Here is a 111626-nt window from a genome sequence, read left to right on the forward strand (position 1 = left end):
GTGTCGGCGACACGTTCTAGACTTGTCGGTGCCGCGCGGTTCCGTGCCGCCGTGGCCCCTTCCACTTCCCTGCGAGCGCCGCCCATGCCCATCCTCGACCTGCCCACGCATCGTCTGCATTACCGCATCGACGGCAGCGAAGGCCGTCCGTGGCTGACCCTGTGCAACTCGCTCGGCACCGACCTGCACATGTGGGATGCGCAGATCGCCGCGCTGTCGCCGCACTTCCGCGTGCTGCGCTACGACCGTCGCGGCCATGGCGCGTCCACCACCCCGCCGGCGCCCTATGCCATCGCCGACCTCGGCGGCGACGTGGCGGCGCTCTGGGATGCGCTGTCGATCGAGCGCAGCCATTTCTGCGGCCTGTCGATCGGCGGGCTGACCGGGCAGTGGCTGGGCCTGCACGCGGGCGAGCGCCTGCTCAGCCTCGCCCTGTGCGCTACCGCGGCCAAAATCGGCAGCGCCGAGAGCTGGCAGGCGCGCATCGAGCAAGTGCGCGCCGAGGGCCTGGCGCCGCTGTGCGACGGCACCCGCACGCGCTGGTTCACCGCGGCCTTCGCCGAGGCGCAGCCGGCGACCGTCGAGGCGATCCTGGAGAGTTTCCGCGCCACCGATGCGCAGGCCTACATCGGCTGCTGCCAGGCGCTGGCCGAGGCCGACTTCCGCGCGCGCCTGGGCGAGATCCGCGTGCCGGTGCTGGCCGTGGCCGGCCATGACGACCCGGTGTGCCCGCCGGCCGATCTGCAGGCCATCGCCGCGCAGGTGGCGAACGGCGAGTGCGCCGAGGTGCACGGCCGCCACCTGTGCAATGTCGAGTCGCCGCACGCCTTCAACGACGCGCTGCTGCGCTTCCTGCTGCAGTAGTCAGCGCCCGCTTTTCCCCACGTTTCAGGAGTCGCCCCGATGCACGAGAACGAACGCTACGCCGCCGGCCTGCAGGTGCGCCGCGCGGTGCTCGGCGATGCCCACGTCGACCGCTCGCTGGCCGCACGCACGCCGTTCACCGAGGAATTCCAGGAGTTCATCACCCGCACCGCCTGGGGCACGGTGTGGACCCGCGAGGGCCTGCCGCGGCACACGCGCTCGCTGCTGACCCTGGCGATGATGGTGGCGCGCGGCCACGACGAAGAATTCAAGCTGCACGTGCGCGCCGCGCGCAACAACGGCGTCAGCGCCGACGAGATCAAGGAAGTGCTGCTGCAGGCCGCGATCTATTGCGGCGTGCCCGCGGCCAACCACGCCTTCGCCCTGGCCGCGCCGATCCTGGCCGAGCAGGCTGCCGAAGGCGGCGCATAGCGCGCGCCGCGCGCGCTCAGCGCACCTTCCGCACTTCGGTGACCGCCGGGCTCAGCCGCGTGCCATCGGCGGCGCGCGGCTGCATGCGCGCGACCGGCTTGCCGGTGCGCGTGTCGATCAGCACCGAGTGGCGCTCGCCGTGCTCGAACAGATGCCGTTCGCCCCATTGCCGCAGCGCCAGCACCACCGCGAACAGGTCCTCGCCCTTGGCGCTCAGCGCGTACTCGCGATAGGCGCTGCCGTCGGACGCCTCGCGCATCTCCAGGATGCCGGCCTCGACCAGCTTGCGCAGCCGATCGGCCAGGATGTTGCGGGCCATGCCCAGGCTGCGCTGGAAGTCGCCGAAGCGGCGCACCCCATCGAAGGCATCGCGCACGATCAGCAGCGACCAGCGGTCGCCGATCAGGTCGGCGCTGCGCGCCACCGGGCAGGGCGACGCGGGCAGGGCAGGGCGGGACGGCATCGGCGTTTCCGGTCGGCGCTCGGTGGCGGTGGTTGCATTTTAAAACCTATCGGCCTAGCCTGAAACAAGTTTCGTTTTGAAACTTGAATGGGTGAGTTTTCGATCATGCACTCCGTCACCGCGGTGCCCTCCATGCCGCGTCGTCTGGTCTGGCTGTTCGCCATTGCCAGCGGCCTGAGCGTGGCCAACGTCTATTACGCGCAACCGCTGCTGGATGCGCTGGCAGCGGATTTCCGCATCGGCCCGGCAGCGGTGGGCGGCGTGGTCAGCGCCGCCCAGGTCGGCTGCGCGCTGGCCCTGCTGTTGCTGGTGCCGCTGGGCGACCTGGTGGAGCGCCGGCGTCTGATGGCAGCGCAGGCGCTGGGATTGGTCGCGGCGCTGGTCGCGGTGAGCGTGGCGCGGTCGGCGCCGGTGTTGCTGGCCGGCATGCTCGCCGTCGGCATGCTGGGCACGGCGATGACTCAGGGGTTGATCGCCTATGCCGCCAGCGCCGCGGCGCCGCAGGAGCAGGGGCGGGTGGTCGGTGCGGCGCAGGGCGGCGTGTTCATCGGCCTGTTGCTGGCGCGGGTGTTCGCCGGCGCCGTCAGCGACCTGGCCGGCTGGCGCGCGGTCTATGCCGGCGCCGCGGCGCTGATGCTGGCGCTCGCGCTGCCGCTGTGGCGCTGGTTGCCGGCGCTCCCGGTGCCGCCGCAGCCAGTGCGCTATCTGCGCCTGATCGCATCCATGCTGACGCTGCTGCGGCAGGAGCGTGTGTTGCAGGTGCGCGGCGTGCTGGCGTTGTTGATGTTCGCGGCGTTCAACATCTTCTGGAGCGCGCTGGTGCTGCCATTGCGCGCACCGCCGTACGCGTTCTCGCACACCGCCATCGGTGCCTTCGGTCTGGTCGGCGCGGTCGGCGCGCTGGCGGCCGCGCGGGCCGGACGCTGGGCCGATCGCGGCCATGCCCAGCGCACCAGCGCCGCGGCGCTGGTGGTATTGGTGCTGGCCTGGTGGCCGCTGGCGTGGCTGCCGCACTCGCTGGCCGCGCTGCTGCTCGGCATCGTCCTGCTCGACCTGGCCGGGCAGGCCTTGCACGTCACCAGCCAGAGCATGATCCTGCGCGGCCGCCCGCACGCGCACGGCCGGCTGATCGGCCTGTACATGCTGTTCTACGCGGTGGGCAGCGGACTGGGCGCGATCGGCACGACCGCGACCTATGCCCAGGCGGGTTGGGCCGGCGTGTGCCGCCTGGGGGCGGCGGTCAGCCTGCTGGCGCTGCTGTTCTGGTGGGCGACGCGGCGGCTCGGCGCGGCGCCGGCGGCGCTCAGTCCAGCACCCGGCTCAGGCGCTGCGCCGCCTGCCGAAGTGCCGGCAACACCGTGCTCTGCAGGCTACCCAGGGTCATCCGCGCCACCGAGCTGCCGACGTTGAGCGCGGCGACCACGCGGTCCTGGCGGTTGCGCACCGGCACCGCGACCGAGCGCAGGCCGATCTCCAGTTCCTGGTCCACCACCGCGTAGCCGTCGCGCTGCACGCGCTCGAGCAGGGCCTGGAACTGCGCGCGGTCGGTGACGGTGCGTTCGGTGCGCGGGCGCAGCGGATTGCGCTCCAGATAGCTGTTCAAGGTGTCGCCCGGCTGCGCCGCCAGCAGCACCCGGCCCATCGAGGTGCAGTACGCCGGCAGGCGGCTGCCGGCGCGCAGGCCGATCGACATGATGCGCACGGTTTCCGCACGCGCCACGTACAGCAGGTCGTCGCCGTCGAGCACGCCCAGCGAGCAGGATTCGTGCAGGTCGTCGCGCAGCGCATCCAGCACCGGCTGCGCCGCCACCGACAGCGCGGCGGTGGACAGGTAGCCGCTGCCGATGCCCAGCGCGCGCGGCAGCAGCACGTAGCCGCGGCCGTGGGTGCCGGCGTAGCCCAGCTTCTCCAGCGTGTACAGCACGCGCCGCACCGCCGCGCGCGGGATGCCGGTGTCGGCGCTGAGCTGGGCCATGCTGACGTCGCGGCTGTGCTGGCCGAAGGCGCTGAGCACGGCCAGGCCGCGCGCCAGCGAGGTCATGAAGTTCGGGTCGCCTTCGCACTCGCCGATGCGCCGCATCAGCTCCGCGGCCAGGCCGCGCTCGGGCGGGGTGGGTGCGGTGGCGGCACGCGCGGTGCGGCGTGCGCGAGGAGGACGCGGGGAATCGGACATGGAAGCGGCGGCGGCGGCGATGCGTCCGATGGTAGTGGCTGCATCCGCGGGCGTCGATGCCGCGATGTGCGCGAGCATCGTCATCCACCAGGGAGCGGATGAATATCCACGATTCTTGTAGGAGCGGCTTCAGGGCTTCAGCCGCGACCGGGCGCTCCCGGGAACGCCCGGTCGCGGCTGAAGCCGCTCCTACGAGGGGTTCGAGTTTCGGTCCCCGGCCTCAGTCGCCCAGCCGCACCACCAGCTTGCCGAAGTTGCCGCCGCTCAGCATGTCGATGAAGGCCTGTGGCGCATTTTCCAGCCCGTCCACCACGTGTTCGCGGTAGCGCACGCGGCCGTCGGCTAGCCAGGCGCCCATTTCGCGCAGAAACTCCGGATACAGTTTGACGAAGTCGCCGACGATGAAGCCGCGCAGGGTCAGGCGCTGGCGCAGCACCTGGCCCATCAGCGCCGGCAACCGATCCGGCCCCGGCGGCAGCGCGCCGTTGGCGTTGTAGGTGGCGATGGTGCCGCACACCGGCACGCGGGCGAAATCGTTGAGCAGCGGCAGCACCGCGTCGAACACGTGGCCGCCGACGTTCTCGAAGTACACGTCGATGCCGTCGGTCGCGGCGCCGCGTAACTGCTCGGCGAAGTCTTTGGCGCGGTGGTCCAGGGCCACGTCCACGCCCAGTTCCTCGCGCAAATAGCGGCATTTTTCCGCGCCGCCGGCGATGGCGATCACCTTCGCCCCGCGCAGTTTGGCGATCTGGGCCACGGTGGCGCCGACCGGGCCGGTGGCCGCGGCGACCGCCACGGTCTCGCCCGGCTGCGGCTTGCCGATCTCGTGCAGGCCGGCATAGGCGGTGAAGCCGGGCATGCCGTACACGCCGAGCGCGGTGCTCGGCGGCAGCGGCGATCTGGGATCGAGCTTGCGCCGCAGGCTGGCGCCGTCGACCACCAGATGGGTCTGCCAGCCGCCGTTCTGCACCAGCACCAGATCGCCCGGCGCGTGGTCGGGGGAGTTGGATTGCAGCACCTCGGCCACGGTGCTGCCGACCATGGTCTCGCCCAGTTGCACCGGCGGCGCGTAGGAGGGCGCATCACTCATGCGCCCGCGCATGTACGGGTCCAGCGACAGCCAGCGATTGCGCAGCAGCACCTGGCCGGGGCCCGGCGCTTCGAGCGGCGCCTGTTCGGTGCGGAAGTTGTCGGTGCCCGGCGCGCCCTGCGGGCGCGAGGCGAGCACGATGCGGATGGTCTGGGTGGGGACGGTCATGCGGTTTCCTCACTTGCGGTATTCAATTGCGCGATGTCCTCGGCCGACAGTTGCAGGCGCGCTGCGGCCAGCAAGTCCTGCAGTTGCTCCAGGCTGGTGGCGCTGGCGATCGGCGCGACGATGCCGGGCCGCGCCATCAGCCAGGCCAGCGCCACCTGCGTGGGCGTGGCGGCATGCTTGCCGGCGATGTCGTCGAGTGCGGCGAGGATGCGCAGGCCGCGCGCATTGAGATAGCGCGCGACCACGCTGGCACCGCGCGCCTGGCTCTTGCCGGCGTCTTCGGCGCGGCGGTACTTGCCGCTGAGGAAGCCGCTGGCCAGCGCGTAGTAGCACAGCACGCCCAGGCCCTGTTCGCGCACCAGCGGTTCCAGTTCGGCCTCGTAGCCGGCGCGGTCGTACAGGTTGTACTCCGGCTGCAGCGTCTCGTAGCGCGGCAGGCCGTACTGCGCGGAGACGTTCAGGGCTTCGCGCAGGCGCGCGGCGCTGTAGTTGGAAGCGCCGATCGCACGCACCTTGCCCTGCTCGATCAAGCGCCCGAACGCGGCCAGCGTCGCTTCCAGCGGCACCGAATCGTCGTCCTCGTGCGCTTGGTACAGATCGATCACGTCGGTCTGCAGGCGCTGCAGCGAGTCGTCCACGGCGGCGGCGATGTTGTCGGCCGACAAGCCCGGGCGTTCGGCCCACTTACCGACCTTGGTCGCGATCAGCACCTTGTCGCGCTTGCCGCTGCGCTTGAGCCACTGCCCGATCAGCGCTTCCGATTCGCCGCCGTGGTTGCCGGGCACCCAGGCCGAGTAGATGTCGGCGGTGTCGATGAGATGGCAGCCGGCCTCGACGAAGGCATCGAGCAAGGCGAAGGAGGTCTTGGCGTCGGCGCTCCAGCCGAACACGTTGCCGCCGAACGCCAGCGGTGCCGCATGCAGGCCGGAGCGGCCGAGTTCGCGCGTGTGCAGCATGGAAAACGTTCCACTGTGGGGGAGGCGACAGGATAGTCGCCAGGGGTTGGGCGGTCGTCAAATGCTCGCGAAAACATCGTTCTGTAGACGTGATTCGCGCTAACGGAAGCGCAACATTCGTCGGTATCGAGCCGCGTGCTAGGCTCGCGCCACCTCTCTTGCGGATGCCTGCCATGACGCCTCGAACCTCGCTTGCCTGCGCCTGCACCCTGGCGTTCGCCACTGCCTTGCTCGCTCCCGCGGCGCAGGCGATCAAGCCCGCCGATACCGCGACGCTGCCGGCGCCGGACGCCGCGTTGCAGACGGCGATCGACGGCAACTGGCGCGACCGCGCCAACGTCGCCCGCGACGCCTACCGTCATCCCGGCCAGACCCTGGCGTTCTTCGGCATCAAGCCGACCCAGACGGTGATCGAGGTCACTCCGGGCAGCGGCTGGTATTCCGAGATCCTGGCGCCGTACCTGCGCGAGCGCGGGCAGTACATCGCCGCGGTGGTCGATCCGGCGGCCGTGCCGGAAGGCCGCGGCCGCGATTACCAGCAGAAGGCGCGCGCCGGCCTGGAGCAGAAGTTCGCCGCGGCGCCGGCGCAGTACGACCACGCGCGCATCGTGGCCTATGCGCCGAACGCACCGGTGTTCGGCCCGCCCGGCTCGGCCGACCTGGTGCTGACCTTCCGCAACGTGCACAACTGGCGCATGGCTGGCCAGGCCGAGGGCATGTTCAAGGGCTTCTACAACGTGCTCAAGCCCGGTGGCGTGCTCGGCGTGGTCGAGCACCGTGCGAAGGCCGACGTGCCGGCCGACGACAAGAGCGGCTATGTCGGCCAGGCGCAGGTGATCGCCATGGCCGAGGCGGCCGGCTTCAAGCTGGCCGGCAAGAGCGAGGTCAACGCCAATCCGCGCGACACCAAGGATTATCCGGGCGGTGTGTGGACGCTGCCGCCGAGCAACCAGCACGAGGCCGCCGACGACGCCAAGTACCAGGCGATCGGCGAGAGCGACCGGATGACCCTGAAGTTCGTCAAGCGCTGAGCCGGCGCACGGGCGGCGCGGACGCATGGGACAATGCCTGCGCCGCGCCGTGCGGCGCAGGCCCGCCGCCGTTCCCGCCGATGCTGATCGCCTTCAACAAGCCCTTCAACGTGCTGTGCCAGTTCACCGACCGCAGCACGCCGCCGCGGCGCACGCTGGCCGAGTTCGGCCTGCCCGCCGACGTGTACGCGGCCGGACGCCTGGACTACGACAGCGAGGGCTTGCTGCTGCTGACCGACGACGGCGCATTGGCGCACCGTCTTACCGATCCGCGGCACAAGCAGCCCAAGACCTACTGGGTGCAGGTGGAAGGCGCACCGCAACCGGAGCAACTGCAGCGCCTGCGCGACGGCGTGCTGTTGAACGATGGGCCGACCGCGCGGGCAGAGGTGACGTTGCTGGAGGCGGCGCCATCGCTATGGCCACGCGACCCGCCGGTGCGCTTCCGCAAGAGCGTGCCCGATGCCTGGTTGCAAGTGGTGTTGCGTGAAGGCCGCAATCGCCAGGTGCGGCGGATGACCGCAGCGGTCGGCCTGCCGACGCTGCGGCTGGTGCGCGCGGCGATGGGGGCACACCGCTTGGACGGGCTCGCACCGGGCGCATGGCGCGCGCTGTAATGCATGCGATGCCTAGCGACGCGTAGGAGCGGCTTCAGCCGCGACCGGAAAACATCGGTAACGCCTCGGTCGCGGCTGAAGCCGCTCCTACGTTAGAAAGAAGTGCAGGGTCGCGGCTGATCCATAAAAAAAGCGACCGGGATGTCTCCCGGTCGCTGCGTGTGGCGCTGCGGCAACCGTCAGGCCGCGCGCGCAGTTCACTCTTCGGTGGCGTCCTGCGCGGCCGCGGCGCGGCGCGTGCCGCGGGTGCTGGCGGCGCTGCGGCGCGCACCGACATTGCCGCGCTTGTTGGCCGCTTCGATGCGCTGCGCATTGCCTTCGATCGGCGCACCCTTGTCGCGCTGACGCTTGCGGTAGATGGCGTAACCCAGCAGGCCCACGCCCACCGCAGCGGCGGCGATGGCCACGGCCGGATTGCGACGCACCGCGGTACGCGCGACCTTGGTGCCGGTCTTCACCGCACCCAGCGCAGCGCCCGCCTTGAGCGCACCCACCGCCTTGCCCGACTGCAGCCACTTGTTCGCCTGCGGGCCGAAGTGCTTGAGGCTGTCGCCGGCGTGGCTGGCGAGATCCAGGGCGCGATCGGTGATGATGGTCAGCTTGCTCATGGGCGTCCCCTACTGGCAGGAATGAAGGGCTGCAGTGTCGCCCTCGTACCGTATACGGGGCGTTAGCGCAGCGCTGCGGATTCGTCTGCCGGCTGAATGCGGTGCGCCTGACCCACTAGGTGCCGCGCGGCTTGGCGCGGTGGCTGGCGGTGGCGGTACACGGGTCGTCCGGCCACGGGTGGCGCGGGTAGCGGCCCTTCATTTCCTTCTTCACTTCCGGATAGGTGCTGGACCAGAAATTGCGCAGGTCCTGGGTGACCTGCAGCGGCCGCCCGCCGGGCGAGAGCAGGTGCAGCAGCAGCGGCACGCGGCCGTCGGCGATGCGCGGGGTGTCGGCCAGGCCGAACAGTTCCTGCAGCTTGACCGCCAGCACCGGCGGCTGCGGCTGCCCGGCATGGTCCAGGCTGTAGTCGATGCGCCGTTCCATCCCCGAGGGCACCGCGATGCGCACCGGGGCATGGCGGTCGATGGCCTGGCGGCGGTCCCAGGGCAGTCGCGCCTTCAGTGCCTCGCCCAGTTCGTCCTCGCCGAGCGCGTCGAGCCGGGTCTTGCCGGCGAAGGCCGGGCGCAGCCAGTCGTCGAGGCTGTCCAGCAGCGCGGCATCGCCCAGGTCTGGCAGGTCCAGTTCCGGCATCCACTGGCGTAGCCCGGCCACCCGCGCGCGCCATTGCGACAGGCCCTCGCTCCAGGGCAGCGCCTGCAGTCCCAGTTCGCGCACTGCCTCGGTCAATGCCGCGGCCGCCTGCGCCGGTTCGACGCGGCCGGCGGGGCGGCTGTCGAGCACGATGCGATCGAAGCGGGTCTCGCGCAGCGCGCTCAGCGCGCGCCGTTCGGGGTCCCAGCGCACCGTGTCCTCTTGCGCGAAACGCTGCGGGAACTGCGCGCGCAGGTAGCGCTCGTCCACCGGCGCGGCGCGCAGCAACAGCGCGTCCTTGGCTTCGTGGCGCAGTTCGGTGGCGACCAGCCAGGGCTCGCCGCGCAGGTCGCTGTTGTCGAACAGGCGCGCGCTGCGGCCGTTGGCCAGCAGGTAGCGCAGCGGATCGTTGGGATGGCGGGTGCCGATGCGGTCGGGAAAGGCGTGCGCCAGCAGATCGCCGAGTTCGTGCGCCTCCACGCTCTCCGGCGCGGCGGCGTCGCTGCGCAGGCGCCGCCGCCACTGCTTGGCGGCCGCGTCGATCGCCGCCAGCGCGCCGCGGTTGGCGTCGTGCGGCACGCGGCCGCGGCGGAACGCGGCCAGGGCGCGCCAGCGCGCGGCCAGTGCGTCGCCGCCCTGGCGCAGCGGGTCGCGCGCTTCGATCAGGGCGGCGAGGTCGCAGGCCAGTGCCTGCGCGCGCGCATCGCCAGCGGCCAACAGCATCGCCGCCAGCCGCGGATGCGTGCCCAGCGCGAGCATGCGCCGGCCGCTGGCGGTGATGGTCCCGTTCGCGCCAAGCGCGCCCAGCCGCTGCAGCAGTTCGCGGGCGGCGGCAAGCGCGCCGGGTGGTGGCGGATCGACGAAACGCAGCCCATCGCTGCCCCAGGCGGCCAGTTCCAGCGCCAGCCCGGCCAGTTCCACCTGCAGGATCTCGGCGCGGCGTTGCGCCTCCAGGCGCTGCGACTGCGGCCACAGCCGGTAGGCCCAGCCGCTGGCGACGCGGCCGGCGCGGCCGGCGCGCTGGTCGGCCGAGGCCTGGGCGATGGTGGTGACGTCCAGCCGCGAGAAGCCGCTGTTGGGATCGTAATGCGGCTCACGCGCCAGCCCGGCGTCGATCACCACGCGCACCCCGGGCAGCGTCACCGAAGACTCGGCGACGTTGGTCGCCAGCACCACGCGCCGCCGCCCCTGCGGATCGGGCTGCAACACCTTGGTCTGCTGCTCCACCGGCAACTCGCCATGCAGCGGCAAGACCTCGACCCCGCTCCCTTCTCCCTGCGGGAGAAGGTGGCGCGCAGCGCCGGATGAGGGTACGCCAGAGGCGGTGCCGGCTGGGGAAGCACCCAAGCCTGTGCCTGTCGAAGACACACCCGAACCCGTGCCCGATCCACCCCCAACCCCAGCCGCCTCCAGCGCCGCCTGCACCCGCCCGATCTCGCGCTGCCCGGGCAGGAACACCAGCACGTCGCCCGGATGCTGTTGCAGCGCGTGCTCGACCGCGCGCCGGGCCTGCGTCTCCAGCGATTCCTCGCGTCGCGCCGGGAAATGCGCGATCTCCACCGGGAAGCTGCGCCCGGCGCTGGACAGCCGCGGCGCATCGAGGAACTGCGCCAGGCGCTCGCCGTCCAGGGTGGCCGACATCACCACGATGCGCAGGTCCTCGCGCACCTGCGCCTGCACGTCCAGGGCCAGCGCCAGGCCCAGGTCCGCGGCCAGGTGGCGCTCGTGGAACTCGTCGAACAGCAGCGCGCCGACGCCGTCGAGCATCGGGTCATCCTGCAGCATGCGGGTCAGGATGCCCTCGGTGACCACCTCGATGCGGGTGCGTGCGGACACCTTGTTCTCGAAGCGGATGCGGTAGCCCACGGTCTCGCCCGGCGCCTCGCCGCGCTGCCGGGCCATGAAGGTGGCGGCACTGCGCGCGGCGACCCGGCGCGGTTCCAGCATGACGATGCGCCGGCCCTGCAGCCAGGGCGCGTCGAGCAGCGCCGGCGGCACCTGGGTGGTCTTGCCGGCGCCGGGTGGGGCTTCCAGCACCAGGCGCGGGTGGACGGCGAGGCTGTCGCGGAGTTGCGGCAGCAGCGGATCGATCGGAAACACGGCGGACGTCATCGGCAAAGGATACGTGGCCGCCGTGCCGCCGTGGAGCGGCGGCAGGCGCGTGGCCCGTACAATTGGCTGCTGTCCCGGCTGATTCCCGCGCAAGCGCATGACCCTGATCGACATCGGTGCCAACCTCACCCACGAGTCCTTCGACCGCGACCGCGACGCGGTGCTGCAGCGCGCCCGCGCCGCCGGCGTCGCGCAACTGGTGGTCACCGGCGCCAGCCGTGAGCACTCGCCGCTGGCGCTGCAACTGGCGCAGCAGCATCCGGGCGTGCTGTACGCCACCGCCGGCGTGCATCCGCACCACGCGGTGGAATACACCGCCGAATGCGACGCCGAACTGCGCGCGCTGCATGCGCATGCCGAAGTGGTGGCGGTGGGCGAGTGCGGCCTGGACTACTTCCGCGACTTCTCGCCACGGCCGGCGCAGCACCGCGCGTTCGAGCGGCAGCTGCAACTGGCGGTGGACACCGGCAAGCCGCTGTTCCTGCACCAGCGCGACGCCCATGCCGACTTCATGGCGCTGATGCGCCAGTTCGACGGCAAGCTCGGTCCGGCAGTGGTGCATTGCTTTACCGGCAGCCGCGAGGAACTGTTCGACTACCTGGACCGCGACTGGTACATCGGCATCACCGGCTGGCTGTGCGACGAGCGCCGCGGTGCGCACCTGCGCGAACTGGTGAAGCACATCCCCGCCGAGCGGCTGATGATCGAGACCGATGCACCGTACCTGCTGCCGCGCACGCTCAAGCCGACGCCCAAGGACCGCCGCAACGAACCGGCGTTCCTGGCGCACATCGTCGAGGAACTGGCGCGCGACCGTGGCGAAGACGTGGCGACAGTCGCCGCCGCCAGCACCGCGGCCGCGCGGGCGTTCTTCCGCTTGCCGATGCCGGGCTGAGGACGTCGACGCGGCGGGTTTCGTGTTTGGGGATTCGTGATTGGGGATTGGGGATTCGTAAAAGCGCGCTTGGCTGTACGCGTCTTTTGTAGGAGCGGCTTCAGCCGCGATCGGTCAACGCGTCGCGGCGGATGCTCCGGTGGCCATGCCGATCCTCTGCGCGACCGTGCCGGCCGATGCGTCGGTAGAGATCCTGGGCGGAGTGGGCTGGCATTTTCTTATGGGAGGGACTTCGGTCCTGACGCCTGACGTTGTCAGTCGGCGTTGGGCTTCATCCGTCGCGGCTGAAGCCGCTCCTACGTCGGTAACGGGAGTCGGCCTGCCGGGTGGCACCCACCCGCCTCAATCGACCTGCGCGTCCTCGCGCTTGGCTTCGGCCATCGCTTCCGGCTCCAGTTCCTCGGCGCTGCGGTTGAGCTTGACGAACACGCCCCAGGCGACCAGCAGCAGCGCCGCGCACAGGCCCACGGCAGATGCGTAGGGCAGCTTGGACGGATCGTCGTGCATCAGTTCGAAGATCGACACCAGGGTCTCGATCGCCAGGGCGATGACGATGACCACGAAGAACCGCGACAGGTAGCGACGCACCCGGGTCGGTCCACTGACCTTGACGTCGCGCTGCACCTCTTCCTCGTAGATGGTCTGGCCCAGTTCCAGGGTCACCAGCGCCACGGTGAGCAGGCCGATCGCTTCCAGCACCACGTTGAAGCGGTCGCGCACCACCAGCTCGCCGCCCGGCGTCAGGCCGTGCCACAGCTCCAGCACGGCCATGCAGATCAGTCCGGCCGCGCACAGCAGGAACAGCAGGATGATGAGGAAATGCACGCCGCGGAACAGTTTTTCCATGTGCGTGCCCGTCTCTCGCCCCTGTGTGGTGGGCGAGCATAGGCGCCAGGCGCGTCAGCGGCGCGCGAAGACGCAGCGCCGCCCTCGGGACGGCGCGGGTATGGTATTGCCCGGAGCACCGTGGCTGGCGTGCGCAGGGCAGGAGCGCGTTGCGCGCGGCACTGGCGTCCCGCGGCAAACCTCAGCGCGCGGGCAGACCGGCCTGGTAGGCCTGCAGGTGGCAGTAAGCGGCCAACAGCAGCGGTGCTTCATGCCCGGCGGTACGGGCGCGGACCAGCATGTCGCCGACGATCTGCTGCGCCTCCACTTGCTGCCCGGCTTCCAGGTCGCGCAGCATCGACGCCTTCATCGGCGAGCCTGGCTGGGTCAGCAGGTGCAGCGCGCTGGCTTGCGCCGCCTCCGGCACCGGTTCGCCGGCCGCCGCGGCCACCGCCGTGCATTCGGCATACAGGCCGCGTACCAGCGTCACCCCATCGTCGCTGGCGACGATGCGCCCGATCGGCGCACGCATCAGGCAGGTGGCCGCGGCCAGCGCGGTGAGGAAGGTGTACTTGATCCATTGCTCCTGCGCGATCCGCGGCGTGGCCAGATGGTCCACGTCGGCTTGCGCGCAGGCCTCGGCCAGGGCGCGCACGCGCGCGCTGTCGGCGCCGCGGCCGTCGCGCTCGCCGAAGGTCAGCGAGGCCGGCTTGGCCAGGTGCTGGATCGCGCCGTCGGCATCCAGCACCGCGCTGATGAAGCACAGCCCGCCGACGACCCGCTCCGCACCGAAGCGCGCATCCAGCGCCGGATAGTGGCGCAGGCCATTGAGGATCGGCAGCACGCTGGTGTCCTCGTGGACCGCCGGTGCCACCGCGTCCAGCGCGCTCTGCAGGTCGTAGGCCTTGCAACTGAGCAACACCAGGTCGAACGGCCGCGCCTGCGCGGCGCCGGGCAGCGTGTCGGCGGTGAGCGTGCTCACCGCGATCGCCGCATCGCCGCGCCGACTGCGGATGCGCAGGCCGTCACGCTGCAGGCGTGCGGCGCGCGGCGGCCGCACCAGGAAGCTGACATCGACGCCGGCCTGGGCCAGGCGTCCACCGAAGTAACCGCCGGTCGCGCCGGCGCCGAGAATCAGGATACGCATGAGACGTGGATCGCCATGGAGTGGGAGGCGTCCGACTGCGGGAACGCATGCCGGCAAACGAGCGCGCGTGCGGTCCTGTCGACGATGCGGCGCAATCGGTCATGCCGTTGCGCCGCACCACGACCCGCACGCATCAGGGTGACCGCATGCCGCGGTACCCGGTGCGGCTCAGCTCTTCTTCACCAACTCGACGCGGCGGTTCTGCGACTTGCCTTGCTCGGTCGCATTGTCTGCCACCGGGTCGGCATCGCCGAAGCCGGCCGCGGTCAGACGCGACGCATCGATACCCTGCGCGACGAGCGCGGCGACCACCGCCTTGGCGCGCCCTTCCGACAGCGTCTTGTTGTGCGCGGCATCGCCGGTGCCGTCGGTATAGCCGTTGACGGCCAGCTTCAACACGGCGTCCTGCTTGAGCAATTGCACGACCTGCGCGATCTGCGGCTGCGAGTCGGGCAGGATGTCGGTTTTGTCGGTGGCGAAGTTGACGTGCAAGGCCACCTTGCCGGTCTTGTCGATCTGCGTCTTCAGTTCGCTGGCCGGCAGCAGGCTGGCGGTGACCTGCAGCGGCTTGGTCTCGGCAATCAGCAAACCTCCACCGAACTGGTAGCTGCACAGGTGGATCCAGATGTCGCGGTCGGCGCGATGCACCACGAAGACCTGCGCCGGATTGTTCCAGATGTCGCCAAGGCCGCTGTTGTACTTGGTGGCGAAATCGCGCGGCCACTCCGAGATTTTCTTCGTGGCGGCTTCCGGAATCCGTCCGTCGAAAATCTTTCTGCCGCCGAGCGCTGTGACGACTGCCTCGATGTTGCGTTCCAGTTCGATGTCCGAGAAGGTCTTGCCCTCCGCCGCATTGATGTGCGCCGACCAGACCTTGCCCTCGACCGGCTGCAGTCGATCACCAGTCCAGAACGGCACCTGATCGAAATCGGCCCCAACCGGCTTGTTGCCGACGACATAGCCGGTAGGCAGCGCGATATAGGGGAAGTCTCCCAGCGGGACATCGGACACCGGCAGGCTGGCAGGGTCGAATGCCGTGCTGGCGGCAGCGTGCTGGGTGGACGCGTCCTGCGTCGCGCTGGCGGTCGCCGCGGGGGGCGTCGCCTGATCGTCGGGATGCGCGGGCTGCTCATGCTTCTTGCAGGCGCTCAGGCTTGCGATGACGGCCAGGGCCAACGTCGCCGCTACTGCTCTTTTCACGGAGATACTCCTTGTCGGGGGACGAACCAAACTAGTGTAACGGTGCGATCTGCCGATCTTGCTGCAGAACCATGAACCCGCGTCGACCAGACGTGGGCGACGTGCGCATGGACTGCTGGGGACGCGGATCAGTGCGCGAGGTCGGGCGGTTGGAACAAGGCGTCCGGCTGCGGGCCGTAGTCGACGCGTTGGATGTCCCAGTGCTGTTGCTGTTCCAGCCCGGTCTTGCCGCGATAGGCGAGTACCAGGCCGGTCTCGCGGTCCAGCCACATCGTGCCTTGCCGGGTTCTGCCGGGCCCATCCGGATTGGCCAGGCGGTACCGCCATTGCACCGCGTCGCGGCCCGCACGCAGGCCGCTGTCGCCACGCTGGCAGTCGGCGAACATCCCTAGCCCTGAGCAGGGATTCTCCGGATCGAAGCGTAGCGGCCAGCGCATGCCGGGAACGGGCATCGCCCCGCCCTGCTGGCCGACGATCCAGCCGGTGGGCGCATCCTTCGCCAGGATCAGCGCATACGACCGACCGCTGGCGTCCTGGAACTGGATGCGCAGCGCGCCATCGCGGAAGAACACCGTCGCCGGCTGCGCCGCGCCGCGCGGCTGGATCCGGCTCAGGCCGCCAAGCTCGTTGGTGCTGACCTGGGCGACGCCGGAGAATGCGGCGTCCTCGGCGCAAGCCGAGCCGGCAATGATCTGGCACAGCAGTGCAACGCACGCAAGCAGCGCGAGACGGGGCATCACTTGTCGAGGTTGCCCTGTTGGGAGATGGGTGATTGCATGCGCACGATGGCGTAGCTTTCGATCGGCAGGCGCCGGGTGAACGTTTGAAGTGGGGAGGACTCAAACGTGCCCGGCTTCAGATACCGAGAATTTCCCCCCAATACCCAATCGACAAAGGGAACCACCAACGGCGCGTCGTAGACGACCTTGATCTTGAGGATGTTGGCGTCTTGAACATTGACCCCGCTGCTCCCGATTGCGGTGCTGCGGTAGGCCAGCGTATCGTTGGGCAACGCGTAACTGCCGTCGTACTGGCGCTCCTTGAAGTTGTTCCATGCGGCACGGGTTGGATTGATGACGGTGATGTGGCCGTGCATCTTCAGCGTCAGGTCGACTCGGGCTGCAAGACGCGCAGTTTCCACGCCCATTAGGCTTTTTTCAGTAGCGTACAGCGGCATCATGCCCTTCTCGAAGGCGGCACGCATTTCTCCTCGATCCACCCCGCTCACCGCGCCCGCGCGCGCCGCCATCAGCGCGGCATAGTCCAGCGTGGACTTCATGCGGTACAGCAGCACTGCCTGGATGACCGCAAGCAACAGGAACAGCAGCACCGGGGTGATGATCACCAGTTCCACCATGGATTGGCCGCGCATCGACGTGCGGCTGCGCAGTGTGCGGACGCGTGCATTCATGACCGGGCTCCCTGAGAGGAAGGCGCCGGCGCGGTGGCGCGCCAGTGCCAGTGTTCGCCGCGTTGCGGTTGCAGGCGGTCCAGCGCACCGCCATGGAACTCGATGGTGGCCGCGGCGCGCCGGCACATCGCCGTGCGATACGGCCTGACGTTCTCGCGCCACTCCAGCACCACATCGTCCTGGCTCAGGAACACCAGATCCAGCGGGTAGCCCATGCCGATGGTATGCACGCTGGCGCAGGGGCGGATCAGCAAGGCCTCCGATCCATCGGTTGCCAGCGCCGGGCGCACCAGCAGTCCGCGCGCGCGCGACCACCAGGTATCCGCCGCCCACACCTGCGGGATCGGGATACCGGCGCTGCGCTCGATGCATCCGCGCTTCACAGGATGCCCTCCTGCAGCATCTTCAAGTAGATGAAGTAGCCCAGGAACAGGAAGATCAGCGGAAAGAAGAACATCACCAGCGGCAGCATCATCTTCACCGGTGCTTCCAGCGCCAGCTTCTCGGCACGCAGGAAACGTTCCTCGCGGCGCTGGTTGGCCTGTGCGCGCAAGGTGTCGCTGAGGTTGGCGCCGACCTTGTCGGCCTGGATCAGCGCACTGGTGAAGCTGGTGATCTGCGCGATGTCCATGCGCTCGGCCATGCGCCGCAGTGCCTCGGCGCGTGGCAGGCCGGCGCGCAGATCGCGCAGCATGCGCGAGAACTCCTGCGACAGCGCGCCGGACGGTCCCTTGGCGACCGCCTGCTCGATGCCGCCGGTCACGTTCAGACCGGCCTCGACCGCCATGGTGATGAAATCCAGGTAGATCGGCAGGTCGCGCACCACGGTCTTCTGTCGCGCCTTGCGCCGCTCGCCCAGCCACAACGCGGGATACAGCCAGCCCAGCACGCCGCCGAACAATAGGCACATCAAGCCCGAACCGATGCCCAGGTGGCCGAGCATGCCGGTGCACAGCAGGAAGAAGGCGATCACCATCAGCGCGCTGGCCATGCGCAGGCCGTAGAACTCTTCCGGCGTCAGCGTGTAGTCCTGGCCGGCGGCCTGCAACTGGCGGTGGGTCTGTTCCAGTTGCGCCACGCTCAGGCGCGGCGCGATGCGCCGGGTCAGCACCGTCACCAGCGGCCACATCAGTTGCATCAGCCGCGGCAGTGGATCGTAATAGGTGCGGTCCTCCAGCTCGACTTCGCGGATCACCCCGCGCGTGCCGATGACGACCAGGGCGACGGCGCCGGCGGCAAGAAGCGCGACGAGGGCGAGCATCCAGGTCATACGTCGATCGTCATGATTTTCTTGCAGAGACGGTAGCCCAGGTATTCCATGACCAGGCAGATGGTGATCACCACCCAGCCGTGCCAGCGATGGAACATCGGCTGCATGGTTTCGCTGTACATCACGGTGAGGTAGCCGATCAGGAACACCGGCAGCATCGCCATGACGATGCCCTGCAGGCGGCCCTGCGCGGTCAGCGACTTCACCTTCTTCTCCATGGTCAGGCGGCGGCGCAGCGTCTCGGCCAGGGTCGCCAGTGTCTCGGCCAGGTTGCCGCCGACCTCACGCGAAATATTGACCGCCGAAACGAACAGCTCGGCATCGGTGATGGGCACGCGCTTGCTGAAGTTCTCCATCGCTTCTTCGGCGCGGATGCCCATGTGCTGCTCGCGCAGCACCAGCGCCAGTTCCTGGGCCAGCGGCGGCTGGCCGTCGTGGACCAGCACTTCCATCGCCGGTGCGAAGCCGACGCCGGCGCGCAGGCTGCTGGCAAGCATCTGCAGCGCGTCCGGGAGTTGCTCCTGGATCTGCTCCAGCCGACGCTTGCGCAGGAACGCGTAGATCTTGCGCGGAGCGAAGATCAGGAAGATGCCGATCAGCACCGCGATGACCAGGCTCCCGGTCAACATCCACACCAGCAGCGGCACGATCACCATGATCACGGCGCTGATCATGTAGACCTGGGCCGGATCCAGGAACAGGAACATGTCCGTCAGGTTCATGCGGGCCTGGTCCATGAAGCTTTCGCGGTAGCGCTTCAGGAACTGCTCGCTGGACCGCGCGATCAGCAGGAATGCCGTCACGGTCCCGGCGAACACCAGCAAGGCGATCAGCCACAGAGCCATCAGCGTGCGCTTCCCTGGTTGCGGAAGATGTCCAGATTCACCGACACGCCGCGTTCGGCGAGTTCTTCGTAGAATTCGGGTACCGCACCGGTCGCCACGAAGTTGCCGGCGACCTTGCCGTCGGGGCCATGGTAGGTGGTGGGCTTGAACAGGAACAGGTCCTGCATCTGGATGGTGCCGCTTTCGATGCCGGTGATCTCGGTGATGTGGCTGACCTTGCGCGAGCCGCAAGGGTAGCGGCGCTGATGCACGATCAGGTTGACCGCCGACGCGATCTGCTCGCGCACGACCGTCATCGGCAGCTCCATGCCGGCCATCATCACCATCACCTCCAGGCGCGAGAGCGTCTCGCGCGGATTGTTGGCATGCGCGGTGGTCAGCGAGCCTTCGTGGCCGGTGTTCATCGCCTGCAGCATGTCCAGACACTCGCCGCCGCGGCACTCGCCGACGACGATGCGGTCCGGACGCATGCGCAGCGCGTTCTTGACCAGGTCGCGGATGGTGATCTGGCCCTTGCCCTCCATGTTGGGCGGGCGGGCTTCCAGCGCCACCAGGTTGGGTTGGACCAGTTTCAGTTCCGCCGCATCCTCGATGGTGACCACGCGGTCGCCGTCCGGGATGAAGTTGGACAGGATGTTCAGCAGGGTGGTCTTGCCCGAGCCGGTACCGCCGGACACCACGATGTTGCGGCGCTCGCGTACGGCCATGATCAGGAAGTCCAGCATCGCTTGATTGAGCGATCCGAACTTCAATAGATCCTCGCCCATCAGCCGGCGCGTGGCGAACTTGCGGATGCTGATGCTCGGTCCGCGCAGGGCCACCGGCGGGATCACCGCGTTGACGCGCGAGCCGTCCTTGAGGCGCGCGTCGACCAGCGGCGAACTTTCGTCGATACGCCGCCCCAGCGGGGTAACGATGCGTTCGATCGCAGCCAGGCAGGCGCGTTCGTTGGAGAACACCACCTCGGACTTCTGGATGCGCCCGGCACGCTCGATGAAGATGTCATCGTGCGAATTGACCATGATTTCGGTGACGGTCGGATCGTCGATCAGGTCTTCCAGCGGCCCCAGCCCGATCGCCTCATCCAGCACCTGTTTGGCCAGTCTGCGTGGGCTGATGTCCGCCGGCAGATCGCTGAACTCGCGCTTGATGATGTCGTCGATCAGGTTGATGGTGCTGTCGCGCAGTGCGCTGTCGTCCATGCTGCGCACGTCCATGCGCCGCAGATCCATCTGCCGCACCAGCGCCATGTGCAGCTTGGTGCGCCAGGTGGCGATATCGGAGGGCGGTGGTCCGGCCACCACCATGTCGGTCGCGGCGGGCGCCGCCGGCTGGCGCTCGGGCGCGGCGTCGGTGGTGGCCGCGGGCGATTCCGCGGGCCTGACCGCTGCGCCGTCGTTGGCGGCGGGCGTCTGCCTGGCGATGCGTGCATCGTCGCCGCTGACCTTCAGCATGTACTGGCCGATACGGATCTCGTCCTTGCCGTCGATCGGCCCTTGCTTGGCCAGCACCACCTTGCCGTTGAGCGTGATCGGCTCGCGCCCGCCCAGGGGCAGGATGAAGACACCGTCATCCTCGCGCAGCAGGGTGGCATGCTTGCCGGCGATGTTCCAGCCCTGCAGCATCACCAGATTGGCATCGGCGCGGCCGATGCCGCACTCGCGGTGCATGCACTTGACCTGGCGCGTGTCGCCTCCTGGCGTATTGATCAGCACTGTGAACATGGCGGTGAACCTTGCGCTCCGTGGGGTGGGTTACTTGATCAACTTGTCTTGGCGGGGGCTGATTTCCTCCTGCAACTCCTTCTCGATCCCCTGGGCGCGCTGCAGATCCTGCAGGTTCTCCGGCGAGGTCGGGCTGACGATGCGCGGGGTCACGAAGATCACCAGTTCGGTCTTGTTGCCGCGGAAGCCGTCGGAGCGGAACAGCTTGCCCAGGATCGGGATGTCGCCCAGCAGCGGCAGCTTGTCCACGGCCTTGGAGGCTTCCCGATCGAGCAGCCCGGAGATGACGATGGTCTGACCGGCATTGACGTTTAGTTCGGTCTCGACGCGGCGCGTCAGGAAGCCGGGCACACCCTGCACCGACACCGACGGATCGATCCGGCTGACCTCGGCCATGATCGAGGTATTCACCTGATTGGACGAGTTGACTGTCGGGTTGATGTTCAGGCGGATGCCGTACTCCTTGTACTCGATCTGGGTCTGGCCGAGGATCGACGGCACCACGATCGGCACTTCGCCACCGACCAGGAAGGTCGCGTTGCTGCCGCTCTTGGCGCTCAGCTTGGGCTGCGCCAGCACCCAGGCCTTGCCGCGGCTCATCAACAGGTTGATCTTCGAGGCGATCGTGGTGGCGATGCCGAAATACCCTTGCGGTCCGGACAGCCTGGTGGGCAACCGATCCTTGATGTCCTGGAAGGTCTGGTTGTCCTGTGGCAGCACGCGGAAGTAGTCGTTCTTGGTCACGTCGCGGATCAAACCGCCGATCGGACCGTCGATGGTGCTGTCCCAGCGGATGCCCAGGTCCTCCACGGCGTTCTTGTTGAACTCCATGATCGACACGTCCATCTGCACCATCGGCCGCATGCCGACCGGGTCGGCGCCGGCGAAGTTCAGCACCTGCGGATAGATCTTCTGCAAGGCCTGGATCTTCGCCGTGGTGGCGGCGTCGATGTCGTTGCCCGAGATCACCACATTGGAGCCGATGGCCCGCACGGTGACGCCCGGCGTATTGCCCAACAGCTCGCGCACGGTGTCGGCCGCGCCTTCGGACTTGCTGCCACCGACCGTCACGCTGACGTCGCGCTGGCTGCCATCGGCCATCCACAGGTGGACGTTGGTCTCGCCGGGCTTGGTACCGATCATGACCAGTTCGGACTTGCCGACCGAGAACACGCTCAGGACCTCGCCGTCGCCGACCGCGATGCGCCGCAGTGCACCGGGTACCCGCCGCACCACGGCCTCGCCGGCATAGATGCTTTGCGACGGCTGGATCATCGGGGCGACCGATGGCTTCTTGTCGCCGGCCAAGGCGACGCCGCCGCCGCTCGACGAGGAGCCGCTGTTGCCCAGTTCCTGGATCTGCGATTCCATCGTCTGCTTGAGCTGGTCGACCTGGCGTCCTTGCGCCATCAGCCGCGCCTGCTCAGCCGAAGGCGCGTCCGCTGCCTGACCAGCCGCCGGTGAGGCCTGCACGGCAGGCGCCGCTGCAGCCCGCGCAGTGGGCCGTGCCGCCGGTGCAACGCTTGCGGCCTGTTGTGCCGATGCATTCCATCCCCCGATGCCCGCCAGCAACACGCCAGCCAACCATGGCGCCGATGCTCCGGCCTTGCTCCTGCGACGTGTTGCCTGCGTCATGCTTAACCCTTTCCGCCAATGATGAACTCAACGCGGCTGCTTCCGCTGCCCGTGTTTGCCGGATCGCCCGATCCCAGCGATCGCAACAACTGACTCTCGCTCATGCCCGTCGCCGCGCCGGGCGAGGCGTCCTGCACTTCGCGCAGCAGCACGCGCACCGCACCCACCTTGGAGGCGACGGCGAGCTGCTTGGCCTGATACTGGTCCAATTCCAGGGTGACGCTGGAGAAGCCGGTGGACGTATTGGCTTCTTGACCATCCTTAGGCGTTGGCACCTCGCCGATGCGGCTGCCGGCCGCCAGGACCTTGATCTTCTGCAGCAGTGGGAACACCTGCGCGCCCGCTCCCTGGCCGCCAGCCCCGCCATTGCTGCCGGTAGTGGCGTCCTTGACGAAGAAGATGTCGATCACGTCGCCCGGCGCGATCATGCCGGAGATCGAATTGTTCTCGTCCACGCTCATCGTGTAGGCGACCTTCCCCTTGGGAATCAGCCGCGAGAACTGGTCGTACAGCGGAACAAGGGCACTGGCACTCAACGGCGCGCCGCCACGTGCCGGCGCACGCAGCATCCTGCCTTCGAACTGGGTGTGATTATCGGGCGTGACAGCATCGGCGGGCGCGAATTCGGCCGGGACCGTGCGCAGGGCCAGATCGTTGCCCCGCAGGATCGCCCCCTGCGGCAGATCGTTCACCGGGACCGCGACGTCGACCATCGGTCGATTGTCCTGGGTGCGTTCGGCGACGGTGGTGCGGATGTAGCTGACCGCAATGAAGGCGGCAAGGCCAGCCATGACCACCGCGATCAGGATGAAAAGGACATTCTTGCTGAGTTTGGGTTTCTGCATTGAAGAAGCGCCGTCGGCGAATTATCTCGAGAGGGATTCAGGCCGACAGCACGTCGGAGACCGAAATGGCATAGACGAAGGCGGCATAGAGCTCTTTCAGGGTGGTCACCACTTCAGTGATCACGTCGGGCTTGGCGATCAGCACGATCACCAGTGCCATGACCACCACGGTGTACTCGATCGTGGACTGGCCGCGCTGCAGGCGCTGGCGGGGAACCGCGTTTGCGTTCATTCGACTACCGCCACGATCACGGTGCCGGTCTGCCCGCGGCTTGAGGTCACGGTGACGCGATCGTCCTGCCGGGTGAACCGGGAGACGCAGTGCTTACTGCTTACGGTACAGGCCGAGGAGGAGCCATCGCGCGCGTAGCCCTGCCCGGCGAAATACCGTGCGTAGTACTGCTGGTTCTGCAGCGGCGTGTAGCGGTTGAGCATGCTCAGTGTCCTGACGTGACGCGGCGTGTCCATATAGACGATGTCTTCGGCGACCTGCGTGTCGGGCAGCCGACCGAAGCCTTTGCCGACGCCGTCGGTCGGAAGATCCTTCTTCGGGATTTCCATTACGCCGATCTGGCCCTGCGTGCGATTGGCATCGCCGCTCAGCTCCACGGTGATGTAGTAACCGCTCTTGGTCATGTGACCGAGCACGGTCTTGCTGCCGACGGGCGTTGCAACGACCAGGTCGTCCCACGCCTTGCGATAGAACTGCTCGACCTGCTTTGGCGACTGGGCGACGCGGAAGCGGCTGGCACGCATTGGGATGCCGTTGTAGAGCATATGATCGGACACGACCTCACCCGAGGCCTCGTCTGGGACAGGTACGTCCGGCCAGTCCACTGCAAACACCGACTGTGCCGTCGCACCGTAAAGGAGCGCGCCCAGTCCGCTCGCGAGTATGCGGTAGGAGTTGCGCAGGCTCATGACTTGCCCGGCTTGACCGGATAGTTGGACAGCTTGTCCGAGGGAACGACGTCCGGCTCGATGGTGCCCAGTTCCAGGTCGCCGAGGGAGCCGACCATCGGCAGAATCGGCTTCAATGGCTTGACCATGTCGAAGATGCGATCGAGGCCGCTGAAGTAGGACACTGGCGCCAGTGGCCGCACCGCGCTGACCACGCTACGCGGCCCGCTGCGTGGCCCAGAAGCATTCCAGGCATCAGTCAACAGGGTCTGGTGGCGCCTGTCGACTAGATTGAGATTGTCCAGTGGTTCCAGAAAGCGCGCAGGCCGTCCGTCCGTCGTCTTCAGGTCGCGATAGTTCAGTGTCACCTCAGCGGTGACATAGCCGTTGCGATTGGGCGGGAAGGCGCCGTCGGCAAAATTCCGCGGCACCAGCGCGGCTGCGTTGTCGACATAACCAGGCGAACCGCTGTTGGCGGTCCGTGTGATTGACAGGTCGCTCTTCTCCAGTAGCTTCCGGTTGGAGAAGGTGTTGAGCATCTGGTCGGCGAACGCACCGCCGCCGTTGACGGACGCACGGCTGGTGATGGCTGTATCAGCGTCGGCAAAGTTGCGGTCCAGCGCGCGTTGTTGCAACTGGGCGCGGCTCGGCGGCTGATAGTTGCTGGCCACGCTGGCTTCCCAGGCAGCATTGCGCGCCGCTTGCATCGCCATTTGCCGGCTGTGTCCCAGTTTGGCGACGACAGGAATCAGCAGGAAAAGCGGAACCAGCACAGCGGCACACACCGCCAGCTCCACCATCCCCTGTCCGCGCATCCTGCGCGGTGAAAAGAACGTCGTCTTCATCCTGCGTCCTCCTAGTTTTCTTCCTTTCCACCCGCCACGTTGGAAGGAATCAAGCCGCTGCCGAGGCTGAACGACTTGACCTGCAGCAAGCAGCCGTTGCCACCCTGCAGCGGCTTTGCGTCCAGCGGAATGGACTGCAGATAGTCGCCTGCACCGTCAACCGTGCAGCCGGCAACATCAGCGGGCGAATCTGAAAAGCCCCATTTGATTCCGCCAGACCACATGCACACTTCCTGCTTGCCGTTTTGCCAGCGCGTGCACGGCTGTGCTTTGACCTGGCTCTCGCCCGCCAACTTCCAGCCGATCGACTGAAGGTTCTGGCGCTCCTGGGTTCGAGCATCGCCGTCCAGCGCGGTGTACATGCCGCTGGTGTCTTCGACAGTGCTCTTGTCCGTATGTTCCTCCAGCTTGATCATGCAGGTGGCTTGCGCGCTGTCGCCATCGACGCCCAGCGTCCAGCTGATCTGATGTGCGAACTGGCGGTGGGCGTCGATCATGATCTCGACCTCGCCGGTTCCCAGCTTCGCTTCTTCTTCTGCGGAGAGCGCACGCATCGGCATACCGGAACCGCGGCAAGCATCCAGCTTCGCCTGGTAGTTCTTGCGCTCCCAGTTTTCGCCTCCCATGCGCGATTCCCATGTCAGGACCACGTGGAGAGCGGGGAGTGACTTGGCACCACCTTCGGAGGGCGAGGATTCTCCGCCGCCATTTCCTTCTGCCGTGTCGTGCGATTGGCACCCGGCGGTGAATGCCAGAGAGGCCATGCACACAAGCGCCAAGGGGCGAAGTAGTTCAGTCGATAACATCATGGAGCAACCACCAGCGATCTACGGTCAAAATCGGGAGTCTTCACTAGACGTGCCTGCCAATATGGGCTGAACAGGCTGCCTTTTTCGAACTTTCCGTCGCCTCTGCCCCACACTGAGCGCCGAAAGGCGCTGAGTTCATAGGGCCGGTTGAAGTAGACCTGCGCACTCGCCATCGCACGCAGTTGCTCGCCGTGCGCCTCGTCGTTGAGTTGCATGCGCCCGGTTCCGATCTTCAACGCGGAACTGGTGCGCGCCTTGGCGACCTGAGTGCCTACTTCGACGGTATAGATCGGCCCTGCGTTGGCGCCATCGGGGCTCTGCGAATAGGTATCCTTGACATCGTGATACCTGGGGCTGATGCCATAGCGATAGCCGCTGAGGAATGCCTTGTCGCGCTTGAATTCGGGCGTGACAGCAGGGTCGCCCTCGATGAATCTGCCAGCGATATCGCTACTTCGGGTGCCGTTGTAGGCCTGGTAGCGGCGGCCGTCATAGGGCGATTTCCAACCCTGCCCATTGTTCATGCCGGCGAAGAAACTCGGTTTGCGCCCGCTCACGGCCTGGGTGCCACCCCAACCGATCGGGAACTTGAAGGTCTTAAAGAAAAAGGGCAGGCGGAACTGAAAGGCGTCCACACCCGACCAGCGGTCGTACTCGACCATGTCGGTACCGCCATTGTTGCTGAACACGCCGAACGCCGTGCCGTCGCGCGCGCGCGTGAAGGTGTCGCGAGACGCCATCACGACATTGCGATAACGCTCGCCGCCCTGATTGACCCTCCTCAGGCCTGCACTGCGACCAGGCTCATAGGATTGCAGTTGGTTGCCGGCCAAGCGGACGTTGTTTGCAAGCACGAATTTGCCGGCTGTTGTCAGATCGGCATCCGGCACGTTGTCCTTGACCACTTTGCTCGCCATCGTGAAGACGTTGGCTTCCGATGCAAACGTGCTCACTGCTGCCTCGGCAGCCAACGAATAGGGATAATCGAGTCCCTGATCCAGAAAGGTGGTCGTGGAATTCGCGACCCCAATAAAGAGGGTGCGGAACGCCTTGATCGCTCTGTTGAGCACGGTCATGGCGCGATCGATGGCGATCAGCGCTTCGCCCAGGCCAGGCACCCAGAACAGCAACGCTTCGGCGAATTTGTTGAATTTTTCAAAGTGGACCGTGGTTGAATGGACCATGGTCAGCCAGGAGTTGAGGCTGACAATCTGTGCAACCGCCACCTCGTTGGCCACACGCCCACGATTCATGTAGGCCGCGAAATTGCGCGCGCGCGCCTGCTCGACGGCGATGCTGTAGGCCGCGGCATCAGCAGCGTTGGTGAGCTCGACTTTCTTGCCGACCACTTGGCCGGTATTGAAGGTCACGAGTAAGCCGACGCACAGCACCATCAAGAACACCAGCACCATCGGCATGGCCTGTCCGCCCATTCTGGAACGCGTACACGCTGACGCTGACGCGACCTTCGAGTTGGGGGGATTGGTGGCGACGATGATCACCATGCGGCTTCCTTCAGGCAATACCCCATTCAGAGCGCGACGCATGCGCATCGTGCCCGGCCGGGTTCCATGAAATTGGGTTGCTCACTCAGTGCAGAGGCGTGCCTATGGCTCTGCCGACACAACAGGCGCAGGCTACCATCTGCCCTTGCTCGGGCAGATGGTGGCAAGGGCTTTACTTGTTGCCGTTGTACTTGTCCATGCCCTTGTCGTTCTGGGCCTGCTGCTGTGCCTGACCGGCGTTGGTGCCAGCGCGGCCGATCATGTCCTTGGCGTCCTTGCCCGACAGTTCCTGCGCCATACCGGCGACCTGGCTGCGGACGGTGCCGCCGAAGAACGTGAACACGCCGATCGCCGCGATCGCGATCAGGGCCACGATGATGATGTACTCGGTCATGCCTTGGCCTTGCTGCTTGCGGCCGAAGCGGATGGGCTTGCGTTGGATCTTCATCTGATTCCTCTCCTTGGCTTGATCGCCCAATCACCGACAACACACAAGCGTGCCAGCGGCAACGTGTGGCGACATGGGTTCATTAAGTGAAGTCGTTCACGGAGACGAAGCTGGTCTCCGGCCCGCGCTTTACGTCCAGTAAAGAGATGGTGTGTAGCGGACGTGTGCACTGTAGCGTCGGCTTATTGCCGTTACAAGAAAACTCGCGTTAATAAATTGGCACTTAACAGGATATGCATCACATTATTGAGTCAAACTTTGGACACGTGCGATCCCGTACGGAATATACAATTGTGAATTCGATGCACTTCTGGCGTGCGCTCCGTCGGATTCGTGTGTGACGCGTAGCGGATGTGCCGGTGCCTGACACCGACTGCAATCCGGGGGCGGGGGGTGTATCCGTCGTGCACACCGCGGCTCGGGCATGCTTCTGGCGCGTCGGCGACGGCTGGCAGTGCTTGCTTGCGGCCAGGGGCAGGGGGCGGAATGCCACTGCGTCGACGTTGAATTCGCCCAGAAGGTGCCGGAACCAGCGGCGAGCGCCTGAGCGCAGCGCCTTGCCACCTTGCCGTGCCGTACTGGCGCGGCGCTCGGCCGATGCGGGCGCCTCCGGTGGCGACGGGCGCCTGGCGGCCGCGTCCTTGGGGCTTGGGGCGGCGTAAGCCGCCTGGAGGGTAGGGCTGAGGGACGCTGGCGCGTCAGCTCCGCAACCCCACCCCGCGCCGCAGCAGCCACAGCGCCAGCGCCGCCAGCACGGCGACGAAGCCCAGCATCAGGCTGTAGGCCACCCACACCGGCACGTCGCTGCTGCCGAGCAGGCCGTAGCGGAAGGCGTTGACCATGTAGAAGATCGGGTTGGCGTGGGTGGCGGCCTCGGCCCAGCCGGGCAGCAGCTTGACCGAATAGAACACGCCGCCCAGGTAGGTCAGCGGGGTCAGGATGAAGGTCGGCACGATCGCCACGTCGTCGAACTTCTTCGCGTAGACCGCGTTGATGAAGCCGGCCAGGGAGAAGATGGTCGCACCCAGCAGCACCGTGGTCAGGGTCACCAGCGGGTGCGGGATCCGCACCGGGGTGAAGAACATGGCGATGATCAGCACGATCACGCCGACCATCAGCCCGCGCAGCACCGCGCCGGCGACGTAGCCCCACAGGATCACCCAGTTGGGCATGGGGCTGACCAGCAGTTCCTCGACGTGGCGGCCGAACTTGGCGCCGAAGAAGCTGGAGCTGATGTTGCCGTAGCTGTTCTGGATCACGCTCATCATCACCAGGCCGGGGACGATGAACTGCATGTAGCTGTAGCCGCCCATGTCGCCCACGCGCGAGCCGATCAGGCCGCCGAAGATCAGGAAGTACAGGGTCATGGTGATCGCCGGCGGCACCAGGGTCTGGCCCCAGATGCGCAGGATGCGCTTGACCTCGCGGCGCACGATGGTGCCCAGCGCGACCCAGTTGCGCTGGGCGGGCGTGGCGTCGGAAACGGGGATGGTGGAATCGGTCTGGGAAGTCATGGTCGTCGCCGTGGGGGCATCAGGGAGTGGCGGACGGCGTAGCCGCGCCGGTCGTGGCCGCAGCGGCATCGCGGTGTTCGCCGGTGAGGCGCACGAACAGTTCCTCCAGGCGATTGCTCTTGGTGCGCATGGAGCGCACGCGGATGCCGGCGTCGCCCAGTGCGGCGAACACGCGGTTGAGGTCCATCGCCCGCGGCATGTCCAGGTCCAGGGTGTGCGCGTCCTGGGCGAGCAGGGTGGTGCCCTCGATCGCCGGCAACTGCGCCGGCAGTTCGCCATCGATGTCCAGCAGGAAGCCTTCCACGTCCAGCTTGGCCAGCAGGGCGCGCATCGGGCCCTGCTCGACGATGCGGCCGCGGTCGATGATCGCCAGGTTGCGGCACAGGCTCTCCGCTTCCTCCAGGTAATGCGTGGTGAGGATGATGGTGGTGCCGGCGGCGTTGATCTCGCGCAGCACCCGCCACATGTCGCGGCGGATCTCGATGTCCACGCCGGCGGTGGGCTCGTCCAGAATCAGCAGGCGCGGCCGGGTCATCATCGCGCGGGCGATCATCAGCCGCCGCTTCATGCCGCCGGACAGGGTGCGGCTCATCACCTGTGCCTTCTCCCACAGGTGCGCACGCTTGAGTTCCACTTCGGCCAGGCGCTCGGCCTCGGCGCGCGGCATGCCGTAGAAGCCGGCGTAGTTGACCAGGATGTCGAAGGGCTTCTCGAACAGGTTGAAGTTGATTTCCTGCGGCACCAGGCCGATCAGGCGCATCGCCGCGCTGCGCTGGCTGCTCAGGTCGGTGCCGAACACCTCGACCTGGCCGGCGCTGAGGTTGACCAGCGAGCTGATGATGCCGATCAGGGTGGACTTGCCGGCGCCGTTGGGGCCGAGCAGGGCGAAGAAGTCGCCGGGCAGCACGTCCAGCGACACGCCATGCAGGGCCTGCACGCCGTTGTCGTAGGTCTTGCGCAGGTCGCGCACGCGCAGCGCGGGCGCCGGGGTCTGTGAAGAAAGAGCGGGTGCGGGAGTCAAGGCGGGCCTTCGCGCCGCATCGACGGCGCAGGAGAAGTGCAGCCGCTATTATAGAAGACCTCGCGGGGTCGCCCCCGGCCACAGACTGTTGCATCTCCGTGCCTGCCCAATTCCCGTTGAAACTGGTCGACCGCCACATGCTGGCCCCGGCCGTCGGCCACTATCGCTTCGTCCGCGACGACGGCCAGCCGCTGCCGTTCGTGCCGGGCCAGTTCGTGCAGGTGCACTTCCACTACGCTGATGGCACCGCCACCAAGCGCAGCTATTCGCTGGCCACGCGCCACGATCCGACGCAGCCGGCCGATGCCACGGTCGAGATCGCGGTCAGCTTCGTCGCCGGCGGTGCGGCCACCGCGCTGTTCGAAGGCCTGGAGATCGGCGGGCAGGTCTGCGCCAGCGGTCCGTACGGCCGCTTCTGCCTGCAGCCGGGCGACAGCAACCGCCGCTACCTGCTGATCGCCACCGGCACCGGCGTCACGCCGTACCGTTCGATGTTGCCGCTGCTGGAAGCGGCGATGGCCGAGCGCGGCGTGGAGGTGGTGTTGCTGCTGGGCGCGCGCACGCCGGCCGAGTTGCTGTACGGCGACGAATTCCGGGCCTTCGCCGATGCGCATCCCGGTTTCCGTTTCGTGCCGTGCTTCTCGCGCGAGCTGCCGGAGGCGCCGCATGCCGACGTGCGGCATGGCTACGTGCAGCAGTTCCTCGCCGAGTTCGCGCCGCAGGCCGACGGCGACATCGCCTACCTGTGCGGCAATCCGAACATGGTCGACGCCTGCTTCGACGCGCTGAAGGAGGCCGGCATGCCGGTGCCGCACATCCGCCGCGAGAAATACGTCAGCAGCAAGTAACGGCCGCTGTCGGCACCGGGGTCGTCCGTAGGAGCGGCTTCAGCCGCGACCGCCTCACCTTCTCCGCCCAGGGTGAAGCTGCGTGCTCCCGAAGCGTCGAGCGCGCTTCGCGCCCTTACCCTCACCCCAACCCCGAGGGGCTCGTTACGCTGGCTTGCCGGTGTTTTCGTGTCGTTCGGACCAGGCGTCAGCATAGGGGTGCCCGTTGGCGCTGGACATCCCGCGTAGGAGCGGCTTCAGCCGCGACCGCTACACCTGCGGTCCGTCCAGGGCGAAGCTGCGTGTTTCCGAAGTGTCGAGCGCGCTTCGCGCCCTTACCCTCACCCCAACCCCTCTGCCGGTGGGAGAGGGGCTCGCTACGTTGGCTTGCCGGTGATTTCGTTTTATCTGTAAAGGACGCTTGACAGTCGACCTTGGCGCGCGCATTCTGCTGTCAAGCGTGCTTGACAGGGGAAGGGTCGGCACGCCACGTGGCGCCGCCGTAACGGGCGGCCGGAGCGGGTCGAACTGAGATTGGGGACAGGGCATGGGCAACTGCAGGCGCAACGCGATCGTGGTGCTGTGCGTGAGTCTGGCGCTGCTGGCGGCGGGGGCCTGGCTGCCGCTCGGCGGCAGCGACTATCTGCGTGGGGTATGCATGGGCGTCGGCATCGGCGGCCTGTTCATGGCGCTGCTGCTGTGGTGGTCGCGGGGCAGTCTGGCCGACAGCGCGCCGCGGGCGCTGGCGCGGCGTTACTACCGCGAGTTCTTCCCGCCGATGGGCGCCTACGTGGTGGTGATGCTGTTCTGGAAGCGCCTGCTCGACAGCGTGGACGTGCTGTGGCTGCGCGTGGTGGTCGCACTGCTGCCGGCGCTGATGCTGGCGCTGGTGATCCGGGCGGTGGCGCGCTTCGTGCGCGACTCCGACGAATTGCAGCGACGCATCGAGCTGGAGTCCATCGCCATCGCCGCCGGGCTGACCTGCGGCGTCTACATGGCGGCCGGGTTCCTGCAGGCGGCGCAGGTCATCGCGCTGTCGGCCTCGAGCGCGATGCTGTGGGTGTTTCCCGCGCTGTGCATGACCTATGGGGTGGTCAAGGTCGCGAACGCGCGCCGCTACCAATGAACAGCCGCATCCGCGAACTGCGCGAGGCGCACGGCTGGTCGCAGGGCGAACTGGGCGAGCGGCTGGGCGTGTCGCGGCAGACCATCAATGCGCTGGAGACCGGCAAGTACGATCCGAGCCTGCCGCTGGCGTTCCGTATCGCGCGGCTGTTCGCGCACAGCATCGAGCAGGTGTTCCTGTTCGATGAGGCCGAGTAAGCGCGCACTCCGTTTCATGCCCCACCGGGCACCGACGACGCCATGTTCCGGCATGGCATTCTGCAAGCCATGAACTCAAGGATGCGAACCATGCGACACCCCTCCCGGCCGTTCGCCATCGCGGCGGCCACCCTCTTGCTCGCCGCCTGCCAGGCGGCCCAGGCACCGGCGCCGCAGACGTCCGAGCGCAGCTACGGTGCGCTGCGCTTCCACCCGTGCACGCTGACCAATCCGGTGGCCTCCAACAACGTGCCGGCACAGTGCGCGCGAATGGCGGTGGCGGAGAATCCGGCGGCGCCGAACGGCCGCAAGATCGAACTCAACATCGCCTGGCTGCCGATCACCGGCGAGGGCGGCAGCGACCCGGATCCGGTGTTCTTCCTCGCCGGCGGTCCCGGCCAGGCCGCCACCCAGGTCGCCAGCATCGTCGACATGGCGTTGCGCGAGACCCGCAAGCGCCGCGACGTGTTCCTGATCGACCAGCGCGGCACCGGCCAGTCCAATCCGCTGAGCTGCCTGGGGCCGGACGGCAAGGAGATGCCGCTGGCCGATCCGGCGCGCGCGCCCACCGCGAACGAACTGGTCGACTATGCGCGGCGCTGCGCGCAGTCGCTGCAGGGCCGCGCCGATCCGCGCTACTACACCACCACCCAGGCGATCGGCGATCTGGATGCGGTGCGCGCCGCACTGGGCGTGGACAAGATCAACCTGATCGGCGGCTCCTACGGCACCCGCGTCGCCCAGCAGTACGCGCGTCGCTATGCGCCGCACGTGCGCAGTGTGGTCATCGATGGCGTGGCGCCGAACGATCTGGTGGTCGGTGGCGAATTCGCCACCACCTTCGAGGATGCGATCGCCCTGCAGGCCGAGCAGTGCAAGGCCGATCCGGCTTGCGCCAAACGCTTTCCCACCGATACCCGCACGCAGTTGCGCGCGGTGGTGGAGCGCCTGCGGCAGGCGCCGGTGGACGTGGACTACCGCGATCCGGCCAGCGGCGAGAGCCGCCACGACCGGGTCACCGCCGACACCGTCACCAGCCTGGCGTTCTCGTTCTCCTACGCGCCGCAGACCGCGTCGCTGCTGCCGCTGGTGCTGGACGAGGCCGCCAACGGCCGCTACGGCCCGCTGATGTCGCTGGCGCGGATGATGGGCGGGCAGTTGGACGGGCAGATGAACCGCGGCATGCAGTGGTCGGTGATCTGCGCCGAGGATGCCGACCGCTACCGCGCGCCGCAGACGCACGACACGCTGCTCGGTCCGGAAGTGGCGCAGATGTTCTTCGCACCGTGCCCGGTGTGGCCCACCGGCACCCGCCCGGCCGACTTCACCGCGCCGTTCACCTCCACCCTGCCGGTGCTGCTGACCTCCGGCCAACTGGATCCGGTGACCCCGCCACGCTACGCCGAGCGCGTGCTGAAGGGCCTGCCCAACGGCCGTCACCTGGTGGTGCGTGGCCAGGGCCACGGCACCATGACCCTGGGCTGCATGCCCAAGCTGCTCGGCCAGTTCTTCGAGACCGCCGATGCCAAGCACCTCGATGCCACCTGCCTGGACGCGATGAGCGGCGTGCCGGCCTTCACTTCATTCAACGGATGGGAACCATGAGCTGCGCAGCGTTCGACAGGGAGGGGCAGGCATGATCGTCGCCGACAATCTGCACAAGGCATTCAAGACCCGCGCCGGCGCCGTGCAGGCCGTGCAAGGGGTCAGCTTCCAGGCCGCCGACGGCCAGATCACCGGCCTGCTCGGTCCCAACGGTGCCGGCAAGACCACTACCTTGCGCATGCTCTACACGTTGATGGCGCCGGACCAGGGCCAGGTGCGCGTGGACGGCGTCGACGTGGGCCAGGATCCGATGGCGGTGCGGCGCGCGCTGGGCGTGTTGCCGGATGCGCGCGGCGTCTACAAGCGGCTGACCGCACGCGAGAACATCGCCTATTTCGGCGAGCTGCACGGGCTGTCGGCGGCGCGCATCGCCGAGCGCACCCGGCTGCTGTCGACGGCGCTGGACATGGACGACATCCTCGACCGCCAGACCGAAGGCTTCAGCCAGGGCCAGCGCACCAAGACCGCGATCGCCCGCGCGCTGGTCCACGACCCGCGCAACGTGATCCTGGACGAACCCACCAACGGCCTGGACGTGATGACCACCCGCGCATTGCGCGGATTCCTGCGCGAACTGCGCGAGGAAGGGCGCTGCGTGATCTTCTCCAGCCACATCATGCAGGAGGTGGCGGCGCTGTGCGATCGCATCGTCATCATCGCCAAGGGCACGGTGGTGGCCGCCGGCACCGCCGACGAACTGCGCGCCCTCACCGGCGAATCCAACCTGGAAGACGCCTTCGTCAAGGCGATCGGCAGCGACGAGGGACTGCACGCATGAGCCTGCTCCGTACCGTATTCACCGTGATGCGCAAGGAATTGCGCGACCTCTCGCGCGATCGCCGCACCCTGGCGCTGGCCTTGCTGCTCGGGCCGCTGCTGTATCCGGCGCTGATCCTGGGCATGGGCGCGCTGGCCGAGAGCCGCGTGCGCACGCAAATCGACAAGCCGCTGGACATTCCGGTGATCGGCCGCGAACGCGCGCCGAACCTGGTCGCCTTCCTCGCTGCGCAGGGCCTGAACGCGGTCGCGCCGCCGAAGGACCTGACCGGCGCGATCCGCAGCCAGGACGTGGACCTGGCGCTGAAGATCGACGAGGACTACGCCAACGCCTGGCACGAAGGACGCCCGGCGCTGGTGGAGATCATCAAGGACAGCACCCGCCGCGACGCCGACATCCCGACCCAGCGGGTGCAGGCCGCGCTGAGCATGTACGGCCAGCAGGTCGGGGCCTTGCGTCTGCTGGCGCGCGGCATCGACTCGCAGGTGTCGCGGCCGCTGGACGTGGCGCTGCAGGACCTGGCCACACCCGAAGCCAAACGCGGTGCGTTGCTGGCGATGCTGCTGCCGGTGCTGCTGACCATCACCTCGTTCATCGGCGGCGCCTACCTGATCCTCGACGCCACCGCCGGCGAACGCGAGCGGCAATCGCTGGAGCCGCTACTGGCCACGCCGGCCTCGCGCAGCGCCATCGTCAGCGGCAAGATCGCCGCGGCCTGCGTGGTCGGCCTGGTGTCGCTGCTGCTGACCCTGCTCGCGTTCAAGCTCAGCGCGCAGGTGGCCAGCGGCATCGGCCGCCAGCTCAACGTCAGCTTCGTGGCGATGCTGCAGATGCTGTTCGTGCTGCTGCCGATGCTGTTCATCGGCACTTCGCTGCTGACCTACCTGGCGGCCGCGGCCAAGAGCATGAAGGAGGCGCAGAGCCACATGACCTGGCTGATGCTGCTGCCGATGCTGCCCGGCTATGCGTTGATGGTGTATCCGCTGAAGACCACGCTGTGGCAGTTCGCGGTGCCGTTCCTGGCGCAGAACCAGATGCTGATGAAGATCATCCGCCGCGAAACGATCGATCCGCAGATCTGGGCGGTGTATCTGCTCACCGGCTTCGGCCTGGCCGCGGTGCTGTGGCTGGCGGCGGTGCGCCGCTACCGGCAGGAACAGTTGGCGATCTCGGCGTGAGTCGCCGGCAGCGCGCGGACCCTGTCCGCGCGCTGCGCTCCATCGCCGCGGAGCCGCGCAGGGACTGCGGGCGTGATGCACACTCCCTGCGCGCACGGCGGATGCGTCCGCCTTCCTGAAGTTTTTTCGCAGCGAGTCTTGCATGTCTCCAGATCCACACGATGCCTCGTCACTGACAGCTGCCGGCGATGCCCGCCTGCTGGTGCTGGGCGATGCGCGCATCCTGCAGCCGGGGATGCTGCGCTGGCTGCGGGCGGTGGCCTGGGCGATCGCCTTGCTGGCGCTGATGATCGTCGTGGCGACGGCGGTGCCGCTGCTGTGCGGCAGGCTCCTTGCGTCGGGCGCGGGTCCATGTGCCTCGTTCGCCACGGCAGTGACGGCCGCCATCCTCTATGCCGTGGCGGTGCGCCTGGGCGAACGGCGCTGGCCGGCGGAACTGGCCTGGCGTGCGGCACCCTCGCAGTTGGCCGGCGGCCTGCTGCTGGGCGCGGCGATGTTCGCGGCGGTGATGGCGCTGATGGCGGCATTGAACGTGTACACGATCCGCTGGACCGGGCCGGCGCCGCTGTGGGGACCGCTCGGCAAGGCGCTGCAGGCCGGCGTGGTGGAAGAACTGATGCTGCGCGCGATCCTGCTGCGCCTGCTGTGGCGCGCGTTCGGTCCCTGGCTGGCGTTCGCGCTGTCGGCGGCGCTGTTCGGGCTGGCCCACCTCGGCAATCCGAACGCCAGCGTGTTCGCCGCGCTGTGCATCGCGGTGGAGGCCGGGATCATGCTGGGCGCGTTCTACGTGCTCACCGGCCGGCTCTGGGTCTCCATCGGCGTGCACGCGGCCTGGAACTTCACCCAGGGCTATCTGTTCGGCGCGGCGGTGTCGGGCACCGACATGGGGCCGGCGATCGCGCGCAGCACGGCGCAGGCCGGGGTGCCGGACTGGCTGAGCGGCGGCGCGTTCGGACCGGAGGCCTCGCTGCCAGGGCTGCTGGTGTGCACGGTGGTGGGCGCGCTCGCGACCTGGGTGGCCTGGCGCAAGGGACGCTTCGGCACCCCTGCGCGCGGCGCGGGCAGTACGCCCGCGGCCTGAGCGCTTTCGCTCGGCGCGGCCGTCGGCGATGCAGCGCGCCCGGCAGCCGCCGGACACGCGTCAGCTGCGGCGGCTCAGCCGCCGGGATTGAACGCCAGCGTGCGGCGGGTGGTGATCGGCGCGCTGACCGGTTCGAAGCGCCAGCGCTTGGTCGCGTTCAGCGCCTCGCGGTCGAACACCCGCGGTGGCGTGGAGCGCAGCACGCGTGCGTTGGTGACCGCACCGTCGGTGCCGACGGTGATCTCCACCAGCACTTCGCCAGCGGTACCGGAGCGCAGCGCTTCGGGCGGATAGCGCGGGGCCGGGGTGCTGATCGGGCGCAGGGTCTGTGCGGTGGCAGCGGATGCCGGTGCGGCCGCGGGCGTCGCCGCCGGGGCCGGCGTCGGTTGCGCGGTGGCGGCGGGCGTGCCGGGGCGGGCGGCGGCCTGGCGTTCGGCTTCCTGGCGTGCGCTCTCGCGGCGCGCGGCTTCCTGTTGCGCGGCGATCTGCTGCGCCGCCTGCGCCTCGCTGGCCTGCTGCTGCGCCTGCTTCTGCTGCTCGGCGGCCAGCTTGGCCTTCTGCTCGGCGTCCTTCTTGGCCTTGTCGGTCTCGTCCTGGCTGCGCTGGGCCACCGTCTCCATGCCCTTGCTCACGCCCTGCTTGAGCCGCGGGAGCGCCGGCGCCTGCGGATCCATCTTCTCGATCAGGCCGATCAGGCGCTGCGCTTCCGGGAAATCCTCGCGGTTGATGCTCTGTTCGGCGGCGATCAGCGTGTACGGCATCAGGTCGGTCAGCGCGCTCTTGACCCCGGCATCGTCCGGCTGCTTGTCGCGCAGGGCCAGGTAGTACTCGACCGCGTTGTTGCCGGCCGGCGCATACATGCGGTTCTCGCGCAGCGCCTGGCTGGCCGAGTCGTGCAGCTGTTCGGTGCCCATCGACTGCACCTTGGCCGACACCGGCGGCGGTGCCGGCGCGTTGGCCGCGGCGGTGGCCGGTGCGGTGGTGGGTGGCGCGGTCTCGTCCTGCTTGGAGCAGGCCGCCAGCGCGGCCAGCAAGAGAACGGGCGCGACACGGCGCGCCTTGGCGAGTGTGGTGAGTTGCGACATGCGTCCCCCTGAATCCCCGGTGTTGGCAATCAACGATGCGATGGCGGTGCGTTCGCGGTGCTGCGGCCCCCAAGCCGCCAGCGCACCCCATCGGTCAATCTAGCATCCGCGGCCGCCGCGTGTGTGGCAGCCGCAGCGCTGCGGCAAAAAGCGTGACGCTGCGCGCGTCGTTCAGTGCGCCGGCCGCGCCGGCGCGGATCCGGACATGATCCGGTCGGTCCAGGCGATGCCGATCGCCGACAGGATGAAGATGCCATGGATGATGGTCTGCCACAGCACGCCGGTGGCGGTCAGCGTCGCGCAGCTCTTCAGGTCCACCGTGCCCACGGCGCTGGCCAACTGCTCCGGCGAGCACATCGGCATGCCGCCGAGCGCGCCGACCGCGATGAAGGTCTTGAGCAGGTGGATCGAGGAGATGCCGATGATCGACAGCGCCAGCTTGACCTTGAGCACGCTGGCGTTGACGTGGCTCAGCCACTCCGGCTGGTCCGGGTGGCCTTCCAGGCCCAGCCGCGACACGAAGGTCTCGTAGCCGCCGACGATCACCATCACCAGCAGGTTGGAGATCATCACCACGTCGATCAGGCCGAGCACGATCAGCATGATCTGCTGCTCGCCCAGGCGCGGCGCCTCGTGGATCAGGTGCCACAGTTCCTTGCCGAACAGGAACACGTACACGCCCTGGGCCACGATCAGCCCCAGGTAGAGCGGCAACTGCAGCCAGCGCGAGGCGAAGATCAGGTTGGACAGGGGATGCAGGCGGGGCCGCTCGGGAGTCATGGCGTGGTCTGGAATGCTGCGTTGCGGGAGCGGCCAGGGTACCCGGCCGGCGATGACGCTGCCAAGCCGGGGGCCGCCGCTACACTCGGGATCCCCTGTCCAGGAACGCCGCCATGATCGATCTGTACTACTGGCCCACCCCCAACGGCCACAAGGTCACCCTGTTCCTCGAGGAAGCCGGGCTGGACTACACGCTCAAGCCGGTCAACATCGGCGCCGGCGAGCAGTTCGCGCCCGAATTCCTGGCGATCTCGCCCAACAACAAGATGCCGGCCATCGTCGACCACGCCCCTGCCGACGGCGGCGCGCCGCAGAGCGTGTTCGAGTCCGGCGCGATCCTGCTGTACCTGGCCGAGAAGACCGGCCGCTTCCTGCCGGCCGATCCGCGCGGGCGCGTGCTCGCGCTGGAATGGCTGTTCTGGCAGATGGCCGGGCTCGGCCCGATGACCGGGCAGATGGGGCATTTCAACGTCTACGCGCCGGAGAAGATCGGCTATGCGATCGAGCGCTACGGCAACGAGGTGCGGCGCCTGCATGGCGTGCTGGACAAGCGCCTGGCGCACAGTGCCTACCTGGCCGGCGACGACTACGGCATCGCCGACATGGCCAGCTACCCGTGGATCGAGGTGTACAACGGCCTGACCCCCGACTACGCCGCCTTCCCGCACCTCAAGCGCTGGCACGAGGCCATCGCCGCGCGTCCGGCCACCCAGCGCGCCTACGCCCTGAAGGAGCAGGTGAACCCGAACGCGGGCAAGCCGCTCAGCGATGCCGAGCGCAAGCACCTGTTCGGGCAGCGCTGAGCCGGCGCGCTTCTCAAATCCCGGGCGCACGCGCATCATCCGTGCGCTCGGTGCTCCATCAGGAACCTTCATGCGCTCTCTGTTCGCCGCTCTCGCCCTCATGCTCGCCACCCCCATCGTTCCCGCCCACGCCGAGAAACTGACCCTGGAGGCCATCACCGGCAGCAAGCCGCTGTCCGGGCCGACCCTGATGAAGCCCAAGGTGGCGCCGGACGGCTCGCGGGTGACCTTCTTGCGCGGCAAGGACAGCGACCGCAACCAGCTGGATCTGTGGGAGTACGACATCGCCAGCGGCCAGACCCGCATGCTGGTGGATTCCAAGCTGGTGCTGCCCGGCACCGAGACCCTCAGCGACGAGGAGAAGGCGCGCCGGGAGCGCCAGCGCATCGCCGCCTACACCGGCATCGTCGAGTACCAGTGGTCGCCGGATGCGCATGCGCTGCTGTTCCCGCTCGGCGGCGAGCTGTACCTGTACGACCTGCGCAAGACCGGCAGCGCCGCGGTGCGCAAGCTCACCCACGGCGAAGGTTTCGTCACCGATCCGAAGATCTCGCCCAAGGGCGGCTACGTCAGCTTCGTGCGCGGACGCAACCTGTGGGTGATCGACCTGACTAGCGGCCAGCAGCATCAGCTCACCCACGACGGCAGCGAGACCATCGGCAACGGCGTGGCCGAGTTCGTCGCCGACGAAGAGATGGACCGCCACACCGGCTACTGGTGGGCGCCGGACGACTCGGCGATCGCCTTCGCGCGCATCGACGAAACCGAGGTGCCGGTGCAGAAGCGCCCGGAGGTCTACGCCGACCACACCGAGGTGGTGGAGCAGCGCTATCCGCAGGCCGGCCAGCCCAACGTCAAGATCCAGCTCGGCACGATCGCGCCGCGCGCCGGCGCGCAGCCGCAGTGGATCGACCTGGGCAAGAACCCGGACATCTACCTGGCGCGGGTGGACTGGCGCGATCCGCAACGGCTGACCTTCCAGCGCCAGTCGCGCGACCAGAAGCGCCTGGAGCTGATCGAGGCGACCCTGGCCACCGGCAAGCAGCGCGTGCTGATCACCGAGACCAGCCCGACCTGGGTGCCGCTCACCTACGATCTGCACTTTCTCAAGGATGGGCGCTTCGTCTGGGGCTCGGAGCGCAGCGGCTACGAACACCTGTACCTGGCCTCGGAAGACGGCCGCACGCTGCGCCCGCTGACCCAGGGCGAGTGGATGGTGGACGAACTGCTGGCGGTGGACGAGGCGGCCGGCAAGGTCTATTTCTCCGCGACCAAGGAGTCGCCGACCCAGACCCAGCTGTACGCGGTGCCGCTGGCCGGCGGCGCCATCGAAAAGCTGTCCAAGCCCAACGGCACGCATGCCGCCAGCTTCGCCAAGAACGCCAGTGTGTATGTCGACAGTTGGTCCAACACCACCACGCCGCCGCAGATCGAGCTGTTCCGCGCCAACGGCGAAAAGATCGCCACCCTGCTGGTCAACGACCTGGCCGATCCGCAGCATCCCTACGCCGCCTACCGCGAGGCGCAGCGTCCGGTCGAGTTCGGCACCCTGACCGCCGCCGACGGCAAGACCCAACTGCACTACCGGCTGATGAAGCCGGCCGGCTTCGATCCGGGCAAACGCTATCCGGTGGTGGTCTACGTGTACGGCGGCCCGGCCGCGCAGACCGTGGTCGATGGCTGGCCCGGCCGTGGCGATGCGCTGTTCGACCAGTACCTGGCCCAGCATGGCTACGTGGTGTTCTCGCTCGACAATCGCGGCACGCCGCGCCGCGGCCGCGATTTCGGCGGCGCGCTGTACCAGCACCAGGGCACCGTGGAAGTGGACGACCAGTTGCGCGGCGTGGCCTGGCTGAAGGCGCAGCCGTGGGTGGATGCGGCGCGTATCGGCGTGTACGGCTGGTCCAACGGCGGCTACATGACCCTGATGCTGCTGGCCAAGCACAGCGAGGCCTATGCCTGCGGCGCCGCCGGCGCGCCGGTGACCGATTGGGGTCTGTACGACAGCCACTACACCGAGCGCTACATGAACCTGCCCAAGGCCAATCCCGACGGCTACCGCGACAGCCGCGTGGCCGCGCACCTGGACGGGCTGACCTCGCAACTGCTGCTGCTGCACGGCATGGCCGACGACAACGTGCTGTTCACCAACTCCACCTCGCTGATGAGCGAACTGCAGAAGCGCGGCAAGCTGTTCGAACTGATGACCTATCCGGGCGCCAAGCACGGCCTGTCCGGCAGCAATGCGCTGCATCGCTATCGCACCACCGAGGCGTTCCTGGCGCGCTGCTTGAAGCCCTGAGTCCATCGCTGCGCTTCCCTCTCTCTCCGCTTCCGCATGACAAGGAGTGACGCCATGTCGAGTCCGCCGCCGCTGCCCGGCACGTCCGATCCCACCTCCGCCACGGCACAGCCGCCGGCCAAGCGCGGCTGGTGGGCGCGGCACTGGAAATGGGCGGTGCCGCTGATCGCGCTGGTGCTCGGCGCCCTGCTGCTGGCGTCGATCGCGGTGTTCGTGCTTGGCATCGCGCGCGTCACCAAGTCCTCCGAGCCGTACCGGGTCGGCGTGATGGCCGCGCAACGCGATCCGCGCGTGGCGGCCGCGCTGGGCGCGCCGATCAAGGACGGCATCATGCCCAGCGGCAGCTTCAACAGCAGCGGTGGCGGCAGTGGCAATGCCGAGCTGAGCGTGTCGCTCCACGGCACGCGCGCCAACGGCACCCTGTACATCGAAGCCGAGCGCCATGCGGGTGAGTGGCACTACACCACCTTGCAGGTCTTGCCGGATGCGGGTGAAGCGATCCCGCTGCTCGATGCGCTCGGGCAGGACGCCGACAGCGACGGTGACGAGGACGCGGACGGGATGGCGGTCGAGGCGCCGCCGGTGCCCGCGGCGGACGTGCACAGCGCCACGCCTGCCGAGGCCGACGTCACGCAATAGCGGCGGCAAGCGGTTAGCCGCGCACATCGTGTGCGGTCGACAGCATCCACAGGCACGCGATGGCGTATCGCCGCGAGTCTGCATTGACGCAGCCACGCTGCGGCGTCACCACCGCCGCATGCTGCATCGCCGCGCGGTGGCGGCCATGACCTCCGGCAGATGGCCGATCCGGTAATGCCGCGTACGGTCCCTGCATCGTTCTGTCGGAGCTGCGCCATGAAGCCACGTGTCCTCGCCATCGCCCTGACCCTGGCGCTGGCGGCACCTTCGCCGTTTCCTGCGTTGGCGGCCCCGATCGCACCGGCTGCCGCGTCGGCCACGCACGCGCCCGCTTGGGTGGAGCGCAGCAATGCCTTCGCGCAGATCCTGCTGCAGGCGCAGGCGCCGTTCCAGGCCGAGGAAGTGAGCTTCTTCGGCGTGCCGGGATTCGACGACCAGGTCTCCGATTTCGGTCCCGACAACGCGCGGCGCTTCCGCGAGGCCACCAGCGCCGCGCGCCGCACGCTGCAGGAAAAACTGCAGGTGGAGCGCGATCCCAACGTGCGCCAGGACCTGGCGATCCTGATCCATGCCGCCGACCAGTCCATCGAGGGCAGCACGCTCAACGAGCGCTTTCTGCTGCCATGGACCGACGCGCCGCAGCACGTGTTCGGCGGCATCAACAACCTGTTGTCCGAGCAGGTACCGGCGGCGCGCCGCGCCAAGGCGCTGCTGCGGTTGCAGCGTTACGTCGGCCTGGCGCCGGGCAGCACCTCGACCCTGCAGCTGGCGCGGCAACGCTACGAAGAGAAGCGCGCCGACGGCAACCTCCTGCAGCCGACCAAGCGCGAGGTCGAGCAGGCCTTGAGCAACGTCGATACCTACGCCAAGGGCATTCGTTCGTTGTTCGCCGAGTACAAGATCATCGGCGCGGAGGCGGCGCTGGCGGCGATGGACAAGCAGTTCCAGGACTACGCCACCTGGACGCGCACGGTGGTGTTGCCGCAGGCACGCGAGGATACGCGCCTGCCGCCCGAGCTGTATGCGTTCCAGCTCAAGCAGGTCGGCATCGACATCTCTCCCCAGGTGCTGATGCAGCGCGCGCAGCTGGAATTCATGGAAACCCGCGCGGCGATGCAGCAACTGGCGCCGCTGGTGGCCGCCGCGAAGGGCCTGCACGGCGACGATGCCCGCGACTACCGCACCGTGCTGCGCGCGCTCAAGCGCGACACCATCCCCGACGACAAGCTCGAGGCGCACTACCGCAGCGTCATTGACCGCATCGATCCGATCATCCGCCAGCAGCGCATCGTCGACGTGCCGCAGCGGCCGATGCAGATGCGCCTGGGCTCGCCGGCGGAAAGCGCCGCGCAACCGGCACCGCATTTCCGCCCGGCGCCGCTGGTCGGCAACACCGGCGAGCAGGGCACCTTCGTGCTGCCGCTGGGCAATCCGGACAGCGCCGGCAAGGGCGAGCACTACGACGATTTCAACTTCGGCGCGGCGGCGTGGACGCTGAGCGCGCACGAGGGCCGGCCCGGCCACGAGCTGCAGTTCACCGCCATGGTCGAGCGCGGCGTGTCGCTGGCGCGCAGCCTGTTCGCATTCAATTCGGTCAACGTCGAAGGCTGGGCGCTGTACGCCGAGGCCGAGATGGTGCCGTACGAGCCGCTGGACGGGCAGTTGATCGCCCTGCAGTTCCGCCTGCTGCGCGCGGCGCGGGCCATGCTCGACCCGATGCTCAACCTCGGCCTGATCGACCGCGAGCGCGCCCGCCTGGTGCTGGAGAACGACGTCGGCCTGTCGCCGGCGATGGCGCGGCAGGAACTGGACCGCTACATGGTGCGCGCGCCCGGCCAGGCCGGCAGCTACTTCTACGGCTACAGCCGCATCCTGGAGCTGCGCATGCGCACCGAACTGGCGCTGGGCGCCAAGTTCGACCGGCTGAAGTTCAACAACTTCCTACTCGACCAGGGGCTGCTCCCGCCGGACCAGTTGGCCGCGGCGGTGGACGAGGTGTTCGTGCCGTCGCAGCGCAAGTGAGGGCGGGCGTATCGCTGCGCGGGAGCGCAGCGGTACGGCCGTCAGTGCTCGTAGGGCACGCTTTCCGGGCGCCGGCTCGGATCTGTCCAGTTACCTTGTTTGGCGGCTGCCGGACAGATGTCTTCGTACTGCTGCACAGCCACGATCGCGGTGGGCGTCCACGCACCGCAATGCCAGCCATGCTTGCAACAGGGAACCGGACTCGGCTTCAGGCAATAGCCTGGGTCCGCTTGCCACGACCCACTGATCGGATCGATCGGGCTCCAGTTCTTGTCGACACCTTTGCAGCCCTGGGTGCAGAACACGAAGGGGTCGTTGTCGCGGCACACAAGCTTTGTGTAGACGGGTGCGGCAATGGTGGGAAACGACAGCACGCATGCCGCTAAAATCCATATCCAGCGCTTCATAGGCTCTCCTCCTAGATGAAGACGACTCAGCGGTCTTCTGCTGCTTGAAGACGATCCAACTCACGGATTCCCTACCCGAGTGAGCGGACGGCCCCAGGTTCGCGTCCGGACGGGATCGTCCGTTCTTCCTGCGTGTGGACCATAGCGCAGGATTATTGCAGCGCTTGAATAAGGCATGCCGCTCCGGCACTGGCTGTGACGCCGTGCGTCGAGCTCGGTGGCCGACCCTCAGCGCTCCCCTGGGGCCGCCTGCGCCGGCACCGGCGCCCCCGGCGGCACCCAGATCGCCATGCCGGCGGCGCGCTTCTGCGTGGTGGGGATGCCGATGCCCAGGCCGCCACCGACGTGGCCGCCGTAGCTGCCCGCGCCGACCGACAGGCCGCCGCCGGAGCGCTGCGAACCCACGCCCATCAGCACCACGCCGTTGGCGCCGAGCTTGGCCGCGTCGCGCTTGAGCCGGTCCACCGCTGCGTCGGTCTGGCCCTGGGTGCCGAAGCCGGCCGCGCTGGAGGCTTCCAGCTGGGCGATATCCACCGCTCCCGGCGGCGGCGCGGAGTAGATCTGCACCAGCGCCGGATCGATTGGCGGCCGTGCCGCGCCGACCATCACCTTCGAGGAACTGGCGCAGCCGGCCAGGCTCAGCAGCAGCGCCAGCGGCAACAACGGTCGGATCTTCATGGCCTTGCCCCCGTCTTCGGATCTGACGCGATCATAGGCGGGCCGGGTGAATCGTGCCGAACCCGCCGCTGTCGCACCCTGGCAGGGCCGCCGTGATCCCCATGCCAAGAGTTGGGTTGCCTGGCCTGCGCCGCGCGCTATGGTGCAGGCTCACATTCGCACGGAGGCCGGCATGGGCCTGATCAGTCTGCTGTGGGGCATCGTGGCGTTGCTGTGGATGATCCTGGCCTTCATCCCGCTGCTCGGCTGGGGCAACTGGTTCCTGATCCCGTTCGCCGCGGTCGGCGCGCTGATCGCCGCGATCGGGCTGCTGTTCACCGCCACGCCCAATCGCGGCCGCGCCAAGACCGGCCTGATGCTCAACGCGCTGGTGATCGTGGTCGGGGTGATCCGGCTGAGCCTGGGTGGTGGCGTGATCTGAGCCGCGTGCCGGGCGACCGGCATGCTGTGTTGCAGCATCCTGCGCTGCGTGCCGCGCCGGCGGGAGTAACATGCGCAGCCGACGGCGGCCCGCGCGTGGGCTGCCCTGCGTTCATGCCGGTGCCGGCGGCGCGGCCTGCGGTGCCTGGCGGCACCGGCCGCGCGACTGGCGCGGCCTCCCAACATCCGCCCACCCAGGAGCCTGCACGTGGCCCATCCCCACTATCGTCCCCGGCGCATGCGCCGCGACGCCTTTTCGCGCCGGCTGATGCGCGAACACACCCTGACCGTCGACGACCTGATCTGGCCGGTGTTCGTGCACGACGTGCCCGGGCGCACACCGATCGCCTCCATGCCCGGCGTGGAGCGGCTGTCGATCGAGGAACTGCTGAAGGAGGCCGAGGCCGCGCTGGAACTGGGCATCCCGGTGATCGACCTGTTCCCGGTGATCGACCCGGCCGGCAAGTCGCTGGACGCGGCCGAGGCCTGGAACCCGGACGGCTTGGCGCAGCGCGCGGTGCGCGCGCTGAAGACGCGCTTCCCCGAGCTGGGGGTGATGACCGACGTGGCGCTGGATCCGTACACCAGCCACGGCCAGGACGGGATCATCGACGACCGCGGCTACGTGCTCAACGACATCACCGTCGAGGCGCTGGTGCAGCAGTCGCTGTCGCATGCGCAGGCCGGCGTGGACATCGTCTCGCCGTCGGACATGATGGACGGGCGCATCGGCGCGATCCGCCGCGCGCTGGATGCCGACGAACATCTGCACGTGCGCATCATGGCTTACTCGGCCAAGTACGCCTCGGCGTTCTACGGCCCGTTCCGCGAGGCGGTGGGCAGCGCCGGCAACCTCGGCAAGGCCGACAAGACCACCTACCAGATGGACCCGGCCAACGGCGACGAGGCCTTGCGCGAGATCGCCCTGGACCTGGAAGAGGGCGCGGACATGGTGATGGTCAAGCCCGGCATGCCCTACCTGGACGTGGTGCGGCGGGTGAAGGACGCATTCCGCGTGCCGACCTTCGCCTACCAGGTCAGCGGCGAGTACGCGATGCTCAAGGCGGCGATCGGCAACGGCTGGCTGGACGAGCGCGCCTGCGTGCTGGAGTCGCTGATGGCGTTCAAGCGTGCCGGCGCCGACGGCGTGCTGACCTACTTCGCGCCGCAGGTGGCGCGCTGGCTGCGCGAGGCGCGCTGAGCCGGCATCTGTCTGTGCAAGTGGCTGCAGCGCACGTCCGATAACGATGGTCGGCGTGCTGTAGGAACTGCTCCAGCCGCGATCGCGCTTCAATGGGAAAGCCCGGTCGCGGCTGAAGCCGCTCCTACGCGCGTCAGGCCGATCGGGCAGTCGCCGGCAGACAGCCCAGCCCCTGCAGCGTCGCCTCCACCGCCTCATCCAGCGGTGTGTGCGGTTCTTCGCCCAGCAGTTCCAGCAGCCGCGCGTTGCGCATGCGCAGCGGGTGCCGCCACAGCGGACGCATCTCGTGCAGTTCGCGCGCCAGCGGCCAGAACGGCACGGCCAGGGTCAGCAGCGGCCACGGGAAGCGGCGCGTGCGTGGCGGTGCCAGGCCGTGGCGCTGCGCGACCCGCGCGATCGCCGCGGCCATCTGCGTGCCGTCGGCGTCCCAGTGCCCTTCCATGTGCAGGCGGGCGAAGGCCGGCAGGCGTGCGCGCTGCTGCAGCAGAGCCAGCATGGTCCGCGCGACGTCCGGCACATAGGCCCACTGGTGGCCCACGCCCGGATCGCCCGGCAAGGTCACAGTCGCGACCGGTCGCCCGGGCCGCACCAGCCCCTGCGCGAACCAGCTGTTGCCCACGCGCGGGCCGAAGAAGTCGCCGGCGCGCACCACGATGGCCCGTGCGCCCTGCGTGGTCGCCGCCTGCAGGCGGCGCTCCAGTTCCACCCGGATCGCGCCCTTGCGCGTGACCGGGGCCTGCGGCGCGTCTTCGTCCGGCGCCGGATAGGCGTCCGGGCCGTAGTTGTAGACCGTGCCCGGCAGGACCACGGTGGCGCGCTCGGCGATCGCCGCGGCCACGGTGTTGTCGATCATCGGCAGCACCAGCTCCGACCAGCGCCGGTAACCGGGCGGGTTCACCGCATGCACGATCACCGCGCAGCCCCGGGCCGCCTGCAGCACGTCTGCGCGTTGCAGCGCATCGCCGCGGAGCCAGTGGATGCCGTCGCGCTCCGCGCTGGGGTGGGCGAGGCCGCGCTGCAGGGCGCGCACCTGCCAGCCGGCGTCGCGCAACTGCCGCGCCAGTTCGCCGCCGATGCCGCCGCTGGCGCCCAGCACCAGGGCCGTGGAAGAAGAAGGGGACATGACAGCGCTCCGTTGGGGTCGGCGCTCAGTGTCGGTGCCGGTGCCGCTCAAGAAAATTGGCGAATACTGCGAACCAGCTATACATTTCTGTATGGACAACGCGATCGGCTGGGAACTCTACCGGTCCTTCCTGGCGGTGCTGGAGGAAGGCTCGCTGTCGGCGGCGGCACGTGCGTTGGGCCTGACCCAGCCCACCGTCGGCCGCCACGTGGCGGCGCTGGAACAGGCGCTGGCGGTGCCGCTGTTCGTGCGTTCGCAGACCGGCCTGCTGCCGACCGATGCCGCGCTGGCCTTGCGCGGGCATGCGCAGGCGATGGGCAGCCTGGCCGCGTCGCTGCAGCGCGCGGCGGGCCGCCACGGCGATGCGGTCCGCGGCACGGTGCGCATCGCCGCCAGCGAGGTGATCGGGGCGGAACTGCTGCCGCCGGTGCTGGCGGCCCTGCGTCGCGCGCATCCGCAGCTGCGGCTGGAACTGGTGCTGAGCAACCGGGTGCAGGACCTGCTGCATCGCGAGGCCGACGTGGCGGTGCGCATGACCCGGCCCACGCAGGACGTGCTGATCGCGCGTCATGTCGGCGAGGTGGCGGTGGCGCTGTTCGCGCACCAGGACTATGTGGACCGGCACGGTCTGCCGCAGGCGTTGGAGGACCTGCCGCAGCACGCGCTGATCGGCTTCGATGCGGAGACGCCGTTCCTGCGCGCGGCGCGTAGTGCCTTGCCGGCATGGCGGCGCGAGGCGTTCGCGTTGCGCGCCGACAGCGACCTGGCGCAACTGGCATTGCTGCGCGCCGGCTGCGGCATCGGTTTCTGCCAGGTTGCGCTGGCGCGACGCACGCCGGCGCTGGTGCCGGTGCTGCCGCAGCAGGTGCGCGTGGGCCTGGACAGCTGGATCGTGATGCACCAGGACGTACGCGGCAGCGCCGCCTGCAGCGCGGTGTTCGCGGCCCTGGTCGAGGCGATGACGGCGCACACCGCCTGACGGGCGCACGCGGTGGTCGTGGCGGCCGGCGCCACGCGCATCCGGCCGCCCAACCCGGGCAGGGTGTCAGAACGCTTTTACCAATCCCGAATCCCCACTCCCGAATCTCCGCCTCACGGCAACGTCAGCGCGATCGGATTGGCCTTCATGCTGGCGCTGATCGCCGGGAACGGATCCACGCCGGACATGGTGATGACGTCGTTGATCGACACCACGTCGCAGTTGATGGTGCTGTCGTTGACGCACATGTAGGCGGCCGCGCCGTTGCCCGGCTCGTACACCGCCTTCCACACGTAGTCCGGGACCTGCACGTTGTCGGCGCCGATGCTGCTGCGCGTGCCGCTGTCGAAGGCCGGGCCGGTGACCACGTAGACCTCGCCGCGCTGCTTGGCCAGCTGGCGCACCTGCTCCTCGATCCGCGCCCACTCGCCGGTGTTGAGCTTGTGGTCCTGCGGGACCACGTTGGCCATCGAGAAGGTTTCCTTCTCCGAGTTGGTGGTCGAGGCGTCGCCGGCCGGGGTCATGTGGCCGCGGTCGTAGCCGGAGTTGGTGTAGTCCGAGGTGTGCGAGCGGTCGGCGGCGGGGATGCCGGTCTCGTCGTGGAAGGAGCCGACGCGGCCGATCGATTCGGCACCGGCGACCTGCTGGTCGGTGATGTGCTCGGCCGAGTACAGCGGACCCTTGGTCACGCCCGAGGCCATCAGCACGTATTCGGTATGGCAGACCTCGGTGGTGCGGCTGGTGATCGACGCGTCGAGCGTCGGCGCCTTGCCGCCGGCGTAGAGCGTGGGGCAGCTGGTGGCGGCGCTGGCCGCCTGGGCGGCGAACAGCGCAAGCAGGGCAAGACAACCGCGCAGGGAGACGGACATTGCAGGAACCTCGGGGGTGGTCGATGGAGGTGAAGAAACTGGCCACGTTCGATGTCCGTCAGGTGACCGCTGGATGTGCTGCCAATGGCAACTGCGCCGCGGGTCACGCTTGGCGGTAGACGCCGCAGGGCGACGTATCAATCGCATGCGATAAGCGTTCTCATTTACAATGCGCGACCGCCCCGTCCCGCACCGCGCCGCCGTGATCAAGTCGCTGTTGTTCCAGTTGCATTGGCTGCTCGGCATCAGCGCCGGTCTGGTGCTGTCGGTGATGGGGCTGAGCGGGGCCACGCTTGCCTTCGAGGACGAGATCGTGCGCCTGGCCAATCCGCCGCTGGCGGCCATCGCCGCACGCCATGCCGCCGGCGAGCAGCCCTTGCCGCTGGCCGAACTGGCGCGGCGCCTGGACCTGGACGGCGCGCACCGCAGTAACCGCCTGCTGATCGATCCCACCGGCACGCGGCCGTCCGCGGTGCGCCTGCCGGGCCGCGACGGCGGCCGCCTGTACTTCGACCCCTACACCGGCGCGGTGCTGCCGGCGCCGCGCCTGGACGGGTTCTTCTCCTTCGTCGAAGACCTGCACCGGCGCCTGGCCGCCGGCGAGCGCGGCAAGGCGGTCACCGGGGTTTGCGCCTTCGTGCTGATCTTCTTCTGCCTGTCCGGCCTGTATCTGCGCTGGCCGCGGCGCTGGTGGAGCTGGCGCGCGTGGTGGGCGGTGGAGTGGAACCGGCAGGGGCGCAGCTTCCTGTGGAGCCTGCACTCGGTGATCGGTACCTGGTGCCTGCTGGTGTACCTGCTGATCGCCGCGACCGGGTTGTACTGGTCCTACGACTGGTACCGGCAGGGACTGGTGGCGGTGCTCGGCGGCGATGCCGCGCCCAAGGAGAGGGAGGGCGGCCGTGGCGGCAAACCACCGGCGGTGGACTACGCGCGGCTGCAGGCGGCCCTGGCGACCGTGCCGGCGGCGCAGCGCGCCTACCTGGACCTGCGTCTGCCTGGCCGCAGCGGCCAGCCGATCGTGGCCCGCTACCTGCCGCCCGATCCGGCGCACGACCGCGCCTACGACAGCGTGGAGGTCGATCCGGCCAGCGGCCGCGTCCTGCGCCACCTGGAATATCGGCAGCAACCGCTGGGCCGGCGCCTGCTGACCAGCATGTTCGCGCTGCACAGCGGCAGCTTCTTCGGCCTGCCCGGGCGCGTGGCGATGCTGCTGGCGAGCCTGTGCATGTCGCTGTTCTTCGTCACCGGCTGGATGCTGTACCTGGATCGTCGGCGCAAGAAGCGCGCCTTGCGCGCAGCGCGGCGCGCGCTGCCGGGATTGGTCGGCGATGCCGCCGGCGCCTGGCTGGTGTGCTTCGCCAGCCAGAGCGGCCTGGCCGAGCGCCTGGCCTGGCAGACCGCCGCGCACCTGCAGGCCGCCGGCCTGGCGGTGGAGGTGCGTTCGCTGGCGCAACTGGAGCTGGCGCACCTGCGCGGCGCGCGGCGCGTGCTGTTCGTGGTCAGCACCTTCGGCGACGGCGAACCGCCGGACGCGGCGCGCGGTTTCGTCCGGCGCGTGTTGCGCCAGGCGCAGCCCTTGCCGGAGCTGCGCTACGCCATGCTCGGCCTGGGCGACCGGCAGTATCCGCAGTTCTGCGGCTTCTCTCGCGAGGTGCAGCGCTGGCTGGAGGCGCAGGGCGCGCAGGCGCTGTTCCCACCACTGGAAGTGGACAACGCCGACCCGCAGGCGCTGGCGCAGTGGCAATGGCAACTGTCCGCGCTCACCGGCGTGGCGGCGTCGGCGCCGGTGCTGCAGGCGCCGGAACCGCTGGACTGGCGCCTGGCCGGCCGCGTCCTGCTCAATCCCGGCAGCGCCGGCGCGCCGGTGTGGCGCATCGACCTGGTGCCGCCGCCGCAGGCGCACTGGCATGCCGGCGACATCCTGGAAGTGCAGCCTTGCCACGCCGCCGACGCGGTCCGCACCTGGCTCGCCGCGCAAGCGTTGGATGCCGAGCAGACGGTGCAGGCCGATGGTGTGCCTCAGCCGTTGTGGCAGGCGCTGGCATCCCGCGCGCTGACGCCGCCGGCGTCGGGCGACGACGTGCAGTCCTGGGTGGACGCGCTGCCGAATCTGCCGTTGCGCGAATACTCGATCGCCTCGGTGCCGGCCGACGGCCTGCTGCAGCTGGTCGTGCGCCTGACCCTGCGCGACGACGGCAGCCCCGGGCTCGGCGCCGGCTGGCTGTGCCAGCACGCGCCGCTGGGCGCGGTACTGCGCGCACAGGTGCGCGCCAACCCGGGGTTTCGCCGGCATGGCGCTGCGCCGATGCTGTTGATCGGCAACGGCACCGGTATCGCCGGCCTGCGCAGCCTGCTGCGCGAGGCCGAGCAGGCCGGTGTGCACGGGCACTGGTTGCTGTTCGGCGAGCGCAACGCCGCGCACGATGCGCTGTTCTGCGACGACCTGCAGGCGTGGCAGGCCGCCGGCCATCTGCAGCGCCTGGATCTGCTGTTCTCGCGCGACCAGGCGCACAAGCGCTACGTGCAGGACGGGCTGCGCGAATCCGCCGATGCGGTCCGCGACTGGGTCGCGCGCGGTGCCACCGTGTACGTCTGCGGCAGCCTCGCCGGCATGGCCCGCGACGTGGATGCGGCACTGCGCGAGATCCTGGGCGAGGACGCGCTGGATGCGCTCAGCGCCGAGGGGCGCTACCGGCGCGACGTGTACTGAGGCGCTGCGCCGATCGCAGTGCGATCCAGGGTCTTGCGTGCAAGCCCTGATCGTCGCTGCGCATCATGATGCTGGGCTGAGGACGGCGGCAGCCATTAGGGATCCTCTGATCCATGCGGAATGCACGCGTGTAGGAGCGGCTTCAGCCACGACCAGGCGCTAGATGGGATGCTGTCTCGGCCGTTCCCGCAAGGGGAAGAGAACCACTGCCGCAGGATGACGACGTGTCCCGCTGCCCTGCAGCAGAGCGAGTCGTTAGAGGAGCACTTCGGTCGCGGCAAGCAACCGGGCGATGCGTCCGAGTGCCATGCGTCGGGACTGAAGTCCCTCCCACAACGGCTTTCTGGTCCCACTGCGGCGTGTCGGCATGGCAGCAGGCCGGACCGTCTCGCGCCGCCGCGCAACCCGCTTACCTGCAGTCGTCGCTACCGGTGGCGGTCGGCGCCTTGATCCGGTACAGGTCGCGCTTGCCAGCCCTGGGCGCGCGGGCGCTGCCTGACAGCAACAGCTCGCTGGGCTTGGATGCATCCAGCACGGCACCGGCGGTATGGCCGTCGCTGCCGTTGAACGACAGCGCCAGCGGCTGCGGGTCCGCGTAGCGGCCGCCGGCGCATTGCGCCAGCAGCACCTGGCTGCTCGCATTGCCGTGCGCACGCGCGAACAGCAGCGCGCGGCCGTCGCCCAGCCATGCCGCATCGGTCTCGTCGTCGGCGCTGTTGACTTCGGCCAGCGCCTGCGGTGCGGTGAAGGTCTGACCCTGCAGGCGCGCCACGAACAGGTCCAGGCCGCCGGCGCCGCCATGGCCGTCGCTGGCGAATAGCAGCCGCGTGCCGTCCAGCGACAGGGCCGGCGCACGTTCGTTGCCCGGCGAATTCACCGCCGCGCCCAGGTTCTGCGGCGCACCGTAGCTGCCGTCGGCCAGCAGCGGCGCGCGATACAGGTCGCTGCCGCCGTGGCCGCCGGGACGATCGGAGGCGAAGTACAGCCAGTGTCCGTCGGCGCTGAAGAACGGGTCGCTGTCCAGGTTCGGCGAGTTCAGCGGCGCCGGCAGCGGCTGCGGGTCGCTCCAGCGGCCGTCGCGCAGCAGCGCCTGCCACAGGTCGCCGCCGCCGGGCCCGCCGGCGCGGTCGGGACTGGCCCAGACGATGCGCTGGCCGTCTGCCGAGACGCTGGCGCGGTTCTCGTCGGCAGCGGTCGACACCACGCCCATGCCCTCGATGCCGAATTCGGAAAGCGCGAACGCACACGGCGCGCAGAGTAAACTCGCGGCCAGCGCGAGCGGCAGGGCAGGGGTCCGCATGAGGGATTCCATGGAATGTCGCCGCCAGTCTAAAACAACTAACGAGCGCTCCATGCCCAACTCCCGTTTTGCCGTGTTCGGCCATCCCGTCGCCCATTCGCTGTCGCCGCGCATCCACGCCGCCTTCGCCAAGCAGACCGGCATCGCCCTGCAATACGAGGCGATCGACGTCCAGGCCGACGGGTTCGCCGCGGCGCTGGCCGCCTTTGCCGCCGACGGCGGTGTCGGCGCCAACGTGACCCTGCCGCTGAAGGAAGCCGCGTTCGCGCTCAGCGTGGTGCACAGCGCACGCGCGCAGTCGGCCGGTGCGGTCAACACGCTCAGCTACCGCGATGGACAGTGGCACGGCGACAACACCGACGGCGCCGGCCTGGTGCGCGACCTGACCGACCGCAACGGCCTGGACCTGCGCGGCCGCCGCGCGCTGCTGCTGGGCGCCGGCGGCGCCGCGCGCGGCGTGGCGCCGGCGCTGCTGGAGGCCGGCGTGCAGCAACTGGTGGTGGTCAACCGGGCGCCGGAACGCGCCGATGCGTTGGTCGATGCGCTGGGCGAGCCGGCACGCGCGATCTCGCGCTACTGGGAGGACCTGCGCGAGCTGGGCGATTTCGAACTGATCGTCAACGCAACCACCATCGGCCGCGACCCGGCCGCCAGCTTCACCCTGCCGCTGTCGCTGATCAACAGCATGACCCTGGCGGTGGACCTGAACTACGGCGAGGTGGCGATCGCGTTCCTGGCCTGGGCGCGTGCGGCGCGCTGCCGCGACACCGTGGACGGCCTGGGCATGCTGGTGGAACAGGCCGCCGAGAGCTTCGAGGCATGGCATGGCGTGCGCCCGGACACCGATCCGGTGTATGCCGCGCTGCGCGAGCGCGATGCGGTCCTGGTCAGCGCCGACTGACGCCTGCGTCTTCATCGAGAGGAACGACTGCGTGGACACTGGACTTGCGATGCAAATGTTGACGACCCTGCTGTTCCAGCTGCCGGTCGTGGTGGTGTACGTGGTGGGCATGGCGCTGCTGGCCACGCGGCGACCTGGCCGCCCACGCACGCTGGGCCTGTGCGGGTTGAGCCTCATGCTGGTGGTGATGCTGCTGGGCACGGCGCTGTCGATGTTGCCGATGTGGCTGATGTCGCGTGGCGCCAGCCTGTCCCAGTTCACCATGTGGCTGGGCGTGCTGCGCGCGGTCCTCAGCCTGATGTTGACGGTGGGCGTGCTGCTGGTGGTCCTGGCGCTGCGCTTCGCCCTGCCGCCCCGCGTGGCGCCGCCGCACTGACCGACGCCACCGGATTCGAGGGAGGACGCGATGCTGGCAATGGGGCTGCACCCGCTTCTGGACATGAGCGTGCTGACCGGCGCGCTCGGCCTGCTGGCGCGCCTGTTGCTGCCGCTGATCGCCCTGCTGATGCTCCCGCGGCTGGCGCCGGGCCAAGCGCGCACCCTGGCGCGGCTCGGGCTGACGGTGTTGCTGATGGACGCGATCCTGCCGCGGCTGTTGAACGCGATCCTGGGCTCGGTGGCGCTGCTGTCTCCGCAGTTCCGCGGCGTCCATCCGGACGCTTCCGCGCTGGTGCATCTGCTGGACGATGCGCTGTACGTGGCCGGCCTGGCGTTGCTGCTGCGCGCGCTGTGGCTGGCGTTGCCGCGCAAGGCCGCGCCGCCGCTGCCATAACGCGGCACGCCGCACCGTTCAGTTCCCGCGTTTCAGTCCCTGCGACGGGACGTGAGAAAATGCCGGGATGACCGATTCCGCTTCGCCGTCGACGCCGCCCGCGTCCGGCCCGTCCCCGCGTCAGCTCACCGAACCGGTCAAGCTGGCGATCCGCGATGCCTACGCCAAGCTGCAGGCCAATACGCCGGGCTTCCGCGTGCGCCGTGCGCAGAGCCAGATGATCGGCGTGGTCTCGCGCGCGCTGGGCACCTCCGGCGGGGTGGGCGTGGCCGAGGCGCCCACCGGCGTCGGCAAGAGTCTGGGCTATCTGACCGCCGGCGTGCCGATCGCCCTGGCCAGCAAGAAGAAGCTGGTGATCAGCACCGGCACGGTGGCGTTGCAGTCGCAGCTGGTCGAGCGCGACATCCCGGCCTTCCTCAAGGCCACCGGGCTGGAGGCCACGGTGGCGCTGGCCAAGGGCCGCACCCGCTACCTGTGCACGCGCAACGTTGCCGAGCTGCATGGCGAGGCGGCGCAGGACAGCATGTTCGAGGACGAGGCGCCGCTGTACGACCGTCCGCTGAGCCCGGCCGAGGCCGAGCAGGCGCGGGCGCTGGCCAAGGCCTACGCCGACCGGACCTGGAACGGCGATCTGGATGCCGCGCCGGAGCCGGTGCCGCCGTCGCTGCGCGCGCGCATCACCACCAATGCGGCCGGCTGCGCCGGGCGGCGCTGTTCGTTCGCGGTGCAGTGTCCGGTGCTGAAGGCGCGCAGCGAGGTGCGCGATGCGCAGATCGTGGTCACCAACCATGCCCTGCTGCTGTCGGCGCTGTCGCTGGGCGACAGCGACAACGGCCAGCCGCTGATCGCGCCGCCGTCGGACATGCTGCTGGTGCTCGACGAAGGCCATCACATCGCGGGCGTGGCCATCGACCAGGGCGCGGCGAACCTGCCGCTGGACGAGATGGCGCGGCGCACCGGCCGCCTGCAGGCGCTGGTCGGCGCCGCCTACCGGCTTGCCGACAAGGACCGCATCGGCAACCAATTGCCAAACGAGGCGGTCGAACTGGCCGCGCGGGTGGCCAAGGGCCTGAAGGCATTCCGCGCCGAGATCGAACGGGTGTGGGTGCCGGAGCCGGGCCAGGACGAACCGATGTGGCGCGCGCCCAATGGCCGCCTTCCCGAGGACTGGAAGCCGCTGATCGATGCGCAGGCGCAGGACACCGGGGCGCTGCTGAACTGGGTGCAGGCCGCGCACCAGATGGCGGCCAAGTCCAAGCAGGAGGACGCGGCCAAGGAGCGCCTGCAGCGCAACCTGGGCATGGCCCTGGAGATGGTCGAGCAGCAGTACGCGCTGTGGCTGGGCTGGCGCCGCGAGGACCAGGACGGGCAGCCGCCGATGGCGCGCTGGATCACCGCCTCGCGCGATGCCGATCTGATCTGCCATTGCTCGCCGGTGTCGGCCGCGCAGGTGCTGCGCTCGCTGCTGTGGAGCGAGGTGGACGCGGCGGTGCTGACCTCGGCCACGCTCACCGGCGGCGGCGATTTCCAGGCACTGGCGATCGACAACGGCCTGCCCGCGCATGCGGAGATGGTGTCGCTGTCTTCGCCGTTCGATCTGCCCAACCAGGCCGAACTGATCGTGCCGGCGTTCCCGGTGGCGCCGGACGACCGCGAGGGCCATCCGCGCGAAGTGGCGCGCTACCTGGTGCGCGAACTGGACTGGGGCAAGGGCTCGATCGTGCTGTTCACCTCGCGCTGGAAGATGCTCAAGGTGGCCGACCTGCTGCCGATCGCGCAGCGCAACCGCGTGCTGGTGCAGGGCGAGGGCTCCAAGTCGCAGATGATCGGCGAGCACATGCGCCGCATCGCCGCCGGCGAGGGCTCGGTGCTGTTCGGCCTCAATTCCTTCGGCGAGGGCCTGGACCTGCCGGGCGAGGCCTGCACCACGGTGGTCATCACCCAGGTGCCGTTCGCGGTGCCGACCGATCCGCAGACCGCCACGCTCGGCGAATGGTTCGAGAGCCGCGGCCTCAATGCCTTCAACCTGATTGCGGTACCGCACGCGCTGCGCACCCTGACCCAGTTCGCCGGCCGCCTGATCCGCACCGCCGACGACCACGGCCGCGTGATCATTCTCGATTCGCGGCTGCTGACCAAGCGCTATGGCAAGCGCATCATCGATGCGTTGCCGCCGTTCAAGCGGGTGATCGGCCAGCGGATGTGACGTCCGTTGGGCTGCCGATGTGACGCCGTGCGCCAAGCCGGCATCGCATGGGCGGGAACCCGTCTGCGCGCGGACAGGCCGTTCGCACTGGTCTAGTATCGTGGGCGACAGGGGGAAACATCATCATGCGAATCGCCACACGCTGGGCGTTCGGAGCGGCGTTGTGCGTGCTGACCAGCATCGCCGCGGCGGGTCCGATCGGTGCACCGACAGATGACGCTGCTGCGGCAGCGCCGGCCAATCCGGCCTATCGCACGCAACTGCTGCAGTTGATCAGCGACGACGCGCAGGCACGCGCCGATCTCAAGCGGGACTACTCGCCGCAGCGGCTGCAGCACGACACCGTCTCGCTGCGCGCGTATGCACGCGAGGTGCGCATGGCGCAGAAGCAAAGCCAGGAGCGCCTGACCGATCTGATCCGGCGCCAGGGCTTTCCCGATACGCAGGCGGTCGGCGCCGAGACGGCGCACGCGGTGTTCCTGATCGCCCAGCGCATCACCGAGCCTGGCTTTCGCGCCGACTTCCAGCGCGGCATCGATGCGGCCGTGCAGCGCGCCGCCTACAGCCAAGCCGATCAGGCACTGTTCGCCGATCGCAGCCGCGCGCTGAGCGCCAAGCGCTAGCGTCCGCCATCGCGGCGCTACGCGGGGTGCATCGCGCCGCGGTGCGCTTGCTGCCGCATCGCCAGGCATCGTCGCTGCTGATGGCACGTGCGCGCGTCTACATTTTGCGGCCGATCTGCAGCTGCATCGTCGTCGAGTGACGCTGCGACGACGCTGCAGCTGCAACGGATTGCGCGCTCTACCAATGGTCGCGATCACAGTGCGCGGATGCGATTGGCCGCGTCGATGGCATCGATCGCAAGGAACGAATGTTCTGCGCGCCGGACTGCCGCCATGCTGCAGCTCCCTTCACGCGAGCCGACGCCATGCGCCCTGGATCCCTGTTGTTGCTTGTCCTGTTGTCGCCTTCCCTGATCCTGTCGGCCAGCGCCGCCCAGTCCGCGCTCACCCGCGACAACGGTGCGCCGGTGGGCGACAACCAGAACTCGCAGACCGCCGGGCCCAACGGCCCGACGCTGCTGCAGGACGTGCAACTGATCCAGAAGCTGCAGCGTTTCGACCGCGAGCGCATCCCCGAGCGCGTGGTGCACGCGCGCGGCACTGGCGTGCATGGCGAGTTCACCGCCACCGCCGACATCTCCGAGCTGAGCAAGGCCAAGGTGTTCGCGCCGGGCACCACCACGCCGGTGTTCGTGCGCTTCTCCTCGGTGGTGCACGGCAACCATTCGCCGGAGACGCTGCGCGACCCGCACGGCTTCGCCACCAAGTTCTACACCAGCGAAGGCAACTGGGACCTGGTGGGCAACAACTTCCCCACCTTCTTCATCCGCGACGCGATCAAGTTCCCGGACATGGTGCACGCGTTCAAGCCGGACCCGCGCACCAACCTCGACGACGATGCGCGCCGCTTCGACTTCTTCTCGCACGTGCCCGAGGCGACCCGCACGCTGACCCTGCTGTATTCCAACGAAGGCACGCCGGCCGGCTACCGCTTCATGGACGGCAACGGCGTGCATGCCTACAAGCTGGTCAACGCGCAGGGCCAGGTGCACTACGTCAAGTTCCACTGGAAGAGCCTGCAGGGCCTCAAGAACCTGGATCCGCAGCAGGTGGTGGCGGTGCAGGGCAAGGACTACAGCCACCTGACCAACGACCTGGTCGGCGCGATCAAGCGCGGCGACTATCCGAAGTGGGATCTGTACATCCAGGTGCTCGCGCCCGAGGATCTGGCCAAGTTCGATTTCGACCCGCTGGATGCCACCAAGATCTGGCCGGGCGTGCCCGAGCGCAAGATCGGGCAGATGGTGCTGAACAGGAACGTGGACAACTTCTTCCAGGAGACCGAGCAGGTGGCGATGGCGCCGGCCAACCTGGTGCCGGGCATCGAGCCGTCGGAAGACCGCCTGTTGCAGGGACGCATCTTCTCCTACGCCGACACCCAGCTGTACCGCGTCGGCACCAACGGCCTGAGCCTGCCGGTGAACCGGCCGCGGGTGGCGGTCAACAACGGCAACCAGGACGGGGCGATGAACGCCGGCAGCACCAGCAGCGGCGTGAACTACGAGCCGAGCCGGCTCAGCCCGCGGCCGCAGGATCCGAACGCGCGCTACAGCCAGTTGCCGCTGTCCGGCACCACCCAGCAGGCCAGGATCGCGCGCGAGCAGAACTTCAAGCAGGCCGGCGAGCTGTTCCGCAGCTACAGCAAGAAGGAGCAGCAGGACCTGATCCAGAGCTTCGGCGAATCGCTGGCCGGCACCGACGACGCGAGCAAGCACATCATGCTCTCGTTCCTGTACAAGGCCGACCCGGCCTACGGCAGCGGCGTGGCGCGGGTGGCCAAGGGCGACCTGGCGCGGGTCAAGCAACTGGCCGCGCAGTTGCAGGATTGATGCGTCTCACGCGCGGCCCGGCGGCGGCATCGCCGCGCCGCGCACTTTCTTGCGGAGACTCCTTATGCGTCGTGTTGTGCTCTTCCTTCTTGGCCTTGCGGTCAGCGCCACGGCGGTCGCTGCACCGGCCGCGCCTGCGGCGCCCGATCCGGCGGCGGTGCAGGCGCAGTTGCGTACCTATTTCTTCGATGCCGCGCGGCAGGGCCGCCAGGACATGCTGGCCGAGTTCATCCGCGCCCATTACGATCTCGATACCCGCGACGACAAGGGCTACACCGCGCTGATCCTGGCCGCCTATCACGGCCAGCAGGCGGCGGTGGAACAGTTGCTGCGCGCCGGTGCCGACCCCTGCGCGCAGGACAAGCGCGGCAACACCGCGCTGATGGGCGCGATCTTCAAGGGCGAGCTGAGCATCGCCAAGCGGCTGATGCAGGCAGATTGTGCACCGGACCAGCGCAACAACGCCGGACAGACCGCAGCGATGTACGCGGCCCTGTTCCAGCGCACCGAGGTGCTGAAGGAGCTCGCCGCCAAGGGCGCCGACCTGCAGGCCAGGGATGCGCAGGGCAACGACGTGGCCAAGCTGCAGCGCGGCGAGTTCGCGACCGCACCGGCACGCTGAGCGGCCTGGTTCGCCTCCGGGGCGGGGTGTCGGGCACGGCGATCGCACCGCGCGTGGATCGCAGGCCGCGGATCGGCGAAAATGCCGGGGTGGCCGGCTCCTCCGGCCCGCCGTGGCCCGAGCCGCTGCCGTTCCCGCTTCTGCGGGCGGTGGCGCATCAGGGCCGCGTGCTGCCCTGTCGGCATCGCGCCGGCGCTCTGCCGCGGCTCGCCGTCGCCCATCCCGGATCTGTCTTGAACGCCACTGCCCCTGTTTCGCCCGACGACCTGCCCCTGGCCGAGCGCCTGCGCATTGCCCTGGACCTGCTCGAGGCCATCGCCGCCGACCGGCGCGTGCTCGATACCCTGCCGGAGGCCGAGCGCGTGCGCCTGCTGCAGGTGGTCGCCCAGGTCTTCAACCCCGAACCCAAGGCGCGGCGCAAGCTGCTCAAGGAGCAGGCGCGCGAGCGCCACCAGGAGAAGGTGCGCAAGGCCGAGGAACTGCTGGCGCAGACCGGCATTCGCGCGCTGCGGCGCAAGCCGGTGTTCAGCACGCCCAACTATTTCCCGCCGCACACGCCCGAAGCGCTGATCCACGCGCAGGCCGCGGCGGCCGAGCCGGCGGCGCACTCGCCCGAGCTGCGCCACTGCTACGTGTGCAAGCAGAAGTACACCGAGCTGCATCACTTCTACGACCAGATGTGCCCGCCCTGCGCCGAGTTGAACTACTTCAAGCGCACCGAGACCGCGGACCTGCGCGGGCGCGTGGCACTGCTCACCGGCGGCCGGGTCAAGATCGGCTACCAGGCCGGGCTCAAGCTGCTGCGCGCCGGCGCCGAGTTGATCGTGACCACGCGCTTCCCGCGCGACTCGGCCGCGCGCTACGCGCAGGAGCCGGATTTCGCCGAGTGGGGCCATCGCCTGCAGGTGTACGGGCTGGACCTGCGCCACACGCCCAGCGTCGAGGCGTTCTGCAGCGAACTGCTGGCGACCCGCACGCGCCTGGATTTCATCGTCAACAACGCCTGCCAGACCGTGCGCCGGCCGCCGCAGTTCTACGCGCACATGCTGGCCGGCGAGACCGCCGCGCTGCACGAGCTGCCCGAGCACGTGCGTCGGCTGGTCGGCCAGTACGAAGGCCTGCGCGGCCCCGACCTGCTGCCGACCGGTAGCAACACGCTGCCGGCCGGAGCCGGCAATGGACGCGACGGTGCCGACGGTCTGCTGCGCGCTGCCGAACTGTCGCAGGTGCCGTTGCTGGCCGACGACCTGCTCGCCCAGCAGCACCTGTTCCCGGAAGGACGCCTGGACCAGGACCTGCAGCAGGTCGACCTGCGCGGGCGCAACTCCTGGCGCCTGCTGCTGGACGAAGTGTCCTCGGTGGAACTGCTGGAGACGCAACTGGTCAACGCGGTCGCGCCGTTCGTCCTCAACGCGCGGCTCAAGCCGCTGATGCTGCGCACGCCCGAGCGCGACAAGCACATCGTCAACGTGTCGGCGATGGAGGGGCAGTTCTACCGCAACTTCAAGACCACCCGGCATCCGCACACCAACATGGCCAAGGCCGCGTTGAACATGATGACCCGCACCTCGGCGGCCGATTACCAGAACGACGGCATCCACATGAACAGCGTGGACACCGGCTGGGTCACCGACGAGGATCCGGCCGAGATCGCCGCGCGCAAGGTGCAGGAAGAGCGCTTCCATCCGCCGCTGGACATCGTCGACGGCGCCGCACGCATCGTCGATCCGATCATCCACGGCTTCAACACCGGCGAGCACGTGTGGGGCCAGTTCCTCAAGGACTACGCGCCGACCGATTGGTGAGGCGGCGCGCCGCCGCCCTCGCGACGGTGCGCGACGTGCGTCCGCGCCCGCGCGCCGCCTAGCCTGGCGTGCGGTCCGCGGCCGTCGCGGCAGTGTTCTCGGCGTCTTTCTCGCGGCCCCAGAACTCCACCATGATGGTCATCATGGTCCACACGATCAGCGTCGGCTGCACCTTGTCCGGCAGCAGTGCCTGGCCCTTGAGCATCACGTCGATCACCTTCGGCAGCGCCAGCACCATCAGCAGGGTGTAGATCGCGTACGCCACCCGGTGCCGGCTGCTGGAAATGAACAGGATCGAGGTGACCAGGCTGGCGAGCACGCCCAGGACCACACCGAACTGCCAGGCGTTGAGGCGTTCGGTGCCGGTGAGCACCAGACCCAGGACGGCACCGAAGAACATGTTCAGGCCGTTGAGATTGGCCTGGTACTCGTCCTTGGTCATGCGCCCGAGGCCGACCTTGCCGAACACGTTCCATCCCTTGCGCATGCTTGCTCCCCTTCGCGCTGTCGCATCCTGGCGCCGCCACGCCCATCCGCTGGCCGCGCGCCTCCCCGCGCCCACTGTAGCGAAGATCGCGCGCGTCCGCCGCCTGTCCGCCGCACGCGGGGCATCCATGCGCCGACAGCGCGGGACGCGCGCCTGCGCTAGTCCAGGGTCTGCAACTCGCCGCGCGGGCCGGTCGCGGTCAGATACAGGTGGCCGAGGCTGATCGGCAGGCGGAAGCGGCGCGGGCCGGCGCTGCCGGGGTTGAGGTAGAGCACGCCATCGCGGGTCTGCAGCGACGGCATGTGCGAGTGGCCGCTGATCACCACGTCCACGCCGTCGGCGACGTGGTCCAGCGTCTTCAGGTCGTGGCGCACGTGCAGGCGCACGCCGTCGATGTCCAGGTCCAGGGTTTCGGGCAGTGCCTGCGCCCACGGCGCGGTATCGATGTTGCCGCGGATCGCGTGCAGTGGCGCCAACTCCCGCAGCGCCTCCAGCACCTCCGCTTTGCCGATGTCGCCGGCATGCACGATCGCCGCACAACCACGCAGCGCCTCCAGCGCTTCGGGCCGCAGCAGGCCATGGGTGTCGGCGATCACGCCGAGATGCAGCGGTCGAACGGGACGCATCGTTGGTGCTTCCTGGGGCATGACCAGCGTGCAGCCTATCGATTCGGAAGTGGTGGTGTGGTCGACACGTGCGCGCCAGATTCGGCGGAGGTGGCCGCGCCAAGCATCGTGCGCGGATGTGCGGGGTGGATCAACGCCGGTATCGGCACCTGGGCGCATCGCCGGCACGTCGCAGTGCATCCCGGCGTTGCAACAGCGAGTGTCCAGGGACCGCGCCCTCGGAACGCCATGCATTAACCCGCACGTAGCGGCGCGCCGCTCCATGGCGGCATGCGCACGCGGCGTGTTGTACCGTTGCCACACGCGCCGCCCACGCTGTCGCACCGCATCGCAAGGCGGCGCCGTTTCTTCTCCAGCAGACTTCGACCGATGACCGCTCCCGCACCATCCCCAGCCGCCGCCGATGCCGCGCCGCACGGCGCCGCCGCCGTGTTCCGCGTGGTCACCGGCAACTTCCTCGAGATGTACGACTTCATGGTCTATGGCTTCTATGCCACGGCGATCGGCCATGCGTTCTTCCCGGCGAAAAGCGCGTTCGCCTCGCTGATGCTGTCGTTGGCCACGTTCGGCGCCGGTTTCCTGATGCGGCCGATCGGCGCGCTGGTGCTGGGCGGTTATATCGACCGGCACGGCCGCCGCAAGGGCCTGATCCTGACCCTGGGGCTGATGTCGGCGGGCGTGCTGCTGATCGCCTTCGTCCCCGGCTACGGCACCATCGGCGTGCTGGCGCCGGTGCTGGTGCTGCTTGGCCGCCTGCTGCAGGGCTTTTCCGCCGGCGCCGAGCTGGGCGGCGTGTCGGTGTATCTGGCCGAGATCGCCACGCCGGGCCGGCGCGGCTTCTACGTGGCCTGGCAGTCGGCCAGCCAGCAGGTGGCGGTGGTGTTCGCCGCCGCGCTCGGCGTCGCCCTGCATGCGCTACTGTCCGACAGCGTGATGGACAGCTGGGGCTGGCGCGTGCCGTTCGCCATCGGCAGCCTGATCGTGCCGCTGATCTTCCTGATCCGCCGCTCGCTGCAGGAAACCCCGGAGTTCGCCGCGCGGCAGGCGCCGGACCTGGCCGGCATCGCGCGTTCGCTGCGCGCCAATGTCGGCTTGATCCTGGCCGGCGTGGGCATGGTGATGATGACCACCGTGTCGTTCTACCTGATCACCGCCTACATGCCGACCTACGGCCGTGCCGAGCTGCACCTGAGCGAGCTGGACAGCCTGGTGGTGACCGGCTGCATCGGCCTGTCCAACTTCGTGTGGCTGCCGGTGATGGGCGCGCTGAGCGATCGCATCGGCCGCAAGCCGCTGCTGGTGTTCGCCAGCGTGGCGATGCTGCTGACGGTGTGGCCGGCGCTGCAGTGGCTGGTCGACGCGCCCTCGTTCGGGCGGCTGCTGCTGGTCGGCGAGTGGCTGTCGCTGCTGTACGGTGCCTACAACGGCGCGATGGTGGTGGCGTTGACCGAGGTGATGCCAGCGGAGGTCCGCACCACCGGCTTCTCGCTGGCCTACAGCCTGGCCACCGCCACGATGGGCGGCTTCACCCCGGCGGTGTCCACCTGGCTGATCCACACCACGCACAGCCGCGCCGCACCGGCGCTGTGGCTGTCGCTGGCGGCGCTGATCGGTCTGGTCTGCACCTGGCTGCTGTTCCGCCGCCAGCGCGGCGCCGGCACCTTTCAGGCCGCCTGAGCGCGGCACTGCGTGAGGCAGGGCAGGGCAGCGGCAGTCCGCCGCGCCCTGCGCAACGCGCGCCGGTCTAACCCAGATCCAGCGCGGCGGTGAGGTCGCCCGGTACCACGCCGCTGGCGGCGTGCATCGCGCGCTCGCGTTCGACCAGGCCCGGCAACGGCTCCAGGCCGAAGCGGCGGGTGATGAAGCGCAGGATCGAGCCGGTGTCGTAGACGCTGTGGTCGACGTGGCCGCGCCTGGCGTGCGGCGACACCACCAGCGCCGGGATGCGCGAACCCGGACCCCAGCGGTCGGCCTTGGGCGGGGCCACGTGATCCCACCAGCCGCCGTTCTCGTCGAAGGTGATGAACACGACGGTCTTCTCCCACAGCGGGCTGGTACGCAGCGCCTCCACCACCATTGCGATGTGGCGATCGCCGGCGGCCACGTCCGAATAGCCGGCGTGCATGTTGAGGTTGCCCTGCGGCTTGTAGAACGTCACCGGCGGCAGCGTGCCGGCCTGCACGTCGGCGAGGAAGCGGTTCTGCGGGGCGCTGTCGCCCAGGCCGCCGTCGCGCAGGCGGCGCGCCCGTGCCGGCGTGCCGGGGGCGAGGTTGGCGAAGTAGTTGAACGGTTGGTGGTGGATCTGGAAGTTGGGGCTGCCCGGGAACTCGCTGGTATCGCCGGTGTCGCCCTTGCCCTGCACCGCCAGCGCCCAGCCACCGGCGTACCAGGCCCAGTCCACGCCCTTGGCGTCGAGCGCATCGCCGATATGGCGGTGGGTCTGCGCCGGCAACGTGTTGGGGCTGTTCGGGTCGGCGTAGTCCGGGCGCGTCGGATCCTGGCTGGTGCTGGGCTGGAACGGCGGGCTCAGGGTGTTGATCGCCCAGAAATCCGGAGTCAGCGCGCCGTTGCGCACGAAGCGCGGCCGGCCGTTGAGCGCGGTGCCCGGCGAATCGTCCTGCACCGCCAGACGGATCTCGTCCGGGCGGTCGCTGGCCAGCACGCTGATCTGCGTCCGCCCCGGGCTGCTGTCGGCCTTGGGGTAGTACGGCGGCTGCGCGGCGATCAGGTACTGGTGGTTGAGGAACGAGCCACCGAACGCACCCATGAAGAAGTTGTCGCACAGCGTGTACTCGCGGGCCAGGCTCCACAGCCGCAGCGTTGCCGGCGCATCGGCGTAGTGGCCCATCACCAGGCCACCGGCGTCGCTCCATGCGGCGAAGCCGTCGTTGCGGCCGCCATTGATCTGCATCTGGTTCTCGTAGAAGCGATGCACCAGGTCGCGGGTCACGATGCCGTGCGGCAGCAACTGGCCGTCGGACGTGCGCAGCGCGAACGGCGCATTGGGCAGCGGCCCGATCGCGTCCTCGCCGATCTTGTAGCGGCGGTGCGCCACCACCTGTTCGTCCGGCGCCAGCCCGCCCCAGATCGGCGGCAGGATGTCGAGCACGCTGCCGTCGCGGTCCACCTGCCGCGCCTGCGCCGGCGTCACCTTGGACAGCGGCTGCTGCAGCCCGGGGAACTCCGGGAACAGGTTGTTGAAGCTGCGGTTCTCGGCGTAGATCACCACCACGTGCTCGATCTTCTGCCGCAGTTGCCGATCCAGTTCCGTCGGCGACAGCGCACGCGCTGGCGCACGCTTGGCAGTTTCGGCGTGGGCCTCGGCGGGGCCACCGAGCGCCAGGGCGCTGCCGGCCAGCGCCAGGCCGCCGAGCAGGCGTCGGCGTTGCGGGTTTTCGGGGGTGGTGTCGGTGTCGGCGGGCGGGGTGGACGCGGGATCCTGGGGTGGTTTCTTCACGGAGTCATCGGGCGAGGGAAAAGGCACCCGCCAGTGTGGGCCGCGTGAATGACAAGTCAAAGCAGGCCGGTCCCACTCTGGGGCCAGCGTTCAGCGGCCGTATCGCAGGCCGCGTTTCTCGAATGGCCGATGACGTTGCGGCACGCGGCGCCCGCGTCCGACCTCAGCGGCGCGCTCGTGTGCTGCCGAAGACCTGCTCGCACAGTGCCACATAGACGCCCGCATCGTCGCGCGCTGCTGCACCGGTGGCGATGGCCGCGCTCAGCGCCGGGCCGAGCCGCGCCTCGCCCAGGCGCGCGGCCAGTTCCGTCAATTGCGTCTGGAACAGGCGCTGCATGTCGGCGATCTGCCGGGCATCGTGCCCGAGCCAGGCATGGCCCTTGTCGTTGTACGCGGCGGCACCGTGCAAGGTGTCGGCCAGGTCGCGTTGCAGGTCCTGCGGATCGGTGGGCATCGTCGCGTGCGGGTTGGGGTGGGATCACGCACCGCAGCTCAGGCGGCGGGCTTTCCGGCGCCATCCGCGCCCTCGGCATCGCCCAGCGCGTGTTGCACGTACAGGCGCTTGACCAGTACGTAGAGCACCACGGTGAGCGGCGCCGCCAGCACCACGCCCATCGGCCCGAACAGCACGCCGATGCCGAACAGCGAGAACAGCAGCAGCGCCGGCGGCAGGTCCACCGCGCGCGCCTGGATCAGCGGCTGCAGGATGTGGCCCTCGAGCTGCTGCAGCACCACGAACAGCAACAGCGCGCCCAGCGCCACCTGCGGGCTGACGGTGAAGCCCAGCAGGATCGCCGGCACCGCGGCCACGATCGGGCCGACGATGGGAATGAAGTCCAGCAGCGCGGTCAGCAGCCCGATGCCCAGCGCCACCGGCACGCCCAGCAGCCACAGGCCGATGCCGGTCAGGGTGCCGATCACCGCCATCGCCAGCAATTGCCCGGACAACCACGCACGCAGCGCCTGGCCGCTGGCGGTCAGCGCCTCATCGGCGACGCCGCGCCGGTCGCGCGGCAGCAGGTGTAGCAGGCCATGCCGATACAGCCGCGGCTGCGCGGCCAGGTACAGCCCGCCGACCATCATCAGCACCGCATCGGTGACGCCGCCACCGGCCGACAGCACGATCGCGCCAGCATGCGTGGCCAGGGTCGAGGCACCGTCGCGCAACTGGTCGGGGATGCGCTCGATCTGCGGCCCCAGCGGGCCGGACTGCAGCCAGGCATGGAACTTGTTCCAGGCCGCCGGCAGGGTGGCGCGGAAGGTGTCGATCTGCGCGGCGACCTCGGCGCCGAACAGCAGCACGATCGCCGATAGCGCCAGCACCAGTACCAGGATCACCAGCGCCAGCGCCGCCCACTCCGGCAGCGGCAGCCACTTGCGCAACAGCGTGGCCAGCCCGTGCAGCAGCACGCCCACCACCACCGCGCCGAACACGATCAGCAGCAGCTCCGACAACTGCCAGGCCAGCAGCGCCAGCGCACCCAGCGCCATGACGACCAGGACCCGCGCCGTGAACGCGCGCAGGGGCGAAGGGGAACCGGGGACGGAGGCATTCATCGGTGGCGCGGATCCCGATCAGGACAATGAGCGCGGACAGTAGTGGCAGGGTGGTGCAGGGCGGGCGAAGATCGTGCGCCGCCCGTCGGGAATGCATCTCCACCGGTCAGTGCGCGCGGACGACACCGGCGCGCGCCCGCACGTGTGTCGGGTCTTGCTGCGCGTCGAGCGGCAACGGCTGAGCGGCCGGCGCCGGGCGCTACTGCCCGGCGGGCGGTTGCCAGAGTTCCACCTTGTTGCCTTCCGGGTCGATGACCCAGGCGAAGGCGCCGTATTCGGATTCGTCGATGCGGTCCAGCACGTGGCAGCCTTCCTCGCGCAGCGCCGCGACCAGGGCGTGCAGATCGTGCACCCGGTAATTGATCATGAAGGGCGCCGTGCCGGGGGCGAAGTGCGGCTCCTGCGCCGCCGCGCCGATCGACCAGACGGTGGAGCCGGTGACCGGCGCGCCGCTGCCGTCGTTCCAGGCGAAGGCGGTGCCGCCCCAGGCCTGCACGTCGATGCCGAGATGCCTCTGGTACCAGGCCTGCAGCGCGGCCGGATCCTGTGCCTTGAAGAAGATGCCGCCAATCCCCGTTACGCGTTTCATGGAGCCTCCGCTGGTCCGATGGTGGGCTGGCCGGGCAGCGGCTCGTACCCGTCGCCGCGGCCGCTCAGCCAGCGCAGTCTACGCTTGCCGGCCTCGCCCAGGTACGCGGCGGCGGCCAAGAGCAGGGGATGCCGCAGGTCCGCATCGGTCATCGTCCGCGCGTGCCCATCGACTTCGATATTCAGGAAATGCGCCTGGTCCGCCTCGTCGTCGTAGCTGCGCGCCAGCAGCCGATCGCGGCCGTCGCTGAAGTGGTAGAGGGTGTAGGCGTAGTAGTAGCCGTCTTCGTCGTCCGGCTCGCTGGCGTCCACGTGGTGGGTGATGTCGACGTGCATGCGGGTTCCATGTGCCTGTCAGGCCGCACTCGAGACCACGTGGCCTGTCCCTTCGCTGCCGTTCGCCCATAGCGTGAAATCGGCGCCCGCCGGGAAATGGGCAAGTGCGTCAGGCATCAGCAACTGTACCCCTGCCCGGAACGTATCCCCGGACGATGTGCTGCCGGTGAAGGTAAGGCGGGCCGACCACTGCTGCCGATCGATGCAAAGAATGGCGCACCACTGCCCGGAGACGAGCGCAGTGGCCTTGCTTCCTGGTTGCGCAGGATCCAGCTGCAGATCGGCCAGGAAGTGCTGCGGCAGGTCATGCATCAGGTAGATTTCCGTTCACGGCGTGCCCCAACGTTCCTCGACATTGAAAAGCACCTCGCAATCGCAGAAGCCTCCGTGCGCACCGAGCCAGGGGATGACCGACTCTGGAGCGACATTGTTGGACGCGAGGAACTGCGTAGTGAGCCGCAAGGAATGATCGCAGCCATCGGCGAGCGCGTCATTCAAGTAATCGAACAAGGCCCAGAGCGTTTCCTTGGGGAGGGGAAGGGTGGCTTCTTCACGTAGACGCTGCTCATGCTCTGCCGCCTTGCGGAGGGCTTTGCGAGGTTGGGCTTCCGGATTCTTTGTCATGGTTGCAGTCGCTGCTGAAAAACGAGGATGTGGCATGAAAAGTCGGCATGTGCGAAGTGCGCCGCGCATTGCGCAGGCAATCAGTCGCATATCAGTCGCATCGCGATGGAGCCACGTGCCTACGCTCCGCCGCCATCCGCTCGATCGCCTCGATCCCAAGACGCATCTTATCCCCCGCCGAAGTGTTTGCAGAATGGACATGTATCTTCGGCGGGACGAAGGACCGAAGCGCGACCGCCTGCTCGATCCAGAGCACCACGTCGTAGCCTGTTCCGCGCGCATCGTCGCCAAGATCGTGGTCCAGGCTGAGCTCCTCTACCTTCCCGGTCTGGAGCAGCGCGATGACGTCATCCGGCCAATACGCCCTTGTCCATCCTGCGGGTGTTTCTCGCTCGTCGTCCAGAAATACACGCATGGCAAGCGGCACCTGTTTTAGGGGCGGCGGGTCCGCCCATCGACCCGTACGCGACGAACCTACTGCAGTCCGAGGATCGGTGCGATCTCGCACTGTCGCAAGATAGTGACGAAGCGGTGTGCCGCATCAGCCGGCGCATCGCCACGAATTTCAGCACATCCGCAGCAGCGTATGTCGGAACACAAGGCCTTCCGGCGGGGATTGGTGCCGGCGTATCGCATCGTGTGCCTTAGAGGGCGGCAGTGCGGTTCGCGATCGGATACATCACACCTTCAGACTTGCAAGGGCGATGATGTGCCTGGCCTTGTCGTCACCAAGCGCGGCTACTTCCGCTTCCTGAATGATGCCGCGACGCAAAAGGCCGGCGAAGACGAGGATGAGTTGAGAATAGCGGTAGTCGTATGTCTGAGCGATTTCGCGCTGCTTTTTTACGGCCTGGTTGACCAGGGGCCAGAGAGCGTCCGGCGTGTCGATGCTTGCGGCGCTGCGTTTGAACTCCTGGAGATAGGCTTGGAGTTCGCGTTGAAGCGCGGTGTCGAACAGTGCTCTGGCTTCTTTCTTCTCGGAAGCGCTCCAGGACATGTCATGCATGGCGGCTTTCTCTTTGCGGGTACCCGGCTCGTCATGGATCATGCCAAGGCGGGGCCGGAAGGGGTGAGGGGTGGCTTACGCGGGCGATGCCGGTCGGGCGCGTCAGCCGATTGCCGGGTGTGGCTTGTGTAATGCAGTTGGCAGGAGTAGAAAAGCTGCGCTGATTCCCAATTAATACTCCCAGGACAGTCAGTTGCTCTGGTTCCAGGCCTTGATGGCCAGGGTGACCCGCTGGCGGGTATCGACATCTGCTTTGCGAACCAGATACGGCGACCGATTGCCCAATACCCCCGGCGCGGTCGATTGCACGCGCTCGGCGAGCTGCGCGATGAAATCACGCCCGAGCGCGCGGTACTGCGCAACTTCCTGGGCAGTCAGCGCCATGACCCACGCGTAACCGACGGGCCCATGGCTGCAGTTGACGTCGAGCAGCAGCGTGTCGCCGTCGCGCAGGAGGAACCAGGCATGAGGTGCGTGATCCACTACCTGCATGACATGCCCCTTCTCCGCGCGACGACAATGCCTCGCGTCCACGTTGCATGCATGACGTCACAACCCCTGTCGCTTACGTCGACGGTTTGTTCTTGCTGTAGACGATCTTCTTGCTCCCCGCCGCGCAACTGCCAATGACCTTGCGGTCCGCCTTGATATCGGCGTTGTCGAGGATCTCCAGCGTGTAGTCCTTGACCCCGTGGGCATCGAGTTTCGCGGTGAGCTCGGCCTTCAACTCCTCGCAGGATCTGCCGGCCGCGAAAGCGGACGAGGAGGCGAAGGCGAGCAGGAGAAGCGCGATGGCCTGTTTCATGATGGCACCGATAGTCGATGAAGGAGAAAGAGATTGCGGGAAAAAACACGTAACGTGTAGCGGCTTTGGCATGGCGGTCGACCTGGTCGCTCGCGGGAGCCGGGCCGTCGCGCCGAGTGTAGCAAGCGCAGATTGCGTAGACCGCTACCGCCACCGCACTCTGTCGGCGGCCGGTCGGGAGGAGCGGGACGCCGACGCCGCGGTCTGCTTCGGCGCATTCATGGATCGACCCACACGCCTGCGTCGTACATCAACCGCATCGTGTAGTTGAGCTGCAGGGTCTGGTTCGGGCCGCAGGGGATCTGTGTGGTCTTGTCCGTCGCTCCAGGTCCGGAGACGGAGATGGACGAAGCGGACCGGAGTGGATCGAACAGGCTGTACCGGTAGCCGCCGTTGTTGAACTCGATCGATGCGTTGCCGTTGGGAAACGTGTTGTAAGTGAAAAGCCCCGTCGGCGGCTTCTTCTCCGCAGGGTACTGCAGCACCAACTTGCCGCTCTCCGACGCTCGGTACTGCAGGTAGCCCGAGGTCCGGTTGACCGCCTTCGACGAGCATAGCGAAAACTCTCGCCTGCGTGTCCGGCACGTCCACAGGGTGAGCTCGTCCTTGTCGCACAGCGGACTGTGCTGGTACTCGCTCTCTGACTCCTGCAGTGTCGCTTGGGTGATGGATGACACCGGCTCAGACGCCGGTGCTGCGAGAGGCAGGCTCGTCAAGGTCGCTGCCACTGCAAGGTACGCCAGGGTCTTCTTCATTCGTGTGTCAATCCTGTGGGAACAGATCCTGTCAGAGGGGTATCGGCGCGGGTAACCGATGGCGTCGCCTTCCTGTGGCATGCGTGGAGGGCTAACGCGACTGCTGGGACCACACCAGTAGTGCCCGAGCGCGCTTGGCCAGCCTCTTGCGGTCTTTCAAGTAGAGTGTAGGGGCATGGGTGATGGCAACGGTGGTCGCCGCCTGCATCGGTGAGAGTTGGCCAAGCGGCTTGCCGAACTCTCGATTGGCAAAGCTGCTCAGTCCCTGATCCACGCCATTGTAAGAAAGGCTGCAGTAAATGCCGTACATTTGCGACTTGTCGAAATGTATCGGCAATAGCATGCGCCAAAGCGCTTCGCGTATCTGCGGTTCCCCTTGCGTCAGATCCGATGGAACGCGGGATGTCACCAGGCGGACCGCCTGCGAAGAAGGCGAGCCCACATTCGCGTCGATGAGCCTGCGGATCGCTTCGGGAGGAGAAGCATCTTCTGGATTGGCTTGAGCGAGCAGATCGCGAATTCGAGCCAGATGTGGACGCACGGCGAGCACATCGTAAGCGATCAATGCCAGGAGCATTGCTAGGACAAGGAGCGCTATTCCTTTTCCAAGATAGTGGGCGATCTTGAACATGAACACTCACCCGCCGTCGAGTTGCTTTGGGACGCGTATACCTACAATAGCTGGCGTTGCTCGGGCCTGCGCAGGAACAGCCAGCCAACGAACAAGCCGAAGCCGGCGGAAGCGAGCAATTGCACCCATTCGAGAATGACAAACAAAGTCGGCTCGCCCGTCGTGTCTGGCGGCAACAGTGCCGTGAGCAGGTCGGCAACGACGGCGTAGATGGCCAGGATGAGGCAGGCATGCGCCAGACGGTGCTGCGTCACGCGTCGCGTCATGTGTGCGAACAGCGCGGCGCATAGCAGGAACGAAATGACATTCCAGGCATTGATCCATCCAATAGGGTCGAAGAGCCCGCTGGCAAAGCCAGTGCCGCACTGGAAAAGAAACAGCAGCGCGGTGTAGGCAAGGATCGCTTTCCAGTTCATGGGGCATGTGCGAGGTGCGTGGTGAAAGCGGAGGTCAGCGCCTATCCTCCGCAACGCGCTGGACAACCGACACGCCTTCCGAATCAATCGCAGTTACCTCGACCGGACTTTTGCGGCTGGGAAATGCGATGGGCAGATGGTAGGCGACTATGTAGGTGAAGTCAGCGGATAGCTCCAAGTCGGTCCGCTTGACTGCCCAGCTAAGCGGGGATGAACGCCTGAAAGGGTGGACTAATCTCGGCGTGATTCAATTTTCGTGCTGGCATGAACTCAACTGGCCATCTCCCTCGCCCGTAGTCGTCCCGCGTAGGGTGCAACGATCGAGAGGACGAGACAGAGGGCTAGCCATATCCAAGGAGACTCAAGCTCTTGGAGGTTGCCAATGACTTGAACGTTGTTTGGCCCGTCTTTGCGATACAGAACCGGAAGACCCTGATCTGAAGACGCCTGCTTGTATTGCTCGGACTTTAGGTGCGCGTGAGAACTAAGGGTCTCACCCGATTCAAGTTTCAGGAGTACCGCATGGCCATACTTTCTCTGATCTGACGCCACTCTTATTTCATCTTGCGGGCTGTCGCCTACGGGTTGGGGCAAGAGGATCAGCCTGGCGGGTGCAGACGACAGGCGGTACTGGAACCAAGGCACTACGTTGCTGACAAACACAACGAATGTCGAAGCGGCAATCAGGTACAGCACGACAACAAACAATAGACGTTGGAATCTCATGTCGAAGACTGGGTCAAGTGGGGCGTATGGTGGGATCAGTGAGGCCTGACATCGGATCAAGCCGCGCTGCGAAGCGGCGCCGGGTCGAGAACATTGTTGGCGCGCACCCACTTTCCATGCTGCGCGAAGGCTACGGCGCCAAAGGTGAACTCGATGGCCGCCCCCACGGCAACCACGAAGACCGTGGGCGCGCGACACAACGCCAAGACAATTGCGCTCGCAGCGAGCGCCAGACCCAGCACCCAGTAGAGCCTCATGCCATAGACAGATGCAAACACCAGATAGCGGCCCCCGATGACGAGCAACATGCCCAAGAAGAACCAAGCCGGCTGACGGAGGCCCAGCCCGTACGCGAGCGGCAAGCTGAAGATGAGCCAGAACGTGCTCGCTCCCGCAAGTTGACCGAGCGGATTGCCTTTACTGTGTGCGCCAGAGGCTCCAAGAAGCTTGCACAGCAGCACGCTGACCGGGTAGATCAACATGCCGCCAATAAGCAGCGCCCAGATAGCGCGCTCCGGCGAGACGAACGCCGTAAAAGCAGTGGCGACTGCCCATGCCGTCGCCGATGCCACGATCCCAGTACTCCCGCTCAAGTAGCCGCGACGCATGTCCCACTGCGCGTCTCTGATCGTCATTTCCATCGAGCCCCTTCTCGCTGTTGTGTGTGCTAATGCCTGAGTTGCGCCGCGTTGCGAAGCGGCGTCGGCTTGAACGAATGGTTAAACGGCGCTGCCAGGCGGTGGTAAGGCATGGACCGTGCTCCCCAGCACTGCCGCCGAGCGCCGAGCATGCCATAGATCGTAGCCTTGGGGCTCACCCGAGGGCTGGCTGCTGGATGTGACCGAAGCTCAAGGTAATGAGCGCAGCGGGGCAACGACGCCGGACGACGAAGCAGGGGGGCGATCCGATGACTGGAGACTTGAGGGCTGCGCGCCGGAGCCAACCGTGAGGCGCCAGCGCTGTTGCCGAAGGTGGAAGCCGCGCCGCACGTACAGCACTGCCGCCTAACACCTGAGTTAAGCCGCGTCGCAAAGCGGCGCCCGCTTGAATAGCTTGTTAGGCGCTACCCGACCACCATGCCACGTGTCCAGGAGCTCATTTGCCACCTGCGCAGGGATCGCGCCGATAGCATGAAGATGCCAGGCGAGATGGATGGCCAGCAACTGCAAGTAGCCGTGTGGGACCAGGTCGAATCTTCGGGTGCTGGCCACTAGTTTGCAGGTGGTTATGCCATAGAGGGCACACTTATCGGAACCGGCATTGGACTCAAAGGACACATTTGTAGCCGCACAAAGCAACTGGACGACCAGCGTCGCGCTTGGGCTGAGACTCGCAATCTCCAAGATTGCAGTCTCTCCAGAAACACGGCTTCTCAACACCTCTACATCTGTGAGCAAGTCCAGCAACTGGCAAACGTCACCGACAAGTTGATCGACTGCAGACATCTGCTGCGGCGCCCGGCGTCTTGTTGGAGGGCAAGCCTTAGCCCGTCGCAGCGAGTGGCGCGGGAGAATTGCATCGATTGTTAGGCGTTCTTCTCTGGCGCCGAACCAGGCCCGGCATCCAAGCCGGATGGGTCCGACCCAAGCAGGTCCTCAAACAGCATGGCTGCGTCATCTGGTTCGATCCCTGGATCCGCCATTTTATAGAGCGTGTCGAACACGGCCTCATAGGATGCCATGCGATAGATGAGGGACAGGTCGCGCCTCGATGCTCCCAAAGAAAGCAATCTTTTCAGGGCAGGGCCGACGTCCCCGAATGGACCATCGGGCTGCTGCTGCGATGTATTGATTGCATTGTCGATCCAGACTTCCTGCATTGGCGAATTGATGATTTCGCTCCACAGTAAATCTAGGAATTCTTCGCGGCTTGGGTACTCTTCAGAATCATTCATGTTGTAGTGGTCTTGTATGCCTGGGAGTGAGTTTTATATCTAACACCTGAGTTAAGCCGCACCGCAAAGCGACGTCGGCTTGAATAAATTATTAGGTCCCGTAACAATACAAAAAAACACGCCGCAAACGAGACCGATAAAGCCGCCAGCTGCGAAATTGGCAAGATAGGGCTGCGAGCCAGCGCCTAGAAGCATGAGACTGCCCGGCAGCGAAAATGTTCCGGCTATGACAGCACCAGCGCATACACTGAGCCAACTCAAATAGCCAGCGCGCCGAAGCCACGTGACGTAGGGTAAGCCGATAGCGACCATCGTTCCATATGCGATGGGTAGACCGAAAGAAAAATAGATTACAACGGCAATGGGCCAATCCTTGAGCCCTGGCAGCCCCTCCCGCACTAGAGCGGACGCCAGCGCGTACAGCAAGAATGCCACTGGCGCCCCGAGAGGAGCGATAAGTGGACCTAGCAGGATCGATCTTTTGGTCTGAAGTGAGTTCATGCCAACGGCCTAACACTGGAAATAAGCCGCGTGCCGTAGGCACGTCGGCTTGATTGACTGGTTAGGCCAGGATGGCCCAACGAAGATGGCGCGCCGGACTGATTCGCCGACGACCGTGCTGTCTGGGGCTGCGACCGATACAGGGCCTGCCACGTGGACCATCCGATGAGGTGACACAGCCAAGTGTCAGCCGGCGCTGTGGTGGATGCAAGCGCGGCACCAACACCAAGCTAATGCCAGCCGCCTAACGCCTGAATTAAGCCGAGCCGCGAAGCGGCGTCGGATTGACTGATTGTTAGGCCGCATCTGCGACCCGCAAATGAACGAACTCGCCATGTTGCTTGTCGCGGATTGCTGCCTCAATTACCTCACGCCCAGACCCCTCTAGCACTAGGCCCGCGCTCCATCCCCTAGGAATGACTGGAACCGACTTGCGATAAATTATTGCATCAGTTAAGCGAAGACTGATTGAACTTGACCATAACTCATTGCGATGACCAGAGCCAAGGGCGCCTTCGTGGCGAATCTTTACGAGCAGTGTGAAAAACGTTCCGACTGCCACTTCTTCAGCATTGTTAGTCCCGACGATGATTCCTCGAGCTTCAATGCGGTCTAGAAAAATATCCGGACTTTTCATATGCGTCCTAACGCCTGAGTTAAGTCGCGCCACGAAGCGGCGTCGGCTTGAATGAAATGTTAGACGCGCTGCGGCGCCGTATAGGCTGCCGTCTGTTTGACATGACTACAGCCCGCGGAAAGTATTGTTGCACTTACCGCAGGGGCAAGAAATTACCCAAGCACAGGGCCTTGACTAATTGCGAAGGGTCTGCGGCTCTACGGAAATCTGCCCGCCGCAAACGACACAGAGCTGATCCAACGGCTCACCGTTCTGTGACTGACCGAGCGCAATAAGTACCGGCCCCGCCTCTGTTGGAAGCTTGGTCATATCCAAGCCGGTCAAATACTTGTGGGAGCTGGTCATGCGCGCCTAACACCCTAGTTAAGCCGCGCCGCGAGGAGGCGTCGGCTTGGACGAATTGTTAGCTGCCAACCTTGGAAAGGAAGGCGGCCAGTTCCCGGTCGCCGCGGACCAGACCGGCGGCAGCCGCGTATGGGTCGAACTCTCGCGCGACGCCATCGGCCACGGGCAGCCTGACTGCCGGACAGCCTTCCGCAATCAGCGCTTCAGCACCTGCAACCCGAAGGAGGTACTGGACGATGAATCCACCGACGATCATGACTAGGAAACCGACGTCTTCTTCCGGGAACTGCTGATCCTTCAGCCAGCGATCAAGGTGCGGTGCAACCGAAGCGGGATCGAGAGGCGCGCCCGTTTGGTGAAGCCCGATGCGCCCGAGGACATTATCCAGCATGGGCGCGGTTTGTTCGAGTAACTGGTACGCATCCATTGGCATCTAACGCCTAAGTTAAGCCGCGCCAAAGACGTCGGCTTGAATGAATTGTTAGGTGTCTGTGGAGATGTCATCCCACTCTTGATCCATATATCCAATGAGCCAGTTGAGGGTATGGTGCCTCTCCATGGTTACTCCCGGTTCTAGGGATGCTGGGGCTTGCTTGCCGTTTATCCTGGCATCAACTACCGCCCAGTGATAGCGATAGATTAGATCCGCCTCATCCAGGATCTCTTCTATGGGCCGTAGGTTGGAATCAGAAATAAACTGTGAGGAAGTGCGTTCGTGTAGGAACTTCACAGCGCGTGGGACGTCGCAGATTTCGGTGGGCTTTCCCAAGGACTCGACGTAGCCAAGCGACCAAAGCAGAGTCCATGCAGCCTCATACCGCCAAGCAAACTGGATTCGGTCATGGGTAGTAGGAGATTGCTGCTGAACGAAGGCCGCCTCGTTGGGCGTGAAGTGTCCATCGAGACCATAGTCTTTGACGATCTTGTCGACAATAGGCTGCTCTAGGCCTTCACCGTTAACGGCCACGACTAGTAGAGCCATTGCCCGCCACGCAATTTCCTCTTTGGTCCTGCGTTTGACATCTCGGACATCTTCAATTGCCGGAAGATGTTCGATGACTGGCACCCCTTCCGATTTGAGTCGGGCGATTGAACGTGTTCTCCGCTCGAGCGACGCCTCTGTTGCGTTGGATTCCATGACCTTGATCTTTTCCTTCCGATCTTCGATAGGGGGTGTGTCTTGCGCACAGGAAGACAGCGCGAGAAGCATCAGAAATGAGGCAAGAGAGAGAATATATGGGGACACGTAACACTTGAGTTAAGCGGCGGCGAAGCCGTCCGCCTTGAACGAATGGTTAGCGTGCCTATTCATACACGACGTCAGGGTTCATTGCTTTTTGTGAAAACCAGACAGGATTGTACCGCTCGTAAAGAATGCGAGCCTGCTCCTGCCAAATAAAATGGCAGCTTTCTCGTCCGGTGCGTCCCGCTGCCCTTGCACGCTCCGTTGCCTCGGCGCAGGCGGATTCGATAAGTGCGGAAGTTTCTGGTGCGAGCTCTAGCGGGTCACGAAGGCCGCGGGAACTTTGGTACTGCTGACTGGCCAGTAGAACGCGCTCGCGCAGCAAGGGCTCCATGGCAGCAAGCACGACGGATGCTCGCGCGAGTGGACAGCCAGTAGCCTTGTGATACGAGAAAGCATCTTCTTGTGTGACGAGTGATGTCATTTGTGAGGGCTAACGCCTGAGTTAAGCCGCGCCGCGAAGCGGCGTCGGCTTGAAGGGATTGTTAGGTTGCATGCTACTGCGCCCACGAGACTGGAAGTGGCAGCGGGCTGAGCAGGCCCTTTGAGGCACGACGCTCAATCTCCTTTAAGGCGTTTGGCAGTGCGTCGCTTGCTTGGCAAACAATGTGTGCAAGTTGCTCTGCGGTGGCGCCCACAGAGTTAGCGGTAGCAGCGAAGTCTCCGGGGGCGGAGGCGAGGAGATCGTTGACACGACCAACGGCATGCGCCTCTCGCCATAACCCCTTGGCCCTCACATCTGTTGGAATGTCATCAAGACGGACAGCTACATCTAGGTAAAACACCCAAGGCTCTTCTCCGGAGTTCCATGAGCTACCTGTGATTCGAAACAGCTCCGTGTAGCCTGTGCGTCCGCGCGAGAAGGTGGATCCGCGCTTGGAAAAGCCAAGCGGCTTCAGACGTCGGTGAAGCTCTGTGGCCAAAGTCTTTCCGATAGCACGAACCGTCATATGCAACCTAACGCCTGAGTTAAGCCGCGCCGCGAAGCGGCGTCGGCTTGGATGAATTGTTAGAGCCCGCGTAGCCGGAAGCTCTCACGCTGCAGATTGTACTCGGCATGCAGCGACTCGAAGAGCTCGAGAAGAAGATATGCCAAGCCTGAATTGATGCGGGCAAACTCCTGCTTCTTCTCCGCTACAAACTCACGTAGATAGCCGGCGCGGAATGTCTTGAAATTCTTAATCTCTTTTTTGTCCCAACCCACGTGCTCAAGATTGTGCAGGTAGAACAGCTCTAGGCGGCGCAACTTGACATCGAGGAGCGAGTGCCTATGGACGAGAGTGTGGCGTTCTTGTGCATATGCGTCCAAGTATTTACGCAACTTCTTAAGGCGGCGGATGACCGGCTCCCTGTGCTGGACGCGATAGTTTGTAACAATTGCCGCGTGGCTAACATGCTCTTCGTTGACGCAAAGGTGGAATACGGCGTTAACAATGTGGAGCGAGCGATCATAAACCGAGTTCAAGCGAATTAAGTAGTTCTCGACGTTATAGACGACGTGACTCGCACGAGACGCTTCCAGCTTCTTCGAATAGTCGTAGTGGCTAAGGTACTCGCTGGCCAGGTGTAGTTGCTTGAACCAGCTCAGAAGGTGGGCAGTTGAGAAGCCGACGCGCTGAATGTAGAACTCATGCTCGTCGATGACAGCACCTTCCTGGGCGTTTGTCTTGGACGCGTCTTCGAGAACGGCCTGTACGAATGGGCAGAAGTCGAGGCTGTCGAGAACTGTCATAGCGGGCTCTAACGCCTGAATTAAGCCGCGCCGCGAAGCGGCGTCGGCTTGAATGAAGAGTTAGACGGTGGTGCCAGGAGATGGTGAAGCTTGGACCATGCTCCCCAGCACTGGCGCCGAGCGCCGAGCATGCCACAGATTGCGGTCTTGGGGCTTGCCCGATGTGCTAGCCGCTGGGGTGTGGCCGAGACCAAAAGCAATGAGCGCAGCGGAGCAATGACGCCGCACGACGAAACGCGTACGATCTGATGGATGGAGACGAAAGGGGGGCGTTCACGAGCCGAGCCTTGGGGCGCCAGGCGATTTGCCAAAGACGGAAAACTGGCAGCACCCACAGCACTAACATCTAATGCTGGAGTTAAGCGGTTGCGAAGTCATTCGCCTTGAAAGAGATGTTAGGCGGGAAAATAGCCTTCAGGCATGCCGGTGCCACCGCAAAGTTTTGATATGTGCCAACGATTTGCGTCGCTGTACTCGTATTGCATGTCGTAGGTTAGGTCTGATCCGACTCGAAGGACGCTCAGCCAGACAGGTCCGCTTGGATGTAGAGAATTTTCACGAAGCTCTAAGCCGATGCGTCGAACTTGAGAGATGAATGACTTGTGAGACAGCACATCAAGAATTTCCACGCGATCCGGCAATGCAAAAGAGCATCTGACCTCAAAGAAGCCACCTCCTGCGTGCATTCGTACAAAGGCTTCCCTCCAGTTTGGATTGGTTGCTCGCATCTCGGACACAACTGCTTTAGCGAGTTCAAATATCAGCTCGGAGGATCTATCGAAGTTATTCATCTCTGTCTCGGCCTCGTGCCAAAATATGAGTCAAGCGGCACGCGTAATTATGCCCGCTTCGACGGATTTCTAGTCTTCGATTAGCTGCTGAGTATAATCGGAATCCTTTGCTATTCGAGGGTAAAGATCATGATTTATCAATTCTCTTAATCTAAGATTGATGCTGGCCTCCTCGAATAAGATCTGACACTCGGCACTGTCGAAAAATCTTCTTAGGTGCATCTTTAGTTCACCTGCATTCTGTTCACTGCATCGCATTCCGAAGGCCAGCAAGTCCAACTGATCAGTAACCTCGCGATAAAGGTCTATAACAAAAACTCCGTTTGGGTCGGTTTTTGATCTGAACAGTAGAACATCGCCGGAACCAACCTGAGTGTCTTCGAAAAAAAAGTGATAAAGCTCACATGGATCGCATGTGACACCGATTAAATCTAATGCAAGACGTAAGGGTGTATTTGAGATGCAGCTATCCGACTCATTCCATGAAACAAGATCAGAAGCCGACACACATCCATAGAATTCACATGCAATGAGAGGCATATAGATTTAATCTGAGTTAGTCCTCGCCATGAAGGCTACACGTGTGGTGCCGGGCGCGGTGCGTCTGCGGTGCGAAACGCGCGTCGGGACCGAGGTCCCTCCCACAGCGCGATGCCAAAGCGCCATGAAGACCGTGGAACTCCACGGTCCCCACGACAACGCCTCACCCCTCCAGCATCGCCTTGTCCCGCACCGCCCCCTTATCCGCACTGGTCGCCAGCAACGCATAGGCTTTCAATGCAGTGCTCACCTTGCGCGGCCGCGGTTCGGCTGGCTTCCAGCCCCGGGCGTCCTGTTCGGCGCGGCGCGTGGCCAGTTCCGCATCGGAGACCAGCAGGTCGATGCGGCGCTGGGGGATGTCGATGCGGATGCGGTCGCCGTCGCGAACCAGGCCGATGGCGCCGCCCGCCGCCGCTTCCGGGGAGGCGTGGCCGATCGATAGGCCGGAGGTGCCGCCGGAGAAGCGGCCGTCGGTGAGCAGGGCGCATTGCTTGCCCAGGCCCTTGGACTTCAGATACGACGTCGGATACAGCATCTCCTGCATGCCGGGGCCGCCCTTGGGGCCTTCGTAGCGGATCACCACGACGTCGCCAGCCTTGACATCGTCGGCGAGGATGCCCTTCACCGCGGCGTCCTGGCTTTCGAACACCTTGGCATTGCCCTCGAACACGTGGATGGATTCGTCCACGCCGGCGGTCTTCACCACGCAGCCGTCCTCGGCGATGTTGCCGTACAGCACCGCCAGGCCACCTTCCTGCGAGTAGGCGTGGGCGACGTCGCGGATGCAGCCGGTGGCGCGGTCGGCGTCCAGGCTCGGCCAGCGCGTGGCCTGGCTGAAGGCGACCTGGGTGGGGATGCCGGCCGGCCCGGCCTGGTAGAAGGTCTGCACCGCGGGGTCGTCGCTCTGGGTGATGTCCCACTGCGCGATGGCGTCGGCCAGGCTGCGGCTGTGCACCGTGGCCTGGTCGGTGTGCAGCAGGCCGCCGCGCGCCAGTTCGCCGAGGATGGCGACGATGCCGCCGGCGCGGTGCACGTCTTCGATATGGTACTTCTGCGTGTTCGGCGCCACCTTGCACAGCTGCGGCACGCGCTTGGACAGGCGGTCGATGTCGCGCAGGGTGAACGGCACCTCGGCTTCCTGCGCGGCGGCGAGCAGGTGCAGGATGGTGTTGGTGGAGCCGCCCATCGCGATGTCCAGGGTCATCGCGTTCTCGAACGCCTCGAAGGTGGCGATGCCGCGCGGCAGCGCGCGCGGGTCTTCGGCGCCGTACCAGCGGTGGCACAGTTCCACCGCGGTGCGGCCGGCCTTGAGGAACAGTTGCTCGCGGTCGGCATGGGTGGCGACCACGGTGCCGTTGCCGGGCAGGGCCAGGCCCAGCGCTTCGGTCAGGCAGTTCATCGAGTTGGCGGTGAACATGCCCGAGCAGGAGCCGCAGGTGGGGCAGGCGCTGCGCTCGAACGCGGCGACCTTCTCGTCGGAGGCGGTGGGATCGGCGGCGATCACCATCGCGTCGATCAGGTCCAGGTTGTGGTCGGCGAGCTTGGTCTTGCCGGCTTCCATCGGCCCGCCGGAGACGAACACGGTGGGGATGTTGAGGCGCAGGGCGGCCATCAGCATGCCGGGGGTGATCTTGTCGCAGTTGGAGATGCACACCAGTGCGTCGGCGCAGTGCGCATTGACCATGTACTCCACAGAGTCGGCGATGATCTCGCGGCTGGGCAGCGAGTACAGCATGCCGTCGTGGCCCATGGCGATGCCGTCGTCCACGGCGATGGTGTCGAACTCCTTGGCCACGCCGCCGACGCGTTCGATCTCGCGCGCGACCAGTTGTCCGAGATCCTTCAGGTGCACGTGGCCGGGCACGAACTGGGTGAAGGAATTGGCGATGGCGATGATCGGCTTGTGGAAGTCGGCGTCCTGCATGCCGGTGGCGCGCCACAGTGCGCGGGCGCCGGCCATGTTGCGGCCGTGGGTGGAGGTCTTGGAGCGATAGTCGGGCATGGGAGCAGCGAACGAGCGGGCGGGGAGGCTGGCGATGGTGGCGCGATCGGATCGTTGCTGCTGCAACCGTCCTGGGCATCCACCGGGTGGGCCGACCACGTTAGCACGCACGCTGGCGCCACCGCGCGCCGGCCAGGAGTGAGAAGCGGTTCGCAGACCTGCCCGAACACGCTTGGCAGACTGCGGTGGCCGGTGCGTCAGGGGGCGTAGGCCCGGCTCGCCCATCATGACCACAGGAGGTGTCCATGCTTCGGCATGTGCGTTCGTCGTCTTCCGCTGTTTCCTCCCCCACCCCGTCTCTTGTTTCCACCCCGGCCGATCCGGGCCGCCGCAGCGTGCTGCGCGCCGGTGTCGGCATCGCCGCCGGCGCCACGCTGTGGGGCCTCGGCGGCCAGGCCCGCGCCGCGGGCACGCTGCCGTTCGCCGGCCTCAACCTGTCCGGATTGGCGTCCAACAACTTCGTCGACAACGCCGTCATCGACCGGCACTACCGCGACATCCGCGACCAGCACATCGTCGCCGCTGGCGCCTGCCCGCTGTTCCGCCTGCCCACCACCGCCGCACGCTTCAGCACCGGCCAGGGCATGCCGCTCAACGCCACGTACTGCGACCAGGTCGAGAAGGTGCTGAATCGGCTCGCGCAGCGCGGCAAGGTGGCGATCCTGGAGTTGCACGACTACATGCGCCTGCCGATCAAGGTCGCGAGCAAATCCGGTTACCGGCGCGATGGGTCCGGGCAGTTGATCGGACCGGATGGGCGCGTGGTCACCGACCCCGCCGACCAGGCGGTGTGGAACGGGACCTACCGCAAGGGCAATTTCCTGTACCTGGGCTATTTCGATCCGGCCGACAACCTGCTCAAGCTCTACGAGTACCGCGTGATCGGAACGCCGGGCTGCACGCTGTACAACGCCGCCGGCCTGCCGGATCTGTGGAGCCGCATCGTGCAGCGCTTCCGCTCGCATCCGGCGATCTTCGGCTGGGGCCTGATGAACGAGCCTTACGAGGGGCCGGAGTACAACGCCGACGGCAGCAAGCTGGTGATGGCCGATCACTGGCTGCGCACCGCCACCGCCACTGCGGCGCGCATCTTCGATTTCGACCGGTCGCATTACGTGTTCGTCTGCGGCAACGAATACGCCAGCGCCCGCCGGTGGAAAGAGGCGTCGAACAACCTGGACACGATCCCTGACCCGTACGACCGCATCGTCTATGAGGCGCACAACTATTTGGACGACGAGGGCCGTGGAGGCGGTGCTTGGACCAATCGCAATGAAAACGTCGCGCCGGACACCGGCATCGAGATGGTCACGCCGTTCATCGACTGGCTGGCACGCAGAGGCAAGCGCGGCTTTCTCGGCGAGCACGGCTATCCGGCCGGCAACGCCAGCGCGGAATTGGCGACCAAGCGCATGCTCGCGCACCTGCAGGCCAACAACATCCCAAGCACGCAGTGGTGCTTCGGGCCCGGCTGGCCGGACAACGACGTTCTGGGCATGAGCCGCGACGTTGGCATGGACATCCAGGTCAAGTCCAATATCGCCGCGGTGCAGCCGTATTTCGACGCGCGCCTGTCCAGCTACGTGCCGCCGCCGCCGAAGAGCTGACGCGTCGCGCGTGCGTCCGCGATGACGCCCAACCGCCGGCCGCGGGTTTCCGCGGCCGGCGGAACCGGGCATCATCGTGCCTGGACTCAGGAAGACGTTGCCATGAAAAGGTCAAAGACGACCGCGTTGTTGCTGATGAGCGCGGCACCATTGCTGTTCACCGCCTGCGGGCGCGAGCCGGAAGCCAAGGCCCAGGAAGGTCTCTACACCTCGGTGGATGCCTGTGTGGCGCAGACCCACGACATCGCCACCTGCCGCGAGGCCTTCGCGCAGGCGCAGAAGCAGGCGGCGGAACAGGGGCCCAAGTACGCCAGCCGCGAGCAGTGCGCGCAGGACTATGCGCAAGATCGCTGCGTCGAGCAGCGCGACAGCCACGGCCACTCCTTCATCGGGCCGATGATGACCGGCTTCTTCCTGTCGCAGATGCTCAACAACAACCGCGCCGCCGGGTTCAATGCGGCCCCCGCCTACCAGGACCGGCAGAACCAGTGGCAGCGGCCGGCATCCTATTCCGGCGGCGCCGGTGCGGTGAGCAGCGGTACGATGCTGCGCGGCAACCAGACCATGACCCATATCGGCGCCACGCCGAACCGTGCCGTCACCGTCAGTCGCGGCGGTTTCGGCGAATCCGCCGGTGGGCGCGGCTTCGGCAGCTGAGTCCGGCTTTTTTCCCCATCGCACGAGACCCCGCATGAAACGCATCGCGATCGTCGAGCGCGGCGACTGGCGCGCCCAGGCCGCGGAGTACGGTTTCCGCTTCCACACCATCGACGGCCAGCGCTACTGGGACGAGCGCGCCTACTACGCGTTCAGCCTGCGCCAGATCGAGCGCGATCTGGAAGACCCCAGCGCCGAACTGCACGCGATGGCGATGGGCCTGCTCGACGAAATCGTCGCCAGCGAGGCGCTGATGCAGCGGCTGGCGATCCCGCCGGCGTTCCGCGACTGGATCGCCGACAGCTGGCGGCGCCGCGAGCCGCATCTGTACGGGCGCCTGGACCTGGCCTACGACGGCCACGGCCCGGCCAAGCTGTACGAACTGAACTACGACACGCCGACCTCGCTGTTCGAGTCGGCGTTCTTCCAGTGGCAGTGGTTGGAGGACCAGCGTGCGCAGGGCCGCCTGCCGGACGACGCCGACCAGTTCAACTCCATCCACGAAGCCTTGCTGGAGCGCTTCGCCGCGCTCGCCGGCGGGTTGCCGCCGCCGTTGTACTTCGCCGCGGTGCGCGATTCGGAGGAGGACCAGGGCACGATCGCCTACCTGCGCGACTGCGCAATGCAGGCCGGCGTCGGCGGCGAGCTGATCGCGATCGAGGACATCGGCCTGTCCAGCGACGGCCGCTACACCGATCTGAACGACACGGTGATCGGCGCGCTGTTCAAGCTGTATCCGCTGGAGGACATGTTCGCTGAGCGTTTCGGCCAAGCCCTGCCGGGCTCGGGCCTGCGCCTGCTGGAGCCGCCGTGGAAGGCGCTGCTCAGCAACAAGGGCATCCTGCCGCTGCTGTGGGAGCGCCATCGCGGCCATCCCAACCTGCTGCCGGCCGCGTTCGACGACGGCAGCGCATTACCGCCGGGCTGGGTGCGCAAGCCGCTGCATTCGCGCGAAGGCGCCAACATCGTGCTGCACCTGGACGATGGCCGCGTGCTGGAGAGCGACGGCCCCTATGCCGGGCCTTACATCCGCCAGCAAGCGCATCCGCTGCCGGCGTTCGAGGGTCGTTACCCGATGGTCGGCAGCTGGATCGTCGGCGACCGCGCCTGCGGCATCGGCATCCGCGAGGACGATGGCCCGATCACCCGCGACAGCGCGCGGTTCCTGCCGCATGCCATCGTCGAGGAGGCGCGGCCGGGTGTGCTGTATGCGTGAGTCTGTTTCGCGCGCCGACGCAGCGTCGCCTGACGCGCCGCGTCGGCATCGAAACCTCGGCGTGCGCTTGGTCGATTACGCCGACCAGGTCGCAGTGCGCTGCCATCGTTGCGGCACGCCGGGCTGGGTGCTGGCGCAGTGGGAGCCGTATCGCTGGCAGGCACGCTTCCGTTGCGGGCAGTGCAGCGCTGCGTTGGACAGCGCGGCGGACGACTGGGTGGGAATGGTGCAGTTGGTCGGCCGCCGGGCCTGCGGCCACTGCGGGCATCAGTGGGTGCATGTCTGCGCAGCGTCGGCCGCCGCTGTACCGCCGCCCAAGACCTTGCCCGGCCGCTGCGCGTCGTGTCGCAAGGACTGTGCGGTGGCGGTGCAGCCGCGGCGCGTGCGCGACGGCTCGCCCCACGATCCGCATTTCGGCATGCCGCTGGCGCTGGTCGCGCCGACCCGCGCCGGCGTGCTGTGGGCCTACAATCCGCGTCATCTGCAGGAGTTGCAGGACTACGTGGCGGCGACGCTGCGCGAACGCCGCGGCCTGTTCGGGCGCTCGATGGTGGCGCGATTGCCGGCGTGGATGAAGCTGGCGCGGCATCGGCCGCTGATGCTGCGGACCCTGCAGCGCCTGCAGCAGACCAGCGCGCAGTTGCCGCCGGTGCCTGCGGCGGCAACGTAGCGGCGGCGTCAGGGATTTCAGCCTCCGCCGGAAAGCGGGCCGGCGACGTCGCGCCACGCGTACTGCATGCAAATGTCTACAGCGTGGTCCGCGTCACGATTGACTGGTCTTGCCCGGCTGACGAAGATCGACTCCGGGGAGTGCTGCAGGGGCCAGCATGTCTGCATGTCGTACTCGCGCCAAAGTGCTGGCGCTGCTTGCGTGCGTCATCGTCAACTGTAGCGCGTGCGCGGTGGTGACGGTCGCCACCGCGCAAGACGAAGTGGTCGTGCGCGGCCTGTTTGGCGCGCGCATCGCAACAGCAGGCTTGGCACCTGTGGCGATCCACTCGCAAGGTCTGGGAATTTCTCAGACCCCACACGCATGGGCGGTGGGCTGGCACGCCGAAACCGCGATCTATGCTCCCCCTGCTGCGGACGCATGCCGCATCGTGCTGATTTCCAATACCGAAGCCGAGGTCCGCCGCTTGCTTGCGATCCTGCAGGCCGGCGGTGGCGATATGTCGCAGGTCTGCGTCGAATCACAGGAGGTGTCACGATGAAAACGTCTCTGGCTTGTTTCTCTCTTCTGCTGTTGGGCGGCTGCGCGCATCTGGAGCAGGCGCCGTTGGTGTATGCGTCGAAGACGACGTTCGGTGTCGATGTCTCCACGGCATCCACCGAGAACCCGGGCATTTCGATGAACCTGGGCTACAAACAGGTCGATGCGGCCTACGTGCCGGTGGCGGTGGCAAGAAAGTGCAACGAGGGCGCCGCCGGGGCCGACTGCAGCAAGAAAGGGTACGAGCTGTTGGTGATCTCCGGCGTCGCCAGAGAGGGCGATTCGGATGCGGACGGGGCCAGCGAAGACGCGCGGATCGAAGTCGCCAAGAAGGCATCGACAGACTATGCGAGGGCGCTGTCGGAGGAGACGCTGGCGAAGCAGGCGATGATCGAGGCCGATAGCAAGCTCAAGCAACTGCGCGAAAGCTACAGTGCAGCCGCCAAGCGGCAAAGCGCATACGATCAGGCGAAACTGAAATGGGCGTCGCTCCAGGCAGCGGCGGGCAGCCCGGCCACGGTCGACGAGGCGGACGTAAGTGCCGCGAAGAGCGCCATGGACGCGCTCGCGCCCACTGCTGACGATCAGGCGATTCTCGCGGGTTTCGCTCAGAGCGAGAGTGACCTGCGGCAGAACGCCGCCGCCGTGGCGGCCGAATATGCGAGCAAGCAGAAAGCCGCAGAGTTGCAGGAAGCCATTCTCAAGTCAGCCAATGCGAAGATCGCGCGCAGCAATCTGGGCGACTCCTATTCGGTCTTTGGCAGCTTCGATGGCACCAGCACGGCGAACGGCAGTGGCTCCGCGTCGATCGGGCTGGGCAAGATGTTCTCGACCGGCGTGGCCGCGCAGCGTTTGGCGAGCGGCATATCGACCATGGCCTGCTATGACCTGATCAAGAGCAAGGTTCCTGCCGCCGTGGCCGCGGCGGAACTGGAGAAGCTGTTGCAACATTGCCAATGAATCAGTGTTTGCACCGACGGCACGCGCGGTCGAGCGCTGCAGCGCCGCCGCCGCGGTCGCTCGCTACAGCAACCCGTCGCGCTTCACCGCCAGGTAGCGCTCGATCAGGGCGGCAGGCAGTTCCTCGCCGGTGACGTCGAGCACCATCACCCCGTGGCTGCGCAGCGCCTCGTGCGCGGCGCTGCGTTGCTGCAGGTAGCGCGCCACCGCGCCGGCCTGCACCGCCTGCGGCAGGTCGTGGACCTCCTCGCTCAGCGCCTGGTCCAGCTCGCGCTCGCGCAGGCTGGCCACGCACACCAGGTGGCGGCGCTGCAGCAGGCGCACCGCGGCCAGCAGGTCTTCGATGTCCTCGTCGCGCACGTTGCTGACCAGCATCACCAGCGCGCGGCGGCGCTGGCGCAGCGACAGTTCGGTGGCCGCGGCCAGGTAGTCGGTGGCCACCGGCTGCGGCTGCAGGTCGTAGCTGGCGCGCAGCAGCACGTCGACCGTGGCCATGCCGCGCTGCGGCGCCACCCAGCGCGCGTCGCCGCCGCTGGCCATCATGCCCACCGCATCGCCCTGGCGCAGCGCCAGATACGACACCACCAGCGCCGCGTTGAGCACATGGTCGAAGTGCGACAGGCCGGATTCGCTGGCCAGCATCCGCCGCCCGGTGTCGATCAGCATCAGCAACTGCTGGTTCTTCTCGTCCTGATACTCGCGCGAGATCAGCTTGCGCGCCCGCGAGGTGGCCTTCCAGTCGATCTGGCGCAGGCTGTCGCCGACCCGGTACTCGCGCATCTGGTGGAAGTCGGTGCCTTCGCCGCGGCGCCGCTTCAGGTGCGCGCCGACCAGGCGCGAGGCCTGTTCGGCGCTGAACAGGGCGAAGCGGGTCAGCGGCGCGAAGTTCGGGTACACGCGCACGGTCTGCGCCGGCCCGGCCAGGCGTTGCTGCCGCCACAGGCGCCAGGGCGCATGCAGGCGCAGGTGGGTGCCGTCGAAGACGAAGCGACCGCGCGCGGTCGGGCGCAGTTGGTAGCGCACCTGGGTCTGATGCGCGGCGGGCAGGGTCATGCGCTGTGGCAGGCCCTGCAGTTCCCAACCGCTGGGCACCAGGTCGAACAGGTCCACGCGCTGGTGCTGCGCGCTGTCCAGGTGCAGCACCACCTCGCGCTGCACGCCCAGCGGCAACGCTTCGGGCAGCTCGCGGCGCACCTGCGGCGTCGGCCGCCGCCACAGCCGCCACGCATCCAGCGCCGCGACCAGCGCGATGCCCGCCGCCACCGCCTGCCAGCTCCACAGCGGCAGCCAGCCCAGCGCCACGGCCAGGCCGCACAGCGCCCACAGCGCGAGCAAGGCCAGCAGGAGCGGTGCGGGTCTCATCGCTTGGGGGCCGGGAGGGGGGAATGGGGAATGGGGAATGGGAAAAGCGGCAGCGCTGTAGCGCGACGCATCGCTGCGTTCGTCAGCTCACTGCAATCGGGAATTGCGGGCAACGCCGGGAAGCCCGGCTTCTCCCATTCCCCATTCCCCATTCCCGACTCCCCGCTCATTTCCTCGGCGCCTCCACCTTGGCCAGCAGCGCGCTCAGGGCGTCGTCGGCGCTCTGGCCTTCGATCTGCAGTTCCGGGGCCAGGGCGATGCGGTGGCGCAGGGCCGGCTTGGCCACGTCGCGGATGTCGTCGGGGATGACGAAGTCGCGGCCGGACAGCACCGCCTGCGCGCGCGCCGCGCGGACCAGGGCGATGCTGCCGCGCGGGCCGGCGCCGAGCGCAATGCCCGGCCAGCGGCGGGTGGCGGCGACGATGCGCACGGCGTAGTCGATCACCTGCGGGTCCACCGCGATGGCGGCGGTGCCGGCCTGCATCGCCACCACGTCCTCGGCGCCGAGCACGCGCGGCACCTGCGACAGGTCGAAGTCGCCGGCGCTGCGGCCGCTGGTGACCGCGGCGACCATGCGCGCCTCGTCCTCCAGTTGCGGGTAGTCGATCAGGATCTTCAGCAGGAAGCGGTCCAGCTGCGCTTCCGGCAACGGATAGGTGCCTTCCTGCTCGACCGGGTTCTGCGTGGCCAGGGCCAGGAACGGCGGCGCCAACGGGAAGGCCGTGCCTTCGATGGTGACCTGGCCTTCCTGCATCACTTCCAGCAGCGCCGACTGGGTCTTGGCCGGGGCGCGGTTGATTTCGTCGGCCAGCAGCAGGTGGGTGAACACCGGGCCGCGGCGGATCTTGAAGCTCTCGGTCTTGGGGTCGTACACGGCGTGGCCGCTGACGTCGCTGGGCATCAGGTCCGGGGTGAACTGCACGCGTGCGTAGTTCAGTTCCAGCGCCTGCGCCAGCGCGCGCACCAGCAGGGTCTTGCCGAGGCCGGGCACGCCCTCGATCAGCACATGGCCGCCGGCCAGCAGCGCGATCAGGATCTGCTCCAGCACCTCCGGTTGGCCGATGAAGGCGTGGCCGACCGCGGCGCGGATCGCCTCGGCGCGTTCGATTAGGGCAGGGCCGGCGAGCGGCGCGACGGCGTCGGAGGGGGCGGTGGTCATAACTGGTTTCTCATCTGGACGAGGAGGCGGATGCGCTCGCGCAAGGCGGCGGGTTGATTGGGCGGCGGCGGCTGCAGCGCCTGTTCGACCTGCGCCACCGGCAGTTGCAGGCGCTCGGCGATGGCGGCGGCCTGGGCCGGGCCCTCCAGCGCGGCGGCGAGCGGTGCACGCCGCCGCAGCCGCGCCAGGAACGCCTCGCGCACCGCCGCGTGCAGCAGGTCGGCGCGGCCGAAGCGCAGCAGGTGTTCGCCGCTGGCACGCACGTGTTCCAGCAGCGAGCGGCGATCTTCGGCCGGCGCGGCGCGCAGCGGCCCGAAGCGCTGCATGCGCGACCACAGCCAGGCCAGCAGGATCAGCAGCGCCGGCAGCCAGACCGGCCAGCCGCGGATGAACAGGGTGCGCCACAGCGACGGCAGTTCGGCCGAATAGATCAGGTGGATGGTGCCCTGGCCGTAGTTCGGCCCCAGTACCTGTCGCGCCAGCAGGCGGTTGCCGGCCTCGCGCAACCCGCCGCTGCGCAGCATCGGGTCGTTCTCCATCGGCGAACCCTCGAACATCCTGCCGAGCCGGTTGTCCTGGTTCTCGAGGAAATCCAGCTCCGACAGCACGTCCACGCTGCCGTCGCCGTAGGGCACGCGCGCAAACACGAAGTCGTCGTCCTCGCCGCTCCACCAGTTGTCGGGCGTGTCCGGATCGATGTGGAAGCGGCGACCGTCGCAGAACACCTTCTGCGGCGCCGCGCCGGGCACCGCCATCATCAAGCAGTTGTCCGGGCTGCTTGCCTCGACGGTGATGTCCAGTGCTTCCAGGATCGGCACATCGCCGCGCTTGACCTCGACGGTGGGCGTGCGCAGCACCAGATGCCCGCCATGCTCCACCCAGTCCAGCAGGGCATCGCCATCGGCCTTGCCGAGCATGCGCGGGTCGCCGTACAGCACCACGCTGTCGTGCGGGCGCAGGCGCATCGCCACCAGGTCCAGGCGTTGCCGCGACTCGGCGCGCACGCCATCGGCGCGCAGGGTCTGGCGCAGCGCGTACAGCGGGTTGTAGGCGGCCTCGCCGCGCGGCGGCAGCACAATCTCCCGCTCGGCGCGTTCGTAGCGGCCGAAGAACCAGGCCGCGCCGACGCTGACCAGCAGCAGGCCGACCAGGAAGATCAGCGCATTGCGCGTGCCGGAGTTCATGCCTGCCACCGGAACTGGCGCTGCAGCTCGTCGACCAGCGCGTCGAAGGCGTCATCCTCCGGCAGCCGGCCGGCATAGGCGGCGTGCTGCCAGACCCGCACCATGCGCGCGAACAGGCCGCGGTCGGCGTCGTCGGGCAGGCGTTGCGCGGCGCGCAGGCACTGCGCCTCGGTGGCGCTGGGCGGCAGCACCAGGTCGGCGCGTTCGCACAGCGTCGCCACGCTGGCCCGGTACAGCAGCGCCAGCGCATCGCGATGGCGACCCTCGCGCCAGGCACGTCGCGCCACCGTCGCCACGTCGTCGGGCAGCGGTTGCGGCGCCAGCACCGGCACGTGCTCCGGCGCCGCCGCCACCGTCGCGCGGCGACGTCCGGTGCCGCGCATCCACGGCAGCCAGTGCCTGGCGGTGAGCAGCAGCACCAGCAGCAGGATCCCCGCCAGCAGCCACATGCCCCAGCGGCCGACGAAGGCGATGGCCTGGGCCGCGGCCTTGATCCATTTGCCGAACGGGGTGAGGTCTTGCTGCTTGTCGTCCGGCTTGGGCGGTTCGTCGGGATTGCGTTTCTTCCAGTAGCCGATGGTGCGCTTGGCGGTCAGCAGCGGGTCGGCGTAGGCACGGTCGGCGGCGCGGGCGAAGCGCGCATCGGCGGCGGGCTCGGTGTCGAACACTTCGTCCAGCGGGACCGGGTGTTCGGCGTTGTGGTGGTGGGTGTCGGCGGCGGGCGCGGCCGCGGCCTTGTCGTCGGTCTCGGCGTTTGCGTTGGTGTCGGCGTCCGCGTCGGTGTCCGTCGCGGGGTCGGTCTCGCCATCGCCATCGCGCGTGTCGTCGGCGGGCGCATCCTGCGCCGCCGCGGTCTGCGTTGCCGCGTCGTCGGCCACCGGTTGCGCTCGCAGCGCCGCGGCCGGCGCGGCGAGCAGGGCCACGCACAGCAGGAGCAGCGGCGCGGCGCCGCGCAGGCGCGCGGCCATCCGGCGCAGCGCCATCTCCACGTCCCAGGCTTCGAGCTGGGTACGCCGGTTGAGGTACAGGCCGAAGCCGGCGCCGACGAAGAACGGTTCGATCAGGGTCATCGCCAGCCAGCCGATGACGTTGAAGCCGATGTCGGCCCATGCCGGCGTCTGGTCGCCGATCAGCGCCCAGGCCGCGCGCGCGGTTTCCGGCAGCAGGTCGATGGGCACGAACATGAAGATCGTGGCGATGCAGGCCACGCACAGCATCGCCTCGAAATGCCAGCACACGCTGGCCAGCAGCAGTGCGTGGCCGTAGATGGCCCCGCCCAGGGTGCGGCGGCGCTCGCGCTGCTGGTCGGCGCTGGCGCCTTCCAGCAACTCCAGCGGCATGAACACGCTGCGTGCCGGGCTCAGCCGGCGCCAGGTCAGGTAGCCGAGCAGCGTGCGCCAGCCCCAGGCGCCCTGCGCGCGCACGGTGTCGCGCACCCGCGGCACGTCGCCGAACACCGCGCGCGAGATCACGAACAGCGGGATCCGGTCCAGCACCGGCTTCAGCCACCACAGCAACAGCGACGCCAGCCACAGCCGGTCGATCGCCCAGGCGCCGAGGTTGAGCACGACGCACAGCGGCAGGGTGACCAGCACCCACGGCTTCCAGATCGCCCCGGCGTGGCGACGGACCAGCGCAGTGCCCAGTTCCATCGCTTCCCAGGCCGAGCGTGCGCGCAGCACCACGTCCAGGCGCTCAATCCGCATCGATGGCCTCCACCCGGCCGCGACCGCCGCGCCACAGCCACGTCAGCACCAGCGTCCACAGCAGCGCCGACACGCTGTACTTGATCCACGCCGGCACGGTCGCGATGGACGACCAGAACGCCTCGATGAAAGCGGCGACCAGCAGCATCGCGGCCACGCCCAGGCACAGCCGAGCGCCGATCTTGCCGCCTTCGACCAGCGCATCGATGCGCCGCCGCCGTCCCGGCGCCAGCACCTTCAGGCCCAGTTGCAGGCCGGCGCCGCCGGCGATCACGATCGCGGTCAGTTCGAACGGCGCATGCCCGGCGACGAAGCGCCAGAAGGTGACGCCATAGCCGATCTGATGCAGGTGCCCGGCCACCGCGCCGATGGTGATGCCGTTGAACAGCAGCACCAGCACCGTGCCCAGTCCCGCCAGCAGGCCGCTGGCGAAGGTGCGCAGACCGATGCTGATGTTGTTCATGATGTAGTGGCCGAACATCTGCCAATCGGTGCCGCTGTCGCGGCCGAGCTTCTGCGCACTGGCGGCCGGGTCGTACATGCGCTCGATCTGGCTGACCTGCATCGGATCCATCAGCCCGTGGATCAGTTCCGGACGGAACTGCAGCAGCACGAAGATGGTCACCAGCGGCACCACGAACAGCGCGGTGGCCGCGGCCATGTAGCCGGCCTGGCTGCGCACCACCTGCGGGAATTCGGCGAACAGGAATTCCGCCGCGCGCCGCCAGCGCGGACGCGGCGCCCGGTACAGGACGGTGTGGCCCTGTTGCATCAGGTGCTGCAGGCGCGCGGTGACCTGCGGGCTGTAGCCGCGCTTGCACGCCAGCGCCTGCTGCTGGCACAGGCGCCGGTAGCGCGCCGGTACGTCCTCGTCGGCCAGCGGCGGCGGTTGCTGCGGATGCGGCGGCGCGACCGCGGCCGTGGCATCGCTGGGCGTGTCGGTGGCGGTCGGCGCCGGCTTGCGCGCGCTGCCGCTGCGCTGCAGCCAGGCCTCGAACGCCTGCCACTCGTGCTGATGGCGGAGGACGAACTGTTCCTGTTTCATCGGCGGCCCAGCAACCAGTTGGCCATCGCGTACAGGCGCAGCACTCCGGCCTGGCCCGGCGTGTCGGTCAGCGGCTGCGCCAGCGCGGCCAGTTCCAGCTGCCGCTCCGGGGTGAGCCGCGGCGCGCGCTCGGCGAAGGCGATCAGCGCGGCCTGTTCGGCCGGCAGCAGCGGCCGCGGCGGCGCGAGGGCGCTGGCGATCGGCGGCAACGCCTCGTCCTCGCGCGGCGGTTGGTGCACCACCAGCGTGCCGGCGACCAGGTCGCCCAGGCGCCGCGAATGGGCATCGAACAGGCAGGCGATCAGGCCGACGGCGTAGCCGAACGGCAGCATGTCCACGGTGCGCAGCAGGTTGCGGGTGATCGCCGCCATCCACCCCACCGGCGCGCCGTTGCGCGCCACCACGCGCAGGCCCAGCGCCTGCTTGCCCAGGGTCTGGCCGCGCCAGCCCTCCAGCACGATCGGGTAGGCCCAGAACACCAGGAACATCGCCACCAAATACAGGCCCTGGCCGAGGCCGCCGAGCAGGCCGAGGAGCATGCCCATGGCGGCGAGCAGGGCGAAGCGCAGCGCCAGGTCGATCAGCCAGGCCAGCGCGCGCGGCACCGCGCCAGCGGCCGGCAGATGCAGCGGCACGCCTTCGGGGGTGACGACTTCGCGATAGGTATCGAGCATGCCCCTTACCGCCGCCGCGTGGTGCGGCGGACACTGACGCCTGCGATGTGGGGAGGCCGTCCTTCCGTTCGGCCGGCTGCCTGTGGCGGCATGCTGCTCTCGACTGCGTCCTGCTCCGACACGGAACTTTAGCCGGGGTGGCGTGAATTGCCCAGCGTGACGGCGGTGCCGGTCAGCGCACCGTGCCGCCGTCGCGCTGGCGTCCGCCGAACAGCTTGCGCACGCCGGCGACCAGGCCCATCAGACCGACCAGCACCAGCTTCCAGGCCTTGGCCAGCAGCAGGCCGAGTTTGGCGAACAGGCCGGCCTTGGCCGCCAGGCCGCCGCCGATCAGGGTGGCCAGGCCGTAGCTGGCGATCTTGTCGGTGGACGGGTTGTGGTCGGCATAGCGGGCGCCGCTGTCGAACTCGGCCATCGGCAGCAACTGCTGCATGCCCGCGCGCACCTGCGCCAGTTCGCCCATGCCCGAGACCGCATTGAGGCTGAGGTAGCCATGCCGGCCGAGCACGCGGATGTCGTAGTTGAGGGTGTGCTCGCGCTCGCCCGCGAACGCCAGCTCGCGCGCCCAGTACAGCTTCTTGTTGCCGGTGTCGTAACGCGGCGGCACCGCCCAGCCGACCAGGTCGACCTGCTCGTAGCCGGCCTTCTTGCGCTGCGCGTTCTCCTCGCGGGTGGCCTCCTGCATGTCCTTGAGCATGGCCTGGTAGTCGATCTTGCTGGCGTCCTCGTCGGACACGTAGCCGTCGTCGGAATAGGTGACCACCACCGCCCAACTGCCCTTCTCGTCGAGCGCCGGCCGGCGCGGCACGATCAGGCCCAGCACGTCGTCGTCGGGCGGGTTGCCCCAGTAGCTCTCCAGCACCCGCCGCGCATCGGTCTTGTCCAGGTAGCGGAATTCCGGGCCGAGGTCGAAATGCACCTTGGCCTGCGGAACCTCGATGTGCCCGTCGCGGAAATGCAGCGTGCCGACGAACTGCTCGGCGGTCATGTCCGGGCCGCTGTCCTGGGCCAGCGCCGGGACGGCGCTGACGCACAGCGCACAGCAAAAAGCGGCCAGCAGGCCGCGCAGCGAGATCTTGAGCATCTGCGATTCCATTCGTTCGGTGGCGTCCCCACGCCAGAGACGCATAGTGTCGCGCAGGCGCAGGAAGCGCGCCAGTCGCGCGCGCGCTTTTTCCCCCTCCACGGCGTCGCGCGGCGTCCTGCCGGGGAGGCGTCGGCAGTGCTCAGGCGGGCGAGGCCGGAGCCGGTCCGAGGCCGGCGTCGAAGGCGGCCAGCAAGTGCGCGCCGTGCGGCCAGGCGCCCAGGCCGCTGGCGGCATTGAGGTGGCCCAGGCGGTCGAGTTCGACCAGTCCGCTGCCCCAGGCGGACGCGCAGCGGCGGCTGTAGGCCGGTGTCGCGTAGGGATCGTCGCTGCTGCCCACGATCAGGCTGGGGAACGGCAGCGGCGTTGTCGGCGCCGGGGCGAAGCTGGCCGCGTGCGCATGCGGGAACGCGGCGCCGTCCGGATCGGGCACCGCGACCAGGAAGGCGCCGCGCGGCAGGCGTTCGGCACGTGCGGCCCAATGCGCGACCAGCAGGCAACCCAGGCTGTGCGCGACCAGCAGCGGCGGCGTGGCGCAGTGCTGCACGCAATGGTCGAGCGCGCGCAGCCAGTCGTGCAGTTGCGGATGCGCGAACGACGCCGGTTGCAGCCGGCGCATGCGCGGGTCGTGCCGCTGCCAGAGGGTTTGCCAGTGCTCCGGTCCCGAGTCGCCGATGCCCGGCACGATCACCACGTCCTGCATGCGCTACGCTCCGTCGGAAGAAAGCGTGAGTGTCGCGCCGCCTGCCTGGCATCGCCATAGCGATGCATCGGCGCAAGCGACGGTTTTCCGATGAATCCACGGTGCATGGCGAAGGGGGCGAGGCGAGTGGCGGCGAAGACCTGGCGGGGCGATGCCCTGGATTACGCGATCCTGGAGGCGCTGCAGTGCGACGGCCGCATCGCCCTGGCGGCCCTGGGTCGGCGCATCGGCCTGTCGCAGCCGGCGATGTCCGAGCGTGTGCGCCGGCTCGAGGAGCAGGGCGTGATCACCGGCTATACCGCCCAGGTCGATCCGCGCGCGCTGGGCCTGGCGACCTCGGCCATCGTCCGCCTGCGCACCACGCATGCGCAGATCGGCGCGTGCCTGGCGCTGTTCGCGCAGATGCCGCAGGTGCTGGACGTGCATCGGGTCACCGGCGAGGACTGCTTCGTGCTGCGCGTGCTGGTGCCCGCGCCGGCGCAACTGGAGCCGGTCATCGACGCCCTGGCGCGTTTCGGCGCGGTGACCACCAGCGTGGTGCTGCGCAGCGAGACGCCGCGCCCGATCGGCCGTGCCCTGCTCGCCTTGGCGGCCGAGTAGCGGTGCGGGCTACTGCGGCGCTGCCGCGGCCGCGGCCAGATAGCGGTCCTTCAGCCGCACGTAGTGCTGCGCCGAGTAGTGCAGGCTCTCGATCTCCTTGTCGCTGAGCATGCGCGCCTTGCGCGCCGGGTTGCCCAGCCACAGCTCGCCCTCGCCGACGGTCTTGCCGGGCCCGACCACCGCACCGGCGCCGACGAAGCCGTACTTCTTCACCGTGGCGCCGTCGAGGATGCACGCGCCCATGCCGATCAGGCACAGGTCCTCGATGGTGCAGGCATGGATGATGGTGCCGTGGCCGACGGTCACGTCCGCACCGATCAGGGTCGGGTAGCCGGCCGCGTTGTAGGGGCTGTGGTGGCTGACGTGGATGATGGTGCCGTCCTGGATGTTGCTGCGCGCGCCGATGCGCACGTAATTGACGTCGCCGCGGATCACCGTGCCCGGCCACACCGACACGTCGTCCTCCAGCACCACGTCGCCGATCAGCGTGCAGGCCGGGTCCACATAGACGCGCTCGCCCAACTGCGGGGTCTTGTCGAGGTAGGGGCGGATCGGGGACACGGCGCTCTCCGGCGGTGGGCGGCCGGCGGCCACGCGGACGCCGATGATAGCGTGGTCGCTCGGGCCGGCCGCCGCGGGCGCGTCCCCCGACGCGTGTCGCACGCAAGGACTAAGCTACGCCGGGCGTCGTGCGACGCCGTCGCGGAGCAATCGCCATGGTGGACCGCCCGACCGTCGCTGCCTACGACGCCGATGCCGCGCGCTATGCGCAGGACTGGCGCGACCAGGCCGCGCCCGAGGACATGTACGCACTGCTCCGGCGGCATTTCGTGCCGGGGCCGACCGCCGACGTCGGCTGTGGCGCGGGGCGCGATACGGCCTGGCTCGCAGCGCGCGGTTTCGAGGTGTGCGGCTACGATGCGAGCGCCGGGCTGCTCGAGGAGGCGCGGCGGCGCTACCGCGGCCTGCGATTCGAACTGGCCGCGTTGCCGGCACTGGCTGGCGTCGCGTCCGGCGCGTTTCGCAACGTGCTGTGCGAAACGGTGGTGATGCATCTCGACCAGGCGGACGCGGCCGCCGCCGCCGCGCGGCTGACCGAGCTGCTGATGCCGGAGGGCACCTTGTACCTGAGCTGGCGGGTGGCCGGAAACGACGCGCCGCGCGATGCGCATGGCCGCCTGTATACCGTGCTGGATGCGGCGCGGATGCGTGCGGCGCTGGGCGCCGGCGTGCAGGTGCTCGACGACCACGAGGTGGTCAGCGCCTCCTCCGGCAAGCGCGTGCATCGGCTGATCGCGCGCAAGGCCGCCGCCGCATAGCGCCATGCACCTGGCCTTGCGGCGCGGTCGGCAGTGCCGATTGTGCGATAAACGCACCGCGAATCGATATTCGCACTTGAATGGTGCAGTGCGATAAAACTAGCGTTGCCGCTGTCCCGGCGCCTGGCAGCGTGCGCCGCTGGCGGCCGCGGCGCCGCCCGCCGCCGGCGCGGTCCCGATTCTGTTGGAGATGGTGCATGTCCTGTGCGTTTTCCCGCGGCCTGGCCCTATTGGCGGCGGCCCTGCTTCCCGGTGCCGTGCGCGCCTACCAGGCCGAGCCGGCGCCGCCGGAGCGCAGCGTGCTCACCGTGGACCGCTACGCCGACGACGATGCCCCGGGATCGCTGCGCTGGGCGATCACCACCGCCAACCAGGCGCCCGGCCGTTACCGCATCGAGATCGCCGCAGTAGGCGCGCCGCCGTACGTGATCCGCCCGCGCGCGCCGCTGCCGGCGCTGCAGGGGCCGCTGCAGGTGGTGGGCCTGGCGCGGGCGCACGATGGCCAGTACATCGCCATCGACGGCGCCGGCTACATCCACGGCAAGGGCACCGCCGCCTGCCCGGGTGCGGAGAAGGGCCAGTTCGGCACCAACGTGCGCAGCACCACGCTGCCGGGCCTGGTGCTGCGCGACACCCGGGGCGTGGAACTGAGCGGCCTGGAGATCCGCAACTTCTGCATCGGCGTGCTGCTCAACCGCGCCAGCGACAATGTGCTGCGCGACAACCGCATCGTCGCCAACCACGGCGGCGCCGGGGTGATGCTGACCGGCGACGACGGCAACGGCCAGTCCACCGCCACCACCACGGTGCGCAACCGCATCGAGCGCAATACCTTCCTCGACAACGGCGACGGCCTGGAACTGACCCGCGGCGCGGCCTGGAACCTGGTGGCCGACAACGTGTTCCGCTCCACCGACGCCAACCCCGAGCCCTCGCAGGGCATCGAGATCCTGTGGGGCAACGACAACACCGTGCTGCGCAACCGCTTCGAGCGCTACTCCGACGGGTTGCAGATCAACTGGGGCAACCGCAACACCATCGCCGACAACGACTTCGCCGGCAATTCGATCGGGGTCAGCGTCACCGGCCGCGACAACCTGATCGAGGGCAACCGCCTGACCGGCAACGGCATCGGCATCGCGGTGCGCCCGCAGCCGCGCAGCGAAGCCAACCGGTTCAGCGCCAACCTGCTGTCCGGCAACGGCCTGACGATCGAGCGCTGTTTCGCCGGCGGCGCCTGCGTGCCCGGCCAGCCGCGAGGCGCCATCGTGTTCGGCGTGCCGGGCCTGGAGCATGCGCCCTTCGTCGGTTCGCGCGGCATCGGCGTCGATCCGGACCCGCGCAAGCGCGCGACGATCTGCGGCGCCACGGCGGCGGACGGTTGCCAGCCTGCGCCGAACTTCGGCCAGGCCGCCCCGCAGTTGCGCACGATCGAACGCGGTGCTGGCGTGCCGCAGGTGCAGGGTAGCTTCGTCGGCCGTCCTGGCCATCTGTACACGGTGGAGCTGTTCGGCAATCGCCGCCGCGGCGACGACGAAGCCGAGCGCTATCTCGGCCGTGCCGAGGCGGCGGTGGATGCGCAGGGGCAGGGCCGCTTCGCGCTGCCGCTGGAGGCCGACAGCGCGGATCTGGCCACGCTCACCGCCACCGTCACCAGCGACGATGGCGCGACCTCGCCGCTGAGCGCGCCGCTGGCGGTGACGCCGTGAGCCGCGTCGTCTCCGCCGGCGCGCGTGCGCCGCGTCGCCTGCCGCCGTTGCCTGCCTGGTCGCTGCTGGCCGTGGCCATCGCCTTCGTCCCGGCGGTTGCCGCCGCGCAGGACGCCACCGACCTGGCGCACAGCACCTTCAGCGGCGACTGGGGCGGCGTGCGCAGCGACTGGCTGCGGCGCGGCGTCAATGTGCGCGGCGATTACGTCGGCGAAGCCATGGGCCTGGTCGACGGCGGCCGCGGCGAGCGCGGCGCGCGCTATGCGCAGCAGGTGCGGCTGGGCGTGGACCTGGACCTGGCGAAACTGGCCGGCTGGGACGGCGGCACAGTGCATGTGACCCTCAACGACCGCCGCGGCCGCAGCACCTCGGCCGATCTGCTCGGCAACCGCTTCCCGATCCAGGAAGCCTACGGCGGCCAGTTCACACGGCTGACCGAACTGAGCTACGACCGCCGCTTCAACGACGGGCGCACGTACGTGAAGGCCGGCTTCTACGCGATGGGCAACCAGTTCGGGGCGCACACGCTGCTGACCAACTTCGTCAACGCCGCGTTCTGCGCGCATCCGCTGGCGATGTCCGGCAACAGCGGCTGGTACAACTATCCGAACGCGCGCTGGGGCGCCGAGGCGGCGCAGCAACTGACGCCGGCGACGAACCTGCGGGTCGGCTGGTTCCAGGTCAACCCCAGCACCAACAACAACGTGCACACCGCGTTCGACCTGGACGCGCGCGGCACCACCGGCTCGCTGTTCCCGGTCGAGCTCACCTGGACGCCGGGCGCCGGCGGCGCCTATCCGGGCACCTACAAGGTCGGCGGCTACTACGACTCCTCGCGGGTGCCGCGCAAGGGCCTGGATCCGCGCGCCACCACCGGCCGCGACGGTGCCTACCTGCTGGTCGAACAGAAGCTTTCCTCGCCCGGCGGCGAACGCGGGCGCGGCCTGACCGGCTTTGCCCAGTACATGGTCTCCGACCGCGCCACCGCGCAGATCACCCGTTGGTACGCCGTGGGCGGCGTGTACCAGGGCATCGGCCGGCGCAGCCAGGACCGCATCGCCCTGGGCTACGTCGGCGCCGACATCAACCATCGCCTGCTCGACGCGCGGCGCGCGGCGCTGCTCGATGCCGGCGTGCCGCCGGACGCGCCGGTGTTCGCGCTCGACACCGCCGAGGAACTCTACGAACTGTCCTACAGCGCGCAGCTGACCCCGTGGCTGATGCTGCGGCCGGATGTGCAGTACATCGTCAACCCCGGCACCTTCGCCTATACGCGCACCGACAACGCGCTGGCGGTGGGGCTGCAGGTCAAGCTCACCTTCTGAGCGCGCGCTGCGCGCCTCCTTGCCCAGGCCGATCCCGATGCCCCTGTTTCCACCACGACTGATGTTCCTGTGCTGCGCCGGCCTGCTGCTGGCGTCGCCGTTGCAGGCCGCGCCCGCGGCGCCCGCGGCGACGTCCGCGGCCACCCCGCTGCCGGCGGCGCGCGTTCTGCAGATCCGCGGGCTCGCCATCGGTGCCGGCCTGCCCAAGATCATCGTGCCGATCACCGCGCACGACGCCGAGCAGGCGTTGGCGCAGGCGCAGCGCATCGCCGCCTCCCCCGATGCGGACCTGGCCGAGTGGCGCATCGACCTGATGGACGGCGCCACCGACGCGGCGGCGCTGGCGGCATTGGGGCCGCGCGTGGCGCAGGCGCTGCACGGCAAGCCGCTGCTGCTGACCTTCCGCACCAAGGCCGAGGGCGGTGCGGTGGCGATCGACGATGCCGCCTATGGCGCGCTGTACGCGCGCCTGCTGGAGGCGCGCTTCGCCGACCTGCTCGACGTGGAGATGTTCCGCGACCCGGCGGTGCTGCGGCAGGTGGTCGAGCGCGCACACCGGCAGGGCGTGTACGTGGTGATGTCCAGCCACGACTTCCACGCCACCCCACCGGTGGCGGAGATCGTGGCGCGGCTGCAGCGGCAGCAGGCGCTGGGCGCCGACGTGCTGAAGATCGCGGTGATGCCGCGCGATCCCGGCGACGTGCTGCATCTGCTCGACGCCACCTGGCAACTGCGCCAGCGCAGCGGGCAGCCGCTGCTGACCATGGCGATGGGGCCGCTGGGCGCGGTGTCGCGGCTGTCCGGCGGCACCTTCGGGCAGAGCCTGACCTTCGGCATGCTCGGCAGCGCCTCGGCGCCGGGGCAGATCGACGCGGCGCGCCTGCGCCAGGCGCTCGACGCCCTGCACGCGGCCGCGCCCGCCAAGTGACGCCGCATCGCCGCGGTTCTCGTTCGCCGTTCCAGCAGGAGTGACCCCATGAGCCATGCCGCCGCCCCGCCCACCGCGCTCGTCCTGGACCGCATGAGCGGTTTCCAGTGGACGGCCATCGCGGTCTGCGTGCTGTTGAACATGCTCGACGGCTTCGACGTGATGGTGATGGCCTTCATCGCCCCGCACGTGTCGGAGGCCTGGCACCTGTCCGGCAAGCTGCTGGGGATCGCGCTCAGCGCCGGGCTGGTGGGCATGGCGCTGGGCTCGCTGCTGCTGGCGCCGCTGGCCGACCGCTGGGGCCGGCGCAACATGATCCTGTGCTGCCTGGCGATCCTGACCGTCGGCATGGCCGCCTCGGCGCTGGCGCAGGACATCTGGCAACTGGCCGCGCTGCGGGTGTTCACCGGCATCGGCATCGGCGGCATGCTCGCCGGCGTCGGCGTGATCACCGCCGAATACGCCAGTCCGAAGTGGCGCAGCACCGCGGTGGCGCTGCAGGCCACCGGCTATCCCATCGGCGCCACGCTGGGCGGGTTGATCGCCGCGATGCTGCTGGAACGCTGGGGCTGGCATGCGGCCTTCCTGTTCGGCGCACTCGCCTCGCTGCTGTGCATCCCGGTGGTGTTGGCGCTGCTGCCGGAGTCGCTGGATTTCCTGCTCAGCCGGCGCCCGCCGGATGCGCTGGCGCGGCTCAACGCGCTGCTGACGCGCATGCGCGCACCGACCCTGGATGCCCTGCCGCCGCGCCCGCCGGTGCAGGAGAAGGCCGGCTACGCGGCGCTGTTCACCCCGCACCTGCGCCGCAACAGTGTGCTGATCGCGTTGGGTTTCTTCATGCACATGTTCGCCTTCTATTTCGTGCTGAGCTGGACGCCGAAACTGCTGGTGCAAGCCGGGCTGTCGGCCGAGCAGGGTGTCACCGGCGGCGTGCTGCTGAACCTGGGCGGCATCGTCGGCGGCGCGTTGTTCGGCGGTCTGGCCGCACGCTTTTTGCTGCCGCGGTTGACCGCGGCCAGCTTCCTGATCGCCGCACTGGGAATGGCGGCGTTCGCCACGCTCGGCACGCAGCTGCAGCTGGCCTTCCCCGTGGCCTTCGTGATCGGTGCGGCGCTGTTCGGCTCGATGGCCGGCCTGTATGCGGTGGCGCCGATCGTGTTCGCGCCCACCGTGCGCACCACCGGCCTGGGCTGGGCGATCGGCATCGGCCGCGTCGGCGCGATCCTTTCGCCGATGACCGTCGGCGTGCTGGTCGATGCCGGCTGGCAGCCGGCCAATCTGTACTACGTGCTGGCGTTGCCGCTGCTGGTGGCCATTGCCGCGGTGCTGACGATGCGGCTGCAGCCGGCGCGTTGAGGGCAGGCGGCGGCGCGGGCGCGGGTCTGTTGCTGGCTCCGAGGACAACGCGCTTTACTGCGCGGCCTGGCCTGCGTCACCCGGTCGGCGCCGCTGCCCGGCGCCGTGCTCGATGTGTCGGCCAACCTGCGGCGCCTCGGTCGAGGCGTTGTGAGGTCTCACGAACGTGGGTCCATCCATTGCCACCGCACGCAGGTGGCAATGGCGTGCCGTTTTCCTACTTGGCGTTCGGCAAGGCGTAGGCGATCACGTAGTCGCCGCGGTCCGGCGACTGCCGCGCGCCGCCGGCGGTGATCACGATGTACTGCTTGCCGGTCTTGGTCGATACGTAGGTCATCGGCCCGCCCTGGCTGCCCACCGGCAGCCGTGCCTTCCACAGTTCCTTGCCGGTGCCGCTGTCGAACGCGCGCAGGTAGTAGTCCTGGGTGCCGGCGATGAACACCAGGCCGCTCTGCGTGGCCAGGGTGCCGCCCAGGGTCGGCATGCCGACCGGGATCGGCAGGTGCATCTTGAAGCCGAGTGGGCCGGTGTCCTGCACGGTGCCCACCGGCACCTGCCAGGCGATGCTGCGGGTCTTCAGGTCGATCGCGCTGAGCGTGCCGAACGGCGGCGCCTGGCAGGGGATGCCCAGCGCCGACAGGAAGCGGTTCTTGTTGACCGCGTATGGGGTGCCCTTCAGCGGTACCGCGCCCATGCCGGTGTTGACCGCCTCGCCGCCGCTGGAGGCGGCGGCCTTCTCGGCCTTCTGCGGAATCATCTGCACCCACAGGCCCAGGCGCATGTCGTTGGCGAACACCACGTCGTGCACCGGATCGACCGACAGCCCGCCCCAGTTCATGCCGCCCAGCGAGCCGGGGAAGCTCAGCGATACGTCGGTGCCGGGCGCGGTGTACAGGCCCTCGTAGCGCATCTTCTTGAAGGCGATGCGGCACAGCATCTGGTCCAGCAGGGTGGCGCCCCACATGTCCGCTTCGCTCAGATGCTTGGTGCCGATCTGCGGCATGCCCACCGACAGCGGCTGGGTCAGCGCATACGGTTCGTGCGGGATGTCGGCGGCCTTCACCGGCACCTCGCGGACCTCGGTCAGCGGTGTGCCGGTGGCGCGGTCGAGCACGTACAGCTGGCCGGCCTTGGTGCCGATGATCAGCGCCGGCACCTTGCGGCCGTCGGCCATCGGGAAGTCGATCAGGCTCGGCTGCATCGGCAGGTCGAAGTCCCACAGATCGTTGTGCACGGTCTGGTAGACCCACTTGACCTGGCCGGTGCTCGCGTCCAGCGCGGTGATCGAGGCGCCGAAGCGGTGATCCAGCGCGCTGCGCTCGGCACCGTACAGGTCGGTGGACGGGCTGCCCATCGGCAGGAACACCGTGTTGGACGCGGCGTCGTAGGACATCGGCGCCCACACGTTCGGCGTGCTGCGCACGTAGGTCTTGCCCGCGGCCGGCGGCTGCGTGTCCTGCGGGTTGCCCGGGTCGAAGGCCCAGCGCTGCGCACCGGTGATCACGTCGAAGCCGCGGATCACGCCGCCGGGCATGTCGGCCTGGACGTTGTCGGCGACGCGGCCGCCCACCACCACCGTGGTCCCGGCCACAGTCGGCGCCGAGGTCAACTGGTAGAACGGATCGGGTGCGGCGCCGAGGCCGGCCTTCAGGTCGACCTGGCCGTTCTGGCCGAAGCCGCTGCAGAACGCGCCGGTGTCCGCATCCAGCGCGATCAGCCGCGCATCGATGGTGTTGGTCAGCACGCGGCGCCGGCAGTTGGCGCCGGCCGGCAGCACCGCCGCCGCCACCGGCGAGGCATTGGCGGCGCTGGGCTGGGCCAGCGCCGCGTCGGCATCGAAGTAGGCCAGGCCGCGGCAGCGCTGCCAGACCGAGGACTGCGCGTTGATCTCGCGCTTCCACAGCTGCCGGCCGCTGCTGGCGTCCAGCGCGATGACGTTGTTGTGCGGCGTGCACACATACAGCGTCTCGCCGATCTGCAGCGGGGTGGTCTGGTCCTCGGCGCCGTTGCCGTCGCTGAGGGCGATGTCGCCGGTGCGGTAGGTCCAGGCCACCTGCAACTGGTCGACGTTGCCGCGGCCGATCTGGTCCAGCGCGGCGAAACGGCTGCCGCCGGCGGTGTTGCCGTAGTGGCTCCAGTCGCGCTGCGCCTGCGCCGGGGTCACCGGCACCGGTGCCGGGCCGGGGCCGCTGGCGGCCACCGGCGGATGCGGCACGAACATGCCGGCCAGGCCGCCGGCGCAGGCCAGCGCCAGCACCGCCGCCAGCGCATAGGCGCCGCGGCCGCCGCGCAGGCCGCGGGCACGGCGCAGGCTCGGGTAGACCAGGGCGACCAGCAGCGCCAGCACCGCCGGCATCATCAGCCGCGACACCAGCGGCCAGAACGCCAGGCCCGCATCCCAGGACGCCCAGGCCACGCTCAGCACGAAGGCCAGCGCGTACAGCCAGGCACCGGCGGGGCGCCGGCGCAGCAGCAGCACGGCAGAGACGACGCAGGCCGCGCCCATCGCCAGGAAGTAGAGGCTGCCGCCGAGCGTGGCCAGACGGATGCCGCCGACCAGCAGCGCCAGTCCGATCAGCGCCAGCAGCAGGCCGACGCTCCACAGCACGATCCGGCCGCCGGCCGACACATCCGATTGGGTTTGCACGTTTTCGATCCTCTGCAGGGGAGACGCACGGCGTCCGCGAAGGGCCACGAGCGTGGCGAAGGCGGGGCGTGCGCACGATGACATGCCGCGTCTGGAAAGGACGTCGCCACGTTGGGCGATTATCGCATTTGTGTTCGGTAATAGAACGAATGGCGGCGCCCGCCGACGCGACGCTGCGTGCCGGTTTCCGACGTTTCTCCGACCTTGGTGAAGCCCGTACAACGCACTGTTACAGGGATGGTGCGATGCGACACATCCGTGGAGTAGCGTTGCGCGTTTCTTCCCAGCCGCACTCCCCATGTCCGACCTCTTCCAGGCGCCTCGTCGTCCCGTTCGCTGTGCCGTATTACTGGCCATTGCCGTGGCCGGAGGCTGCTCCGGCGACAAGCCGGCGGCCGCGCCACCGCCGCGGGTGGGGGTGCTGACCCTGGGCGCGCGCACGCTGCCGGTGGAGCGCACCCTGGCCGGTCGCACCGTGGCCTACGAGACCGCCGACGTGCGCCCGCAGGTCGGCGGGCTGCTGCGCCAGCGCCTGTTCCAGGAAGGCCAGGAGGTCAAGGCCGGGCAGGCGCTGTACGTGATCGATCCGGCGCCGTACCAGGCCGCCTACGACATCGCCCGCGGCAACCTGGTGCAGGCCGAGGCGGCGCTGGCCAGCGCGCGGCCCAAGGCCGAGCGCACCCGCAGCCTCACCGACATGGACGCGGCCAGCAAGCAGGATGCCGACGATGCGGTGTCCGCGCTGCGCCAGGACGAGGCGGCGGTGGTCGCGGCCAAGGCGGCGTTGCAGGCGGCGCGCATCAACCTCGACTACACCCGCATCACCGCGCCGATCTCCGGCACCATCGGCACCTCCGCCTACACCGTCGGCGCGCTGCTCACCGCCGCGCAGGACGCGGCGCTGACCACCATCCAGCGGCTGGATCCGATCTATCTGGACGTCACCCAGTCCAGCACGCAGATGCTGGCGCTGCGCCGCCAGCTCGACGCCGGGCAGATCCACGCCATCGACGGCAAGGCGCAGGTGCAGGTGCGGCTGGAGGACGGCAGCACCTATCCGCATGCCGGCACCCTCGAATTCGTCGGCACCCAGGTCAACGCCGGCACCGGCAACGTCACCTTGCGCGCGGTGGTGCCCAATCCCGAACACCTGCTGCTGCCGGGCATGTACCTGCGCGCGGTGCTGCCGATGGCCACCGACCAGGGCGCGGTGCTGGTGCCGCAGCAGGCAGTGACGCGCGACAGCAAGGGCGAGCCGGTGGTGAAGCTGCTGGATGCGCACGACAAGGTGGTGGAGCGGCACATCCGCACCGGCGAGGCCATCGGCCACGACTGGCTGGTGGAGTCCGGGCTCAAGCCGGGCGAGCGCCTGATCGTGGTCAACGGCAGCCGTGCCGAACTCGGCAAGCCGGCGCAGCCGTATCCGGTCACCGCCGCCCAGCTCGATGCCGCGCCGGCGCTGCCGGGCGACGACGCCCAGGCCGACTGAGGACCCCCGCATGTCGCGCTTCTTCGTCAACCACCCGGTGGTGGCCTGGGTCATGGCCATCGTCATCGTCCTGATCGGCATGCTGGCCATCCATGGGCTGCCGGTCGAACGCTATCCGCACATGGCGCCGCCCACCATCACCGTGCGCGCCAGCTACACCGGCGCCTCGGCGCAGACGGTGGAAAACACCGTCACCCAGCTGATCGAGCAGTCGCAGCAGAGCCTGGACCACCTGCTGTACATGACCTCCACCAGCGCCTCGGACGGCACCGCGCAGGTCAACCTGGTGTTCGAGACCGGCACCAACGCCGACACCGCGCAGGTGCAGGTGCAGAACCAGTTGCAGTCGGTGATGTCGGTGTTGCCGCAGGCGGTGCAGCAGAACGGCCTGGTCATCACCAAGTCCAGCGGCTCGCTGTTCGAGGTGGTGGCGTTCACCTCCGACGACGGCAGCATGGACAACTTCGATGTCGCCAACTACATGGAATCGAACATCGACGACCAGATCAGCCGCGTCAGCGGCGTCGGCAACATCCAGCCGATGGGCTCGGAATACGCCATGCGCATCTGGCTGGACCCGGAGAAGCTGCGCAAGTACGCGCTGATGCCCTCGGACGTGGAGAACGCGCTGCAGTCGCAGAACACCGACGTGTCGGCCGGCGAGATCGGCGGCCAGCCGGCGCTGCGCGGGCAGCGCCTGGACGCCACCGTGACCACCCGCAGCCGCCTGCAGACCCCGGCGCAGTTCGGCGCCATCGTGCTCAAGAGCGATGCCAGCGGCGCGGCCGTGCACCTGTCGGACGTGGCCAGGATCGGCCTGGGCCCGGAGACCTACGACAGCATCACCCGCTTCAACGGCAAGCCTTCGGCCTCGCTGGGCATCGAGCTCAACTCCGACGCCAACGCGGTGGAAACCTCCAAGGCCATCGACCAGCGCCTGCAGGAACTCAAGCAGTACTGGCCGCACGGCTTCAACTACCACATCGCCTTCAGCACCACGCCGTTCGTCACCACCTCGATCAAGGAAGTGGTGATCACCCTGATCGAGGCGGTGCTGCTGGTGGTGGCGGTGATGTACCTGTTCCTGCAGAACTGGCGCGCCACGCTGATCCCGACCATCGCCGTGCCGGTG

110 protein-coding genes (1 of these 110 cut by a window edge) are annotated in these 111626 nt (G+C 68.0%); 44 read left to right on the plus strand and 66 right to left on the minus strand.

The window, feature by feature from the left end:
• Nucleotides 1-84: 84 nt before the first annotated feature.
• Together pcaD and pcaC are read left to right on the plus strand one after the other, a co-directional pair.
• On the plus strand, nt 85-864 hold the full coding sequence (gene pcaD, locus AC1PLR_RS01520; protein WP_481102435.1) for a 3-oxoadipate enol-lactonase: 780 nt from the start codon (nt 85-87) through the stop codon (nt 862-864).
• Nucleotides 865-903: 39 nt separating this feature from the next.
• A complete protein-coding gene (gene pcaC, locus AC1PLR_RS01525; protein WP_019799518.1) occupies nt 904-1296 on the plus strand; it encodes a 4-carboxymuconolactone decarboxylase in 393 nt (130 codons plus the stop codon).
• Between the two features lie 16 nt (nt 1297-1312).
• Here pcaC and AC1PLR_RS01530 read toward each other — a convergent pair whose 3' ends face one another.
• Entirely contained in the window at nt 1313-1759 is a 447-nt protein-coding gene (locus AC1PLR_RS01530) for a winged helix-turn-helix transcriptional regulator (RefSeq protein ID WP_481102436.1), read from the minus strand.
• 132 nt (nt 1760-1891) lie between these two features.
• Here AC1PLR_RS01530 and AC1PLR_RS01535 point away from each other — a divergent pair, with 132 nt between their 5' ends.
• Complete coding sequence (locus AC1PLR_RS01535; RefSeq protein WP_481102437.1) at nt 1892-3169, plus strand: MFS transporter; 1278 nt, start codon at nt 1892-1894, stop codon at nt 3167-3169.
• On the opposite strand, the gene AC1PLR_RS01540 is transcribed toward AC1PLR_RS01535, so the two are convergent.
• The 3 genes from AC1PLR_RS01540 to AC1PLR_RS01550 form a co-directional block, all read right to left on the minus strand.
• On the minus strand, nt 3063-3932 hold the full coding sequence (locus AC1PLR_RS01540; RefSeq protein WP_209245249.1) for an IclR family transcriptional regulator domain-containing protein: 870 nt from the start codon (nt 3930-3932) through the stop codon (nt 3063-3065). The two genes, AC1PLR_RS01535 and AC1PLR_RS01540, sit on opposite strands and share 107 nt — an antisense overlap.
• A 220-nt stretch (nt 3933-4152) precedes the next feature.
• Nucleotides 4153-5190 carry an NADP-dependent oxidoreductase gene (locus tag AC1PLR_RS01545; RefSeq protein WP_481102438.1) on the minus strand — a complete coding sequence of 346 codons (1038 nt, stop codon included), beginning with the start codon at nt 5188-5190 and terminating at the stop codon, nt 4153-4155.
• Nucleotides 5187-6146, minus strand: a complete 960-nt coding sequence (locus AC1PLR_RS01550; RefSeq protein ID WP_481102439.1) for an aldo/keto reductase — start codon at nt 6144-6146, stop codon at nt 5187-5189. Before AC1PLR_RS01550 ends, AC1PLR_RS01545 begins: the two co-directional genes overlap by 4 nt.
• Nucleotides 6147-6319: 173 nt before the next feature.
• On the opposite strand from AC1PLR_RS01550, the gene AC1PLR_RS01555 reads away from it, so the two are divergent.
• Both AC1PLR_RS01555 and AC1PLR_RS01560 read left to right on the plus strand, forming a co-directional pair.
• The gene (locus tag AC1PLR_RS01555) at nt 6320-7177 is read left to right on the plus strand and encodes a class I SAM-dependent methyltransferase (RefSeq protein ID WP_481102440.1); all 858 of its coding nucleotides are present in this window, start codon (nt 6320-6322) and stop codon (nt 7175-7177) included.
• 80 nt (nt 7178-7257) lie between these two features.
• Nucleotides 7258-7794, plus strand: a complete 537-nt coding sequence (locus AC1PLR_RS01560) for a pseudouridine synthase (RefSeq protein WP_019800809.1) — start codon at nt 7258-7260, stop codon at nt 7792-7794.
• A 197-nt stretch (nt 7795-7991) separates the two neighbouring features.
• On the opposite strand, the gene AC1PLR_RS01565 is transcribed toward AC1PLR_RS01560, so the two are convergent.
• Nucleotides 7992-8402 carry a hypothetical protein gene (locus tag AC1PLR_RS01565; protein WP_010343704.1) on the minus strand — a complete coding sequence of 137 codons (411 nt, stop codon included), beginning with the start codon at nt 8400-8402 and terminating at the stop codon, nt 7992-7994.
• Nucleotides 8403-8517: 115 nt separating this feature from the next.
• Nucleotides 8518-11148: an ATP-dependent helicase HrpB gene (gene hrpB, locus AC1PLR_RS01570; RefSeq protein WP_481102441.1), complete on the minus strand. Its 2631-nt coding sequence runs from the start codon at nt 11146-11148 to the stop codon at nt 8518-8520.
• A 97-nt stretch (nt 11149-11245) separates the two neighbouring features.
• On the opposite strand from hrpB, the gene AC1PLR_RS01575 reads away from it, so the two are divergent.
• Nucleotides 11246-12043 (plus strand): TatD family hydrolase, encoded by a 798-nt coding sequence (locus AC1PLR_RS01575; RefSeq protein ID WP_481102442.1) that lies wholly within the window; start codon nt 11246-11248, stop codon nt 12041-12043.
• Nucleotides 12044-12385: 342 nt separating this feature from the next.
• Here AC1PLR_RS01575 and AC1PLR_RS01580 read toward each other — a convergent pair whose 3' ends face one another.
• From AC1PLR_RS01580 to AC1PLR_RS01670, 19 genes are all read right to left on the minus strand, one after another.
• Nucleotides 12386-12889, minus strand: a complete 504-nt coding sequence (locus AC1PLR_RS01580; RefSeq protein WP_481102443.1) for a hypothetical protein — start codon at nt 12887-12889, stop codon at nt 12386-12388.
• Nucleotides 12890-13070: 181 nt separating this feature from the next.
• Nucleotides 13071-14015, minus strand: a complete 945-nt coding sequence (gene panE / locus AC1PLR_RS01585; protein ID WP_481102444.1) for a 2-dehydropantoate 2-reductase — start codon at nt 14013-14015, stop codon at nt 13071-13073.
• Nucleotides 14016-14183: 168 nt separating this feature from the next.
• Nucleotides 14184-15191, minus strand: coding sequence for an OmpA family protein (locus AC1PLR_RS01590; RefSeq protein WP_481102445.1), 1008 nt, complete (start codon nt 15189-15191; stop codon nt 14184-14186).
• A gap of 152 nt (nt 15192-15343) precedes the next feature.
• The gene (locus AC1PLR_RS01595; RefSeq protein ID WP_371184193.1) at nt 15344-15952 is read right to left on the minus strand and encodes a hypothetical protein; all 609 of its coding nucleotides are present in this window, start codon (nt 15950-15952) and stop codon (nt 15344-15346) included.
• The gene (locus AC1PLR_RS01600; protein WP_371184195.1) at nt 15952-16626 is read right to left on the minus strand and encodes a TadE family protein; all 675 of its coding nucleotides are present in this window, start codon (nt 16624-16626) and stop codon (nt 15952-15954) included. Before AC1PLR_RS01600 ends, AC1PLR_RS01595 begins: the two co-directional genes overlap by 1 nt.
• Nucleotides 16623-17009, minus strand: a complete 387-nt coding sequence (locus AC1PLR_RS01605; protein WP_481102446.1) for a DUF192 domain-containing protein — start codon at nt 17007-17009, stop codon at nt 16623-16625. The genes AC1PLR_RS01600 and AC1PLR_RS01605 overlap by 4 nt, the downstream gene beginning before the upstream one ends.
• Nucleotides 17006-17896, minus strand: a complete 891-nt coding sequence (locus tag AC1PLR_RS01610) for a type II secretion system F family protein (protein WP_371184199.1) — start codon at nt 17894-17896, stop codon at nt 17006-17008. Before AC1PLR_RS01610 ends, AC1PLR_RS01605 begins: the two co-directional genes overlap by 4 nt.
• Entirely contained in the window at nt 17893-18741 is an 849-nt protein-coding gene (locus tag AC1PLR_RS01615; protein WP_019799158.1) for a type II secretion system F family protein, read from the minus strand. Before AC1PLR_RS01615 ends, AC1PLR_RS01610 begins: the two co-directional genes overlap by 4 nt.
• The gene (locus AC1PLR_RS01620) at nt 18741-20465 is read right to left on the minus strand and encodes a TadA family conjugal transfer-associated ATPase (protein ID WP_481102447.1); all 1725 of its coding nucleotides are present in this window, start codon (nt 20463-20465) and stop codon (nt 18741-18743) included. The genes AC1PLR_RS01615 and AC1PLR_RS01620 overlap by 1 nt, the downstream gene beginning before the upstream one ends.
• Before the next feature lie 30 nt (nt 20466-20495).
• Nucleotides 20496-21875: a type II and III secretion system protein family protein gene (locus AC1PLR_RS01625; protein WP_481102448.1), complete on the minus strand. Its 1380-nt coding sequence runs from the start codon at nt 21873-21875 to the stop codon at nt 20496-20498.
• Nucleotides 21876-22102: 227 nt separating this feature from the next.
• The gene (gene cpaB, locus AC1PLR_RS01630) at nt 22103-22945 is read right to left on the minus strand and encodes a Flp pilus assembly protein CpaB (RefSeq protein WP_371184204.1); all 843 of its coding nucleotides are present in this window, start codon (nt 22943-22945) and stop codon (nt 22103-22105) included.
• A gap of 37 nt (nt 22946-22982) precedes the next feature.
• Nucleotides 22983-23177, minus strand: coding sequence for a hypothetical protein (locus tag AC1PLR_RS01635; RefSeq protein WP_371184206.1), 195 nt, complete (start codon nt 23175-23177; stop codon nt 22983-22985).
• Nucleotides 23174-23866, minus strand: a complete 693-nt coding sequence (locus tag AC1PLR_RS01640) for a hypothetical protein (protein WP_481102449.1) — start codon at nt 23864-23866, stop codon at nt 23174-23176. Before AC1PLR_RS01640 ends, AC1PLR_RS01635 begins: the two co-directional genes overlap by 4 nt.
• Nucleotides 23863-24690 (minus strand): TadE family protein, encoded by an 828-nt coding sequence (locus tag AC1PLR_RS01645; protein WP_481102450.1) that lies wholly within the window; start codon nt 24688-24690, stop codon nt 23863-23865. The genes AC1PLR_RS01640 and AC1PLR_RS01645 overlap by 4 nt, the downstream gene beginning before the upstream one ends.
• Before the next feature lie 11 nt (nt 24691-24701).
• Complete coding sequence (locus AC1PLR_RS01650) at nt 24702-25454, minus strand: hypothetical protein (RefSeq protein WP_481102451.1); 753 nt, start codon at nt 25452-25454, stop codon at nt 24702-24704.
• 41 nt (nt 25455-25495) lie between these two features.
• Complete coding sequence (locus tag AC1PLR_RS01655) at nt 25496-27004, minus strand: pilus assembly protein TadG-related protein (RefSeq protein ID WP_481102452.1); 1509 nt, start codon at nt 27002-27004, stop codon at nt 25496-25498.
• A gap of 172 nt (nt 27005-27176) precedes the next feature.
• Complete coding sequence (locus tag AC1PLR_RS01660; protein WP_371184215.1) at nt 27177-27452, minus strand: pilus assembly protein; 276 nt, start codon at nt 27450-27452, stop codon at nt 27177-27179.
• A 698-nt stretch (nt 27453-28150) separates the two neighbouring features.
• Nucleotides 28151-28966, minus strand: a complete 816-nt coding sequence (locus AC1PLR_RS01665; protein WP_481102453.1) for an ABC transporter permease — start codon at nt 28964-28966, stop codon at nt 28151-28153.
• Nucleotides 28967-28985: 19 nt separating this feature from the next.
• Nucleotides 28986-29987, minus strand: a complete 1002-nt coding sequence (locus AC1PLR_RS01670) for an ABC transporter ATP-binding protein (RefSeq protein ID WP_481102454.1) — start codon at nt 29985-29987, stop codon at nt 28986-28988.
• Nucleotides 29988-30124: 137 nt separating this feature from the next.
• Here AC1PLR_RS01670 and AC1PLR_RS01675 point away from each other — a divergent pair, with 137 nt between their 5' ends.
• From AC1PLR_RS01675 to AC1PLR_RS01705, 7 genes are all read left to right on the plus strand, one after another.
• Complete coding sequence (locus tag AC1PLR_RS01675) at nt 30125-30835, plus strand: FAD-binding oxidoreductase (RefSeq protein ID WP_420010301.1); 711 nt, start codon at nt 30125-30127, stop codon at nt 30833-30835.
• 526 nt (nt 30836-31361) lie between these two features.
• Entirely contained in the window at nt 31362-31940 is a 579-nt protein-coding gene (locus AC1PLR_RS01680) for a hypothetical protein (RefSeq protein ID WP_481099639.1), read from the plus strand.
• Nucleotides 31937-32137: a helix-turn-helix transcriptional regulator gene (locus AC1PLR_RS01685; protein ID WP_010340539.1), complete on the plus strand. Its 201-nt coding sequence runs from the start codon at nt 31937-31939 to the stop codon at nt 32135-32137. The genes AC1PLR_RS01680 and AC1PLR_RS01685 overlap by 4 nt, the downstream gene beginning before the upstream one ends.
• A gap of 90 nt (nt 32138-32227) precedes the next feature.
• A complete protein-coding gene (locus AC1PLR_RS01690; RefSeq protein ID WP_041500590.1) occupies nt 32228-33742 on the plus strand; it encodes an alpha/beta fold hydrolase in 1515 nt (504 codons plus the stop codon).
• A gap of 31 nt (nt 33743-33773) precedes the next feature.
• A complete protein-coding gene (locus AC1PLR_RS01695) occupies nt 33774-34520 on the plus strand; it encodes an ABC transporter ATP-binding protein (RefSeq protein WP_010340635.1) in 747 nt (248 codons plus the stop codon).
• Nucleotides 34517-35698: an ABC transporter permease gene (locus tag AC1PLR_RS01700; protein WP_209030495.1), complete on the plus strand. Its 1182-nt coding sequence runs from the start codon at nt 34517-34519 to the stop codon at nt 35696-35698. Before AC1PLR_RS01695 ends, AC1PLR_RS01700 begins: the two co-directional genes overlap by 4 nt.
• Before the next feature lie 142 nt (nt 35699-35840).
• A complete protein-coding gene (locus AC1PLR_RS01705) occupies nt 35841-36779 on the plus strand; it encodes a CPBP family intramembrane glutamic endopeptidase (protein ID WP_481102455.1) in 939 nt (312 codons plus the stop codon).
• 74 nt (nt 36780-36853) lie between these two features.
• Here the strand turns inward: AC1PLR_RS01705 and AC1PLR_RS01710 are convergent, their stop codons facing one another.
• Both AC1PLR_RS01710 and AC1PLR_RS01715 read right to left on the minus strand, forming a co-directional pair.
• Nucleotides 36854-37864 (minus strand): energy transducer TonB, encoded by a 1011-nt coding sequence (locus AC1PLR_RS01710; protein WP_481102456.1) that lies wholly within the window; start codon nt 37862-37864, stop codon nt 36854-36856.
• A 171-nt stretch (nt 37865-38035) separates the two neighbouring features.
• The gene (locus AC1PLR_RS01715) at nt 38036-38644 is read right to left on the minus strand and encodes a TIGR00645 family protein (RefSeq protein ID WP_209245227.1); all 609 of its coding nucleotides are present in this window, start codon (nt 38642-38644) and stop codon (nt 38036-38038) included.
• A gap of 113 nt (nt 38645-38757) precedes the next feature.
• Between AC1PLR_RS01715 and AC1PLR_RS01720 the strand changes: the two genes are divergently transcribed.
• The 4 genes from AC1PLR_RS01720 (at nt 38758) to AC1PLR_RS01735 (ending at nt 44410) form a co-directional block, all read left to right on the plus strand.
• A complete protein-coding gene (locus AC1PLR_RS01720) occupies nt 38758-39447 on the plus strand; it encodes a glutathione binding-like protein (RefSeq protein ID WP_153751779.1) in 690 nt (229 codons plus the stop codon).
• Nucleotides 39448-39517: 70 nt separating this feature from the next.
• Nucleotides 39518-41749 carry a S9 family peptidase gene (locus AC1PLR_RS01725; protein ID WP_481102457.1) on the plus strand — a complete coding sequence of 744 codons (2232 nt, stop codon included), beginning with the start codon at nt 39518-39520 and terminating at the stop codon, nt 41747-41749.
• 54 nt (nt 41750-41803) lie between these two features.
• Nucleotides 41804-42388: a cytochrome c oxidase assembly factor Coa1 family protein gene (locus tag AC1PLR_RS01730; protein ID WP_481102458.1), complete on the plus strand. Its 585-nt coding sequence runs from the start codon at nt 41804-41806 to the stop codon at nt 42386-42388.
• Between the two features lie 216 nt (nt 42389-42604).
• A complete protein-coding gene (locus tag AC1PLR_RS01735) occupies nt 42605-44410 on the plus strand; it encodes a DUF885 domain-containing protein (RefSeq protein WP_481102459.1) in 1806 nt (601 codons plus the stop codon).
• A 41-nt stretch (nt 44411-44451) separates the two neighbouring features.
• Here AC1PLR_RS01735 and AC1PLR_RS01740 read toward each other — a convergent pair whose 3' ends face one another.
• Both AC1PLR_RS01740 and AC1PLR_RS01745 read right to left on the minus strand, forming a co-directional pair.
• Nucleotides 44452-44817: a hypothetical protein gene (locus AC1PLR_RS01740; RefSeq protein ID WP_481102460.1), complete on the minus strand. Its 366-nt coding sequence runs from the start codon at nt 44815-44817 to the stop codon at nt 44452-44454.
• Between the two features lie 228 nt (nt 44818-45045).
• Nucleotides 45046-45495 (minus strand): hypothetical protein, encoded by a 450-nt coding sequence (locus AC1PLR_RS01745; RefSeq protein ID WP_481102461.1) that lies wholly within the window; start codon nt 45493-45495, stop codon nt 45046-45048.
• A gap of 172 nt (nt 45496-45667) precedes the next feature.
• Here AC1PLR_RS01745 and AC1PLR_RS01750 point away from each other — a divergent pair, with 172 nt between their 5' ends.
• Both AC1PLR_RS01750 and hemB read left to right on the plus strand, forming a co-directional pair.
• A complete protein-coding gene (locus AC1PLR_RS01750) occupies nt 45668-45916 on the plus strand; it encodes a hypothetical protein (RefSeq protein ID WP_481102462.1) in 249 nt (82 codons plus the stop codon).
• Between the two features lie 207 nt (nt 45917-46123).
• Complete coding sequence (hemB, locus tag AC1PLR_RS01755) at nt 46124-47116, plus strand: porphobilinogen synthase (protein WP_481099644.1); 993 nt, start codon at nt 46124-46126, stop codon at nt 47114-47116.
• Nucleotides 47117-47249: 133 nt separating this feature from the next.
• On the opposite strand, the gene AC1PLR_RS01760 is transcribed toward hemB, so the two are convergent.
• Nucleotides 47250-48239: an NAD-dependent epimerase/dehydratase family protein gene (locus AC1PLR_RS01760; RefSeq protein ID WP_481102463.1), complete on the minus strand. Its 990-nt coding sequence runs from the start codon at nt 48237-48239 to the stop codon at nt 47250-47252.
• Between the two features lie 91 nt (nt 48240-48330).
• Between AC1PLR_RS01760 and AC1PLR_RS01765 the strand changes: the two genes are divergently transcribed.
• Nucleotides 48331-49218 carry a LysR family transcriptional regulator gene (locus AC1PLR_RS01765; RefSeq protein ID WP_481103512.1) on the plus strand — a complete coding sequence of 296 codons (888 nt, stop codon included), beginning with the start codon at nt 48331-48333 and terminating at the stop codon, nt 49216-49218.
• 113 nt (nt 49219-49331) lie between these two features.
• Here the strand turns inward: AC1PLR_RS01765 and AC1PLR_RS01770 are convergent, their stop codons facing one another.
• Nucleotides 49332-50087: a DNA/RNA non-specific endonuclease gene (locus AC1PLR_RS01770; RefSeq protein WP_019801907.1), complete on the minus strand. Its 756-nt coding sequence runs from the start codon at nt 50085-50087 to the stop codon at nt 49332-49334.
• A 202-nt stretch (nt 50088-50289) separates the two neighbouring features.
• Between AC1PLR_RS01770 and AC1PLR_RS01775 the strand changes: the two genes are divergently transcribed.
• Nucleotides 50290-52797: a PepSY domain-containing protein gene (locus tag AC1PLR_RS01775; protein WP_481103513.1), complete on the plus strand. Its 2508-nt coding sequence runs from the start codon at nt 50290-50292 to the stop codon at nt 52795-52797.
• A gap of 409 nt (nt 52798-53206) precedes the next feature.
• On the opposite strand, the gene AC1PLR_RS01780 is transcribed toward AC1PLR_RS01775, so the two are convergent.
• Complete coding sequence (locus AC1PLR_RS01780; RefSeq protein ID WP_371184265.1) at nt 53207-54097, minus strand: TolB family protein; 891 nt, start codon at nt 54095-54097, stop codon at nt 53207-53209.
• 52 nt (nt 54098-54149) lie between these two features.
• Here AC1PLR_RS01780 and aroE point away from each other — a divergent pair, with 52 nt between their 5' ends.
• From aroE to AC1PLR_RS01820, 8 genes are all read left to right on the plus strand, one after another.
• Nucleotides 54150-54998, plus strand: a complete 849-nt coding sequence (aroE, locus tag AC1PLR_RS01785) for a shikimate dehydrogenase (RefSeq protein WP_481069810.1) — start codon at nt 54150-54152, stop codon at nt 54996-54998.
• 49 nt (nt 54999-55047) lie between these two features.
• The gene (locus tag AC1PLR_RS01790; protein WP_209245212.1) at nt 55048-55374 is read left to right on the plus strand and encodes a hypothetical protein; all 327 of its coding nucleotides are present in this window, start codon (nt 55048-55050) and stop codon (nt 55372-55374) included.
• Between the two features lie 63 nt (nt 55375-55437).
• On the plus strand, nt 55438-55770 hold the full coding sequence (locus AC1PLR_RS01795; protein ID WP_481099651.1) for a hypothetical protein: 333 nt from the start codon (nt 55438-55440) through the stop codon (nt 55768-55770).
• A gap of 67 nt (nt 55771-55837) precedes the next feature.
• The gene (gene dinG / locus AC1PLR_RS01800; RefSeq protein WP_010340313.1) at nt 55838-57976 is read left to right on the plus strand and encodes an ATP-dependent DNA helicase DinG; all 2139 of its coding nucleotides are present in this window, start codon (nt 55838-55840) and stop codon (nt 57974-57976) included.
• 125 nt (nt 57977-58101) lie between these two features.
• Nucleotides 58102-58599, plus strand: a complete 498-nt coding sequence (locus AC1PLR_RS01805) for a hypothetical protein (protein ID WP_420008640.1) — start codon at nt 58102-58104, stop codon at nt 58597-58599.
• 305 nt (nt 58600-58904) lie between these two features.
• The gene (gene katB, locus AC1PLR_RS01810) at nt 58905-60428 is read left to right on the plus strand and encodes a catalase KatB (protein ID WP_481102464.1); all 1524 of its coding nucleotides are present in this window, start codon (nt 58905-58907) and stop codon (nt 60426-60428) included.
• Nucleotides 60429-60492: 64 nt separating this feature from the next.
• A complete protein-coding gene (locus AC1PLR_RS01815) occupies nt 60493-61050 on the plus strand; it encodes an ankyrin repeat domain-containing protein (protein ID WP_481102465.1) in 558 nt (185 codons plus the stop codon).
• Nucleotides 61051-61283: 233 nt separating this feature from the next.
• Nucleotides 61284-62855, plus strand: a complete 1572-nt coding sequence (locus tag AC1PLR_RS01820; RefSeq protein ID WP_481102466.1) for an SDR family NAD(P)-dependent oxidoreductase — start codon at nt 61284-61286, stop codon at nt 62853-62855.
• Between the two features lie 58 nt (nt 62856-62913).
• Here AC1PLR_RS01820 and AC1PLR_RS01825 read toward each other — a convergent pair whose 3' ends face one another.
• Together AC1PLR_RS01825 and AC1PLR_RS01830 are read right to left on the minus strand one after the other, a co-directional pair.
• Nucleotides 62914-63342 (minus strand): hypothetical protein, encoded by a 429-nt coding sequence (locus AC1PLR_RS01825; RefSeq protein WP_481102467.1) that lies wholly within the window; start codon nt 63340-63342, stop codon nt 62914-62916.
• 158 nt (nt 63343-63500) lie between these two features.
• Nucleotides 63501-63968, minus strand: coding sequence for a metallophosphoesterase family protein (locus tag AC1PLR_RS01830; RefSeq protein WP_481102468.1), 468 nt, complete (start codon nt 63966-63968; stop codon nt 63501-63503).
• A gap of 369 nt (nt 63969-64337) precedes the next feature.
• Here AC1PLR_RS01830 and tcuC point away from each other — a divergent pair, with 369 nt between their 5' ends.
• Nucleotides 64338-65645 carry a tricarballylate/proton symporter TcuC gene (gene tcuC, locus AC1PLR_RS01835; protein WP_019800557.1) on the plus strand — a complete coding sequence of 436 codons (1308 nt, stop codon included), beginning with the start codon at nt 64338-64340 and terminating at the stop codon, nt 65643-65645.
• Nucleotides 65646-65712: 67 nt separating this feature from the next.
• Here tcuC and acpA read toward each other — a convergent pair whose 3' ends face one another.
• The 22 genes from acpA to ilvD all read right to left on the minus strand — a co-directional run bounded on the left by acpA (nt 65713) and on the right by ilvD (nt 84554).
• The gene (gene acpA / locus AC1PLR_RS01840) at nt 65713-67425 is read right to left on the minus strand and encodes an acid phosphatase (RefSeq protein WP_481102469.1); all 1713 of its coding nucleotides are present in this window, start codon (nt 67423-67425) and stop codon (nt 65713-65715) included.
• Nucleotides 67426-67588: 163 nt separating this feature from the next.
• On the minus strand, nt 67589-67879 hold the full coding sequence (locus tag AC1PLR_RS01845; protein ID WP_481102470.1) for a hypothetical protein: 291 nt from the start codon (nt 67877-67879) through the stop codon (nt 67589-67591).
• A 38-nt stretch (nt 67880-67917) separates the two neighbouring features.
• Nucleotides 67918-68916, minus strand: coding sequence for an AI-2E family transporter (locus tag AC1PLR_RS01850; RefSeq protein ID WP_481103514.1), 999 nt, complete (start codon nt 68914-68916; stop codon nt 67918-67920).
• 265 nt (nt 68917-69181) lie between these two features.
• On the minus strand, nt 69182-69571 hold the full coding sequence (locus AC1PLR_RS01855) for a VOC family protein (RefSeq protein ID WP_267097689.1): 390 nt from the start codon (nt 69569-69571) through the stop codon (nt 69182-69184).
• Nucleotides 69568-69906, minus strand: coding sequence for a hypothetical protein (locus tag AC1PLR_RS01860; RefSeq protein WP_481102471.1), 339 nt, complete (start codon nt 69904-69906; stop codon nt 69568-69570). The genes AC1PLR_RS01855 and AC1PLR_RS01860 overlap by 4 nt, the downstream gene beginning before the upstream one ends.
• A gap of 18 nt (nt 69907-69924) precedes the next feature.
• On the minus strand, nt 69925-70218 hold the full coding sequence (locus tag AC1PLR_RS01865) for a hypothetical protein (protein WP_481102472.1): 294 nt from the start codon (nt 70216-70218) through the stop codon (nt 69925-69927).
• A gap of 15 nt (nt 70219-70233) precedes the next feature.
• The gene (locus AC1PLR_RS01870; RefSeq protein WP_481102473.1) at nt 70234-70530 is read right to left on the minus strand and encodes a DUF2695 domain-containing protein; all 297 of its coding nucleotides are present in this window, start codon (nt 70528-70530) and stop codon (nt 70234-70236) included.
• Nucleotides 70531-70621: 91 nt separating this feature from the next.
• Nucleotides 70622-70945: a cyclic-phosphate processing receiver domain-containing protein gene (locus tag AC1PLR_RS01875; RefSeq protein WP_481102474.1), complete on the minus strand. Its 324-nt coding sequence runs from the start codon at nt 70943-70945 to the stop codon at nt 70622-70624.
• Nucleotides 70946-71209: 264 nt separating this feature from the next.
• Nucleotides 71210-71578 (minus strand): hypothetical protein, encoded by a 369-nt coding sequence (locus AC1PLR_RS01880; protein ID WP_481102475.1) that lies wholly within the window; start codon nt 71576-71578, stop codon nt 71210-71212.
• Between the two features lie 147 nt (nt 71579-71725).
• Nucleotides 71726-72028, minus strand: coding sequence for a hypothetical protein (locus AC1PLR_RS01885; RefSeq protein ID WP_481102476.1), 303 nt, complete (start codon nt 72026-72028; stop codon nt 71726-71728).
• Between the two features lie 73 nt (nt 72029-72101).
• Entirely contained in the window at nt 72102-72341 is a 240-nt protein-coding gene (locus AC1PLR_RS01890) for a DUF1161 domain-containing protein (protein WP_267123546.1), read from the minus strand.
• 218 nt (nt 72342-72559) lie between these two features.
• On the minus strand, nt 72560-73096 hold the full coding sequence (locus AC1PLR_RS01895; protein ID WP_481102477.1) for a hypothetical protein: 537 nt from the start codon (nt 73094-73096) through the stop codon (nt 72560-72562).
• 91 nt (nt 73097-73187) lie between these two features.
• Nucleotides 73188-73727: a hypothetical protein gene (locus AC1PLR_RS01900; protein WP_481102478.1), complete on the minus strand. Its 540-nt coding sequence runs from the start codon at nt 73725-73727 to the stop codon at nt 73188-73190.
• Between the two features lie 41 nt (nt 73728-73768).
• Nucleotides 73769-74143 carry a hypothetical protein gene (locus AC1PLR_RS01905; RefSeq protein WP_481102479.1) on the minus strand — a complete coding sequence of 125 codons (375 nt, stop codon included), beginning with the start codon at nt 74141-74143 and terminating at the stop codon, nt 73769-73771.
• A 782-nt stretch (nt 74144-74925) separates the two neighbouring features.
• Nucleotides 74926-75510, minus strand: a complete 585-nt coding sequence (locus AC1PLR_RS01910; protein ID WP_481102480.1) for a DUF7010 family protein — start codon at nt 75508-75510, stop codon at nt 74926-74928.
• Between the two features lie 884 nt (nt 75511-76394).
• On the minus strand, nt 76395-76763 hold the full coding sequence (locus AC1PLR_RS01915; protein WP_481102481.1) for a hypothetical protein: 369 nt from the start codon (nt 76761-76763) through the stop codon (nt 76395-76397).
• A 1541-nt stretch (nt 76764-78304) separates the two neighbouring features.
• A complete protein-coding gene (locus AC1PLR_RS01920; RefSeq protein WP_481102482.1) occupies nt 78305-78673 on the minus strand; it encodes a hypothetical protein in 369 nt (122 codons plus the stop codon).
• A gap of 54 nt (nt 78674-78727) precedes the next feature.
• The gene (locus AC1PLR_RS01925) at nt 78728-79384 is read right to left on the minus strand and encodes a DUF4272 domain-containing protein (protein ID WP_481102483.1); all 657 of its coding nucleotides are present in this window, start codon (nt 79382-79384) and stop codon (nt 78728-78730) included.
• A gap of 602 nt (nt 79385-79986) precedes the next feature.
• On the minus strand, nt 79987-80439 hold the full coding sequence (locus AC1PLR_RS01930; RefSeq protein ID WP_481102484.1) for a DUF4304 domain-containing protein: 453 nt from the start codon (nt 80437-80439) through the stop codon (nt 79987-79989).
• 59 nt (nt 80440-80498) lie between these two features.
• Complete coding sequence (locus AC1PLR_RS01935; protein WP_481102485.1) at nt 80499-81221, minus strand: Cthe_2314 family HEPN domain-containing protein; 723 nt, start codon at nt 81219-81221, stop codon at nt 80499-80501.
• 395 nt (nt 81222-81616) lie between these two features.
• Nucleotides 81617-82012, minus strand: a complete 396-nt coding sequence (locus AC1PLR_RS01940; protein WP_481102486.1) for a hypothetical protein — start codon at nt 82010-82012, stop codon at nt 81617-81619.
• Nucleotides 82013-82715: 703 nt separating this feature from the next.
• Nucleotides 82716-84554 (minus strand): dihydroxy-acid dehydratase, encoded by a 1839-nt coding sequence (ilvD, locus tag AC1PLR_RS01945; RefSeq protein ID WP_481102487.1) that lies wholly within the window; start codon nt 84552-84554, stop codon nt 82716-82718.
• A gap of 245 nt (nt 84555-84799) precedes the next feature.
• On the opposite strand from ilvD, the gene AC1PLR_RS01950 reads away from it, so the two are divergent.
• The 6 genes from AC1PLR_RS01950 (at nt 84800) to AC1PLR_RS01975 (ending at nt 90204) form a co-directional block, all read left to right on the plus strand.
• Nucleotides 84800-86161 carry a glycoside hydrolase family 5 protein gene (locus AC1PLR_RS01950; RefSeq protein WP_481102488.1) on the plus strand — a complete coding sequence of 454 codons (1362 nt, stop codon included), beginning with the start codon at nt 84800-84802 and terminating at the stop codon, nt 86159-86161.
• A gap of 102 nt (nt 86162-86263) precedes the next feature.
• A complete protein-coding gene (locus tag AC1PLR_RS01955; RefSeq protein ID WP_209245121.1) occupies nt 86264-86818 on the plus strand; it encodes a DUF1190 domain-containing protein in 555 nt (184 codons plus the stop codon).
• Between the two features lie 34 nt (nt 86819-86852).
• The gene (locus tag AC1PLR_RS01960; protein ID WP_481102489.1) at nt 86853-88034 is read left to right on the plus strand and encodes a glutathionylspermidine synthase family protein; all 1182 of its coding nucleotides are present in this window, start codon (nt 86853-86855) and stop codon (nt 88032-88034) included.
• A gap of 67 nt (nt 88035-88101) precedes the next feature.
• Nucleotides 88102-88704: a hypothetical protein gene (locus AC1PLR_RS01965; protein WP_481100825.1), complete on the plus strand. Its 603-nt coding sequence runs from the start codon at nt 88102-88104 to the stop codon at nt 88702-88704.
• Nucleotides 88705-88861: 157 nt separating this feature from the next.
• A complete protein-coding gene (locus tag AC1PLR_RS01970; protein WP_371184353.1) occupies nt 88862-89245 on the plus strand; it encodes a hypothetical protein in 384 nt (127 codons plus the stop codon).
• Nucleotides 89242-90204: a hypothetical protein gene (locus AC1PLR_RS01975; RefSeq protein WP_371184354.1), complete on the plus strand. Its 963-nt coding sequence runs from the start codon at nt 89242-89244 to the stop codon at nt 90202-90204. Before AC1PLR_RS01970 ends, AC1PLR_RS01975 begins: the two co-directional genes overlap by 4 nt.
• 63 nt (nt 90205-90267) lie before the next feature.
• On the opposite strand, the gene AC1PLR_RS01980 is transcribed toward AC1PLR_RS01975, so the two are convergent.
• From AC1PLR_RS01980 to AC1PLR_RS02015, 8 genes are all read right to left on the minus strand, one after another.
• The gene (locus AC1PLR_RS01980) at nt 90268-91566 is read right to left on the minus strand and encodes a DUF58 domain-containing protein (protein ID WP_481102490.1); all 1299 of its coding nucleotides are present in this window, start codon (nt 91564-91566) and stop codon (nt 90268-90270) included.
• Nucleotides 91567-91732: 166 nt separating this feature from the next.
• Nucleotides 91733-92725: an AAA family ATPase gene (locus AC1PLR_RS01985; RefSeq protein ID WP_010340348.1), complete on the minus strand. Its 993-nt coding sequence runs from the start codon at nt 92723-92725 to the stop codon at nt 91733-91735.
• Complete coding sequence (locus AC1PLR_RS01990) at nt 92722-93909, minus strand: DUF4350 domain-containing protein (RefSeq protein ID WP_481102491.1); 1188 nt, start codon at nt 93907-93909, stop codon at nt 92722-92724. Before AC1PLR_RS01990 ends, AC1PLR_RS01985 begins: the two co-directional genes overlap by 4 nt.
• Complete coding sequence (locus AC1PLR_RS01995) at nt 93906-95615, minus strand: DUF4129 domain-containing protein (protein ID WP_481102492.1); 1710 nt, start codon at nt 95613-95615, stop codon at nt 93906-93908. The genes AC1PLR_RS01990 and AC1PLR_RS01995 overlap by 4 nt, the downstream gene beginning before the upstream one ends.
• Complete coding sequence (locus AC1PLR_RS02000) at nt 95605-96660, minus strand: stage II sporulation protein M (RefSeq protein WP_481102493.1); 1056 nt, start codon at nt 96658-96660, stop codon at nt 95605-95607. The genes AC1PLR_RS01995 and AC1PLR_RS02000 overlap by 11 nt, the downstream gene beginning before the upstream one ends.
• Nucleotides 96657-97334, minus strand: coding sequence for an RDD family protein (locus AC1PLR_RS02005; RefSeq protein WP_371184358.1), 678 nt, complete (start codon nt 97332-97334; stop codon nt 96657-96659). Before AC1PLR_RS02005 ends, AC1PLR_RS02000 begins: the two co-directional genes overlap by 4 nt.
• Nucleotides 97335-97506: 172 nt before the next feature.
• Nucleotides 97507-98430 (minus strand): DUF2167 domain-containing protein, encoded by a 924-nt coding sequence (locus tag AC1PLR_RS02010; protein ID WP_481102494.1) that lies wholly within the window; start codon nt 98428-98430, stop codon nt 97507-97509.
• 130 nt (nt 98431-98560) lie between these two features.
• The gene (locus AC1PLR_RS02015; RefSeq protein WP_481102495.1) at nt 98561-99121 is read right to left on the minus strand and encodes an RBBP9/YdeN family alpha/beta hydrolase; all 561 of its coding nucleotides are present in this window, start codon (nt 99119-99121) and stop codon (nt 98561-98563) included.
• Nucleotides 99122-99226: 105 nt separating this feature from the next.
• Between AC1PLR_RS02015 and AC1PLR_RS02020 the strand changes: the two genes are divergently transcribed.
• On the plus strand, nt 99227-99721 hold the full coding sequence (locus AC1PLR_RS02020) for an Lrp/AsnC family transcriptional regulator (protein WP_481102496.1): 495 nt from the start codon (nt 99227-99229) through the stop codon (nt 99719-99721).
• A 9-nt stretch (nt 99722-99730) separates the two neighbouring features.
• Here the strand turns inward: AC1PLR_RS02020 and AC1PLR_RS02025 are convergent, their stop codons facing one another.
• A complete protein-coding gene (locus AC1PLR_RS02025; RefSeq protein ID WP_481102497.1) occupies nt 99731-100282 on the minus strand; it encodes a gamma carbonic anhydrase family protein in 552 nt (183 codons plus the stop codon).
• 155 nt (nt 100283-100437) lie between these two features.
• Here AC1PLR_RS02025 and AC1PLR_RS02030 point away from each other — a divergent pair, with 155 nt between their 5' ends.
• The 5 genes from AC1PLR_RS02030 to AC1PLR_RS02050 all read left to right on the plus strand — a co-directional run bounded on the left by AC1PLR_RS02030 (nt 100438) and on the right by AC1PLR_RS02050 (nt 106358).
• On the plus strand, nt 100438-101040 hold the full coding sequence (locus AC1PLR_RS02030; protein ID WP_481099700.1) for a class I SAM-dependent methyltransferase: 603 nt from the start codon (nt 100438-100440) through the stop codon (nt 101038-101040).
• Between the two features lie 197 nt (nt 101041-101237).
• Complete coding sequence (locus AC1PLR_RS02035; protein ID WP_481102498.1) at nt 101238-102749, plus strand: right-handed parallel beta-helix repeat-containing protein; 1512 nt, start codon at nt 101238-101240, stop codon at nt 102747-102749.
• Nucleotides 102746-104074 (plus strand): carbohydrate porin, encoded by a 1329-nt coding sequence (locus AC1PLR_RS02040; RefSeq protein ID WP_481102499.1) that lies wholly within the window; start codon nt 102746-102748, stop codon nt 104072-104074. Before AC1PLR_RS02035 ends, AC1PLR_RS02040 begins: the two co-directional genes overlap by 4 nt.
• A gap of 37 nt (nt 104075-104111) precedes the next feature.
• Entirely contained in the window at nt 104112-105002 is an 891-nt protein-coding gene (aroD, locus tag AC1PLR_RS02045; protein WP_481102500.1) for a type I 3-dehydroquinate dehydratase, read from the plus strand.
• Between the two features lie 48 nt (nt 105003-105050).
• Entirely contained in the window at nt 105051-106358 is a 1308-nt protein-coding gene (locus tag AC1PLR_RS02050; RefSeq protein WP_481102501.1) for an MFS transporter, read from the plus strand.
• Nucleotides 106359-106575: 217 nt separating this feature from the next.
• Here the strand turns inward: AC1PLR_RS02050 and AC1PLR_RS02055 are convergent, their stop codons facing one another.
• Complete coding sequence (locus AC1PLR_RS02055; protein WP_481102502.1) at nt 106576-109005, minus strand: membrane-bound PQQ-dependent dehydrogenase, glucose/quinate/shikimate family; 2430 nt, start codon at nt 109003-109005, stop codon at nt 106576-106578.
• A 298-nt stretch (nt 109006-109303) separates the two neighbouring features.
• Between AC1PLR_RS02055 and AC1PLR_RS02060 the strand changes: the two genes are divergently transcribed.
• Together AC1PLR_RS02060 and AC1PLR_RS02065 are read left to right on the plus strand one after the other, a co-directional pair.
• Entirely contained in the window at nt 109304-110494 is a 1191-nt protein-coding gene (locus AC1PLR_RS02060; protein ID WP_029561938.1) for an efflux RND transporter periplasmic adaptor subunit, read from the plus strand.
• A gap of 10 nt (nt 110495-110504) precedes the next feature.
• Nucleotides 110505-111626, plus strand: partial view of a multidrug efflux RND transporter permease subunit gene (locus tag AC1PLR_RS02065; protein WP_420008704.1) — the beginning only. The gene runs 2007 nt beyond the window's last position; the window shows 1122 of its 3129 coding nt (coding positions 1-1122); the start codon lies at nt 110505-110507; its stop codon lies beyond the right edge, outside the window.

The organism is Xanthomonas sp. NCPPB 3570 (genome assembly GCF_056725115.1).

Bases quoted from the DNA above. Each gene is read 5' to 3' on its own strand.
- AC1PLR_RS01990 (WP_481102491.1), bottom strand. From the start codon at position 93,909: ATGAACTCCGGCACGCGCAATGCGCTGATCTTCCTGGTCGGCCTGCTG.
- pcaD (WP_481102435.1), top strand. From the start codon at position 85: ATGCCCATCCTCGACCTGCCCACGCATCGTCTGCATTACCGCATCGAC.
- AC1PLR_RS01770 (WP_019801907.1), bottom strand. From the start codon at position 50,087: ATGTCCGTCTCCCTGCGCGGTTGTCTTGCCCTGCTTGCGCTGTTCGCC.
- AC1PLR_RS01765 (WP_481103512.1), top strand. From the start codon at position 48,331: ATGGACAACGCGATCGGCTGGGAACTCTACCGGTCCTTCCTGGCGGTG.
- AC1PLR_RS01675 (WP_420010301.1), top strand. From the start codon at position 30,125: ATGCTGGCCCCGGCCGTCGGCCACTATCGCTTCGTCCGCGACGACGGC.
- hrpB (WP_481102441.1), bottom strand. From the start codon at position 11,148: ATGACGTCCGCCGTGTTTCCGATCGATCCGCTGCTGCCGCAACTCCGC.
- katB (WP_481102464.1), top strand. From the start codon at position 58,905: ATGCGCCCTGGATCCCTGTTGTTGCTTGTCCTGTTGTCGCCTTCCCTG.
- AC1PLR_RS01650 (WP_481102451.1), bottom strand. From the start codon at position 25,454: ATGGCCTCTCTGGCATTCACCGCCGGGTGCCAATCGCACGACACGGCA.
- AC1PLR_RS01750 (WP_481102462.1), top strand. From the start codon at position 45,668: ATGGGCCTGATCAGTCTGCTGTGGGGCATCGTGGCGTTGCTGTGGATG.
- AC1PLR_RS01825 (WP_481102467.1), bottom strand. From the start codon at position 63,342: ATGCGCAAGGGATGGAACGTGTTCGGCAAGGTCGGCCTCGGGCGCATG.
- AC1PLR_RS01830 (WP_481102468.1), bottom strand. From the start codon at position 63,968: ATGCGTCCCGTTCGACCGCTGCATCTCGGCGTGATCGCCGACACCCAT.
- tcuC (WP_019800557.1), top strand. From the start codon at position 64,338: ATGACCGCTCCCGCACCATCCCCAGCCGCCGCCGATGCCGCGCCGCAC.
- AC1PLR_RS01710 (WP_481102456.1), bottom strand. From the start codon at position 37,864: ATGTCGCAACTCACCACACTCGCCAAGGCGCGCCGTGTCGCGCCCGTT.
- AC1PLR_RS01845 (WP_481102470.1), bottom strand. From the start codon at position 67,879: ATGCCCACCGATCCGCAGGACCTGCAACGCGACCTGGCCGACACCTTG.
- AC1PLR_RS02030 (WP_481099700.1), top strand. From the start codon at position 100,438: ATGGTGGACCGCCCGACCGTCGCTGCCTACGACGCCGATGCCGCGCGC.
- AC1PLR_RS01550 (WP_481102439.1), bottom strand. From the start codon at position 6,146: ATGCTGCACACGCGCGAACTCGGCCGCTCCGGCCTGCATGCGGCACCG.
- AC1PLR_RS01930 (WP_481102484.1), bottom strand. From the start codon at position 80,439: ATGACGGTTCGTGCTATCGGAAAGACTTTGGCCACAGAGCTTCACCGA.
- AC1PLR_RS01975 (WP_371184354.1), top strand. From the start codon at position 89,242: ATGAAAACGTCTCTGGCTTGTTTCTCTCTTCTGCTGTTGGGCGGCTGC.
- panE (WP_481102444.1), bottom strand. From the start codon at position 14,015: ATGCGTATCCTGATTCTCGGCGCCGGCGCGACCGGCGGTTACTTCGGT.
- AC1PLR_RS01995 (WP_481102492.1), bottom strand. From the start codon at position 95,615: ATGCGGATTGAGCGCCTGGACGTGGTGCTGCGCGCACGCTCGGCCTGG.
- AC1PLR_RS01545 (WP_481102438.1), bottom strand. From the start codon at position 5,190: ATGACCGTCCCCACCCAGACCATCCGCATCGTGCTCGCCTCGCGCCCG.
- AC1PLR_RS01595 (WP_371184193.1), bottom strand. From the start codon at position 15,952: ATGCCCCGTCTCGCGCTGCTTGCGTGCGTTGCACTGCTGTGCCAGATC.
- pcaC (WP_019799518.1), top strand. From the start codon at position 904: ATGCACGAGAACGAACGCTACGCCGCCGGCCTGCAGGTGCGCCGCGCG.
- aroD (WP_481102500.1), top strand. From the start codon at position 104,112: ATGCCCCTGTTTCCACCACGACTGATGTTCCTGTGCTGCGCCGGCCTG.
- AC1PLR_RS01580 (WP_481102443.1), bottom strand. From the start codon at position 12,889: ATGGAAAAACTGTTCCGCGGCGTGCATTTCCTCATCATCCTGCTGTTC.
- AC1PLR_RS01660 (WP_371184215.1), bottom strand. From the start codon at position 27,452: ATGAAGATCCAACGCAAGCCCATCCGCTTCGGCCGCAAGCAGCAAGGC.
- AC1PLR_RS01615 (WP_019799158.1), bottom strand. From the start codon at position 18,741: ATGGCTCTGTGGCTGATCGCCTTGCTGGTGTTCGCCGGGACCGTGACG.
- ilvD (WP_481102487.1), bottom strand. From the start codon at position 84,554: ATGCCCGACTATCGCTCCAAGACCTCCACCCACGGCCGCAACATGGCC.
- AC1PLR_RS02050 (WP_481102501.1), top strand. From the start codon at position 105,051: ATGAGCCATGCCGCCGCCCCGCCCACCGCGCTCGTCCTGGACCGCATG.
- AC1PLR_RS01720 (WP_153751779.1), top strand. From the start codon at position 38,758: ATGATCGATCTGTACTACTGGCCCACCCCCAACGGCCACAAGGTCACC.
- AC1PLR_RS02000 (WP_481102493.1), bottom strand. From the start codon at position 96,660: ATGAAACAGGAACAGTTCGTCCTCCGCCATCAGCACGAGTGGCAGGCG.
- AC1PLR_RS01925 (WP_481102483.1), bottom strand. From the start codon at position 79,384: ATGGAATCCAACGCAACAGAGGCGTCGCTCGAGCGGAGAACACGTTCA.
- AC1PLR_RS02020 (WP_481102496.1), top strand. From the start codon at position 99,227: ATGGCGAAGGGGGCGAGGCGAGTGGCGGCGAAGACCTGGCGGGGCGAT.
- dinG (WP_010340313.1), top strand. From the start codon at position 55,838: ATGACCGATTCCGCTTCGCCGTCGACGCCGCCCGCGTCCGGCCCGTCC.
- AC1PLR_RS01705 (WP_481102455.1), top strand. From the start codon at position 35,841: ATGTCTCCAGATCCACACGATGCCTCGTCACTGACAGCTGCCGGCGAT.
- AC1PLR_RS01625 (WP_481102448.1), bottom strand. From the start codon at position 21,875: ATGGCGCAAGGACGCCAGGTCGACCAGCTCAAGCAGACGATGGAATCG.
- AC1PLR_RS01540 (WP_209245249.1), bottom strand. From the start codon at position 3,932: ATGTCCGATTCCCCGCGTCCTCCTCGCGCACGCCGCACCGCGCGTGCC.
- AC1PLR_RS01735 (WP_481102459.1), top strand. From the start codon at position 42,605: ATGAAGCCACGTGTCCTCGCCATCGCCCTGACCCTGGCGCTGGCGGCA.
- AC1PLR_RS01655 (WP_481102452.1), bottom strand. From the start codon at position 27,004: ATGGTGATCATCGTCGCCACCAATCCCCCCAACTCGAAGGTCGCGTCA.
- cpaB (WP_371184204.1), bottom strand. From the start codon at position 22,945: ATGCAGAAACCCAAACTCAGCAAGAATGTCCTTTTCATCCTGATCGCG.
- AC1PLR_RS01640 (WP_481102449.1), bottom strand. From the start codon at position 23,866: ATGAGCCTGCGCAACTCCTACCGCATACTCGCGAGCGGACTGGGCGCG.
- AC1PLR_RS01910 (WP_481102480.1), bottom strand. From the start codon at position 75,510: ATGGAAATGACGATCAGAGACGCGCAGTGGGACATGCGTCGCGGCTAC.
- AC1PLR_RS01895 (WP_481102477.1), bottom strand. From the start codon at position 73,096: ATGAAGAAGACCCTGGCGTACCTTGCAGTGGCAGCGACCTTGACGAGC.
- AC1PLR_RS01535 (WP_481102437.1), top strand. From the start codon at position 1,892: ATGCCGCGTCGTCTGGTCTGGCTGTTCGCCATTGCCAGCGGCCTGAGC.
- AC1PLR_RS01880 (WP_481102475.1), bottom strand. From the start codon at position 71,578: ATGATCCATGACGAGCCGGGTACCCGCAAAGAGAAAGCCGCCATGCAT.
- AC1PLR_RS01950 (WP_481102488.1), top strand. From the start codon at position 84,800: ATGCTTCGGCATGTGCGTTCGTCGTCTTCCGCTGTTTCCTCCCCCACC.
- AC1PLR_RS01600 (WP_371184195.1), bottom strand. From the start codon at position 16,626: ATGAATGCACGCGTCCGCACACTGCGCAGCCGCACGTCGATGCGCGGC.
- AC1PLR_RS01875 (WP_481102474.1), bottom strand. From the start codon at position 70,945: ATGCGTGTATTTCTGGACGACGAGCGAGAAACACCCGCAGGATGGACA.
- AC1PLR_RS01725 (WP_481102457.1), top strand. From the start codon at position 39,518: ATGCGCTCTCTGTTCGCCGCTCTCGCCCTCATGCTCGCCACCCCCATC.
- AC1PLR_RS01795 (WP_481099651.1), top strand. From the start codon at position 55,438: ATGAGCGTGCTGACCGGCGCGCTCGGCCTGCTGGCGCGCCTGTTGCTG.
- AC1PLR_RS01970 (WP_371184353.1), top strand. From the start codon at position 88,862: ATGTCTGCATGTCGTACTCGCGCCAAAGTGCTGGCGCTGCTTGCGTGC.
- AC1PLR_RS01760 (WP_481102463.1), bottom strand. From the start codon at position 48,239: ATGTCCCCTTCTTCTTCCACGGCCCTGGTGCTGGGCGCCAGCGGCGGC.
- AC1PLR_RS01690 (WP_041500590.1), top strand. From the start codon at position 32,228: ATGCGACACCCCTCCCGGCCGTTCGCCATCGCGGCGGCCACCCTCTTG.
- AC1PLR_RS01575 (WP_481102442.1), top strand. From the start codon at position 11,246: ATGACCCTGATCGACATCGGTGCCAACCTCACCCACGAGTCCTTCGAC.
- AC1PLR_RS01645 (WP_481102450.1), bottom strand. From the start codon at position 24,690: ATGAAGACGACGTTCTTTTCACCGCGCAGGATGCGCGGACAGGGGATG.
- AC1PLR_RS01565 (WP_010343704.1), bottom strand. From the start codon at position 8,402: ATGAGCAAGCTGACCATCATCACCGATCGCGCCCTGGATCTCGCCAGC.
- AC1PLR_RS02015 (WP_481102495.1), bottom strand. From the start codon at position 99,121: ATGCAGGACGTGGTGATCGTGCCGGGCATCGGCGACTCGGGACCGGAG.
- AC1PLR_RS01730 (WP_481102458.1), top strand. From the start codon at position 41,804: ATGTCGAGTCCGCCGCCGCTGCCCGGCACGTCCGATCCCACCTCCGCC.
- AC1PLR_RS01955 (WP_209245121.1), top strand. From the start codon at position 86,264: ATGAAAAGGTCAAAGACGACCGCGTTGTTGCTGATGAGCGCGGCACCA.
- AC1PLR_RS01560 (WP_019800809.1), top strand. From the start codon at position 7,258: ATGCTGATCGCCTTCAACAAGCCCTTCAACGTGCTGTGCCAGTTCACC.
- AC1PLR_RS01900 (WP_481102478.1), bottom strand. From the start codon at position 73,727: ATGTTCAAGATCGCCCACTATCTTGGAAAAGGAATAGCGCTCCTTGTC.
- AC1PLR_RS01815 (WP_481102465.1), top strand. From the start codon at position 60,493: ATGCGTCGTGTTGTGCTCTTCCTTCTTGGCCTTGCGGTCAGCGCCACG.
- AC1PLR_RS01740 (WP_481102460.1), bottom strand. From the start codon at position 44,817: ATGAAGCGCTGGATATGGATTTTAGCGGCATGCGTGCTGTCGTTTCCC.
- AC1PLR_RS01805 (WP_420008640.1), top strand. From the start codon at position 58,102: ATGCGAATCGCCACACGCTGGGCGTTCGGAGCGGCGTTGTGCGTGCTG.
- AC1PLR_RS02005 (WP_371184358.1), bottom strand. From the start codon at position 97,334: ATGCTCGATACCTATCGCGAAGTCGTCACCCCCGAAGGCGTGCCGCTG.
- AC1PLR_RS01680 (WP_481099639.1), top strand. From the start codon at position 31,362: ATGGGCAACTGCAGGCGCAACGCGATCGTGGTGCTGTGCGTGAGTCTG.
- AC1PLR_RS01850 (WP_481103514.1), bottom strand. From the start codon at position 68,916: ATGGCGCTGGGTGCGCTGGCGCTGCTGGCCTGGCAGTTGTCGGAGCTG.
- AC1PLR_RS01865 (WP_481102472.1), bottom strand. From the start codon at position 70,218: ATGCATGACCTGCCGCAGCACTTCCTGGCCGATCTGCAGCTGGATCCT.
- AC1PLR_RS01530 (WP_481102436.1), bottom strand. From the start codon at position 1,759: ATGCCGTCCCGCCCTGCCCTGCCCGCGTCGCCCTGCCCGGTGGCGCGC.
- AC1PLR_RS01920 (WP_481102482.1), bottom strand. From the start codon at position 78,673: ATGGATGCGTACCAGTTACTCGAACAAACCGCGCCCATGCTGGATAAT.
- AC1PLR_RS01935 (WP_481102485.1), bottom strand. From the start codon at position 81,221: ATGACAGTTCTCGACAGCCTCGACTTCTGCCCATTCGTACAGGCCGTT.
- AC1PLR_RS01960 (WP_481102489.1), top strand. From the start codon at position 86,853: ATGAAACGCATCGCGATCGTCGAGCGCGGCGACTGGCGCGCCCAGGCC.
- AC1PLR_RS02010 (WP_481102494.1), bottom strand. From the start codon at position 98,430: ATGGAATCGCAGATGCTCAAGATCTCGCTGCGCGGCCTGCTGGCCGCT.
- AC1PLR_RS01780 (WP_371184265.1), bottom strand. From the start codon at position 54,097: ATGCGGACCCCTGCCCTGCCGCTCGCGCTGGCCGCGAGTTTACTCTGC.
- AC1PLR_RS01885 (WP_481102476.1), bottom strand. From the start codon at position 72,028: ATGCAGGTAGTGGATCACGCACCTCATGCCTGGTTCCTCCTGCGCGAC.
- AC1PLR_RS01635 (WP_371184206.1), bottom strand. From the start codon at position 23,177: ATGAACGCAAACGCGGTTCCCCGCCAGCGCCTGCAGCGCGGCCAGTCC.
- AC1PLR_RS01985 (WP_010340348.1), bottom strand. From the start codon at position 92,725: ATGACCACCGCCCCCTCCGACGCCGTCGCGCCGCTCGCCGGCCCTGCC.
- AC1PLR_RS01860 (WP_481102471.1), bottom strand. From the start codon at position 69,906: ATGCACGTCGACATCACCCACCACGTGGACGCCAGCGAGCCGGACGAC.
- AC1PLR_RS01905 (WP_481102479.1), bottom strand. From the start codon at position 74,143: ATGAACTGGAAAGCGATCCTTGCCTACACCGCGCTGCTGTTTCTTTTC.
- AC1PLR_RS01915 (WP_481102481.1), bottom strand. From the start codon at position 76,763: ATGAATGATTCTGAAGAGTACCCAAGCCGCGAAGAATTCCTAGATTTA.
- AC1PLR_RS01940 (WP_481102486.1), bottom strand. From the start codon at position 82,012: ATGAATAACTTCGATAGATCCTCCGAGCTGATATTTGAACTCGCTAAA.
- AC1PLR_RS02060 (WP_029561938.1), top strand. From the start codon at position 109,304: ATGTCCGACCTCTTCCAGGCGCCTCGTCGTCCCGTTCGCTGTGCCGTA.
- AC1PLR_RS01790 (WP_209245212.1), top strand. From the start codon at position 55,048: ATGCAAATGTTGACGACCCTGCTGTTCCAGCTGCCGGTCGTGGTGGTG.
- AC1PLR_RS01610 (WP_371184199.1), bottom strand. From the start codon at position 17,896: ATGACCTGGATGCTCGCCCTCGTCGCGCTTCTTGCCGCCGGCGCCGTC.
- AC1PLR_RS01555 (WP_481102440.1), top strand. From the start codon at position 6,320: ATGACGCCTCGAACCTCGCTTGCCTGCGCCTGCACCCTGGCGTTCGCC.
- AC1PLR_RS01890 (WP_267123546.1), bottom strand. From the start codon at position 72,341: ATGAAACAGGCCATCGCGCTTCTCCTGCTCGCCTTCGCCTCCTCGTCC.
- AC1PLR_RS01870 (WP_481102473.1), bottom strand. From the start codon at position 70,530: ATGACAAAGAATCCGGAAGCCCAACCTCGCAAAGCCCTCCGCAAGGCG.
- aroE (WP_481069810.1), top strand. From the start codon at position 54,150: ATGCCCAACTCCCGTTTTGCCGTGTTCGGCCATCCCGTCGCCCATTCG.
- AC1PLR_RS02035 (WP_481102498.1), top strand. From the start codon at position 101,238: ATGTCCTGTGCGTTTTCCCGCGGCCTGGCCCTATTGGCGGCGGCCCTG.
- AC1PLR_RS01745 (WP_481102461.1), bottom strand. From the start codon at position 45,495: ATGAAGATCCGACCGTTGTTGCCGCTGGCGCTGCTGCTGAGCCTGGCC.
- AC1PLR_RS01620 (WP_481102447.1), bottom strand. From the start codon at position 20,465: ATGTTCACAGTGCTGATCAATACGCCAGGAGGCGACACGCGCCAGGTC.
- AC1PLR_RS01700 (WP_209030495.1), top strand. From the start codon at position 34,517: ATGAGCCTGCTCCGTACCGTATTCACCGTGATGCGCAAGGAATTGCGC.
- AC1PLR_RS01715 (WP_209245227.1), bottom strand. From the start codon at position 38,644: ATGACTCCCGAGCGGCCCCGCCTGCATCCCCTGTCCAACCTGATCTTC.
- AC1PLR_RS01665 (WP_481102453.1), bottom strand. From the start codon at position 28,966: ATGACTTCCCAGACCGATTCCACCATCCCCGTTTCCGACGCCACGCCC.
- AC1PLR_RS01695 (WP_010340635.1), top strand. From the start codon at position 33,774: ATGATCGTCGCCGACAATCTGCACAAGGCATTCAAGACCCGCGCCGGC.
- AC1PLR_RS01855 (WP_267097689.1), bottom strand. From the start codon at position 69,571: ATGAAACGCGTAACGGGGATTGGCGGCATCTTCTTCAAGGCACAGGAT.
- AC1PLR_RS01685 (WP_010340539.1), top strand. From the start codon at position 31,937: ATGAACAGCCGCATCCGCGAACTGCGCGAGGCGCACGGCTGGTCGCAG.
- AC1PLR_RS01980 (WP_481102490.1), bottom strand. From the start codon at position 91,566: ATGAGACCCGCACCGCTCCTGCTGGCCTTGCTCGCGCTGTGGGCGCTG.